The 94,736-nt window shown below is 67.6% G+C and carries 97 protein-coding genes, 1 tRNA gene and 1 pseudogene; 58 read left to right on the forward strand and 41 right to left on the reverse strand.

Features of this window, described 5'->3' with window-relative positions; all coding sequences use genetic code 11:
• Positions 1–204: 204 nt before the first annotated feature.
• Entirely contained in the window at positions 205–1,101 is an 897-nt protein-coding gene (argB, locus tag ACE3N9_RS12385) for an acetylglutamate kinase (RefSeq protein WP_374284047.1), read from the reverse strand.
• Positions 1,102–1,216: 115 nt separating this feature from the next.
• The gene (locus ACE3N9_RS12390; protein WP_374284048.1) at positions 1,217–1,870 is read right to left on the reverse strand and encodes a queuosine precursor transporter; all 654 of its coding nucleotides are present in this window, start codon (positions 1,868–1,870) and stop codon (positions 1,217–1,219) included.
• A gap of 120 nt (positions 1,871–1,990) precedes the next feature.
• Here ACE3N9_RS12390 and ACE3N9_RS12395 point away from each other — a divergent pair, with 120 nt between their 5' ends.
• The 4 genes from ACE3N9_RS12395 to ACE3N9_RS12410 all read left to right on the forward strand — a co-directional run bounded on the left by ACE3N9_RS12395 (position 1,991) and on the right by ACE3N9_RS12410 (position 4,589).
• Positions 1,991–3,223 carry a NupC/NupG family nucleoside CNT transporter gene (locus ACE3N9_RS12395; RefSeq protein WP_374284049.1) on the forward strand — a complete coding sequence of 411 codons (1,233 nt, stop codon included), beginning with the start codon at positions 1,991–1,993 and terminating at the stop codon, positions 3,221–3,223.
• A 64-nt stretch (positions 3,224–3,287) separates the two neighbouring features.
• Positions 3,288–3,689, forward strand: a complete 402-nt coding sequence (locus ACE3N9_RS12400) for a thermonuclease family protein (protein WP_374284050.1) — start codon at positions 3,288–3,290, stop codon at positions 3,687–3,689.
• A gap of 11 nt (positions 3,690–3,700) precedes the next feature.
• Entirely contained in the window at positions 3,701–4,258 is a 558-nt protein-coding gene (locus tag ACE3N9_RS12405; protein ID WP_374284051.1) for a thermonuclease family protein, read from the forward strand.
• Positions 4,259–4,286: 28 nt separating this feature from the next.
• Entirely contained in the window at positions 4,287–4,589 is a 303-nt protein-coding gene (locus tag ACE3N9_RS12410) for a putative quinol monooxygenase (protein WP_374284052.1), read from the forward strand.
• Positions 4,590–4,608: 19 nt separating this feature from the next.
• Here the strand turns inward: ACE3N9_RS12410 and ACE3N9_RS12415 are convergent, their stop codons facing one another.
• Together ACE3N9_RS12415 and ACE3N9_RS12420 are read right to left on the reverse strand one after the other, a co-directional pair.
• On the reverse strand, positions 4,609–5,373 hold the full coding sequence (locus tag ACE3N9_RS12415; protein ID WP_374284053.1) for a molybdopterin-dependent oxidoreductase: 765 nt from the start codon (positions 5,371–5,373) through the stop codon (positions 4,609–4,611).
• Positions 5,370–6,101, reverse strand: coding sequence for a cytochrome b/b6 domain-containing protein (locus ACE3N9_RS12420; protein ID WP_374284054.1), 732 nt, complete (start codon positions 6,099–6,101; stop codon positions 5,370–5,372). The genes ACE3N9_RS12415 and ACE3N9_RS12420 overlap by 4 nt, the downstream gene beginning before the upstream one ends.
• Positions 6,102–6,220: 119 nt before the next feature.
• Between ACE3N9_RS12420 and ACE3N9_RS12425 the strand changes: the two genes are divergently transcribed.
• Together ACE3N9_RS12425 and acnA are read left to right on the forward strand one after the other, a co-directional pair.
• On the forward strand, positions 6,221–7,126 hold the full coding sequence (locus tag ACE3N9_RS12425) for a DMT family transporter (RefSeq protein ID WP_374284055.1): 906 nt from the start codon (positions 6,221–6,223) through the stop codon (positions 7,124–7,126).
• A gap of 144 nt (positions 7,127–7,270) precedes the next feature.
• Positions 7,271–9,943, forward strand: a complete 2,673-nt coding sequence (gene acnA, locus ACE3N9_RS12430) for an aconitate hydratase AcnA (protein ID WP_374284056.1) — start codon at positions 7,271–7,273, stop codon at positions 9,941–9,943.
• A gap of 158 nt (positions 9,944–10,101) precedes the next feature.
• On the opposite strand, the gene ACE3N9_RS12435 is transcribed toward acnA, so the two are convergent.
• From ACE3N9_RS12435 to ACE3N9_RS12475, 9 genes are all read right to left on the reverse strand, one after another.
• Positions 10,102–11,172, reverse strand: coding sequence for a PEP-CTERM sorting domain-containing protein (locus ACE3N9_RS12435; RefSeq protein ID WP_374284057.1), 1,071 nt, complete (start codon positions 11,170–11,172; stop codon positions 10,102–10,104).
• A gap of 240 nt (positions 11,173–11,412) precedes the next feature.
• Entirely contained in the window at positions 11,413–12,453 is a 1,041-nt protein-coding gene (gene ruvB / locus ACE3N9_RS12440; RefSeq protein ID WP_374284058.1) for a Holliday junction branch migration DNA helicase RuvB, read from the reverse strand.
• 3 nt (positions 12,454–12,456) lie between these two features.
• On the reverse strand, positions 12,457–13,056 hold the full coding sequence (gene ruvA / locus ACE3N9_RS12445; RefSeq protein WP_374284060.1) for a Holliday junction branch migration protein RuvA: 600 nt from the start codon (positions 13,054–13,056) through the stop codon (positions 12,457–12,459).
• A gap of 71 nt (positions 13,057–13,127) precedes the next feature.
• A complete protein-coding gene (locus ACE3N9_RS12450; protein WP_374284061.1) occupies positions 13,128–13,469 on the reverse strand; it encodes a hypothetical protein in 342 nt (113 codons plus the stop codon).
• Positions 13,470–13,505: 36 nt separating this feature from the next.
• The gene (gene ruvC / locus ACE3N9_RS12455) at positions 13,506–14,006 is read right to left on the reverse strand and encodes a crossover junction endodeoxyribonuclease RuvC (protein ID WP_374284160.1); all 501 of its coding nucleotides are present in this window, start codon (positions 14,004–14,006) and stop codon (positions 13,506–13,508) included.
• Entirely contained in the window at positions 14,003–14,755 is a 753-nt protein-coding gene (locus tag ACE3N9_RS12460) for a YebC/PmpR family DNA-binding transcriptional regulator (RefSeq protein WP_374284062.1), read from the reverse strand. The genes ruvC and ACE3N9_RS12460 overlap by 4 nt, the downstream gene beginning before the upstream one ends.
• Before the next feature lie 56 nt (positions 14,756–14,811).
• Entirely contained in the window at positions 14,812–15,129 is a 318-nt protein-coding gene (locus ACE3N9_RS12465; RefSeq protein ID WP_374284063.1) for a heavy metal-binding domain-containing protein, read from the reverse strand.
• A 60-nt stretch (positions 15,130–15,189) separates the two neighbouring features.
• A complete protein-coding gene (locus ACE3N9_RS12470) occupies positions 15,190–15,426 on the reverse strand; it encodes a DUF2312 domain-containing protein (RefSeq protein ID WP_374284064.1) in 237 nt (78 codons plus the stop codon).
• Positions 15,427–15,509: 83 nt separating this feature from the next.
• On the reverse strand, positions 15,510–15,845 hold the full coding sequence (locus ACE3N9_RS12475; RefSeq protein WP_374284065.1) for a DUF1244 domain-containing protein: 336 nt from the start codon (positions 15,843–15,845) through the stop codon (positions 15,510–15,512).
• A 66-nt stretch (positions 15,846–15,911) separates the two neighbouring features.
• On the opposite strand from ACE3N9_RS12475, the gene pyk reads away from it, so the two are divergent.
• Entirely contained in the window at positions 15,912–17,369 is a 1,458-nt protein-coding gene (pyk, locus tag ACE3N9_RS12480) for a pyruvate kinase (protein WP_374284066.1), read from the forward strand.
• A 3-nt stretch (positions 17,370–17,372) separates the two neighbouring features.
• On the opposite strand, the gene ACE3N9_RS12485 is transcribed toward pyk, so the two are convergent.
• Complete coding sequence (locus ACE3N9_RS12485; protein ID WP_374284068.1) at positions 17,373–18,026, reverse strand: YggS family pyridoxal phosphate-dependent enzyme; 654 nt, start codon at positions 18,024–18,026, stop codon at positions 17,373–17,375.
• Here ACE3N9_RS12485 and ACE3N9_RS12490 point away from each other — a divergent pair.
• The 3 genes from ACE3N9_RS12490 to ACE3N9_RS12500 all read left to right on the forward strand — a co-directional run bounded on the left by ACE3N9_RS12490 (position 18,025) and on the right by ACE3N9_RS12500 (position 22,317).
• Positions 18,025–18,594: a thiamine phosphate synthase gene (locus ACE3N9_RS12490; RefSeq protein ID WP_374284069.1), complete on the forward strand. Its 570-nt coding sequence runs from the start codon at positions 18,025–18,027 to the stop codon at positions 18,592–18,594. The genes ACE3N9_RS12485 and ACE3N9_RS12490 overlap by 2 nt on opposite strands.
• 66 nt (positions 18,595–18,660) lie before the next feature.
• Complete coding sequence (locus tag ACE3N9_RS12495) at positions 18,661–21,021, forward strand: DNA translocase FtsK 4TM domain-containing protein (RefSeq protein ID WP_374284070.1); 2,361 nt, start codon at positions 18,661–18,663, stop codon at positions 21,019–21,021.
• A 9-nt stretch (positions 21,022–21,030) separates the two neighbouring features.
• Positions 21,031–22,317 carry an acetyl-CoA hydrolase/transferase family protein gene (locus ACE3N9_RS12500; RefSeq protein WP_374284071.1) on the forward strand — a complete coding sequence of 429 codons (1,287 nt, stop codon included), beginning with the start codon at positions 21,031–21,033 and terminating at the stop codon, positions 22,315–22,317.
• Here the strand turns inward: ACE3N9_RS12500 and ACE3N9_RS12505 are convergent.
• Positions 22,289–22,795, reverse strand: coding sequence for a GDYXXLXY domain-containing protein (locus tag ACE3N9_RS12505; RefSeq protein WP_374284072.1), 507 nt, complete (start codon positions 22,793–22,795; stop codon positions 22,289–22,291). The genes ACE3N9_RS12500 and ACE3N9_RS12505 overlap by 29 nt on opposite strands.
• Positions 22,795–23,943 carry a DUF2157 domain-containing protein gene (locus ACE3N9_RS12510; protein ID WP_374284073.1) on the reverse strand — a complete coding sequence of 383 codons (1,149 nt, stop codon included), beginning with the start codon at positions 23,941–23,943 and terminating at the stop codon, positions 22,795–22,797. Before ACE3N9_RS12510 ends, ACE3N9_RS12505 begins: the two co-directional genes overlap by 1 nt.
• Before the next feature lie 89 nt (positions 23,944–24,032).
• Here ACE3N9_RS12510 and ald point away from each other — a divergent pair, with 89 nt between their 5' ends.
• Positions 24,033–25,148: an alanine dehydrogenase gene (gene ald, locus ACE3N9_RS12515; RefSeq protein WP_374284074.1), complete on the forward strand. Its 1,116-nt coding sequence runs from the start codon at positions 24,033–24,035 to the stop codon at positions 25,146–25,148.
• Here the strand turns inward: ald and ACE3N9_RS12520 are convergent.
• Complete coding sequence (locus tag ACE3N9_RS12520) at positions 25,145–25,555, reverse strand: acyl-CoA thioesterase (RefSeq protein ID WP_374284163.1); 411 nt, start codon at positions 25,553–25,555, stop codon at positions 25,145–25,147. The genes ald and ACE3N9_RS12520 overlap by 4 nt on opposite strands.
• Positions 25,552–27,606: a S9 family peptidase gene (locus ACE3N9_RS12525; protein ID WP_374284075.1), complete on the reverse strand. Its 2,055-nt coding sequence runs from the start codon at positions 27,604–27,606 to the stop codon at positions 25,552–25,554. Before ACE3N9_RS12525 ends, ACE3N9_RS12520 begins: the two co-directional genes overlap by 4 nt.
• Positions 27,607–27,659: 53 nt before the next feature.
• Between ACE3N9_RS12525 and ACE3N9_RS12530 the strand changes: the two genes are divergently transcribed.
• The 5 genes from ACE3N9_RS12530 to ACE3N9_RS12550 all read left to right on the forward strand — a co-directional run bounded on the left by ACE3N9_RS12530 (position 27,660) and on the right by ACE3N9_RS12550 (position 32,934).
• Entirely contained in the window at positions 27,660–29,465 is a 1,806-nt protein-coding gene (locus ACE3N9_RS12530) for an aminopeptidase P family protein (protein WP_374284076.1), read from the forward strand.
• Between the two features lie 51 nt (positions 29,466–29,516).
• Complete coding sequence (locus ACE3N9_RS12535; protein ID WP_374284078.1) at positions 29,517–29,885, forward strand: VOC family protein; 369 nt, start codon at positions 29,517–29,519, stop codon at positions 29,883–29,885.
• A 232-nt stretch (positions 29,886–30,117) separates the two neighbouring features.
• Complete coding sequence (locus ACE3N9_RS12540) at positions 30,118–30,762, forward strand: EF-hand domain-containing protein (RefSeq protein ID WP_374284079.1); 645 nt, start codon at positions 30,118–30,120, stop codon at positions 30,760–30,762.
• A gap of 28 nt (positions 30,763–30,790) precedes the next feature.
• Complete coding sequence (locus ACE3N9_RS12545; RefSeq protein ID WP_374284080.1) at positions 30,791–31,522, forward strand: response regulator; 732 nt, start codon at positions 30,791–30,793, stop codon at positions 31,520–31,522.
• Positions 31,522–32,934, forward strand: a complete 1,413-nt coding sequence (locus ACE3N9_RS12550) for an ATP-binding protein (RefSeq protein ID WP_374284082.1) — start codon at positions 31,522–31,524, stop codon at positions 32,932–32,934. The genes ACE3N9_RS12545 and ACE3N9_RS12550 overlap by 1 nt, the downstream gene beginning before the upstream one ends.
• A 125-nt stretch (positions 32,935–33,059) precedes the next feature.
• Here ACE3N9_RS12550 and ACE3N9_RS12555 read toward each other — a convergent pair whose 3' ends face one another.
• Positions 33,060–34,634 carry a helicase HerA-like domain-containing protein gene (locus ACE3N9_RS12555; RefSeq protein ID WP_374284083.1) on the reverse strand — a complete coding sequence of 525 codons (1,575 nt, stop codon included), beginning with the start codon at positions 34,632–34,634 and terminating at the stop codon, positions 33,060–33,062.
• 102 nt (positions 34,635–34,736) lie between these two features.
• Between ACE3N9_RS12555 and pabB the strand changes: the two genes are divergently transcribed.
• From pabB to arfB, 4 genes are read left to right on the forward strand one after another with little or no spacing between them, the layout of a single operon-like run.
• Positions 34,737–36,527 (forward strand): aminodeoxychorismate synthase component I, encoded by a 1,791-nt coding sequence (gene pabB, locus ACE3N9_RS12560; protein ID WP_374284084.1) that lies wholly within the window; start codon positions 34,737–34,739, stop codon positions 36,525–36,527.
• On the forward strand, positions 36,524–37,687 hold the full coding sequence (locus ACE3N9_RS12565) for a pyridoxal phosphate-dependent aminotransferase (RefSeq protein WP_374284085.1): 1,164 nt from the start codon (positions 36,524–36,526) through the stop codon (positions 37,685–37,687). Before pabB ends, ACE3N9_RS12565 begins: the two co-directional genes overlap by 4 nt.
• Positions 37,684–38,355 (forward strand): RluA family pseudouridine synthase, encoded by a 672-nt coding sequence (locus ACE3N9_RS12570; protein ID WP_374284086.1) that lies wholly within the window; start codon positions 37,684–37,686, stop codon positions 38,353–38,355. The genes ACE3N9_RS12565 and ACE3N9_RS12570 overlap by 4 nt, the downstream gene beginning before the upstream one ends.
• The gene (arfB, locus tag ACE3N9_RS12575) at positions 38,336–38,755 is read left to right on the forward strand and encodes an alternative ribosome rescue aminoacyl-tRNA hydrolase ArfB (RefSeq protein ID WP_374284087.1); all 420 of its coding nucleotides are present in this window, start codon (positions 38,336–38,338) and stop codon (positions 38,753–38,755) included. The genes ACE3N9_RS12570 and arfB overlap by 20 nt, the downstream gene beginning before the upstream one ends.
• On the opposite strand, the gene ACE3N9_RS12580 is transcribed toward arfB, so the two are convergent.
• Together ACE3N9_RS12580 and ACE3N9_RS12585 are read right to left on the reverse strand one after the other, a co-directional pair.
• A complete protein-coding gene (locus tag ACE3N9_RS12580) occupies positions 38,756–38,998 on the reverse strand; it encodes a lipoprotein (protein WP_374284088.1) in 243 nt (80 codons plus the stop codon). It lies immediately after the preceding gene.
• Between the two features lie 95 nt (positions 38,999–39,093).
• Positions 39,094–39,324 (reverse strand): hypothetical protein, encoded by a 231-nt coding sequence (locus ACE3N9_RS12585; RefSeq protein WP_374284089.1) that lies wholly within the window; start codon positions 39,322–39,324, stop codon positions 39,094–39,096.
• 153 nt (positions 39,325–39,477) lie between these two features.
• On the opposite strand from ACE3N9_RS12585, the gene ACE3N9_RS12590 reads away from it, so the two are divergent.
• Genes ACE3N9_RS12590 through recQ form a run of 7 tightly spaced genes read left to right on the forward strand, consistent with a single transcriptional unit; the run spans position 39,478 to position 49,484 of the window.
• Positions 39,478–40,464 carry an ArsR/SmtB family transcription factor gene (locus ACE3N9_RS12590; protein WP_374284090.1) on the forward strand — a complete coding sequence of 329 codons (987 nt, stop codon included), beginning with the start codon at positions 39,478–39,480 and terminating at the stop codon, positions 40,462–40,464.
• Positions 40,461–41,378, forward strand: coding sequence for a methylenetetrahydrofolate reductase [NAD(P)H] (gene metF, locus ACE3N9_RS12595; RefSeq protein WP_374284091.1), 918 nt, complete (start codon positions 40,461–40,463; stop codon positions 41,376–41,378). Before ACE3N9_RS12590 ends, metF begins: the two co-directional genes overlap by 4 nt.
• A complete protein-coding gene (locus tag ACE3N9_RS12600) occupies positions 41,375–42,421 on the forward strand; it encodes a homocysteine S-methyltransferase family protein (RefSeq protein WP_374284092.1) in 1,047 nt (348 codons plus the stop codon). The genes metF and ACE3N9_RS12600 overlap by 4 nt, the downstream gene beginning before the upstream one ends.
• Before the next feature lie 4 nt (positions 42,422–42,425).
• Entirely contained in the window at positions 42,426–45,026 is a 2,601-nt protein-coding gene (metH, locus tag ACE3N9_RS12605; protein ID WP_374284093.1) for a methionine synthase, read from the forward strand.
• A gap of 31 nt (positions 45,027–45,057) precedes the next feature.
• Positions 45,058–46,236, forward strand: coding sequence for a serine hydrolase domain-containing protein (locus tag ACE3N9_RS12610; RefSeq protein WP_374284094.1), 1,179 nt, complete (start codon positions 45,058–45,060; stop codon positions 46,234–46,236).
• Between the two features lie 10 nt (positions 46,237–46,246).
• Entirely contained in the window at positions 46,247–47,662 is a 1,416-nt protein-coding gene (locus ACE3N9_RS12615; RefSeq protein ID WP_374284095.1) for an erythromycin esterase family protein, read from the forward strand.
• 43 nt (positions 47,663–47,705) lie between these two features.
• Complete coding sequence (recQ, locus tag ACE3N9_RS12620; protein WP_374284096.1) at positions 47,706–49,484, forward strand: DNA helicase RecQ; 1,779 nt, start codon at positions 47,706–47,708, stop codon at positions 49,482–49,484.
• A 303-nt stretch (positions 49,485–49,787) separates the two neighbouring features.
• Here recQ and ACE3N9_RS12625 read toward each other — a convergent pair whose 3' ends face one another.
• Positions 49,788–49,967, reverse strand: a complete 180-nt coding sequence (locus ACE3N9_RS12625) for a DUF465 domain-containing protein (protein WP_374284097.1) — start codon at positions 49,965–49,967, stop codon at positions 49,788–49,790.
• A 347-nt stretch (positions 49,968–50,314) separates the two neighbouring features.
• Here ACE3N9_RS12625 and ACE3N9_RS12630 point away from each other — a divergent pair, with 347 nt between their 5' ends.
• Positions 50,315–51,268, forward strand: a complete 954-nt coding sequence (locus ACE3N9_RS12630; RefSeq protein ID WP_374284099.1) for a right-handed parallel beta-helix repeat-containing protein — start codon at positions 50,315–50,317, stop codon at positions 51,266–51,268.
• A 3-nt stretch (positions 51,269–51,271) separates the two neighbouring features.
• On the opposite strand, the gene ribA is transcribed toward ACE3N9_RS12630, so the two are convergent.
• The 5 genes from ribA to ppk2 all read right to left on the reverse strand — a co-directional run bounded on the left by ribA (position 51,272) and on the right by ppk2 (position 55,343).
• A complete protein-coding gene (gene ribA / locus ACE3N9_RS12635; RefSeq protein ID WP_374284100.1) occupies positions 51,272–52,369 on the reverse strand; it encodes a GTP cyclohydrolase II in 1,098 nt (365 codons plus the stop codon).
• On the reverse strand, positions 52,327–53,118 hold the full coding sequence (locus ACE3N9_RS12640; RefSeq protein WP_374284101.1) for an exodeoxyribonuclease III: 792 nt from the start codon (positions 53,116–53,118) through the stop codon (positions 52,327–52,329). The genes ribA and ACE3N9_RS12640 overlap by 43 nt, the downstream gene beginning before the upstream one ends.
• Positions 53,119–53,572: 454 nt before the next feature.
• The gene (locus ACE3N9_RS12645) at positions 53,573–54,226 is read right to left on the reverse strand and encodes an outer membrane lipoprotein carrier protein LolA (RefSeq protein ID WP_374284102.1); all 654 of its coding nucleotides are present in this window, start codon (positions 54,224–54,226) and stop codon (positions 53,573–53,575) included.
• A 42-nt stretch (positions 54,227–54,268) separates the two neighbouring features.
• Positions 54,269–54,436 carry a 50S ribosomal protein L33 gene (rpmG, locus tag ACE3N9_RS12650; protein ID WP_058736926.1) on the reverse strand — a complete coding sequence of 56 codons (168 nt, stop codon included), beginning with the start codon at positions 54,434–54,436 and terminating at the stop codon, positions 54,269–54,271.
• 127 nt (positions 54,437–54,563) lie between these two features.
• Positions 54,564–55,343 (reverse strand): polyphosphate kinase 2, encoded by a 780-nt coding sequence (gene ppk2, locus ACE3N9_RS12655; protein WP_374284103.1) that lies wholly within the window; start codon positions 55,341–55,343, stop codon positions 54,564–54,566.
• Positions 55,344–55,441: 98 nt separating this feature from the next.
• Between ppk2 and phhA the strand changes: the two genes are divergently transcribed.
• From phhA to ACE3N9_RS12695, 8 genes are read left to right on the forward strand one after another with little or no spacing between them, the layout of a single operon-like run.
• A complete protein-coding gene (gene phhA, locus ACE3N9_RS12660) occupies positions 55,442–56,365 on the forward strand; it encodes a phenylalanine 4-monooxygenase (RefSeq protein ID WP_374284104.1) in 924 nt (307 codons plus the stop codon).
• Positions 56,366–56,412: 47 nt separating this feature from the next.
• Complete coding sequence (locus ACE3N9_RS12665) at positions 56,413–57,306, forward strand: prephenate dehydratase (protein WP_374284106.1); 894 nt, start codon at positions 56,413–56,415, stop codon at positions 57,304–57,306.
• Positions 57,307–57,355: 49 nt separating this feature from the next.
• Positions 57,356–57,997 carry a hypothetical protein gene (locus ACE3N9_RS12670; RefSeq protein WP_374284108.1) on the forward strand — a complete coding sequence of 214 codons (642 nt, stop codon included), beginning with the start codon at positions 57,356–57,358 and terminating at the stop codon, positions 57,995–57,997.
• On the forward strand, positions 57,994–59,301 hold the full coding sequence (locus ACE3N9_RS12675; RefSeq protein ID WP_374284109.1) for a DUF4350 domain-containing protein: 1,308 nt from the start codon (positions 57,994–57,996) through the stop codon (positions 59,299–59,301). Before ACE3N9_RS12670 ends, ACE3N9_RS12675 begins: the two co-directional genes overlap by 4 nt.
• Before the next feature lie 5 nt (positions 59,302–59,306).
• On the forward strand, positions 59,307–60,263 hold the full coding sequence (locus ACE3N9_RS12680; RefSeq protein WP_374284166.1) for an AAA family ATPase: 957 nt from the start codon (positions 59,307–59,309) through the stop codon (positions 60,261–60,263).
• A gap of 4 nt (positions 60,264–60,267) precedes the next feature.
• Positions 60,268–61,605: a DUF58 domain-containing protein gene (locus ACE3N9_RS12685; RefSeq protein ID WP_374284110.1), complete on the forward strand. Its 1,338-nt coding sequence runs from the start codon at positions 60,268–60,270 to the stop codon at positions 61,603–61,605.
• A 13-nt stretch (positions 61,606–61,618) separates the two neighbouring features.
• Positions 61,619–62,677: a stage II sporulation protein M gene (locus ACE3N9_RS12690; RefSeq protein ID WP_374284111.1), complete on the forward strand. Its 1,059-nt coding sequence runs from the start codon at positions 61,619–61,621 to the stop codon at positions 62,675–62,677.
• On the forward strand, positions 62,674–63,600 hold the full coding sequence (locus ACE3N9_RS12695; protein ID WP_374284112.1) for an RDD family protein: 927 nt from the start codon (positions 62,674–62,676) through the stop codon (positions 63,598–63,600). The genes ACE3N9_RS12690 and ACE3N9_RS12695 overlap by 4 nt, the downstream gene beginning before the upstream one ends.
• Positions 63,601–63,607: 7 nt before the next feature.
• On the opposite strand, the gene ACE3N9_RS12700 is transcribed toward ACE3N9_RS12695, so the two are convergent.
• On the reverse strand, positions 63,608–64,648 hold the full coding sequence (locus ACE3N9_RS12700) for an isoaspartyl peptidase/L-asparaginase family protein (protein ID WP_374284113.1): 1,041 nt from the start codon (positions 64,646–64,648) through the stop codon (positions 63,608–63,610).
• Positions 64,649–64,673: 25 nt separating this feature from the next.
• Here ACE3N9_RS12700 and ACE3N9_RS12705 point away from each other — a divergent pair, with 25 nt between their 5' ends.
• From ACE3N9_RS12705 to ACE3N9_RS12735, 7 genes are all read left to right on the forward strand, one after another.
• A complete protein-coding gene (locus ACE3N9_RS12705; RefSeq protein WP_374284114.1) occupies positions 64,674–65,216 on the forward strand; it encodes an N-acetyltransferase family protein in 543 nt (180 codons plus the stop codon).
• A gap of 18 nt (positions 65,217–65,234) precedes the next feature.
• A complete protein-coding gene (ispG, locus tag ACE3N9_RS12710) occupies positions 65,235–66,344 on the forward strand; it encodes a flavodoxin-dependent (E)-4-hydroxy-3-methylbut-2-enyl-diphosphate synthase (RefSeq protein ID WP_374284115.1) in 1,110 nt (369 codons plus the stop codon).
• 44 nt (positions 66,345–66,388) lie between these two features.
• Complete coding sequence (locus ACE3N9_RS12715; RefSeq protein WP_374284116.1) at positions 66,389–66,910, forward strand: TIGR02281 family clan AA aspartic protease; 522 nt, start codon at positions 66,389–66,391, stop codon at positions 66,908–66,910.
• 31 nt (positions 66,911–66,941) lie between these two features.
• A complete protein-coding gene (locus ACE3N9_RS12720; RefSeq protein ID WP_374284118.1) occupies positions 66,942–67,841 on the forward strand; it encodes an EamA family transporter in 900 nt (299 codons plus the stop codon).
• On the forward strand, positions 67,838–68,323 hold the full coding sequence (locus ACE3N9_RS12725; RefSeq protein ID WP_374284119.1) for an N-acetyltransferase family protein: 486 nt from the start codon (positions 67,838–67,840) through the stop codon (positions 68,321–68,323). Before ACE3N9_RS12720 ends, ACE3N9_RS12725 begins: the two co-directional genes overlap by 4 nt.
• Before the next feature lie 66 nt (positions 68,324–68,389).
• Positions 68,390–69,091 carry a murein L,D-transpeptidase catalytic domain-containing protein gene (locus ACE3N9_RS12730; RefSeq protein ID WP_374284120.1) on the forward strand — a complete coding sequence of 234 codons (702 nt, stop codon included), beginning with the start codon at positions 68,390–68,392 and terminating at the stop codon, positions 69,089–69,091.
• Positions 69,088–69,489 carry a hypothetical protein gene (locus ACE3N9_RS12735; RefSeq protein WP_374284121.1) on the forward strand — a complete coding sequence of 134 codons (402 nt, stop codon included), beginning with the start codon at positions 69,088–69,090 and terminating at the stop codon, positions 69,487–69,489. The genes ACE3N9_RS12730 and ACE3N9_RS12735 overlap by 4 nt, the downstream gene beginning before the upstream one ends.
• Here the strand turns inward: ACE3N9_RS12735 and ACE3N9_RS12740 are convergent.
• The 5 genes from ACE3N9_RS12740 to ACE3N9_RS12760 all read right to left on the reverse strand — a co-directional run bounded on the left by ACE3N9_RS12740 (position 69,486) and on the right by ACE3N9_RS12760 (position 73,905).
• Positions 69,486–70,922: a L,D-transpeptidase family protein gene (locus ACE3N9_RS12740; protein WP_374284122.1), complete on the reverse strand. Its 1,437-nt coding sequence runs from the start codon at positions 70,920–70,922 to the stop codon at positions 69,486–69,488. The two genes, ACE3N9_RS12735 and ACE3N9_RS12740, sit on opposite strands and share 4 nt — an antisense overlap.
• 207 nt (positions 70,923–71,129) lie before the next feature.
• Positions 71,130–72,068: a PAN domain-containing protein gene (locus ACE3N9_RS12745; RefSeq protein ID WP_374284123.1), complete on the reverse strand. Its 939-nt coding sequence runs from the start codon at positions 72,066–72,068 to the stop codon at positions 71,130–71,132.
• 11 nt (positions 72,069–72,079) lie between these two features.
• Positions 72,080–72,484 (reverse strand): hypothetical protein, encoded by a 405-nt coding sequence (locus ACE3N9_RS12750; RefSeq protein WP_374284124.1) that lies wholly within the window; start codon positions 72,482–72,484, stop codon positions 72,080–72,082.
• Complete coding sequence (locus ACE3N9_RS12755) at positions 72,481–72,666, reverse strand: hypothetical protein (RefSeq protein ID WP_374284125.1); 186 nt, start codon at positions 72,664–72,666, stop codon at positions 72,481–72,483. The genes ACE3N9_RS12750 and ACE3N9_RS12755 overlap by 4 nt, the downstream gene beginning before the upstream one ends.
• Positions 72,667–72,744: 78 nt before the next feature.
• Positions 72,745–73,905: a helix-turn-helix transcriptional regulator gene (locus ACE3N9_RS12760; protein WP_374284127.1), complete on the reverse strand. Its 1,161-nt coding sequence runs from the start codon at positions 73,903–73,905 to the stop codon at positions 72,745–72,747.
• 94 nt (positions 73,906–73,999) lie between these two features.
• On the opposite strand from ACE3N9_RS12760, the gene ACE3N9_RS12765 reads away from it, so the two are divergent.
• The 3 genes from ACE3N9_RS12765 (at position 74,000) to ACE3N9_RS12775 (ending at position 77,295) form a co-directional block, all read left to right on the forward strand.
• Positions 74,000–74,758 (forward strand): hypothetical protein, encoded by a 759-nt coding sequence (locus ACE3N9_RS12765; protein WP_374284129.1) that lies wholly within the window; start codon positions 74,000–74,002, stop codon positions 74,756–74,758.
• Positions 74,759–74,793: 35 nt separating this feature from the next.
• A complete protein-coding gene (locus tag ACE3N9_RS12770; RefSeq protein ID WP_374284130.1) occupies positions 74,794–75,330 on the forward strand; it encodes a DUF3558 family protein in 537 nt (178 codons plus the stop codon).
• A gap of 147 nt (positions 75,331–75,477) precedes the next feature.
• Positions 75,478–77,295: a DUF885 family protein gene (locus ACE3N9_RS12775; protein ID WP_374284132.1), complete on the forward strand. Its 1,818-nt coding sequence runs from the start codon at positions 75,478–75,480 to the stop codon at positions 77,293–77,295.
• Between the two features lie 3 nt (positions 77,296–77,298).
• Here ACE3N9_RS12775 and ACE3N9_RS12780 read toward each other — a convergent pair whose 3' ends face one another.
• Positions 77,299–78,282 carry a glutathione S-transferase N-terminal domain-containing protein gene (locus ACE3N9_RS12780; RefSeq protein ID WP_374284133.1) on the reverse strand — a complete coding sequence of 328 codons (984 nt, stop codon included), beginning with the start codon at positions 78,280–78,282 and terminating at the stop codon, positions 77,299–77,301.
• Positions 78,283–78,374: 92 nt separating this feature from the next.
• Here ACE3N9_RS12780 and ACE3N9_RS12785 point away from each other — a divergent pair, with 92 nt between their 5' ends.
• The gene (locus ACE3N9_RS12785; protein WP_374284134.1) at positions 78,375–79,241 is read left to right on the forward strand and encodes a MipA/OmpV family protein; all 867 of its coding nucleotides are present in this window, start codon (positions 78,375–78,377) and stop codon (positions 79,239–79,241) included.
• On the opposite strand, the gene ACE3N9_RS12790 is transcribed toward ACE3N9_RS12785, so the two are convergent.
• Genes ACE3N9_RS12790 through ACE3N9_RS12800 form a run of 3 tightly spaced genes read right to left on the reverse strand, consistent with a single transcriptional unit; the run spans position 79,238 to position 82,672 of the window.
• Positions 79,238–80,095: an enoyl-CoA hydratase-related protein gene (locus ACE3N9_RS12790; protein WP_374284135.1), complete on the reverse strand. Its 858-nt coding sequence runs from the start codon at positions 80,093–80,095 to the stop codon at positions 79,238–79,240. The genes ACE3N9_RS12785 and ACE3N9_RS12790 overlap by 4 nt on opposite strands.
• 1 nt (position 80,096) lies before the next feature.
• On the reverse strand, positions 80,097–81,308 hold the full coding sequence (locus ACE3N9_RS12795; RefSeq protein ID WP_374284136.1) for a cytochrome P450: 1,212 nt from the start codon (positions 81,306–81,308) through the stop codon (positions 80,097–80,099).
• Between the two features lie 2 nt (positions 81,309–81,310).
• Positions 81,311–82,672: a flavin-containing monooxygenase gene (locus ACE3N9_RS12800; protein WP_374284137.1), complete on the reverse strand. Its 1,362-nt coding sequence runs from the start codon at positions 82,670–82,672 to the stop codon at positions 81,311–81,313.
• A 178-nt stretch (positions 82,673–82,850) separates the two neighbouring features.
• Between ACE3N9_RS12800 and ACE3N9_RS12805 the strand changes: the two genes are divergently transcribed.
• The 9 genes from ACE3N9_RS12805 to ACE3N9_RS12845 all read left to right on the forward strand — a co-directional run bounded on the left by ACE3N9_RS12805 (position 82,851) and on the right by ACE3N9_RS12845 (position 89,869).
• Complete coding sequence (locus ACE3N9_RS12805; RefSeq protein ID WP_374284138.1) at positions 82,851–83,252, forward strand: hypothetical protein; 402 nt, start codon at positions 82,851–82,853, stop codon at positions 83,250–83,252.
• Positions 83,253–83,295: 43 nt separating this feature from the next.
• Positions 83,296–83,742 carry a hotdog fold thioesterase gene (locus ACE3N9_RS12810; RefSeq protein ID WP_374284140.1) on the forward strand — a complete coding sequence of 149 codons (447 nt, stop codon included), beginning with the start codon at positions 83,296–83,298 and terminating at the stop codon, positions 83,740–83,742.
• Complete coding sequence (locus tag ACE3N9_RS12815; protein ID WP_374284141.1) at positions 83,739–84,455, forward strand: SDR family NAD(P)-dependent oxidoreductase; 717 nt, start codon at positions 83,739–83,741, stop codon at positions 84,453–84,455. The genes ACE3N9_RS12810 and ACE3N9_RS12815 overlap by 4 nt, the downstream gene beginning before the upstream one ends.
• A complete protein-coding gene (locus ACE3N9_RS12820; protein ID WP_374284142.1) occupies positions 84,455–85,060 on the forward strand; it encodes a 2-hydroxychromene-2-carboxylate isomerase in 606 nt (201 codons plus the stop codon). The genes ACE3N9_RS12815 and ACE3N9_RS12820 overlap by 1 nt, the downstream gene beginning before the upstream one ends.
• Positions 85,061–85,148: 88 nt before the next feature.
• Entirely contained in the window at positions 85,149–86,081 is a 933-nt protein-coding gene (locus ACE3N9_RS12825; protein ID WP_374284143.1) for an NAD(P)H-dependent flavin oxidoreductase, read from the forward strand.
• A complete protein-coding gene (locus tag ACE3N9_RS12830; RefSeq protein WP_374284144.1) occupies positions 86,081–86,875 on the forward strand; it encodes an SDR family NAD(P)-dependent oxidoreductase in 795 nt (264 codons plus the stop codon). Before ACE3N9_RS12825 ends, ACE3N9_RS12830 begins: the two co-directional genes overlap by 1 nt.
• Positions 86,872–87,627, forward strand: a complete 756-nt coding sequence (locus ACE3N9_RS12835) for an N-acyl homoserine lactonase family protein (protein WP_374284146.1) — start codon at positions 86,872–86,874, stop codon at positions 87,625–87,627. The genes ACE3N9_RS12830 and ACE3N9_RS12835 overlap by 4 nt, the downstream gene beginning before the upstream one ends.
• Before the next feature lie 10 nt (positions 87,628–87,637).
• Complete coding sequence (locus tag ACE3N9_RS12840; RefSeq protein ID WP_374284148.1) at positions 87,638–88,411, forward strand: enoyl-CoA hydratase; 774 nt, start codon at positions 87,638–87,640, stop codon at positions 88,409–88,411.
• Positions 88,412–88,519: 108 nt separating this feature from the next.
• Entirely contained in the window at positions 88,520–89,869 is a 1,350-nt protein-coding gene (locus ACE3N9_RS12845; RefSeq protein WP_374284150.1) for an aldehyde dehydrogenase family protein, read from the forward strand.
• Positions 89,870–89,885: 16 nt separating this feature from the next.
• Here ACE3N9_RS12845 and ACE3N9_RS12850 read toward each other — a convergent pair whose 3' ends face one another.
• Both ACE3N9_RS12850 and ACE3N9_RS12855 read right to left on the reverse strand, forming a co-directional pair.
• Positions 89,886–90,617: an enoyl-CoA hydratase/isomerase family protein gene (locus tag ACE3N9_RS12850; RefSeq protein ID WP_374284152.1), complete on the reverse strand. Its 732-nt coding sequence runs from the start codon at positions 90,615–90,617 to the stop codon at positions 89,886–89,888.
• Between the two features lies 1 nt (position 90,618).
• Positions 90,619–91,416 (reverse strand): enoyl-CoA hydratase/isomerase family protein, encoded by a 798-nt coding sequence (locus ACE3N9_RS12855; protein WP_374284154.1) that lies wholly within the window; start codon positions 91,414–91,416, stop codon positions 90,619–90,621.
• A gap of 77 nt (positions 91,417–91,493) precedes the next feature.
• On the opposite strand from ACE3N9_RS12855, the gene ACE3N9_RS12860 reads away from it, so the two are divergent.
• Positions 91,494–91,567, forward strand: a tRNA-Gly gene (locus ACE3N9_RS12860).
• Positions 91,568–91,769: 202 nt separating this feature from the next.
• Positions 91,770–92,978: a tyrosine-type recombinase/integrase gene (locus ACE3N9_RS12865; RefSeq protein WP_374284156.1), complete on the forward strand. Its 1,209-nt coding sequence runs from the start codon at positions 91,770–91,772 to the stop codon at positions 92,976–92,978.
• Positions 92,979–93,069: 91 nt separating this feature from the next.
• Here the strand turns inward: ACE3N9_RS12865 and ACE3N9_RS12870 are convergent.
• Together ACE3N9_RS12870 and ACE3N9_RS12875 are read right to left on the reverse strand one after the other, a co-directional pair.
• A pseudogene (locus ACE3N9_RS12870) lies at positions 93,070–94,272 on the reverse strand (IS256 family transposase).
• A 256-nt stretch (positions 94,273–94,528) separates the two neighbouring features.
• Positions 94,529–94,736 (reverse strand): hypothetical protein (locus ACE3N9_RS12875; RefSeq protein ID WP_374284158.1); only part of this gene is annotated, 208 nt, incomplete at its 5' end.

The following is a 94,736-nucleotide window of genomic DNA, read 5'->3' on the forward strand; positions in this document are numbered from 1 at the left end:
GGCCATCCGGCCTGTCCTTGCAACACCAGCCCGCTCCCCCGGCCCAACCACCCGTTCAAGGTACCCTGTGGGTGGTTGGGCCGGGGGAGCGGGCTGGTGTTGCAAGCCAACTGCGGAGGCAGTTGGCGCATCAAACAAGGACTCGGGCAGGCCAGGACAAGGCCGATGCCTTGTCCGCACCGCCGTCAGCCGGACTAGAACTCATCAAACCCGGATCAGCGTTCCCGCCCCGCGCGAGGTGAAGATTTCCAGCAGCATCGCGTGCGGCACGCGGCCATCCAGCACCACGGCCGCCTCGCACCCGGCTTCGACCGCGTGGACGCAGGTTTCGAGCTTGGGGATCATCCCGCCGCTGATCGTGCCGTCCTGCTGCAGCCGGGCGATGTCGGCCGGGCGCAGGTCGGTCAGCAGGTTCTTGTCCTTGTCGAGCACGCCGGTCACGTCGGTCAGCAGGAACAGCCGCGCCGCGCCCAGCGCCGCCGCGATGGCGCCTGCCATGGTATCGGCGTTGATGTTGTAGGTATCGCCGTCCGCGCCGACCGCGATCGGCGCGATCACCGGGATCATCCCAGCGTCGGAAATGGTCTTGATCACCGAGGTATCGACCCGGTCGGGTTCGCCGACAAAGCCCAGGTCGACCACCTGTTCAATCTGCGAATCCGGGTCGCGGGTGGTCCGTTCCACCTTCTTCGCGGTGACGAGGCCGCCGTCCTTGCCGGAAATGCCCAGCGCCTTGCCCCCGGCCCCGGCGATCCAGCGGACGATTTCCTTGTTGATCGCGCCCGACAGGACCATTTCGGCCACTTCCGCCGTGGCCTTGTCGGTCACCCGCAGGCCATCGACGAAGCGGCTTTCAACGCCCAGCTTCTTCAACATGTTGCCGATCTGCGGGCCGCCGCCGTGGACCACCACCGGGTTGATCCCGACCGCCTTGAGCAGCACCACATCCTCGGCAAAGTCATGCGCGAGGTCGGGATCCCCCATCGCGTGGCCGCCGTACTTCACCACGAAAGTGCGCCCGGCATAGCGCTGGAGATAGGGCAGGGCCTCGACCAGCGTTTCGGCCTTGGCAAGCATGGCGGGATCGTGCGCGTCAGTCATGGCCGCGCGCATAGGCTCCCCCGCCCCCAATTTGAAGCGAATTTAGAGCCACCCTCTGTCTGTCGGCGGGCGCAGCGCCGGTCCGCGCCCCGTCTTTGCCGTGCAGGAACGGGAATCAAACCCGATCCAGCCGCTTCCCCAGCTTGACGAACAGCACGATCAGCGGCGGGACCATGATGGTCGAAAGGACCAGCTTGGAAATGATCTGCCCTTCCATGATCTGCCCCAGCGGCAGGTCCTGGCCATAGAAACTGATGGTGATGAACAGCACCGTATCGACCACCTGGCTGAGCAGGCTGGCCAGCCAGGCGCGCAGCACCAGCGCCTTGCCCTGCCCGCCGGCGATCCGCGAAAACAGGTAGACGTTAAGCGTCTGCGAGGTGCCATAGCTGATCAGCCCGGCAAACTGCATCCGCACCCCCTGGCCCAGCAAACGGGCGAAGGCGTCCTGATCCTGCCAGAACGAGGCGGGCGGAACCACGCGGATCACCACGGTCAGCATGATCATCGAGACAATCAGCGGGACAAAGCCATAACGCACCAGCTGGTTGGCCATCTTCTGCCCGAACAGTTCCGCCACGGCGCTGGAAATGATCACCAGGAACAGGAAGGCGAAGATCCCGCTTTCCACCGCCAGATCGCCCAGCAGCGGCCAGTGGCCAAGCGAGGCAAGCTTGGTGCCCATCACCCCGGCGAGCACGCACAGCCCACCGTAAAGCAGCGAAAAGGCGAACAGCGAGCGCGGGATCACGGGGGTCTGGTTCTGCATTGCAAAGGCTTAGCGAGGGACAGGCGGCGCGGCAACCTTCGCCAGCAGCGTCAAGGAATTGACCCGGCGCGCAAAGGCGTTACCAACACGCGCAACATCTTTTCGGGGGCAACGGCCTAAATGCAGATCGTCAACAGTGTGCTGGGCATGGCGCTGATCCTTGTGCTGGCCTTCCTGCTTTCGTCCGACCGCAAGGCGATCCGCCTGCGGGTGGTCGGCGCGGCCTTTGCGCTGCAGGCGGGCTTTGCCGCGCTGGTGCTGTATGTGCCGTGGGGCAACATGCTGCTGCAGACCATCGCGGCCGGGGTTTCCGCCCTGCTCGGCTTTGCCCACGCCGGGACTGAATTCATCTTCGGCCCGCTGGCTAAGCCCGAAATCGGCGGCAACAGCTTTGCCATTTCGGCGCTGCCGGTGATCATCTTCTTCGCCGCGCTGATCTCGATCCTCTATTACCTGGGCATCATGCAGCTGGTGATCCGCTGGATCGGCGGCGCGCTGGAAAAGATCACCGGGATCACCAAGGTGGAAAGCCTGTCGGCCGCGTCGAACATCTTCGTCGGCCAGTCGGAAAGCCCGCTGGTGATCCGTCCCTACCTTGCCGCGCTGACCCCCAGCCAGCTGTTCTGCCTGATGAGCGTGGGCATGGCCGGGGTCGCCGGCACGATCCTGGCGGCCTATGCCAGCATGGGCATCCGCATCGATTACCTGGTGGCCGCCGCCTTCATGTCGGCTCCGGGCGGGATCCTGATGGCCAAGATCATCATGCCCGATCCCAAGGACCAGCCGCTGGCCCAACCGGACGACGTGCCGGCCGTCTCGCTGGAGGAAGAACGCCCCGCCAACCTGATCATGGCCGCATCGCAGGGCGCGCAGACCGGGGTCAAGCTGGCGGTCGCGGTCGGCGCGATGGTGCTCGCCTTCGTTGCGCTGGTGGCGCTGGCCAACGGCATGCTGGGCACGATCGGCGGCTGGGTGGGCAAGCCCGACCTGTCGTTCCAGATGATCCTGGGCTATGTCTTTGCCCCGGTGTTCCTGCTGCTGGGCGCGCCGGACTGGGCCGAAGCGATGCGCGCGGGCGGCTTTTTTGGCTCCAAACTGGTGCTCAACGAATTCGTCGCCTTCATCGATCTGGGCGCGGCCCAGGACCTGTCGGCCAAGACCGTGGGGATCGTCACCTTTGCGCTGTGCGGGTTCGCCAACTTCAGCTCGATCGCGATCCAGATGGCGGTGACCGGGGGGCTTGCCCCCAACCAGCGCCCGGTGATCGCGCGGCTGGGGCTGAAGGCGCTGGCCGCCGGCGCCCTGTCCAACCTGATGAGCGCGGCGCTGGCCGGACTGTTCCTTTCGCTCTGATCCGGATCAAAACCACGGGTTTGCACGGATAGGCCGGCGGGCGCTTCTGGCCGAGGCGGGGGCCATGCCCCTGCCGCTTCCCCTGCTGTCCGCCGCGCTGTTTGCGCTGTGCCAACCCGGTCCGCGCACCACTTGCGTGGTCGATGGCGATACCTTCTGGCTGCAAGGCGAGAAGGTACGCCTGGCTGACATCAACGCGCCCGAGACCCATTCCGCCGGCTGCCCCGCTGAGCAGACGCGCGGTGAGGCGGCAACGCGGCGGCTGATCGCGCTGCTCAACCAGGGGCCGTTCGAACTGGTCACCGAAGGGCGCGAGCGCGACCGCTATGGCCGCCAGCTGCGCGTGGCCAGTCGCCGGGGCAAGAGCCTGGGGGCGCAGCTGGTCGCCGAAGGACTGGCCGAACCCTGGCGCGGCCGCCGGTCGGACTGGTGCGCGCTGCTTGCACAGGATTCAGCCCCGCGTTAGCCCCCCGGGTTATGTCCTGGCCCCGTCGCAGATCCAGCTATGGCCGCGTCCTGCCGACCCATCGCTGGCAGGGCCTGACGCGCGGCCAGCGGTTCTGGCGGGCGTTCAGGCCGTGGCTTTACACCGCCGCGCTGCTGCTGGCCTGCGCCTTGCTGGCGCGGCTGTGGCCCAGCCCGGCCCCGCCGCAAAGCGTGGAACTGATCAGCGCCCCGTTTACCCGCTGCGGGCCCGGCGCGGCTGAAAACTGCGTGATCGATGGCGACACGATCCACATCGGCACGCGGCGCATCCGCGTCCAGGGGATCGACGCGCCGGAACTGCACCCGCCGCGCTGCCCAAATGAACAGGCGCTGGGCGAGCGGGCCGCCGCACAGCTGCTGGCGCTGATCCGGCAGGGGCCGTTCATCCTGACCGGCGCCGACCCGGTGGCGCGCGACGAATACGGGCGCGAGCTGCGCGTGCTGTCCCGCACCCGGCCCGATGGCTCGGTCCAGTCCTTCGCCGATGACATGGTGGCCAGCGCCGCGGCGCGCCGTTACGAGCGCGGGGCTAGACAACCGTGGTGCTGATTCGCGCGCGGAATAAAAGGAGAGAGAGATGCTGCTGATCAACGGCTGGCTGAAGCTGGCAACCGGCGAATTCGACAAGGTGCAGGCCGATGCTGTCGCCATGCTCAAAGCGACCAACCAGGAAGCGGGCTGCCTGCACTATTCCTTCGCCCGCGATGTCGAGGACCCGGACCTGATCCGCATCGCCGAACGCTGGGAAAGCGAAGAAGCGCTAGCCGCCCATTCCGCCAGCGCGCACATGGGCGCGTTCCAGAAGGCGCTGGGCAGCGTGAAGCTGGAAGGCGCGGACCTGTGGCTCTATTCGGCCGAGGCGGTGAAGAAGCTGATGTAATCCGGCTGGCTGGGGAGGATCAGATACCCGCGTACCACTGGTAATCGCGGTGATCCTCCCAATAGCCGCCCTTGCCGCCGAACAGGCCGGTCAGGCTTGCCACCAGCTGGATCCGCATGACGAACTTGGCGTGCTTGTATCCCAGTTGCCGTTCGACCCGCAGGCGCAGCGGCGCGCCGTACCGTTCAGGCAGCGGCGCATCGTTCATCCGCCAGGCCAGAATCGTCTGCGGGTGGAAGGCATCGATCAGGTCGATCGATTCGTAATAGGGCCGCCCCCCGATCCGGTCGGCACAGTGGAAGACCGCATAGCGCGCGGCGGGGAGCAGCCCGGCCATGGCCAGCACCTGCCCCAGCCGCGGCCCCTGCCATTTGCCGATCGCGCTCCACCCTTCGACGCAATCGTGCCGGGTGATCTGGCTGCGCTGCGGCATGGCGCGCAGGGCCGACAGCGGCAGGTCGAGCGCGCGGTGCACCAGCCCGTCCACCCGCAGCGCCCAGCCTGAAAAGCCAGTGGCGAGGTGCGCCCGGTAAACCGCATCCGCCACGCTGGTGCTGCCATTGGCGCGGAACGTAGGTGACATGTCGCTTTCGGCAAATTCCCGCGCCAGGGCATCGCCCATCAGCAACCGCTGGGCGCGCTGGTTGAGCGCGGTGGCCCCGTGCAGCATCTCGCGCCAGCCCGCGTTGTCGTTCAGCCGGTCGCACCCGCCCAGCAGCAGCCCGCCCGCCCCGGCGGCACCCAGGCCGAGCAGGCGGCGGCGGGTCAATTCACGGTCGCTCATCCCCGCTCCTTTGGCAGGCGATACCACCCGGTCAGCATCGCGCGCAGGCCATTGATCGGCCCGGCCAGCAGCACCATCGCCAGGTGCACCACGAAGAAGGCCACCAGCCCCCCCGCGGCCAGGAAATGCAGCGACCGCGCCGTCGCCCGCCCGCCCAGCGCCACCGTCAGCCGCAATGCGGCGTCGAGCGCGGGCGACATGGCCATGCCGGTCACGATCACCAGCGGGATCAGCCCCGCCAGCACAGCGGCATAGGCCAGTTTCTGCAGCGGTTTGTAACGCAGCGCCGCTGCCCCGCGCGGGAAGCGCAGCGCCAGGTGATCGCGCAGGTCCTGCCACAGGTGCGCCGGGGCCAGGTCCGCCCGGCGCGGCAGCACTTCGCGCGTCAGCCGCCAGCGCCGCAGGTTCCAGCCGAGATAGAGAACCCAGGCCGGGGCCAACAGCCAGGCGAAGAAGAAGTGCCACAGCCGCGCATCGGCCAGGTTGTAGGCAGAAGGAATGGTGATCCAGCCCGGAAAGGGCAGGCCATCCTGTCCCCACAGGTCAAGCCAGGCCTGGGCCGCTTCCGATCCCGCCTCGCCCCAGTAGAGCCGGGGGTGGGCGTTGAAGATCATCAGGCCGCTCATCAACAGGACCGCCATGGCCAGCAGGTTCAGCCAGTGCCACGCCCGGGTCGGCCAGCCATGCCGCCGCACCAGATCGCCGCCTCGTGGTTCAGCCTGCTCCATGCCGGGCAGACTAGGCCGAAGCGCGGGCCGACGCCAAGTCCATTCGACCGGCGACTTGCCCCGCCCTTGCGCCGCACGGGCGGCTCCCCTACCCCCGGCGCGCAAGGGGAAAAGCGCTCGTGTCATCCGGTTCAGGTTCGTTCCATCGCGATCATCCCGCCGCGCCGTTCGCGGCGGTCACGCTGGGCATTGCGCTGTTCAGCGTGATGGATGCGCTGATGAAGAACGCCTCGATCGCTGCAGGGGCCTATAATGCCATGCTGCTGCGCTCGGTGTTCGGCACTGCCCTGATGTTCCCGCTGTGGAAGTGGCGCGGCGGCCAGTGGCCGGACCGCGCGGCGATGAAGCTGCACGCGCTGCGCGGCGCGGTCAGCGGGGCCATGGCCACCTCGTTCTTCTGGGGGCTGGTGCGCCTGCCGATGGCCGAAGGCATCGCCTTGTCGTTCATCGCCCCGCTGATCGCGCTGTACCTGGCATCGGTCCTGCTGGGCGAACAGGTCGGCAAACGGGCCCTCATCGCCTCGCTGCTGGGGCTGGCCGGGGTGCTGGTGATTGCCGCCGGGCGGCTCGGCGAAGGCCAGTTCAGCCGCGATGCCGCCTGGGGGATCGGCTCGATCCTGCTGTCGGCGGTGCTCTATGCCTTCAACCTGATCCTGCAGCGCAAGCAAGCGCAGATGGCCGGCCCGATCGAGGTGGCGCTGTTCCAGACGGTGTTCGTCGCGCTGTTCCTGGGGCTGGCCGCGCCGTGGCTGGCCGCCGTGCCGGGGACCCGCGCGCTGGTCGACATCTTCGGCGGGGCCGTGCTGGCGATGATTTCGCTGATGGTGATCAGTTGGGGCTATGGCCGGGCCGAAGCCCAGGCCCTGCTGCCGATCGAATATACCGCCTTCGTCTGGGCGGCGCTCATGGGCTGGTGGATGTTCGCCGAACCGGTGACCGTGGCGACCCTGCTGGGCGTGGTCCTGATCGTGATCGGCTGCTGGATTGCCGCGCCCCGGGTCCATATCGAGGAAACCGCGCTTTAGAGCCGGTTCAGAGGTTGTTTTGCCAGTCCAGCCCCTTGACGCAGGCTAGATTCGCGCGCATCGGCGGCGCCGACGAACCGGCCCTGCTGCGGTGGTACTGCGCAGGTTCCCCCAGGGCGGTTTCACATCAGGAGATCACGCAGCATGACCCAGGTCGGACAGGACACTCTCGGCACGCGCAGCACGCTGACCGTTGGCGGGCAGGACTATGCCTATTACTCGCTGAGCAAGGCCGCCGCCAAGTTTGGCGACATCAGCCGCCTGCCGTTCAGCATGAAGGTCCTGCTGGAAAACCTGCTGCGCTTTGAAGACCGCGGCTTCACCGTTTCGACCGACGACGTGAAGGCCGTGGTCGACTGGCAGAAGAACCCCAGCGAAAGCAGCAACGAAATCCAGTACCGCCCGGCGCGCGTGCTGCTGCAGGATTTCACGGGCGTGCCCTGCGTGGTCGACCTGGCCGCGATGCGCGATGCCATCGCCACGCTGGGCGGCGACACCAGCAAGATCAACCCGCTGGTCCCGGTCAACCTGGTGATCGACCACTCGGTGATGGTCGACGAGTTCGGCCACCCCAAGGCGTTCGAAGAGAACGTCGAGATCGAATACCAGCGCAACATGGAGCGCTATGACTTCCTCAAGTGGGGCTCCAAGTCGCTCAACAACTTCTACGCCGTGCCCCCGGGCACCGGCATCTGCCACCAGGTGAACCTGGAAAACATCGCGCAGACGGTGTGGACCAGCAAGGACCAGAACGGCGTCACCGTCGCCTATCCCGACACCTGCGTCGGGACTGACAGCCACACCACAATGGTCAACGGCCTGGGCGTGCTGGGCTGGGGCGTTGGCGGGATCGAAGCCGAAGCCGCGATGCTTGGCCAGCCGGTCTCGATGCTGATCCCCGAAGTGGTCGGCTTCAAGCTGACCGGCACCCTCAAGGAAGGCGTGACCGCGACCGACCTGGTGCTGACCTGCACCAACATGCTGCGCAAGCATGGCGTGGTTGGCCGTTTCGTCGAATACTATGGCCCGGGCCTCGCCGGCCTGACCCTGGCCGACCGTGCGACGCTGGCCAACATGGCCCCGGAATACGGCGCGACCTGCGGCTTCTTCGGGATCGACGACAAGACGCTGGACTACATGCGCCTGACCGGCCGCGACGAAGCGCAGATCGCGCTGGTCGAAGCCTATGCTAAGGAACAAGGCTTCTGGATCGACCCGTCGGTCGAACCGATCTTCTCCTCGACGCTCGAACTCGACCTCGGCACCGTGGTGCCCAGCCTCGCCGGTCCGAAGCGCCCGCAGGACCGCGTTTCGCTGCCCGACGTCGACGACGTGTTCGCCAAGGACATGGCCGAAACCTACAAGAAGTCGAACCAGCGCGTCCCGGTCGAAGGCAAGGACTTCACCGTCGGCGATGGCGACGTGATGATTGCCGCGATCACCAGCTGCACCAACACCAGCAACCCGGGCGTGCTGGTTGCCGCCGGCCTCGTCGCCAAGAAGGCCGATGAGCTGGGCCTCAAGCCCAAGCCCTGGGTCAAGACCAGCCTCGCCCCGGGCTCGCAGGTCGTCACCGACTATCTCGAAAAGGCCGGGCTGCAGCAGCACCTCGACAACGTCGGGTTCAACCTGGTCGGCTATGGCTGCACCACCTGCATCGGCAACTCGGGCCCGCTGGCCGAACCGATCAGCAAGGCGATCAACGAAAACGGCCTGGTCGCCGCAGCGGTGATCTCGGGCAACCGCAACTTCGAAGGCCGCGTTTCGCCCGACGTGCGCGCCAACTTCCTCGCCAGCCCGCCGCTGGTCGTGGCCTATGCGCTCAAGGGCACGGTGATCGACGATTTCGTCACCACCCCGATCGGCACGGGCAAGGACGGCCAGGACGTGTTCCTCAAGGACATCTGGCCGAGCAACCAGGAAGTCGCCAGCACCATGGCCACCTGCATGGACCGCGCGATGTTCCAGGCCCGCTATGCCGACGTCTACAAGGGCGACAAGCACTGGCAGGCGATCAACGTCACCGGCAGCGAAACCTACTCGTGGCGCGCGGGCAGCACCTATGTCGCCAACCCGCCGTACTTCGAAGGCATGAGCATGACCCCGGCGCCGGTCACCGACATCGTCGAGGCCAAGCCGCTGCTGATCCTGGGCGATTCGATCACCACCGACCACATCAGCCCGGCCGGCAACATCAAGGCCGACAGCCCGGCTGGCCAGTGGCTGATGGAACACCAGGTCGCCAAGGCCGACTTCAACTCCTACGGCGCGCGCCGCGGCCACCACGAAGTGATGATGCGCGGCACCTTTGCCAACATCCGCATCCGCAACGAAATGGTCCCCGGCGTCGAAGGCGGGATGAGCCGCTTTGGCGAGGAAGTGCTACCGGTCTATGATGTGGCGATGAAGCACAAGGCCGCCGGCACGCCGATGGTCGTTGTCGCGGGCAAGGAATACGGCACCGGCTCGTCGCGCGACTGGGCGGCCAAGGGCACCAACCTGCTGGGCGTGCGCGCGGTGATCGTCGAAAGCTTCGAACGCATCCACCGTTCGAACCTGGTCGGCATGGGCGTGCTGCCGCTGCAGTTCAAGGACGGCGAAACCCGTGAAACGCTGGGCCTGACCGGCGACGACAGCTTCACCATTCTGGGCGTCGCCAGCCTCAAGCCGCGCCAGGACGTGGAAGTCGAAGTCACCCGCAAGGATGGCTCGAAGTTCACCTTCACCGCGCTGTGCCGGATCGATACCGCCAACGAAATCGAGTATTTCAACAACGGCGGCATCCTGCACTACGTGCTGCGCAAGCTGGCGGCCTGACCGCCCGCGCCTTTGCGCCACAAGGGGCGCCGTCCAGACCGGACGGCGCCCTTTTTGTTGGTGCTATCCCGGCCTGATGGATCGGGCATGCCGCGCCGCGCACAAACGAAAAGGGCGGCCACACGGACCGCCCTTCCCCCAAGTATCGGTTTTGACTGTCAGGCCTGCGATGCCCGCTTGCCCAGCCGGCGGCGGCCCACCAGGGCCGCAGCCGCCGCACCGAACAGCAGCAGCATCGGCGGGGCCGGCACATCGGTGCCGCCATTCGTGCCGCCCGACGAAGTCGAAGTGGACGTGGACGTCGACGACGAGGAACTGGTCGAGCTCGAGGTCGAGGACGACGAGGTCACATTGCCCGAGCTGCTGGTGCTCGAGCTGGTCGACACGTTGCCCGACGAAGAGGTCGAGCTGGACGTCGAAACGTTGCCCGAAGTCGAGGACGAGGACGTGACGTTGCCCGACGACGAGCTGGTCGAGGTGACATTGCCCGAGCTGGTCGAGCTGGAGCTGGTGATCCCGCCCGACGAGCTGGAAGTGGTCGAGGTGCTGGTCACGCCGCCGGTCGAGGTCGAGACACCGCCGGTCGAGGTCGAGACGCCCCCGGTTGAGGTCGAAACCCCGCCCGTCGAGGTGGAAACACCGCCGGTGGACGTGGTCGACGAACTGGTGATCCCGCCAGTGGTGGTGGTACTGGTCAGCCCGCCGGTCGAAGTCGAGGTGGAACCGCCGGTCGACGTGAAGCCGCCGGTCGAGGTCGAGGAACCGCCGCTCGAGCTGGAAGTCGAGGTCGAGCCGCCCGAAGTCGTCGTCGAGACCACGACCGAGCCGCCGCCACCGCCGCCGCCACCGCCGAAGAAGCCGCCAAAGAAGCCGCCACCAAAGCCGAAGCCGCCCGAACCGCCAATCACGGTCACTTCGCCGCCGCCGCCAGCCGGGGCCGGCATCTGGGGAAGCTGCGGCAGGGGCATGGCCATGGCCATCTGCGGCGCTTCGGGCGCAGCGCAGCTGTAGCTGCGGGTCACGACGCGGCGGATGCGCTTCATCTTGCGCGGTTCGGCCGCAGCCTGGCGCCGCACGATCTTGCGCTTGGCCTTGGTGCTGTTCGCCGCGCTGCCCTTGGCATGCTTGACGTATTGCACCTGCTGCGCCGGCGCTTCGGCGACATGCACCGCCCCGCCCCCGATCACAGCACCGCCCGCTGCGAAAGCGGACAATTTCACCAGTGCCATCCGAACCGACATAAGCTCTGCTCTCTTTAGCTCTACAAGGAGCGAACCGGCTGCATCGGTTGCAACCTCCACGCCCCTGTAAGGCCAAAAACGCAGAGGAAAGTTAAAGCGGCAATCGCGTTAACCGTGTTTTTGCGGTCCCGGATCGGGATTCTGCCTGCGGCCCGCACGTGCCACGGTCATCTGTCCCATTATGGAACCAAATGGGCGGCAAATGCCAATGATCCCAAGGGTAAAGGGTTAATCCGCAGCGGGATCGTCGCCCTCGAACAGGCCCTGCTGGCTGCCGCCCGGCGGGGTGATTCCCAGGTGCTTCCAGCCCCGCTCGTTCAGGCAGCGCCCGCGCGCGGTGCGCGCCACCAGCCCCAGCTGGATCAGGTAAGGCTCGATCACTTCCTCGATCGTGTCGCGCGGTTCGGACAGGCCCGCCGCCAGCGTTTCGACGCCAACCGGCCCACCCTTGTAGATATCGGCGATCATGTGGAGATAGCGCCGGTCCTGCGCATCGAGCCCCAGCGCGTCCACTTCCAGCCGGGTCAGCGAATCGTCCGCCAGGGCGCGGTCGATCGTGCCCTGGCCGCCGACGTGGGCGAAATCGCGCACCCGCCGCAGCAACCGCCCGGCCACGCGCGGCGTGCCGCGCGCGCGCCGCGCAATCTCGCGCGCACCGTCGCTTTCGATGCCGATGCCCAGCAGCCCGGCGCCGCGCGCGACCACCCGTTCCAGTTCATCGACGGTGTAGAAGTTGAGCCGCACCGGAATCCCGAAACGGTCGCGCAAGGGCGTAGTCAGCAGCCCCTGCCGGGTCGTTGCGCCAACCAGGGTAAACGGCGGCAGGTCGATCCGCACCGAGCGCGCCGAAGGCCCCTCGCCGATGATCAGGTCGAGCGCGCGGTCCTCCATCGCCGGATAGAGCACTTCCTCGACCTGGGGGTTGAGGCGGTGGATCTCGTCGATGAACAGGACGTCGCCTTCTTCCAGGTTGGTCAGCAGCGCGGCCAGATCGCCCGACTTAGCGATCACCGGCCCGCTGGTGGCGCGAAACCCCACCCCCAGCTCGCGCGCGATGATCTGCGCCAGCGTGGTCTTGCCCAGCCCCGGCGGGCCGAAGAACAGCACATGATCCATCGCCTCGCGCCGGCTTTTGGCGCTTTCGATGAACACCCTGAGGTTATCCTTCGCCGCCGCCTGGCCCACGAATTCGGCCAGCGTTTTCGGCCGCAGCGCCGCATCGGCATCTTCCACCTGGCGCTGGGGGGTAAGGAGGGGGTTATCGGTCATGGCCTATCCCGCTGCCCGCTTCAGACCCACCCGGATCAGCGCATCCAGGCTGGCTCCTTCGCCCAGCTCGTCGAGCGCGCGGGCGACGGCCTCGGTGGCGACGTTTGGCTTGAAGCCGAGGTTCTGGAGCGCCGAGACGGCGTCCTGGCTGGCCGAGCCCGGCGGCGCGGCGGCGACGGCGGCGCCGCCCGCACTGGGCAGGGCGCCGGCCTTGTCCTTGAGTTCATTGACGATGCGGCTGGCCAGTTTCGGCCCGACGCCTTGCGCGCGGGCGACCATGGCGGCGTCCCCGCCGGCGCAGGCGCGCTGCAGGTCTTCGACCGAGAGGGCGGAAAGGACGGCGAGCGCCATTTTCGAGCCCACGCCCTGCACCCCGGTCAGCAGGCGGAACCAGGCCCGTTCATCGCCGCTGGAGAAGCCGATCAGGCGCATGTCATTCTCGCTGACCTGCAGTTCGGTGTGGACCGTAACCCGGTCCCCGCGCAGGCCCATGGCGCCGAGCGTCTTGGCGCTGGCGTGGACGAGGTAGCCCACCCCCGCAACGTCGATCACCGCCCAATCGGGGCCAAAATCATCGAGCAGGCCGGTGAGCTTTGCGATCATGGTTTGTTCCTGCCGCAAAACCACCCGGCTGGCAATCCGCCGCGCGAATTATCCGGCAGGGGCCGGGGCGGTCAAAGCCGCGGCAGGCGAATATCGGCCCCCAGCTTGCAGGCAAGGGCCGCGCCGCCGACCTGCAGCATGGTTTCGCCATCGCGCAGGGACCCGGCAACGCGAACCAGATCGCCAAAGGTCATCGGTCCGTCGCGGCGATAGTCGCGCGCGGCGCGTGCCAGCCGGTCGACCTGCCCGGTGGTCAGGTGCCCGCGCAGGAATTCGGAGGCGCAGCTCGCCTGGTTGCGATCCAGCCCATAGCGCATCAGCGCATCGGCGATCTGGTAACGGCTGGCGACGCAGCCCGACAGGGCAAGCCCGGCCATGGCGGCAAGGGTGGCGGTTTTGGCAACATGCGGCATGAACACCTCCGGTTTTGCCCCCGGCAGCGCGGATGCCTAGCGTAGCGATGCTGAACCCTTGATTGCAGGACTGCCGAGCAGGTGCGCGTGGGCAATCGCCACGGCCAGCGCGTCCGCCGCGTCCGCTCCGGCCAGCTTCACGCCGGGCAGCAGCACTTTCAACATGGCCTGAACCTGCGCCTTTTCCGCCCCGCCAGTGCCGACGACGGCCTTCTTGATCAAGCTGGGCGCATATTCGGCCACGCCCAGCCCCGCGCGCGCCAGAGCCAGCAGGCAGACGCCGCGCGCCTGCCCCAGCTTGAGCGTAGATTGCGGGTTCTTGTTGACGAACACTTCCTCCACCGCGCCCGTATCGGGGCGGTGGCGCAGGATCACGTCGGTCAGTTCGCGATCCAGCGTGACAAGCCGTTCGGGCAGGCTCTGCCCCGGATCGGTTTTCACCTGACCGTTGGCGATATGGGTCAGCCGGTTGCCGCTTCTGGCGACCACCCCCCAGCCGGTACAGCTGAGGGAGGGGTCGAGGCCGATGATGATCAGCCCAGCTTCTCCATCACCGCGTCCGAAATCTCGTAGTTGCCCCACACGGTCTGGACGTCGTCATCATCGTCCAGCGTGTCGACCAGCTTGAGCAGGGTGCGGGCGGTGTCTTCATCGACATCGACCTTGAGGCCGGGCCGCCAGGCCAGCTTGACCCCTTCGGCTTCGCCCAGCACGGGTTCGAGCGCCTTGGCCACTTCGTGCAGCGAATCGACGCTGGTCCAGATCGAGTGGCCGCCTTCTTCGCCCATGTCGCTTTCGACATCTTCGGCACCGGCTTCGATCGCGGCTTCCAGCACCTTGTCCTCGTCACCGGCCCCCACCGGATATTCGATCAGCCCCAGCCGGTCGAACCCGTGGCTGACCGCGCCGCTGGCGCCCAGGTTGCCGCCGTTCTTGGCAAAGGCGGTGCGCACGTTGGTGGCGGTGCGGTTGCGGTTGTCGGTCAGCGCCTCGACGATCAGGGCCACGCCGCCCGGGCCGTAGCCTTCGTAGCGCACTTCCTCGTAGTTCTCGCCGTCGCCCTTGCTCGCCTTGTCGATCGCGCGCTGGATGTTGTCCTTGGGCATCGACTGCGCCTTGGCCGCGTTGACCGCGGCGCGCAGACGGGGGTTCATGTCCGGATCGGGCATGCCCATCTTCGCCGCGACGGTGATTTCGCGCGACAGCTTGGAAAACTGGGCAGAACGCTTTTTGTCCTGCGCACCCTTGCGGTGCATGATGTTCTTGAATTTGGAATGGCCTGCCATGGGTCTGCCGTCAGCTAGGAGTGGATTTGCGCCCGCCCCTAGCCGAGACAGGCCGATCAGACAACCACGGCGGTGCCCGAGCAGGTAACCATCAGCATCGACCCGTTCGAGCCGAGCACTTCGTAGTCAAGATCGACCCCGATCACCGCGTTGCCGCCCAGCTTGGCCGCTTCGGCTTCCATTTCGGCAATTGCCTGGCGGCGGGCATCGGCCAGCACGTCCTCATAGGCGCCCGAACGGCCGCCGACGATGTCGCGGATGCTGGCGAACAGGTCGCGGAACAGGTTGGCGCCAACGATCACCTCGCCGGTGACGATGCCAAGGTACTGCTTGACCGGCTGGCCTTCGATCAGCGCGGTGGTGGTGGAAATCATCGGGGACATTCCTTTCGCAAAGCCATCCTGGCCAAGGAGATAGGAATGCCCCGGTGAAGATCAACCGAGGCCGAGCGCGGCCTTGTAGAGATCGAGGATCGCTTCCATTTCCTTGCGGTCGTCGGGCTTCATCTTCCGCAGGCGCACGATCTGGCGCATGATCTTGGCGTCATAGCCGACCGCCTTGGCTTCGGCGTAGACGTCCTTGATATCGTCCTGGATGCCCTTCTTTTCTTCTTCGAGGCGTTCAACGCGCTCGATCAGCAGGCGCAGGCGGTCGTCGGTGGCTTCGGCCATCGGGGAAAACTCCAAGCTAGATGAATCGGTTGGCGGCGCGATAGCGGCCCGCGCGGATTCGGGCAAAACGCGGCCTGTGGAAATCAGTGGCCGGGGGCGTTCCGGGCCATGCTTTCGGCCATGCGCGCCAGTTGTTCGGGCGTGGCTTCGACATGGAACCGCGCCTTCCATTCGGCGCTGGGCATGCCGTGGATCACCTCGCGCGCGCCGTCCTTGTCATAGGGGGCACCAGCCTCGCGGATCCAGTCGGCCAGGCAATTGCGGCAGAACCCCGACAGGCCCATCAGGTCGATGTTCTGGGCATCGTGGCGGTGGCGCAAGTGGCGCACCAGGCGGCGGAACGCGGCGGCGGCGACCGCATCGTCCAGCGCGTCGAGGGGATCGCCGGGGTTCGCATTCGTATTTTCGGAACAGCTCATGGGGTAATCCTTGGGTTTTCAGCCCGCCTTTGCCATAGCGCAAGGTGGAAGTGAAAGGGTGCAAAAGTGGCAAAGTTCGATCCGCGCGGCCGCAAGGTCAAGATTCTGGCGACCTTGGGCCCGGCCAGCCGCAGCCCGGAAATGATCGAGAAGCTGCTGCGCGCCGGGGCCGACGCGTTCCGCGTCAACATGAGCCACGGCGACCATGAAACCCACGCCGCCACGATCGCCGCGATCCGCGCGGTGGAACAGGATGTGGGCCGCCCGGTGGCCGTGCTGTGCGACCTGCAAGGCCCCAAGCTGCGCGTCGGCCAGTTTGCCGGCGGCAAGGCGGTGATCCGCCACGGCAGCCACTTCACTTTTGACCGCGATCCGGCGCCAGGCGATGACTCGCGCGTCTGCCTGCCTCACCCGGAACTGTTCGGCATCCTGCAGAAGGGTCAGCGCCTGCTGATCGACGATGGCAAGCTGCGGCTGAAAGTGATCCGCGCCGATGCCGATGCGATCCTCTGTTCGGCCGAGGTGGGCGGGGTGATTTCCGACCGCAAGGGCGTGAACGTGCCGGATGCCGTGGTGCCGGTGCCCGCGCTAACCGAAAAGGACCGCCGCGACCTCGCCTTCGCGCTGGACCAGGGGGCGGACTGGATCGCCCTGTCGTTCGTCCAGCGGCCCGAGGACGTGGCCGAGGCGCGCAAGCTGATGGGCACGTCGCAGACCGCGCTGATGGCCAAGATCGAGAAGCCCGCGGCCATTGGCCGGCTTGAGGAAATCATCGAACTGGCCGACGCGATCATGGTCGCGCGCGGCGATCTGGGCGTCGAACTCAACCCCGAGGAAGTGCCCCCGCTGCAAAAGCGGATCGTCGAAACCACCCGCCGCAGCGGCAAGCCGGTGGTGGTGGCGACGCAGATGCTCGAATCGATGATCGAAAGCCCAGCCCCGACCCGCGCCGAAGTGTCGGACGTGGCCAATGCGGTCTATGACGGGGCAGATGCGGTGATGCTGTCGGCCGAAACCGCCAGCGGCGCCTGGCCGGTTGAAGCGGTGACGATCATGCACCGGATCGCCGCGCAGGTGGAAAGCGATCCCGGCTACGCCGCGCGGGTCCACTTCACCCAGGTCCGGCCCGATGCCACCACCGCCGATGCGCTGGCCTTGGCTTCGGCGTCGATCGCGCAGACGGTCAGCGTCGCGGCAATCGCAGTGTTCACGGGTTCGGGCAGCACCGCCCGGCGCGTTGCGCGCGAGCGGCCGAGCGTGCCGGTGCTGGTGCTGACCCCAAGCCAGCGGATCGCGCGGCGACTGGCGCTGCTGTGGGGCGCCCATGCCGTCCAGACCAAGGACATCGGCAGCTTCGAGGAGATGATCGCCAAGGGCAAGCGCATGGCGCTGCGCCACGGTTTTGCCGAAGCGGGATCGAAGCTGATCGCGCTGGCGGGCGTGCCGTTTGGCACCCCGGGGTCAACCAACCTGCTGCACGTGGTGACGGTCAGCGGCGACGAGCTGAGCCGTCACGCGGAATAAGGATCAGCCCCGCGCGCCGAACAGGGCCGAGCCGATCCGCACGTGGGTCGCGCCCAGCATGATCGCGGTTTCGAAATCGTCCGACATGCCCATCGACCGGCCCGGCAGGCCATGGTCGCGCGCCAGCTTGTCGAGCAGGGCAAAGAACGGCGCGGCCTCGATCCCGGCGGGCGGCACGCACATCAGCCCGACCACCGGCAGATCGGCGGCGCGGGCCTGTTCCAGCAGCGCGGGCAACTCGGCAATCGCGCAGCCGCCCTTCTGTTCTTCCGCGCCGATGTTGACCTGGACGAAGCACGGCACGCGCCGCCCGGCCTTGTCCATCGCCTTGGCCAGCGCGCTGACCAGCGAAGGGCGGTCGACCGAATGGATGCAATCGAACAGCGCCACAGCATCTTCCGCCTTGTTCGATTGCAGCTGGCCGACCAGGTGCAATTCGATGTCGGGATAGCGTTCGCGCAGCGCGGGCCACTTGGCCTGGGCTTCCTGCACGCGGTTTTCCCCGAACACCCGCTGCCCGGCCGCAAGCAGCGGTTCGATCGCTTCGGCCGGGTGGGTCTTGCTGACCGCGACCAGCGTGACATCTCCGGCCTGGCGCCCGGCAATGCTGGCGGCATGGGCGATACGGGCGCGTGTTTCTTCAAGTGGATGATGCATGGCGCGCTGCTATAGCGGGGCGATGCAGAACCGCCAGTCCCTGCCGCAGCTGTGGCTGCTGTCCGATGCCCGCAACGATGCCGGGCTGGAGCAGGCACTGCGCCGCCTGCCACGCGGCAGCGGCTTCGTGCTGCGCCATTACCACCTGCCCCCGGCCCAGCGCCGCGCCCGGTTCCGCGCGCTGGCGCGGATCGCGCGCGCCTGCGGCCACACGGTCGTGCTGTCCGGCTCGGCGGCCGAGGCACGGCGCTGGGGGGCGGACGGCGCCTATGGCAGCGCTCGGGCGCTGGGCGCGGGCGCGGCGGGGCTGCGGCTGGTCACGGTTCATTCGCTGGCCGAACTGCGCCGCGCGCGGCGGGCCGATGCGGTGTTGTTGTCCCCGGTCTTTCCCACCCGCTCGCACCCGGGCGCGGCGGGACTAGGAACCTTGCGGTTCCGCGCCATCGCGGCATGGGCGCCGATGCCGGTGATCGCGCTGGGCGGCATGGATGCGCGCCGTGCCCGGCAACTTGGCTGGCCGCGCTGGGCAGCCATCGACGGCCTTTCCGCGACGAAGCGACTCGGCTGAATCCCAAGGATTCTTGACGCGGAGTCACCCACGGGCGCATAACGCAGTTCGGACCAGGGGAGCATCATGGCAACACGGGCAGTCACGGCGGGAACGCGGGGCGTAAAGGTCGATTGGCGCACCACGCTGAAGCGCAGCGTGCGGCGCAGCGCGGAAATTGCCGGGGCGCTGGCCTTGCTGGCCGGGGCGGTGTTCCTCGCGATTGCGCTGGTCACCTATCACCAGACCGATCCCAGCGCATCGACCGCATCGGGCGGTCCGGTGCTCAACTGGATGGGCGCGCCGGGTGCCTGGGCGGCAGAACGCGCGCTGTACCTGTTCGGACCGGTTTCAGTGCTGCTGCTGCCGCTGCTCTACGTCTTTGCGCGCAAGCTGTGGCGGCTGGTCGAAGAAGACGACGCCGACCTGCCCCATGCCGACCACGCCTGGTGGCGGCCGATCGGCGTTCTGCTGCTGGCCATGGCGCTGCTGGGCACGGTCATGGCGCTGGCCTTTGCCGATGTCGCTGGCTCGCTGCCCGCGGGCATGGGCGGAATCCTGGGCCTGCTGGGCGCGAAAGGCATTCATGTCCTGGCCGCCCTGCTGCCCGAAGCCGGGCGCGGCTGGGCCACGCTGGCCGCCGCGGTGCTGTGCCTGGCGGGCGGCGCGGTGCTGGCGGGCCGGGTCTTTGCCGTCGACTGGGGCAGCCTGTTCACCCTGCCGACGATCCTGCGCCGCCGCCCCGCGCTGGCCGCAGCCGATGACGGACTGGTCCCGGTCGCCCGCGAAAAGAAGGTGCGCGAGGAGCGCGGCCCCGCGCCGCTGCCCGACACCAACGCCGCGCCGCGCCGCGCGCCCGAAATCACCGATCCGACCCGCCCGGCCAAGCCGGCGCAGTTGTCCAATGCCAGCCGCCAGGGCGACCTGTTCGACGCCTATGAGCTGCCGGGGCTCGACCTGCTCAAGGACGCGCCGCCCAGCAACGCGCAGAAGATCGACAAGCTGGCGCTGGAACGCAACGCCCGCCTGCTCGAAACCGTGCTCGACGATTTCAACGTCAAGGGCGAGATTACCGCTGTGCGCACCGGCCCGGTCGTCACCATGTACGAGCTGGAGCCGGCGCCGGGCATCAAGGCCAGCCGCGTGGTCGGCCTGGCCGATGATATCGCCCGCAACATGAGCGCGATTTCGGCGCGCGTGTCGTCGATTCCGGGGCGCACCGTGATGGGGATCGAGCTGCCCAATGCCGACCGGCAGATGGTCAGCTTCAAGGAAATGGTCGCCTCCGAAGCCTTTGCTGGCCACAAGGGCATGCTGCCGATCATCCTGGGCAAGGACATTGCCGGACAGCCGGTGGTGGCGGACCTGGCGACCATGCCGCACCTGCTGGTGGCGGGGACCACCGGTTCGGGCAAGTCGGTCGGGCTCAACACGATCCTGCTCTCGCTGCTCTACCGCCTGACCCCGGCGCAATGCCGCCTGATCCTGGTCGATCCCAAGGTGCTCGAACTCAAGAGCTACGACGACATTCCGCACCTGCTCTCGCCGGTGGTGACCGAACCCAGCAAGGCGGTGCGCGCGCTGAAGTGGGCGGTCGAGGAAATGGAACGCCGCTACCGGATGATGAGCGAGATTTCGGTCCGCAACCTCGCCGGCTTCAACGAAAAGGTCCGCGCCGCGCAGGCCAAGGGCAAGCCGCTGGGCCGCCGCATCCAGGTGGGCTTCGATCCTGAAACCGGCGAGGAAATGTGCGAGGAGCAGCAGCTCGATTACCAGCCGCTGCCGCAGATCGTGGTGATCGTCGACGAACTGGCCGACCTGATGGTCACGGTCGGCAAGGAAATCGAAGTGCTGATCCAGCGCCTGTCGCAAAAGAGCCGCGCGGCGGGGATCCACCTGATCATGGCGACGCAGCGCCCCTCGGTCGATGTCATCACCGGCGTGATCAAGGCCAACCTGCCGACCCGCATCAGCTTTGCCGTGACCAGCCGGATCGACAGCCGCACGATCCTGGGCGAACAGGGCGCCGAACAGCTGCTGGGCAAGGGCGACATGCTCTACAAGCCCAACACCGATCCCGTCCGCCGCGTCCACGGTCCGTTTGTGTCTGACGAGGAAGTCGAAGGCGTGGCCGATTTCTGGCGCGCACAAGGCAGCCCGGAATACGTCGATTCGGTCACCGAAGAGCCCGAGGACAGCATGTTCGGGTTCGACGACCTGGATGCGACCGCTTCTGACAACCCGGATGAACGCAAGTACCGCCAGGCCTGCCAGATCGTGTTCGAAAGCCAGAAGGCCTCGGCATCGTGGCTGCAACGTCAGCTGGGCGTGGGTTACAACACGGCGGCCAAATGGGTCGAGCGAATGGAAGCGGACGGCTTCGTCGGCCCGGCCAATCATGTCGGCCGCCGCGAAATCTACCGCGACAAGGATGGCCAGCCGCTTTAACCTGCGCGGATGGACGTTCAGGACCTCTACCACCAGCGCCTGACCACTGCCGATGCGGCAGCGGCCATGGTCGAAAGCCAAAGCGACGTCGCGATGGGCATGGCCACCGCCGAACCGCCCGCGCTGCTGGCCGCGCTGGCCCGCCGGGCCGAGGCGGGCACGCTGCACGGGCTGCGGCTGTGGTATTTCCATTCGATGGACCATGCCGCGAAGACGGTGCTGCGCCCCGACCTGCTGGGCCGCATCCGCCCGCACTGCATGTTCATGAGCCGGGTCGAGCGCGAGCTGATCGCCCGGCATCCCGACGCGGTGGAATTCGTCCCCGTGGCCTTCAGCGAAAGCCCGGCGCTGCTGTCGCGCCAGCGCCCGCTCGATGCCTGCGTGACCATGGTTTCGCCGATGGACCGGCACGGCTTCTTCACGTTTGGCACCAGTAACGACTACACGTCAGTCGCGGCGCGCAGCGCGCGCAAGCTGATCGTCGAGGTCAACCCGGCAATGCCGCGGGTGATGGGCGAACGGCCGCTGCACGTCTCCGAAGTCGATGCGATCATCGAGCATTCCTCGCCCCTGACCGAGGTCGAGGAGCCCGCGCTTGCCCCCGAGGACGAGGCGATCGCCGAACTGGTCGCCGCGATGATCGACGATGGCGCCTGCCTGCAGATGGGCATCGGCAACCTGCCCAGCGCGGTCTGCGCGCGTCTGCGCGGCCGCAAGGACCTGGGTATCCATACCGAGCTGATGACCCCGGCACTGGCCGCGCTGATGGACTGCGGGGCGGTGACCAACCGGCGCAAGAAGACCTTCCCCGGGCGCAGCGTGTTCACGTTCGCGCTGGGCGATCGGCCGTTCTATGACTGGCTGGGCGATAACCAGGCGGTTTACAGCCTGCCGGTCGACCTGGTGAACGATCCGCGCCACATCGCCAAGAACGATGGGGTCGTCTCGGTCAATGCCACGCTCCAGGTCCACCTTGGCGGGGCGTGCAATTCGGAATCGATGGGCGGGCGGCAATATTCGGGCGCCGGCGGGCAGCTCGATTTCGTGCGCGGGGCCAATGCCTCGAACGGGGGAATCTCGATCATCGCCTGCCGCTCAACCGCGAAGCAGGGCACCGTGTCGCGGATCGTCGCGCAGCTCGACGGGCCGGTCACCACCCCGCGCAACGACGTGCGCTGGATCGTCACCGAATATGGCGCGGTCAACCTGCACGGCAAGACGATGCAGGAACGCGCCGAAGCGCTGATCGGCATCGCCCACCCCAAGTTCAGGGACGAGCTGGCGAAGTCGCTCTAGGCCGGAAGGTCATGCTCAGCGGGGTCAGGTGGCCATCGGGCCGCAGGCGAACGCGGATCACGCCCTGCAGCTTGGGGTCGGCCAACTTGTCCTGCATGTCGAGCGCCGCGTCCTTGGGTGCATAGAGCCGCCCGCCAACACTTTCACCCCCGCGCCCTTCGCCTCCGACCCGGTAGGGGCAAGGAGCCTGGGGAGCATCGGGATCATCGGCATAGACCGGCACGGCGCGGACCAGATTGGGCGGGGTGCCTTCCAGACACAGCGTGGTCCAGGCCCGCCAATCATCGGGTTTCGGCCCCGGCCAGTCATACTGGAACTGCACATAGTGGCCGCGCAGGATGTCGCGCGGATCATAGCCTTGCACCGGCACGTCCCATTCGGTGCCCTGGCGGCTGAGCATCTCGGTCTGCACCCAGACCGCGCCCAGCCCCAGCAGCGGGAACAGCAGCGCCAGCGCGCCAACCAGCCGGGGGTTCATCAGGCGGTCTCCTTCGGCGGGGCAAAGGTCCGCGCGATCCGCATGGCCCCCCAGGCAATCCCCAGGATCAGCAGCCCGCTGAAGATCAGCCCCGCACCGCTGGTCAGCAGGTTATCGTCCAACTCGAAGCTGAGCACGATCAGGCGCATCGCGATCAGCGCCACGGCGGTCTGGAACACCCCGCGCCAGCCGGCGTGCAGGCTGGCCCCGGCAATCCCCGCCCACAGCGCCATGAACAACAGCGCCGCCAGCACCGAATTGCCCGACAGCGGATGGCTGATCACCAGCAGTGCCGCGCACAGCGCCAGGATCCCACCCGTCGCCTGTCCAGACTTGCCCGGACGCGCCGCTGCGATCGCCGCGCCGGCTGCCACGGCAAACGCTGCCCGCAGCGCCAGCATGCCGAATGACAGCCAGTGGTTGCTGTCATTGTCGAACGAATCGCCGCCGCTGCCGATCACGATCAGGCTGGTCGCCCCCACGCCGTAGGCAAAACCAAGCTGTTCCAGCCGCAGCCAGAACGCGGTGCGCGCCGAACGGGTCCGCCACCATGCGGCGAACGGCGCATAGAGCAGCGGCAGCGCGGTCACCACGGTAACCGCCAGCGGCCCCGGCCCCACGCGGCGGCCCCAGATTGCCCCGCCCAGCGGCTCGGCATAGTCCCACGCCGCATAGACCGAGACCATGAACAGCAGCAGCGCCGCCAGCCAGCTTTGCCCGCGCAGCAGCAGCACGGGGCCAAACAGCACCAGCCACAGCGCCAGCGGCTGCCACAACGGCGAGGCGGTCTGATAGACCTGCCCGACATGGGCCAGGAAGGTCATGCCCAGCATGCCCAGCACGAACAGCACCGCCTCAAGCCCCCAGGGCTGGCGCTGCGCCAGATCATCGCCGCTGCGCCACAGGTATCCCGCCGCCAGCGCGATCAGCGCCAGGTGCACGGCCAGCCGGACCTGACCGGGAATGTCATCCCAGTTGGCCGCGACCACCAGCACCACGCCCAGGCCGATCGCCAGGGCGGCAATCCCGATCACGGCCCACAGCGCCAGGGGGCGGCTGTGCTGCGCTTCCCACGCGCGGATCCGCGCAGCGGTCGGCTCGTCCACCAGTCCGGCTTCAAGCCAGGCCCTGAGCTTGCGTTCGTACATCGCCGGGCAGGCTAACAGGTCCCCGCCGGGGATGGAAGCTTGCAGCAATTTTGTTTCAATTGTAACGATATGCCCGAAGGAGAGCAGCCATGCGTGTCGGCACTGTCAAGGAAGTGAAGAACCACGAATACCGCGTCGGCCTGACCCCGGAAAGCGTGCGCGAGTTGGTCGCCCACGGGCACGAGGTGTGGGTGGAAACCGGCGCGGGCGAAGGGATCGGCGCGACCGACGCGGCCTTTGCCGCCGCCGGCGGGACGATCAAACCGCGCGCCGCCGACATCTTCTCCGGCTGCGAAATGGTCGTGAAGGTCAAGGAACCGCAGGCCGCCGAACGCGCAATGCTTCGCGAAGGGCAGGTGCTGTACACCTATCTGCACCTGGCCCCCGATCCCGAACAGACCGCCGACCTGGTCAAGTCGGGCGTCACCGCGATCGCCTATGAAACCGTCACCGGGCCGGGCGGCACCCTGCCACTGCTGAAACCGATGAGTCAGGTCGCGGGCCGGATGTCGATCCAGGCCGGAGCGACCGCGCTGGAAAAGGCGCATGGCGGACGCGGCGTGCTGCTGGGCGGGGTCCCGGGCGTGCTGCCGGGCCGCGTGCTGGTGATCGGCGGCGGCGTGGTCGGCTTCAACGCCGCGCAAATGGCGGTAGGGCTGGGCGCCGACGTGACCATCCTTGACCGCGATCCCGAAGTGCTCGAACGGCTGGGCACCCATTTCGAAAGCCGCGCCAAGACGCGCTTTTCCAACCGCGCCAACATCGAACAGATGATTTGCGAGGCCGAACTGGTGATCGGCGCGGTGCTGATCCCCGGCGCCGCCGCGCCCAAGCTGGTGACCCGCGACATGCTGAAATGCATGAAGCCCGGCGCGGTGCTGGTCGACGTGGCGATCGACCAGGGCGGGTGCTTTGAAACCAGCCACGCCACCACCCACGCCGATCCGACCTATGTGGTCGATGGCATCGTCCATTACTGCGTGGCCAACATGCCCGGAGCGGTGGCGCGGACCAGCACCTATGCGCTGAACAACGTCACCCTGCCGCACGCACTGCGGATTGCCGAACTGGGCTGGAAAGAGGCCTTGCGGGCCAATCCGCACCTGGCAAACGGGCTCAACGTCTCAGGCGGCAAGGTCACTTACGAAGCCGTCGCGCGCGAGCTGGGCTATGACTACGTGCCGGTGGCCGAGGTGCTGGGCTAGGCTTCGTCGCCAAACGGGCGGAACGGCGCGGTCACCTCGTCACGGACGCGGGCCAGCCGGCCGGTCGAGCGCTCCAGCATCGCCCAGGTGGTGTTCGAACTGACGATCACCTTGCCCGCCGCATTGCGAAAATCGACCCGCCGGTCGAACCGCGCACCGGTGGGGGCGGCGGGGATGAACGTGGTCGCCTCCACGCTCTCGCCAAGGCCGATGTTGCCGCGATAGTCGATCTCGTGCCGGGTCACGACCCAGAAATACTGCGCCTGATGTTCCGGCGCGGCCACGCTGGACCAATGGGCAATCGCAATCTGCTGGATCCAGTCGACCCAGACCGCGTTATTGACGTGGCCCAGCTCGTCGATGTGCTGGGCCTGCGCGGTAAAGGTCATCGTGTGACGGTTGGTCACCGCGCCACGCCCAGCTGCCACAGGATGAAGGCAAACTCCTCTGCCGTTTCCTTGAGGCTTTCGAACCGGCCCGACTTGCCGCCGTGGCCTGCGCCCATGTTGGTCTTGAGCAGCAGCTCGTTGTGGTCGGTTTTCAGCTCGCGCAGCTTTGCGACCCATTTGGCCGGTTCCCAATAGGTCACGCGCGGATCGTTCAGCCCGGCGGTAACCAGCAGCGGCGGATAGGCCTGGGCGCGCACTTGATCGTAGGGGCTGTAACTGTGGATCAGCTCGAACGCGGCCTTGTCCTCGATCGGGTTGCCCCATTCGGGCCATTCACCCGGGGTCAGCGGCAGGCTGGGGTCGAGCATGGTGCTCAGCACGTCGACGAAAGGCACGTGCGCCGCCACCGCGCCCCACAGCTGCGGATCGGAATTGATCACCGCGCCCATCAGCTCGCCCCCGGCGGAACCGCCGGCAATGGCGATCCTGCCCGCTTCGGTCAGCCCGCGCGCGATCAGGCCGTGCGCCACATCGACGAAATCGGTGAAGGTGTTGGTTCGCCATTCCAGCTTGCCGGCCTTGTACCAGGCCCGCCCCAGATCATCCCCGCCGCGGATATGGGCGATGGCATAGGCAAAGCCCCGGTCGAGCAGGCTGAGCCGCGTGGTCGAAAAGCCCGGCTCGATCGCGATGCCATAGGCCCCGTAGCCGTAGAGGTAGAGCGGCCCCGCCCCGGTCCGATCGCGGCGATAGACCACCGAAACCGGCACCTTGGTGCCATCGCGCGCGGTAATCTCCAGCCGCTCGGTCACATAAAGCGCGGCATCGTAGCCCGAGGGGATTTCCTGCACCTTCAGCGTGGTCAGCGTGCGTGCGGCGACGTCATAGTCCATCACGCTGGCCGGGCTGACCATGCTTTCATAGGACAATCGCAGCGTGGTCACCGCCCATTCGGGATTGTCGCCCAGGCCCGCGGTATAGCTCGCCTCGGGAAACTGGATCGGCTCGATGCGGGCCGGATCGTCGTAATAGCGCACCTCGATCTGGTCGAGGCCGGCGCGGCGCCCCTCGATCACATAGAAGTCGCGGAACAACTCGAACCCGGTCAGGTAGAACGCGTCCGAACCTTCGATCAGCGTGGTCCATTCCCCCGGCTCACTTAGCGGCGCAATCGCCAGACGGAAGTTCTCGTGGGCATCGTTGGTGTGGATGAACAGCGTGTCACCGCGCAGGTCGACATCGTATTCCACCCCGGTCTGGCGCGCTTTGACCAGCAGCGGCGGGCTGAGCGGATCGGCAGCCGGCACCAGCCGCACTTCGCTTGTCTCGTGGTCAGAGGTGCCGATGATCAGCCACTGTTCATTGGCGGAGAGCGACGCACCGACGCGGAAGCCATCGTCATCCTCGTGATACAGCTCGACGTCGCTGTCCAGCGGCTGGCCCAGCCAGTGCAGCCGGGCATTGTCGGTACGCCACTGTTCGTTGGCCAGGCTGTAGACCAGCCCCTTGTCCCCCGCGACCCAGACGAGGCCGGACAGCGTGCCGGGAATCTCGTCCGGCAGCACTTTTCCGGTGACCAGGTTCTTGATCCGCACGGTAAAGCGTTCCGAGCCGTTGTCGTCGACCGACCAGGCCAACAGGGTCCCATCCTGCGAGACCGACAGCGCACCCAGGCGGAAGTATTCGTGCCCCTCGGCCAGGGCGACTTCATCGAGAATCAGCTGGTCCGGCCCGCCAGCGACCGGGCGGCGCCACCACTTCTTGTATTCCGCGCCTTCCTCGAACTCGATCCAGTAAAGGTAATCGCCGTCCTTCTGCGGCACCGACTTGTCAGCTTCCTTGATCCGGGCGCGCATTTCCTTGAACAGGGTGTCGATCAGCCCCTGCTGCGGGGCCATGCGCGCCTCGAACCAGGCGTTTTCGGCCTGGAGATGGGCAAGCACTTCGGCGTCCTTGACCTCGGGATAGCCGGGATCGCGCAGCCAGGCGTAATCATCGGCAATCGCGATCCCGTGGTGGGTTTCGACGTGCGGCACTTTCTTGGCGACGGGGGGTGTGGTCAGGGTCATGGCGCGGGTCTATGATGCAGCCATTGTCCCTGCAAGCCGGACCGGACCATTCTATGCTGATGAATACCCATGAGGCGCGGCTCGATGCGCTGCGCAAGGAACTGAACAGCCGCGGGCTCGACGGCTTCGTCGTGCCGATTTCCGACGAGCACATGAGCGAATATGTCGGCGACTATGCCCAGCGGCTGGCCTGGCTGACCGGGTTTGGCGGATCGGCCGGCACCGCCGCCGTGCTGGCCGACCGCGCGGCAATCTTCGTTGACGGGCGCTATACCCTGCAAGTGCGCGAACAGGTCGATGGCAATTTGTTCGAATACCAGTCGGTCCCGGCCACCTCGGTTGCCGCCTGGCTGGCGCAGCATGCGCCCGAAGGCGCGAAGATCGGGTTCGATCCGTGGTTGCACGGCAAGCCCTGGGTCGATGCCTGCAACCATGCCCTGCGCGGCAAGGGCGCGGGGCTGGAGCCGGTCGAGGGTAACCCGATTGACACGATCTGGGCCGACCAGCCGCTGCCCTCCGCCGCCCCGGCAATCGTCCATCCGACCGAACTGGCCGGCCAGTCGAGCGAGGCCAAGCGCAGTCAGGTGGCCGAATGGCTGGGCGCGCGCGGGCTGGACGCGGCGGTGGTTTCGGCGCTGGATGGCGTGGCCTGGCTGCTCAACCTGCGCGGCGCGGACGTCGCCCGCACCCCCGTGGCGCTGAGCTTCGTGCTGGCCCATGCCGATGGCACCGCCGACCTGTTCATTGCCGAGGAAAAGGTCACGCCCGAGCTGCGCGCGCACCTGGGCAACGCGGTGACGATCCGCCCGCGCGAGGCTTTCGTGCCGCAATTGCAGGCGCTGGCCGGCAAGAAGGTTGCGGTCGATCCCGAACGCTCGGTCCAGGCGGTGTTCGCCGCGCTGGAAGGGGCCGGGGCCGAAGTGGTCGAATTGACCGATCCCACCGTGCTGCCCAAGGCCATCAAGAACCCGGTCGAACAGGCCGGGCACCGCGCCGCCCAGGCGCGCGACGGGGCGGCAATCGCCCGGTTCCTCCACTGGCTGAACGTCGAAGCGCCCAAGGGCGGCGAGACCGAGCTGTCCGCCGCTGCCCGCCTGCAAGCGCTGCGCGAGGAAACCGGACTGCTGTGCGACTTGTCGTTCGACACGATTTCCGCCGCCGGCCCCAATGCGGCCAGCCCGCACTACCGGGTGAGCGAGGAATCGAACCTGCCGATCGCGCCGGGGTCGATCTACCTGGTCGATTCGGGCGGCCAGTATGCCGATGGCACCACCGACATCACCCGCACCGTGTGGATCGGCCCGGGCGAGCCCACGGCCGAGCACAAGGACCGCTTTACCCGCGTGCTTAAGGGCCACATCATGCTGGCCACCGCCGTGTTCCCCAAGGGCACGGCCGGCAGCCAGCTCGATACCCTGGCGCGGCATGCGCTGTGGCAGGCCGGGGTCGATTACGCCCATGGCACCGGCCACGGGGTGGGCAGCTTCCTGTCGGTCCACGAAGGGCCGCAGCGCATTGCCAAGGCGGCCGGCGGACAGGCCGGGACCGGGCAGGAACTGCTGCCGGGGATGATCCTGTCGAACGAGCCGGGCTATTACAAGCCGGGCGCATTCGGCATCCGCACCGAAAACCTGATCCTGGTCGAACCGCGCGAGATCGCCGGGATGGAGGGCGAGTATTACGGCTTCGAAACGCTGACCTTCGCCCCGATCGACCGCGCGCTGGTCGATTGCAGCCTGCTGACCCGCGATGAAGTGACCTGGTGGAACCAGTATCACGCCAAGGTCGAACAAGTACTGGCGCCGCAGCTTTCGGGCGAAGCGCTGGCCTGGCTCAAGGCGGCATGCACGCCCTTGTAGAGCTGCTTTGTTCCTGTATTGTTCTCAAATCGAATCGAAGGGAGAACTGCAATGATCGGCTATGTCACCGTGGGCACCAACGACCTGCCCCGCGCCGCGACGTTCTATGACGCGCTCGCCGCGGAAATGGGCACCGTGCGGATGATGGATTTCGACACCTTCATCGCCTGGGGCACGCCCGGCGGCGCGGCGGGGATCGCGGCGACCAAGCCATTCGACGGCCAGCCGGCCACGGTCGGCAACGGGGTGATGGTGGCGCTGGAAGCCCGCGACAAGGAGCAGGTCGACCGGCTTTATGCCATCGCCCTGGCCAATGGCGGCAGTGACGAAGGCGCGCCCGGGCCGCGCGGCGAAGGGTTCTATGCAGCCTATTTCCGTGATCCGGATGGCAACAAGCTCAACGCCTTCGTGATGGGCTGAGCGGCCTTGGCGGCGCTGCGGCCGGGCCGCGCGGGCCGCCGTCGCTAAACGTGGGATGAACGGCGCGGCCAGCCCGCGACAAATGGCGACAAATTCGTCCGCATGCGGCATAATTGCGAGACAAGCCGTCCCTAGAAGGGTGGACAGGAAGCCGCGGGTTCCTCTGGTTCCCCCCTCCCCCTCCCTCCAGGGACCCGCGGCTTCGCCTTTTTTCAAGGATGGGAACGCACCGATGAAGAAGCTTGCTCTTGGCCTGACCGCCGCCACCGCCATCTCCCTTGCCGGCGTGGCCGCGCTGGCCCAGCCCGCCCCCGGCCCGATGGATCCGATGGCAGGCAAGACCGTGACCAAGGCGGAAGCCCAAGCGATGGCCACCAGCATGTTCGCGAAGATGGACGTCAACCAGGACGGCAAGCTGGACCAGGCTGATCGCGAAGCGCGCCGCGCCCAGCGTCAGGCCGAACGGTTCGGCCAGCTCGACACCGACAAGAACGGCGCCATCTCGCGCGAGGAATTCGCCGCCGGCCACGCCCGCCGCGGCGATGGCCCGGACGGCAAGGGCCCCGGCCACCGGGGTCATGGCGACAAGGGCGGCAAGCACGGCATGAATGGCCGCATGGGCCACGGCGGCGGCATGATGATGCTGCACATGGCCGATGCCAACAAGGACAAGGCCATCAGCAAGGACGAGCTCCTGGCAGCCCATGCCAAGCATTTCGATCAGGCCGATGCCAACAAGGACGGCAAGCTGACGCCCGAGGAACGCAAGGCCGCGCACGAAAAGATGCGCGCCATGATGGGCAAGATGCGCGGCGGGCATGACGGCCACGGCAAGCATGGTGGCATGATGCCGCCGCCCCCACCGTCGGCCAACTGATCCCGGCACTTACGGAGCCGACTACCCGATGACAGAAACATTGCCGATCCGCCTGTTGCTGGTCGATGATGAAAAGTCCCTGCGCGAACCCCTGGCCGACTACCTGTCGCGCCAGGGGTTCGACGTGTTGCAGGCCGCCAGCGCCGCCGAAGCGCGCAGCCTGCTGCGCACCGAGCGGCCCGACCTGGCCCTGCTCGACATCATGATGCCCGGCGAAGACGGCTTGTCGCTGTGCCGTCACCTGTCGGAAAGCCAGTCGATCCCGACGATCATGCTGACCGCCCGGGGCGAGGCGATGGACCGCATCGTCGGACTGGAAATCGGTGCTGACGATTACGTCGTGAAGCCGTTCGAACCGCGCGAACTGGTCGCGCGGATCCGCTCGGTCCTGCGCCGCGCGGCCAAGGGCACACCGCCCCCGGCCGAAGACGAGGTGCTGGAATTCGAAGGCTGGCAACTCGATCCGCTCAAGCGGCGGCTGACCGATCCCGAAGGGGTGATGGTCTCGATCTCATCGGTCGAGTTTCGCCTGTTGATGGCCTTTCTTGAACATCCCCGCCAGGTGCTGGACCGCGACCGGCTGCTCGACATGGTCCAGGGCCGCGAAGCACACCTGTTCGACCGCGCCGTCGACAACCAGATCAGCCGCCTGCGCCGCAAGATCGAGGTCGACAGCCGCAACCCCACCCTGATCCAGACCGTCTGGGGCGGCGGCTACATGCTGGCCACCGACGTCCGCCGCATCCGGGCCGGCAGCTGATGTCCGCCGCCTTCCCGCGCCTGTGGCCGCGCAGCCTGCAAGGACAATTGCTGGCCGCCGTGGCGCTCGCCCTGCTGGTCGCGCAGGGGATCAGCGCCACCCTGCTGTGGCGCGCCCAGGCCGAACGGCGCGAAGCCGCGCTGGTCCACGCCGCTGCGATCAAGCTGGTCGGCGCCGTGAACGAGGACCAGAACCCCCGCCGCATCGCCGGGCACATGCCGGAGGCCCTGGCCGCCGCCCGCCACACCCGGGTCGAACGCGCTGCCGCCAGTCCGCTGCGCGGCGACGAGGCCCGCGCCGATGAAGCCGAGGAAGAGCTGCGCGAGATTCTGGCGGGACAAGGGATCGATGTGGGGCAGGTCGCCGTGACCCACCGCGATCTCGCCGAAGACCCGACCATGGCCCGGCGCGTCGCGCGCCGCGCCGCAGTGATCGGCCATCGCGGCCCGCCCTCGCCCGATCACCTGCTGGTTGCCGGGGTCGAACTGAAGCCGGCCGGCGGCTGGGTCGTGGTGCGAGTGCCGGTGCCGAAAGTCGAACGCGGGCTGATCGTCACCCTGCTGGGCCAGACCCTGCTGCTTTATGGCCTGCTGCTGGGCACGATCGCCTTCATCGTCGGGCGCATCACCCGCCCGCTGAAGGCCCTGACCGGGCGGCTCGAACGCTTCGCCGAAACCCGCCAGGCCGATGGCCAGCTCCAGCCCGAAGGGCCGGACGATATCCGCCACCTGATCCAGGCGCACAACGCCATGGAAGACCGCATCGCCAGCCTGCTCGATGAAAAGGACGTGATGCTGGGTGCCATCGGGCACGACCTGAAGACCCCGCTGGCCGCGCTGCGGGTGCGGATCGAAAGTGTCGAGGACGATACCGAGCGCGCGAGGATGGCCGCGACGATCGAGGACATCACCCGCAGCCTGGATGATATCCTGAGCCTCGCCCGGGTCGGCCGGCCAAGCGATCCCAAGGAAAGCGCCGACCTGTCCGCGCTGGTCGCCCAGGTGGCCGAGGAATACGAGGACATGGGCGAGCCGGTAACGCTGGAGCCGGGGCCGCGCGTGGTCATGCCGCTGCGCGCCACCTGGCTGCGCCGCGCGCTGCGCAACCTGATCGGCAACGCGCTGCGCTATGGCAAGACGGCGCGGGTCAGCCTGGACAAGGACCAGAGCCGCGCGGTGATCCGGGTGGAAGACGACGGCCCCGGGATTCCCGAGGCCGACCTGGCTCGAATGCTGGAGCCGTTCACCCGCGGCGATCCGTCGCGCAACAGCCTGACCGGCGGCGCGGGGCTGGGCTTGACCCTCGCCCGCGCGATCGCCGAACAGCACGGTGGCAAGCTGGAACTGGCCAACCGCCAGGCCGCCGACGGCAGCGTGGCCGGGCTGACCGCGACTATTACCCTGCCGCTGTAGCGCTACCGCGACCCGGAAGTGACTGACGGCGACCCGGCCCTTGCCACCGCCACGCTAAACAGTTGGCCCCCGGGTCAAGCCCGGGGTGACGGCGGAGTGAGCCAGGTGCAAGTCCCTCAAACCGCCTAGCGCAGCAACCCGCCCAGCAGACCGCGCGCGAACCGGCCAAGCAGTTGCCCTCCCAGCGCCGTGCCGATTGCGCCCGCTGCCGCGCTCGCCGCCGAGGCGACCGGCGATCCGCCCGATTTGCGCCCGCTCATCTTGCGGGCGATCATCGTCCCGGCCGAAGCTGCCGCCGCGCCGAAGGCGGCCTTGCCGGCCTTTTCCCACATGCTGGGGGTGGCGCGCGGCTGGGCGCGCTGGGCCTGTTCGCCCTGCTCCTCGACCACCTGGGCGGCCTGGGCGGCGTCCTGCGCCTTTTGCTGCAACACTTCGGCGGCGCTTTCGCGGTCGACCGCCTGATCATACTTGCCGTCGAACGGGCTGATCGACTGGATGATCGCGCGCTCCTTGGCCGTGATCGGACCCAGCCGGCTGCGCGGCGGGGCGATCTTGGTGCGCTGGACCACGGTTGGCGCGCCTTCCTCGTCCAGCGTGGAGACCAGCGCTTCGCCAACCTTCAGCTCGGTGATCGCCGTTTCGACATCAAGCTCCTTGTTGATGCGGAAAGTTTCGGCGGCGGCGCGGATCGCCTTCTGGTCGCGCGGGGTGAAGGCGCGCAGCGCGTGCTGCACCCGGTTGCCCAGCTGCCCGGCGATCTTTTCGGGAATGTCGATCGGGTTCTGGGTGACGAAATAGACGCCCACCCCCTTGGACCGGATCAGCCGCACCACCTGCTCGACCTTGTCGAACAGCGCCTGGGGGGCCTCGTCGAACAACAGGTGGGCTTCGTCGAAGAAGAACACCAGCGTCGGTTTTTCCGGATCGCCCACTTCGGGCAGCGCCTCGAACAACTCGGACAGCAGCCACAGCAGGAAGGTGGCGTAAAGCTTCGGGCTTTGCATCAGCTTGTCGGCGGCGAGCACGTTGATCACGCCCTTGCCGTTTTCGTCGGTACGGATGAAGTCGTTGATTTCAAACGCGGGTTCGCCAAAGAACCGGTCCGCGCCCTGGCTGGCGAAGGACAGCAGCTGGCGCTGGATCGTACCGACGCTGGCCTTGGAAATGTTGCCATAGGTCGTGGCCAGCTCGCTCGCCCGTTCGGCGCAGGCGATCAGCACCTGTTGCAGGTCCTCGAAATCGAGCAGCAGCAGGCCGTTGTCATCGGCCCACTTGAAAGCGATGGTCAGCACCCCTTCCTGCGTTTCGTTAAGCCCCATCAACCGGCTGAGCAGCAGCGGCCCCATTTCCGAAATGGTGGTGCGGATCGGGTGGCCCTGTTCGCCATAAAGGTCCCAGAACACTGCCGGGTTGTCCTTGTAGGCGAACGGGTCGATGCCCAGTTCCTTCGCTCGCCCCTCGATCACCGCGGCGTGCTTGAAGTCATGGCTACCGGCCATCGAGATGCCGGAAAGATCGCCCTTCACGTCGGCCAGGAACACCGGCACGCCGCGATCGGAAAACTGCTCGGCCATGCTTTGCAGCGTCACCGTCTTGCCGGTGCCAGTGGCGCCTGCGACCAGGCCGTGGCGATTGGCCCGGCCAAGCTTCAGCGTCTGGCGCTCTCCGTTCGAGGCAAGGCCGAGGTAGATGTCTTCCATGCGATACTCCAAGCGACTCTGAGTGCTTGGAATAGTGCGGGAAAAGTCCTTGTGCGAGCGGCTTTTTGCAAGCCGCGTCCAACCCCGCTAGAAGCACGCGCGATGACCGGACCCTTCATCCTGCTGGACGATGCCCGCCCCGCCGGGGCAAGCGATGCGCGGCTTTACCGCGACCCGCTGGAAGTGGTCGTCGCGCGCCGCCCGGAAGAGGTCGCCCCGGCGCTCGCCCGGCTCGATGCCTTGCGCGCCGCCGGGCACGAGCTGGCCGGCTACATGGCCTATGAAGCGGGTCTGGCGCTGGAGCCGCGCCTCGCGCCGCTGGCGCTTGAACGCACCGGCGCGGCGGGGCCGTTGCTTTGGTTCGGGGCCTTTGCCGGCTATCAGGCCATACCCAGCGCGGATGTCCCCGCGTGGCTGGCGCAGGAGGGCGGCACTGGCCTGGCCCAGGTCGGCCCGGTCGAACCGCAGGTGTCCCCGGGCGGCTATGCCCGCGCCTTTGCCGCCTTGCAGGACGCGATTTCGGCGGGCGACATCTACCAGGCCAACCTGACCTTCCCGCTGGCCGGGTCCTATCGCGGCGATCCGCTGGCGCTCTATGCCGCGATCCGCCCGGCGGCGGGCGCGGGCTATGGCGGGATCGTGTTCGATGGCTCGCACTGGCTGCTCAGCCTCTCGCCCGAGCTGTTCTTTGCCGACAAGGGCGGCGCGGCGATGGTCAAGCCGATGAAGGGCACCCGCCCGCGCGGCCGCGACATGGCAGAGGACCAGGCCCTGGCCGATGAACTCGCCTCCTCGGTCAAGGACCGGGCGGAAAACCTGATGATCGTCGACCTGATGCGCAACGACCTGTCCCGCGTGGCCGAGGCCGGCAGCGTCAAGGTGGACAGGCCCTTCGCGGTCGAAAGCTATCCCACCGTGCACCAGATGGTCACCACAGTGCGCGCCCGGTTGCAGCCGGGCAAGGGCGCGGTCGACATGCTGCGCGCGCTGTTTCCCTGCGGGTCGATCACCGGCGCACCCAAGATCCGGGCGATGGAACTGATCCAGACGGTTGAGCGCGATGCGCGCGGCCCCTATTGCGGCGCGATCGGGCGGATCGACAGCACTGGCGATGCCGCCTTCAATGTGGCAATCCGCACCCTGCGGCTGACCCCGGGCGAGGGCGGGCGCGGCAAGGCGGTGCTGGGCGTGGGCTCGGCCATCGTCGCGGATAGCGAGGCACTGGCCGAATGGCGCGAGTGCCTGGTCAAAGGGGGTTTCGTGCGTCAATACGCGGCTGGCTGCGATCTGATCGAAACCATGCGCTTTTCGCCCGACACGGGGATTCCGCTGCTTGAGCTGCACCTTGAACGGATCAAGGCGAGCGCGGCGGAACTGGGCTTTGCGTTTGATCGCCACGCGGTGCGCAACGCGATCCAGGCGCTGTGCTTCGAAGCCGACCAGCCTTCGCGGGTGCGCCTGCTGGCCGCGCGCAGCGGCGCCTATACGCTGGAAATCAGCGAGTTGCCGTCGCTCCTCCCAGATCCCGCGCCCTGCGTTGTGATGCGCCTGCCGATCGACAGCGGCGATTGGCGGCTGCGCCACAAGACCACCGACCGCGGCTTCTACGATGTCGGGCTGAAGGCGGCGCAGGATGCCGGCGCGGCCGAGGCGCTACTGCTGCGCGACGATGGCCTGCTGACCGAGGGTTGCTTCACCAATCTGTTTGTTGAACGCGATGGCGTGCTGTTGACCCCGCCCGCGCGGCTGGGGCTGCTGCCTGGCGTGCTGCGCCGCTCGCTGCTCGAACAGGGCCGCGCGGTCGAAGCCGAACTGACCCTGGGCGACCTGGCCGATGGCTTCCTGATCGGCAACGCGCTGCGCGGCCTGCAGCCCGCGTTCCTTCCCGCATGATCTCTGACAGCCTTGCCCGCATCGCGCCGTCGCGCACCACGGCGATCACCGACCGCGCAATCGAATTGCGCGCCGCCGGGGCCGACATCATCTCGCTGTCGGTGGGTGAGCCCGACTTTGCCACCCCGCCCCACGTGATCGCCGCCGCCAAGGCCGCGCTCGATGCGGGCGACACGAAATATACCGCGGTGCCCGGCACCCAGCGTCTGCGCGAAGCCGCCGCGCTGCATTTCCGCCGCGACCTGGGCATCGAAGTGCCGCCGTCGCAGGTGATCGTTTCCGCCGGGGGCAAGCAGGCGATCTTCCACGCGCTGCTTGCCACGCTGAACCCGGGCGACGAGGTGCTGGTGCCTTCGCCGTGGTGGGTGTCCTATCCCGAAATCGTCCGCTTTGCCGGGGCCGAAGTGGTCGACCTGCCGACCAATGCGGCCGGCGGGTTTCGCATCACCGCCGCCCAGCTGGAAGCCGCGATCACGCCGCGCAGCCGCTGGCTGCTGCTCAACAGCCCGGGCAACCCCACCGGGGCGACCTATCCGGCGGAAGAACTGCGCTCGCTGGGTGAAGTGCTGCGCCGCCACCCGCAGGTCATGGTGCTGTCCGACGATATCTATGCCCCGCTGCGTTACACGCCGGGCAGCCACGCCACGCTGGCGGTGGAATGTCCGGACCTGGCGGAACGCATCCTGACCGTGTCGGGCGTGTCGAAAAGTCATGCGATGACCGGATTTCGCATCGGCGTGGCCGCCGGGCCGCTGTGGCTGATCCAGGCCATGGCGCGGCTGCAATCGCACAGTTCGGGCAATCCCGCCTCGATCAGCCAGGCCGCCGCCGTCGCCGCCTTCGAAGGCCCGCAGGACTTCTTGGCTGACTGGCGCGAGCGTTTCCGCGCCCGGCGCGACATGGTGGTGGCCGCGATCAATGCCGTGCCCGGCCTTGCCTGCCCGGTGCCCGACGGGGCGTTCTATTGCATGGTCGATGCCGCGCCGCTGATGGCGCGCTTCGGCGATGACGAGGCGCTGTGCCTGCACTTGCTGGAACAGGGCGTCGCGGTGGTCGCCGCATCGGCCTTTGGCGGGCGCGACGGCTTCCGCATCAGTTTTGCCGCAGACGACGCCAAACTGGCCGAAGCGACCCGGCGTATCGCAAAGGCCCTGGCATGACGCGCATTCCCATCCTGTTCGAAGACGGCGAAGCCCTGGTGATCGACAAGCCCGCCGGCCTGCCGATCGAACGCCCCCGCGCGGGCGGGGCCAGCCTGGAAGACCACCTGGAAGAACTCAAGCTGGGGTTCCATCGGGCGCCCGTGCCGGTCCACCGGATTGATACCGACACGTCGGGCTGCCTGCTGCTGGCCCGCAATCCCAAGGCGTTGTCGCGCTTTTCCGCCGCTTTCGAGGCGCGGCAGGTGGAGAAGGTCTACCTTGGCGTGCTGGCGGGCGAAATCGCCGAAGATGCGGGCACGATCGAATTGTCGCTGGCCAAGATCAGCAGCGCCGAAAAGGGCTGGCGGATGATTGCCGCGAAAAAGGGCAAGCCGGCGATCACCCACTGGCGCAAGCTGGCGAGCCGCGGCGGGCTGACCCTGGTCGAATTCCGCCCCGAAACCGGCCGCACCCACCAGATCCGCGTCCATGCCCAGCATGGGCTGGGCCATGCGCTGTACGGCGATCCGGTCTATGGCGCGGGCACGGCCGAAGCCCCGCACACGGTCCTGCACGCCCGCGCGCTGACCGTCCCGCGCGAAGGCAAGCCGCCGATCAGCGCGGTTGCACCCCTGCCCGACTATTTTCGCACGCTGGGATTCCAGGATGACGACCTCGGCGCTTGAGGCGACCGAGCGGGCGCTGGCGCTGGCGAGCGAAAGCTTCATCACCGCATCGGGGCCAGGCGGGCAGAACGTCAACAAGGTGGCCACAGCCGTGCAGCTGCGGGTCAACATCTTTGCCCTGCGCCTGCCCGAAGCGGTCTATCACCGCCTGCGCCAGATCGGCGGCAGCCGCATCACGTCCAAAGGCGAACTGCTGCTGATTGCCCAGCGCTTTCGCACCCAGGAGGCCAACCGCGAGGACGCGCGCCAGCGGCTGGCCGAATTGATCGAGGACGCTTTCAACCTGCCCGAGAAGCGCGCCAAGAGCCGGCTTAACCGCGTGGGCAAGACCCAGCGGCTGGCGGGCAAGAAATTGCGCGGCGCAGTCAAGGCCGGGCGCGGCAAGGTGCGGCTGGATTGATCAGCGCGGCGGCGCGGCAGCGGGCGCCTGCTTGACCGGCGCGGCCTGCTGGCCCTTGGGCAGCGGCGCATCGGGGGCGGGAATGGCATCGGCGGGCAGGCGCTGATCCTCGATCATCGCCGCCGCCTCGTCCAGCGCCTTGGCTTCGCCCACGCTCACCCCGCCGGGGCCGGGAGCATTGTCCTGCTTGGAACAGGCGGCCAGCGCCAGCAGCGCGGCGGCGATCAGGATGGGTCTGCGCATGGCCGCATTCATACCGTGCCGCCCGGTAAAACGAAAGCGGGCGGCGCGAAGGGGTTGCCCCGCTCGCGCCGCCCGCCCTCGGTGAACTGGTTGCCTTACGGCTTGGCTTCCGGCGCAGCGGCGGCCGCATCGCTCGGCGCGGCGGCGGCATCGGCCCCGGCCGAGGCATCCGCCACCGGCGCGGCGTTGACATCGGTCACGGCTTCTTCCGCAGGCATTTCAACGTTTTCGGCCGAAGCTTCATCCTTGGCACTGTCCGACTTGCCGCAGGCGGCCAGGCTCAGCGCAAGAGGGACGGCCAGGGCGGCGAAGGCGATTTTCTTCATGTGCAAACCTCATGCATGGCAGGTGCGGTTTTAGCGACTTGGCGCAAAAGTAGTGCTTTTGCGCGGCCCTGCCAACCGGATAGACGCAGCTTGCCCACAAGCTGCCGCAGGCCCCTTGCGATCATATAAAGATTTCTTTATGTGCCCGCCGCAATGAAGATCGATTCAACCCTGCGCGCCCTGGCGGACCCCACCCGGCTCAGGATCATGCGGCTGCTGGCGCATATGGAATTGGCCGTGGGCGAACTGGCGCAAGTGCTGGGGCAAAGCCAGCCGCGCGTCTCGCGCCACGTGCGGATCCTGTGCGATGCGGGTCTGGCCGAACGCCGCAAGGAAGGCAGCTGGGTATTCCTGCGCAGCGCCGTGGGCGAGCATCGCGCCCCGCCGCTGGGCGCCGCCGCCGCGACCCTGCTGACCGTGGCCGAACGCGACGACGCCGGCTTTGCCGCGCGCTGCGCCGAAGATCGCCGCCACCTCGCCGCGATCCGCGCCGCGCGCGAAGCGAGCGCCCAGGCCTATTTCGCCCGCCACGCCGCCGAATGGGACACGCTGCGCGGCCTGCACACCCCCGACCAGCTGGTCGAGGCCGCGCTGGGCAAGGCGCTGGGCGGAGAGCTTGGCGCGCTGCTTGACGTTGGCACCGGCACGGGCCGCATGGCGCAGCTGTTCGCCCCGCGCAGCGCCCATGTCACCGGGTTCGACAAGAGCCCGGAAATGCTCCGCCTTGCCCGCGCCCGGCTGCAGGACTTGCCGCCCGAACAGGTCGAACTGGTCCAGGGCGATTTCACCGCGCTGCCCTTCGCGCCTGGCGGGTTCGATACGCTGTTGTTCCACCAGGTGCTGCACTATGCGCAGGCACCCGAGCTGGTCCTGGCCGAAGCCGCCCGCGTTACCCGCCCCGGTGGGCGCGTGGCGGTGATCGACTTTGCCGCGCACGACCGCGAGGAACTGCGCACCCAGCATGCCCACGCCCGCCTGGGCTTTTCGGACGAGCAGATGCTTGCGCTGCTGACCAACGCGGGCTTTGCCGCCAGCGCGCCGATCGCGCTGCCGGGCAAGCCGCTGACCGTGAAGATCTGGCTGGGCACCCGCACCGCCGCCCCGCACCGCGCGGGAATTGCCCAGGAGACCGCCGCATGAGCCCCGCCACCACCCTGCGCGGGGTTGAAGACCGCCCACTGTTCGTCACCATTCCGGGCGACTTCCGCGTCAGCTTCGAATTCTTCCCGCCCAAGACCGAGAAGATGGAAGCGGAGCTGTGGGACGCCGTGCAGGAACTGGCCCCGCTTGATCCCAGCTTCGTCTCGGTCACGTACGGCGCGGGCGGATCGACGCGCGAGCGCACCCACGCCACGGTGTCGCGGATCGTCAGCGAAACCAGCCTGACCGCCGCCGCGCACCTGACCTGCGTCGCCGCCAGCAAGGACGAGATCAACGCCGTTGCCGACCGTTACTGGGAAGCGGGCGTGCGCCATGTCGTCGCGCTGCGCGGCGATCCCCCGCCCGAAAGCGGCGGGCAGTTCCAGCCGCACCCGCAGGGCTATACCAGCGCCGCCGATCTGGTCGCCGGGCTCAAGGCACGCCATCCCTTCGAGATTTCGGTTGCCGCCTATCCCGAAGTCCACCCCGAAGCGGCCAGCGCCGCGGCCGATCTCGACAATCTCAAGCGCAAGCTGGATGCCGGGGCGACGCGCGCGATCACCCAGTTCTTCTATTCGACCGACGCCTATTTCCGCTTTCTCGACAAGGTGCTGGCCGCCGGGATCACCGCCCCGATCCTGCCGGGGATCATGCCGGTAACCAATTTCGCCGCGATCCGGCGGATGAGCGGCAACACCGAAATCCCCGGCTGGATGGTGAACCTGTTCGACGGGCTGGACGCGCTGCCCGGCCCGCGCGCGCACATCGCCGCCGCCGTCGCCGCCGACCTGTGCCGCCGTCTTTACCAGGGCGGGGTGCGCGATTTCCACTTCTACACTCTCAACCGCGCCGACCAGACCTATGCGATCTGCCATCTGCTGGGCCTGCGCGCGAACAAGGAACCTGCCGCATGAGCGCGCGTGAACAACTGCTGGCCGAAGCGGCCAAGCGCATCCTGATCAGCGATGGCGCCTGGGGCACCCAGATCCAGACCTTCGGCCTGGCCGAGGCGGACTATGCCGGCAACCTGGGCCTGGCGCGCGACCAGAAGGGCAACAACGACATCCTGGCGCTGACCCGCCCCGACGTGATCGAAGCGATCGCGCGGGCCTATCTCGATGCCGGGTCGGACATCCTTTCGACCAACACGTTCTCTTCAACCACCATCAGCCAGGCCGATTACGGCGCCGAACATCTGGTGCGCGAGCTGAACCTGGCCAATGCCGGGATCGCCCGCCGCCTGGCCGATGAGTATGCCGCGAAGGATGGCCGCCCGCGTTTCGTCGCCGGTGCGATCGGGCCGACCAACAAGACCCTGTCGCTCAGCCCCGATGTCAATGACCCCGGCTACCGCGAGATCGACTGGGACCACCTGGTCGCCGTCTATCACCAGCAGGCCGCCGCGCTGATCGAAGGCGGGGCCGATTTCATCCTGATCGAGACAGTGTTCGACACGCTCAACGCCAAGGCCGCGATCATGGCGGTCAAGCAGCTGGAGCGCGAGCTGGGCAGGGACGTGCCCTTGATGCTGTCGATGACCTTGACCGACCTGTCCGGCCGCAACCTGTCGGGCCACACGGTCGAAGCGTTCTGGTATGCGGTACGCCACGCGCGGCCGGTGACGGTCGGGCTCAATTGCAGCTTCGGCGCGGCGCAGCTTCGCCCGCATGTGCGCGCGCTGAGCCAGATCGCCGATGCGCTGATCATGGTCTATCCCAACGCCGGCCTGCCCAACGAGCTGGGCCAGTATGACGAGATGCCCGAAACCACCGCCGCGCTGGTGCGCGACTGGGCCGAGCATGGCCAGGTCAACGTGCTGGGCGGGTGCTGCGGATCTACGCCCGCGCACATCGCCGAAATGGCCAAGGCGGTGCAGGGCCTGCCCCCCCGCCTGCTGCCAAACCCTACCCCGGTCACGCGCCTGGCGGGCCTTGAACCTTTCGTGATGGCGGTTTGATCCGATGACCCAGCAAGTAGCTTCGTTCGTCAACATTGGCGAGCGCACCAACGTTACCGGCAGCGCCGCGTTCAAGAAGCTGATCCTGGCGGGCGACTACGCCAAGGCGGTCGAAGTCGCGCGCCAGCAGGTCGAAAACGGCGCGCAGATCATCGACGTCAACATGGACGAGGGCCTGCTCGACGCCGTCGAGGCGATGACCACTTTCCTGAAACTGATCGCCGCCGAACCCGACATCGCCCGCGTGCCGGTGATGATCGACAGTTCGAAGTGGGACGTGATCGAGGCGGGCCTGAAGTGCGTTTCGGGCAAGCCGGTGGTCAACTCGATCAGCATGAAGGAAGGCGAGGAGGCTTTCCTCCACCACGCGCGGCTGTGCATGGATTACGGCGCGGCAGTGGTGGTCATGGCCTTTGACGAAAAGGGCCAGGCCGACACGAAGCAGCGCAAGGTCGAGATCTGCGAACGCGCCTACAAGCTGCTGACGGGCATCGGTTTTCCGGCAGAAGACATCATCTTCGATCCGAACATCTTCGCGGTCGCCACGGGGATCGAGGAGCACGACCGCTACGCGCTCGACTTCATCGAGGCGGTGGCTGAAATCAAGCAGCGCTGCCCGCACGTCCATTGCAGCGGCGGCCTGTCCAACCTGTCGTTCAGCTTCCGCGGCAACGAGCCGGTGCGCCGGGCGATGCATTCGGTGTTCCTGTACCACGCGATCCAGGCCGGGCTGGACATGGCCATCGTCAACGCCGGGCAGATCGACATCTACGATACGATCGACCCCGCGCTGCGCGACGCCTGCGAAGACGTGATCCTGATGCGCCGTGCCGACGCGACCGAGCGGCTGATCGCCATGGCCGAAAGCTTCAAGGGCACCGATGCGGTGGCCGAAAAGCAGGCCGCCGAATGGCGCGGCTGGGACGTGGTGCGGCGGATCGAACATGCGCTGGTCAAGGGCATCGACGCCCATGTGGTCGAGGATACCGAGGAAGCGCGCCTGCTCCACGCCCGCCCGATCGAAGTGATCGAAGGCCCGCTGATGGCCGGCATGAATACCGTGGGCGACCTGTTCGGGGCGGGCAAGATGTTCCTGCCGCAGGTGGTGAAAAGCGCCCGGGTGATGAAGAAGGCCGTGGCCCACCTGATCCCCTTCATCGAGGCGGAAAAGGAAGCCGGGGCCAAGGCCAAGGGCAAGATCGTGATGGCGACCGTGAAGGGCGACGTCCACGACATCGGCAAGAACATCGTCGGCGTGGTCCTGCAGTGCAACGGCTACGAAGTGATCGACCTGGGGGTGATGGTCCCCTGGACCACGATCCTGGAAACCGCGCAGAAGGAAGATGCGGACATGATCGGCCTGTCCGGCCTGATCACCCCCAGCCTGGACGAAATGGTCACCGTGGCCGAGGAAATGCAGCGTGCGGGCATGACCATGCCGCTGCTGATCGGCGGGGCGACCACCAGCAAGGTCCACACCGCGCTGAAGATCGACCCGGCCTATGACGGGCCGGTGGTCCACGTGCTCGACGCCAGCCGTGCGGTCGGCGTGGCCAGCCAGCTCTTGTCCGACACCCAGTGCGAACCCTTCGTTGCGGCCACTGCGGCGGAATACCAGCACATCCGCGATGTCCGCTCGGGCAAGGATGCCTCGTTGCTGCTCAGCCTGGAAGACGCGCGGGCCAATGGCTTCAAGGCCGACCTCAGCGAAAAGGCCCCGCCGCCGGAACAGCCCGGACTGCACGTGTTCGACAGCTGGGACCTGGCGGACCTGGCCGAATGCTTCGACTGGACCCCGTTCTTCCGCGCCTGGGAACTGCACGGCAACTTCCCCGCGATCCTGGCCGACGATGTGGTCGGGGAAGCCGCCCGCAACCTTTACAAGGATGCGAAGGCGATGCTCGAGCGGATCATCAGCGAAAAGTGGCTGACCGCGCGCGGTGTGGTCGGGCTGTGGCCCTGCGCGCGCGAGGGCGATGACGTGATGGTCTATCTGCCCGAGGAGGAACGCCACGTCCGCCTGCCGTTCCTGCGCCAGCAGATCCGCAAGAGCCGCGACCGCGCCAACTTCTGCCTGGCCGACTTCATCGACCCGGATGGCGACTGGATTGGCGGCTTTGCGGTGGGCATCCACGGGATCGAACCGCACCTCGAAGCTTTCCGCGCCGCCCACGACGACTATTCCGACATCCTGCTGAAAGCCCTGGCCGATCGCTTTGCCGAAGCCTTTGCCGAACGCCTGCACCAGCACATGCGCACCACGCTGTGGGGCTATGCCCCCGGCGAGCAGCTGACCAACGAGGCGCTGATCCGCGAGGAATACCGCGGCATCCGCCCCGCCCCCGGCTATCCCGCCTGCCCCGACCACAGCCTGAAGCCGGTGCTGTTCGAGCTGCTGGACGCGACCGCCAAGACCGGCATCACCCTGACCGAAAGCCAGGCGATGCTGCCCACGGCAGCGGTGTCCGGCTTCTACTTTGCCCACCCCGACAGCCAGTATTTCGGCGTGGCGCGGATCGGCAGGGACCAGCTGGAAGACTATGCGGCGCGGCGCGAGGTGGACCTGGCCACGGCGGAACGCTGGCTGCGCCCGAACCTGGATTGACCTGCCGGGCGCCAGCGGCAATCCTGCCGCGATGCGCACGCTAGCCGTCCTGGCCGCCCTGCTGGCCGCCGCCCCTGCCCTGGCCCAACCGGCCAGTGTGGCCGTGCGATTCGACCGTCACACGGTGCGCCCCGTCCTGGCCGAAGGGCTGGCCGACAAGGCCGCCCGCCGCGCGGTCAGCGCGGACGATCCGGTGCGGATCGCCAGCATTTCCAAGCTGGTCACCGCGCTGGGGGTGCTGCGGATGGTCGATGCGGGCCAGCTGAACCTTGATCGCGACGTGTCGGACTATCTTGGCTGGCGCCTGCGCAATCCGGCTTTCCCGGACAAGCCGATCACCCTGCGACTGCTGCTGTCGCACCAGTCGGGCCTGCTCGACGGCGGCGAACTCTATATCATTCCGCTGGGCACCAGCTTGCGCGAACGGCTGGCCGATCGCCAAGTCTGGGACAATGCCCATGCGCCCGGCAGCGGCTGGTTCCACTACACCAACCTGAACTTCCCGGTGATCGCCAGCGTAATGGAACGCGCCAGCGGACAGCGGTTCGACCGGCTGATGCAGCGCCTGGTGCTGAAGCCGCTGAAAGTGGACGCTTGCTACAACTGGTCCGGCTGTTCGCCGCGCACCGTTCAGCGCGCGGTGGTGCTCTACCGCGCCAGCGGCGAAGTGGCGAAGGACGATCTTGGCGGCAAGCTGCCCGATTGCCTGGTGGTGCCGGGGCCGGACGGGCAGTGCGATCTGTCCGCCTACCGCCCCGGTGACAACGGCGCACTGTTTTCGCCGCAGGGGGGCCTGCGCATTTCGATGCGGGGGCTGGCGCGGATCGGGCAAGTGCTGGCGCGGCAGGACACCCGGTTCCTCTCGCCGCGCAGCCATGCCGAACTGACCCGCATGCAGTGGCGCTTTAACGGTGCCAACGGCCTGGGCGAGGACGGCGCGGCCAGCGGGTTCTTCTGTGCCTATGGCCTGGCAGTGCAGACCATCGGCACGGGCGGCGCGCCATGCCGCGACGATGTGTTTGGCGATGGCACAGTGCGCCTTGGCCATTCGGGCGATGCCTATGGCCTCAAAAGCGGGCTGTACTGGGACCCGGTCAGCGGCACGGGCCTGGCCTGGTTCACCACCGAAGTCGCGCCCGATGCCCCTACGGGCCGGACCGCCTTCACCGCGCGCGAAGAAGCGGTGACCGCGCGCGCCATGCACCCATGATGGAGCGGTAATGCGCCGGCTGAACGCCCTGGTCCCCGCCCTGCTGGTCCTTGCCGCTCCTGCCGCCCAGGCCCAGAGCGCCGCCAGCGCGGAGGAGGAGGCCGCCGCGACCGGCTGGTTCAAGGCGGCGGGCCACGCCTTCGATCCGTCCGCCTATGGCGAGGCCGACATGGCGCCGCTGGTCGCGCAGCTGGGCGGCGCGCGGATCATCGGGATTGGCGAGGCGACCCACGGCGGCCATCAGGACCAGGCCTTCAAGGCCGAACTGATCAAGGCGTTGGTCCGCGCCGGCCAGGTCCAAGTGCTGATGCTGGAGGCCAACCGCGCCGCCGCCGCAGGGTTTGACCGCTATGTCCGCACTGGCGAAGGCAATCCCGCCGCACTGATCCATTCGCGCTCGTTCTTCGCCACCTGGAAGGACGATGAATTTGCCGGGCTGATCCTGTGGCTGCGCGCCTGGAACATGCAGGCCCGGCAGCCGGTGCGGATCGTCGGGATCGATTGCCAGGACGGCGGGCGCGACGCCCAGGCCGCGCTGGAATTCGTGCGCAGCCATGATCCGCGCGCCGCGCGCCGCCTGCGCGCCGGGCTGGGCAGCCTGGTGCCGGTGCCCGAAGCGCTGCCGGGTCGCTTCCTCGACTGGTTCAAGAGCCGCGACCTGGCCGAACAGGTCAAGGTGACCGCCGGGGTCGGCGCGCTGGCCGCCTGGTTCGATAGTGCCCCCGCCGCCGCGCGCAGCGATCCCGGCTTTGCCGATGCCCGCCAGGCCGCGCGCATGGCGGTGCAGGGCTTTGCGATCTTCAAGGTGTTCCGCCACGACTTTGACGAGAGCAAGGCGAGCGAGGCCGACTTCTCGCTGCGCGACCGCTACATGGCCGACAATGCCGTGGCCCTGCTGGGCGCGGGCGAACATGCCGCGCTGTGGGCGCACGATACCCATGTGACCCATGCCGTGCCCGCCAGCTGGAAAGACCTGGGTTTCCTGGCCGTGGGCATGGTGCTGGAAGAACGGCTGGGCGATGGCTATCGCACGGTTGGTTTCACTTGGTCGCGCGGCGCATTCTGGGCCAGCACCATCGCCGATACCAGCCTGGCCAGCATTGGCGGGGCGCAAAGGCCGGTGGTCCAGCAACTGGTCAACAACCGCCCGGGGGAATACGGCGCACTGTTCGACGCCACCGGGGCGCAGGCGATGTGGGTTGATTTCACCCGCCGTCCGCGCGGCGAAGTGCTCGACCGCTGGGCGAGGCGGCCCTATTGGCGCGGCTGGGCCGGCTGGGGCACCATGCCCGGCACCTGGCAGCAGGCCGATGCCGCGCAGGGCTATCTTCCCGGCGATGCGGCCAGTGGGTTCGACGTGCTGGTCTGGTTCCGCGACCTGTCCCCCGCGCGGCGCTGGCCCGCCTTGCCCACCGCCAAGAAGTAACGCCCCCTTCCGCTCTGCGCCCCTTGCCGCTAGGCGCTGGGGCGTGACCGGCGCGGACCTGATCGACCAACTGCATGCCACTTTCGGCTTCACCCAGTTTCGCGGGGTGCAGGAACAGGTGGTGCGCCGCGTGCTGGCGGGGCAAAGCACCCTGGCGGTGATGCCGACCGGCGCGGGCAAGAGCCTGACCTACCAGCTGCCAGCGGTGATGCTGGAGGGCACCTGCGTGGTGATCAGCCCGCTGATCGCGCTGATGCATGACCAGCTGCGCAGCGCCACCGCCAACGGCATCCGCGCCGCCACCCTGACCAGCGCCGACACCGACCGCGAGACGACCATCGACCGTTTCCGTGCGGGCGAGCTCGACCTGCTCTACGTCGCCCCCGAACGCGCCAGCCAGGGCCATTTTCGCGAACTCTTGTCCAAGGCCCCGGTCTGCCTGTTCGCGATCGACGAGGCGCACTGCGTATCGGAATGGGGTCACGATTTCCGCCCCGATTACCGCGCGCTGCGCCCCTTGATGGATGCCTTTCCGGGTGTCCCCCGCCTGGCCTTGACCGCCACGGCCGATGCCCGCACCCGCGCCGACGTGCTGGGCCAGCTGGGGATCGGCGATGACGGGCTGATCGTTGCCGGGTTCGACCGGCCCAACATCCGCTATGCGATCCGCCACCGCGACAACCCGGTCCGCCAGCTGACCAATCTGATGGCCGAACAGCCCGGCCCCGGCATCGTCTATGCCCCGACCCGCAAGAAGGTGGAAGAGCTGGCCGAAAAGCTGGCCGGGGCAACCGGGCGGGCGGTGCTGCCCTATCACGCCGGCCTGCCGAACGAGGTGCGCGCCGCCAACCAGGCTGCCTTCGTCGCCAGCGAGGACATGGTGATGGTCGCCACGGTGGCCTTCGGCATGGGGATCGACAAGCCCGACGTGCGCTTCGTCGCCCACGCCGGGATCCCCAAGTCGATCGAGGGCTATTACCAGGAAACCGGCCGCGCGGGCCGCGATGGCGATCCTTCCGTGGCACTGATGCTGTGGGCGGCGGACGATTTCGCCCGCGCCCGCGCGCGCCTCGGCGAAGTCGATCCCGAACGCCGCGAGGGTGAGCGCGCGCGGCTTGATGCCATGGCCGCGCTGGTCGAGACGGGCGGATGCCGCCGCGCCCTGCTGCTGCGCCATTTCGGCGAGGAGCCGCCCCCGACCTGCGGCAATTGCGACAATTGCCTGGATGCACCCGCGATCCGCGATGCGACCGAACTGGCGCAGAAGTTCCTTTCCGCCGTCTATCGCACCGGGCAAAGCTTTGGCTACGGCCACATCGAAAAGGTGCTGCTGGGGCAGAGCGACGAGCGCGTGCTGCAGCGCGGGCACGACCAGCTGAGCGTGTTCGGGATCGTCACCGCCGAGGAAGCGCCCTTGCTGCGCTCGCTCGCCCGCGCGCTCCAGGCGCGGGGCAGCGTGCTGCAGACCGAACATGGCGGCCTGATGCTGGGCCACGATGCCCGCGCGGTGCTGAAAGGCGAAGCGGCGGTGATGCTGGCAGTCCAGCCCAGGGCGGAGCGCGGCAAACGCCCCCGCCGCGAACGCGCCGGGGCGGCCAATCCGCTGGGCGATCCGCTGTTCGAAGCGCTGCGCACGCTGCGCCGCGACCTGGCGCTGGAAGCCGGGGTGCCGCCCTATGTCGTGTTCCACGACGCGACCTTGCGCGAAATGGCGGCGCTGCGCCCGGCCAGCATGGCCGCGCTGGGCGAAATCACCGGAGTCGGCGCGCGCAAGCTTGAAGCCTATGGCGAGGCGTTCCTGGCGGTCATCCGCAACAATTGAGGAAATATCGGCCTGCCGTTCGCAGCGGGGGCGGTGGTCCACCGCCGCCCCGCGCTGCGCGGGTTCAATTCCGCCCCGCGGCGGGCAATTTCACCGGATGCGCCGGGCCGGGGCAAGGTCCCGATTGGGATGGGGGGGTGGGTCGGAACCCGGCCCCACTGGCCACGGCAGCATCCGATCCGCCCGTGCAGGCACCGTTCAAGGGAGGGGGCATGAACGGCGACTCCGCAGAAATGCGAGCGGCAGGGGATAATTTAGACTAAATCAATCCAATTTCAACCCCGGAACCCGCAGTTCGCCGGATCAGGCAGAAAGGCGACGGCGCGGCCCGGCCAGCCGGGCCAGCCGGTCCTTGATCACCAGCTTCAGCTTCTTGAGCCGCGCCACTTCGAACGGATCGGCCCAGCGCCGCCGCTGCGCGCGGCGGAGGGCATCATCCAGCTTCTGGTGGCGTTCAAGCAGGCGGAAAACGCGATCGGACATCGTCAGAGTGCTCCCTATCGTAGCGTTGCATACGATCGGATGCTCCGAGCCAGGCCTGGTGGTCGTAGGATGGGGGAAGCAACCCCGGACCATGGCATCGGAAGCATCCGATGCGGTCCGACATCACGTGGCGAACTTCCCACGAAGGAGAGAAGTGCGCCGCGCCAGAGGGGCCCGGTCCCGCTCGTTTTGAATATGACGGATTCGTTCGCATTTCAAGTGGGGATTGAGGCGCGCGAACATCCGGGGCCGGGGAATGGCAACTTTTGCCCCTCCGCCTGTCCCCACGCGGGACGGGGACAAATGGCTTGTCCACTCGTTAACCGCGGCCTGCTAAGTCACGGGGCATGAAACGGATTCCCCGACTTCCGCTGGTGGCTCTGGCGCTGGCCGCGCTGGCCCTCCACGCCACGATGGCCGAAGCCCAGCAAGGCGCGCCCTTCACCATTGCCGAAACCGGGCAACAGTTCGCGCGGCTGCAGGATGCGGTGAACGCGATCGGCGATGGCGCAGGCACGGTGCGGATCGCGCCGGGGCGCTACGCCGAATGCGCAGTGCAGGGCGCGGGCGATGTCGCCTACCTGGCGCAGGTTCCGGGCCAGGCGGTGTTCGATGGCGCCACCTGCGAAGGCAAGGGCACGCTGGTCCTGCGCGGGCGCAGCGCGCGGGTGGAAGGACTGGTGTTCACCGGGATCAAGGTGCCCGATTTCAACGGCGCGGGGATCCGGCTGGAACATGGTAACCTGGCGGTCAGCCAGGCCTGGTTCCGCGACAGCCAGCAGGGCATCCTGGCGGGCGAAGATACCGCTGCAACCATCACGGTCGACAAGAGCACGTTTACGCGACTGGGCACCTGCGAAGGACCGGGCGGCTGCGCCCATTCGATCTACATCGGCAACTACGGCGCGCTGACCGTCACCCGCAGCCGGTTCGAAGCTGGGCGCGGCGGGCACTATGTCAAAAGCCGCGCCGCCCGGATCGGGCTGTTCGGCAACAGCTTCGATGACAGCGCGGGCCGCGCGACCAATTACATGATCGACCTGCCGGGCGGGGCATCGGGCCAGATCAGCGACAACTGGTTCGTGCAGGGCGCGAACAAGGAGAACTATTCCGCCTTCATCGCGGTCGCCGCCGAAGGGGCGCAGCACAGTTCCGCCGGGCTGGTGGTCCAGGCCAACGATGCGCGCTTTGCCCCCGGGGTCAGCCGCGAGAGCACGTTCGTGGCGGTGTGGGGCGGCGATACGGTGCAGATCGGCGCCAACAGGCTGGCCGCCGGGCTGAAGCGCACCGACCGGCGGTAAGGCTCAGGTCAGCAGGTGCCCGGTGCGGTCGCGCTTGGTATCGAGATAGCGGGCGTTGTGCGGATTGGGCGGCAGCTGGTGGGGCACGCGTTCCGCCACGGTCACCCCGGTCGCTTCCAGCGCGGCCACCTTGGCCGGGTTGTTGGTCATCAGCCGGATCGCCCCCACGCCCAGCAGGTCCAGCATCCGGGCCGCGACCGGGAAGTCGCGCGCCTCGGTCGGCAGGCCCAGACGGTTGTTGGCATCGACCGTGTCGAACCCCTGGTCCTGCAGGCGATAGGCGCGCAGCTTGTTGATCAGGCCGATCCCGCGTCCTTCCTGGCGCAGATAGAGCAGGACGCCCCAGCCGCCACCCTGCGCCTCGTCGGCCATGGCGCGCAGCGCGGCGTCCAGCTGCGGCCCGCAATCGCATTTCAGGCTGCCCAGGATATCGCCGGTCAGGCATTCCGAATGGAGCCGGACCAGCGGGGCGCGGTCGCTGCGCTGTTCGCCGATGATCAGCGCGACATGTTCGCGCAGGTCATCGGCGGAGCGGAACGCGACAATCTCGGCATCCTCGGCCGCTGCCACCGGCAGGCGGGCGCGGGTCGCCACAGTCAGATGCGTGCTGTCCTGCCAGGCGGCCAGATCGGCCGCGGCCACATCGGTGCCTTCGCCGGCCGGTTCGGCATCGACCAGGAAGGCGGGCAGGATCCCGGCCAACCGGGCCAGTTCCATCGCCGCCACGGCGCTGGCCGGATGGTCGATCGGCTCGGCCAGGAACGGACCCTTGAGCGGATGCTCAAGGTCCTGCGCCGGATCGGCGAGCGCGCGGGCCAGCGCCAGGTCGAACGGTTCGGCCCCGCGGATCAGCACCGGGGCTTCGGGCACGGCGGCGGCGCGCTGGTTGGCCAGCCGCAGCGTTACCGCCCGCGCGGCGGAAATCAGCATGGTCCGCGCCGCCGCACCGGGGGCAAAGCCGGTTTCGGCCGGCAGCAGGCGGTAAACCCCGTCGAGCGTGATCGGCCAGCCGTGCCGCAGCGCATCGATGGCCAGCGCCACCCGCCGCTGGGGGCTGGTCACAGGGCGAACTCCGTGATCAGCGGCACATGGTCGGAGCATTGCTCCCACTGGCGGGTTTCCTCAACCACGCGGTGCGAAACCGACTGCGCGGCAAGATCGGGCGAGGCCCACATGTGGTCAAGCCGCCGCCCGCGATCCTTGCCCTGCCAGTAGGTGCGATAGGACCACCACGACCAGTTACGCTGCGGCGCGGGGATGTGCTTGCGGCCCAGATCGACCCAGCCATGCGCGTCCTGCAGGCGGCCCAGCGTTTCCACTTCCAGCGGGGTGTGGCTGACCACTTTGAGCAGCGCCTTGTGATCGTAGACGTCGCAATCGAGCGGGGCGATGTTGAAATCGCCAACCAGCAGCGTCGGGCGGTCAAGCTGGTCCGCCCAGTCGGTCATCCGGGCCAGGAAATCGAGCTTCTGGCCGAATTTCGGATTCGCCTCGCGGTCGGCAATGTCGCCGCCGGCGGGGATATAGACGTTTTCCAGCACCAGCCCCTGGCCGGGGCCGAGCAGTTCCACCCCGACATGGCGCGCTTCGCCATTGGCCTGCCAGTCATGCCGGCTGAATTCGCGCAAGGGGATACGGCTGACCGTGGCCACGCCGTGATACCCCTTCTGCCCATGCACCGCGCGGTAGGTATAGCCCAGGTCTTCGAACGCCTGATGCGGGAACAGGCTTTCCACCGTCTTGATTTCCTGCAGGCACAGCACGTCGGGCGCCTGCTCGGTCAGAAAGCGGGCAACCTGGTCCATCCGCAGGCGGACCGAATTGATGTTCCAGGTAGCGATAGAAACCATGGCTGCGCTTTAGGTGCGAAGCACCGGGGCGGCAAGGGCGGGCTGAGATTGTTGGAAGCGCCTGCCCTGGCTTGGGACTGGATTGCTTCAAGCCGGAGCGAGAATGCCGGTGATCGAGAACCGGAGCGGAGCGGCCTTGATGGCCGTGAGCACCGGAAGCGCAGAGCAGTGCCGTTCGCAGCCCGGGATCAGCCAAACCACAGCCCCAAAGAAAAACCCTCGGACCGGGGGCAATGGTCCGAGGGTTCCTTTGTGCGTTCGTCACGCTTTGACGGAGCGTCCAATCAGGAGGCCAGGGCAACAGGGGGGAAACCCGCCTCAGGCCGCGCCGTCGAGACCATTTCTAGGGCTTTTTGCCTTTCTCGCCCATGAACAATCGCACCGGGATTGTCGCAATTTGTCGCACCCACGGCACAGCCGCCGACGAGCCGACGAGTCTCATCGACGAACGGGTTCAGCGCCGTCCCGTCTGGCGCGGGTCGTTGAAGCGGAAGGCGTTGTCAGCCACGGCAACGCCGTATTGCTGATTCGACAGGCTGATCACCGTGCGGGCGTTCTGCGAATCGAGGCTGGCCCAGCTCGACAGTTCCAGTCCGCCCGGTGCGCCCGGCTTGCGCACGAAGACCAGGGTGATCACGCCGTATTCGGGGTGACGCTTGTCGCGCACCTCGATGCTGACCACGTTCGGGCTGGGGGTGGGGACGAGCCGGCCGAATTTCGCCACGTCGCGATTGGGATCGAGCAGCGCGCCCAGCGGGCTGTTCTTGATCGGCCAGCGCTGGACCTGACGGACGCTGTAATCGACGAAGGTCAGCGCGCTGCCATCCGATACGATCAGGATCGGCACGCCCTTTTCATACTGGAAACGGATCTTGCCGGGGCGCTTCAGGGTCAGCACCCCGCGCACCTGCTTGCCGCGCGTGTCGGACTGGACGAAATCGGCGCGCATCGTCGAAATCGCGCGCAGCGCGGTGACGGCGCTGTCCAGATCGGACTGGGCCTGCGCAGCCGCCGGAGCAGCCGTTCCCAGGGCCAGCGGCGCGGAAACGACAAGCGCCGCCGAAACGGCGGCACTTGCAAGCGATCGAAAGGATTTCATCGGGTTCATGCCATGGCGGTTAGCCACAGGGCCTTGAACTCGCAATGAACCTTACTTGATCTTGGCTTCCTTGAACTCGACGTGCTTGCGCACGACCGGGTCGTACTTCTTGAAGCTCATCTTCTCGGTCGTGTTGCGCGGATTCTTCTTCGTGACGTAGAAGAAGCCGGTGTCGGCGGTCGAGACCAGACGGATCTTGACGGTTGCGGGCTTCGCCATGGCGCTTTCCTGTAACTTTCCGATTCGGCCCGAAAGCCGCTAAAACTCATAGGGCGGCACGCGAGCGCCGCCCCTCAAGGCCCGCGCCATTGCGGCAGCCGTGCGTGAAAGTCAAGGGAAAGCAGGGTCAGTCGGGATCATAGGGCTTGAGCGGCTTCAGCACGGAAAACCCTTCAGCCGAGGGTTCGCGGCCCAGCGGCGGCATGTCGAGCGGCTCGGGATCCACCCGGGTATCGGGCAGCCGGTCCAGCAGGTCGCGAATCAGGGTCAGGCGGCCGCGCCGCTGATCGTTGAAATCAACCAGAGTCCAGGGAGCATGGGCGGTGTGGGTGGCGTTCAGCATCGCCTCGCGCGCATCAGTATAGGCATCGTACTTCTCGCGCGCGGCCAGGTCGATCGGTGAGAGCTTCCAGCGCTTGAGCGGATCGTCCAGCCGCTCGCGGAAGCGTTCCTCCTGGCGGGCCTGGTCGGTGGTCAGCCAGTACTTGAACAGCAGGATGCCGTCATCGACCAGCAATTGCTCGAACCGGGGCGCCTGCGACAGGAAGGCATCGACCTGCGCGGGCGTGGCAAAGCCCATCACCTGCTCCACCCCGGCGCGGTTGTACCAGCTGCGGTCGAACAGCACGATCTCGCCTGCGGCGGGCAGGTGTTCGACATAGCGCTGGAAATACCACTGGGTTCGCTCGCGTTCGCTCGGCTTGGGCAGGGCCACGGTGCGGCACTGGCGCGGGTTGAGCGGGCGGGCCACCGCCTGGATCGCCCCGCCCTTGCCAGCGGTGTCGCGGCCCTCGAACAGCACCAGCACCCGCGCGCCGGTCTTGGCCGCCCAGCGCGCCATGGCGACCAGCTCCTGCTCCAGCGGGGCATAGAGCTTTTCGAATTTCTTGCGCTTGAGACTCTTCATGGGGGCAAAAATGCGCCTCTCCCCCCGCACTGGCAAGGCGCAAGACAAAGCCATGACAGGCATTGCCGTCCCGATTCGATAAAGTTACAAATGCAACCATGGCCGAGACCGATTTTACCCGCCTGCCTGACCTGGGCGCGCACATCTATACCGCCCCGCTGCAACGCCCGCTTGGTGTCGCGGAGGACTGGCTAGAACCGGCTCAGCGCGTTTATACCGCGGTTGAGCACGCGGTGTGGGACGCGCTGTTTGCCCGTCAGATGGACGTGCTGCCGGGCCGCGCCGCCAGCGCCTTCCTCGCCGGGCTGGACAAGCTCGACCTCGGACGCGGCGGGGTGCCCGAATTCGCGCGGCTGAGCGAGGAACTGGGCGCGCTGACCGGGTGGAGCGTGGTCCCCGTGCCGATGCTGATCCCCGATCACGTATTCTTCTGGCACCTTGCCAACCGGCGCTTTCCCGCCGGAAACTTCATCCGCACGCGCGACCAGTTCGACTATATCCAGGAACCCGACGTGTTCCACGACGTGTTCGGACACGTGCCGATGCTAGCCGATCCGACCTATGCCGATTACATGCAGGAATACGGCCGCGCCGGGTGGAAGGCGATGCGCCACAACCGGCTGAAAGCGCTGGGCGCACTATACTGGTACACGGTCGAATTCGGGCTGATCCAGGAAGCGGGCGGCCTGCGCGCCTATGGCGCCGGGATCCTTTCCGGCCCGACCGAGGCGGTGTTCTGCCTCGAGGCGGAGAGCCCCAACCGGATCATGCTCAACGTCGACCGGGTGATGCGCACCGACTATGTGATCGACGATCTGCAACCCACCTATTTCGTGATCGAGAGCTTTGCGGCGCTGTATCACGATACCGTGGACCGCGATTTCGACCGGCTCTACCGCTCGCTCCCGCCGGGGTTCACTTACGCCAACACCGCGGTGATCGACGTGGACGACGTGCTGCACCGGGGCACGCAGGAGTATTTCCTGCGCGGCGGGCGCGGATCGGGGGCCCAGCCGGTCTAGCCCGGTCTAGGGTTGCGGGGCGGAATTTCGGGGCCTAGTGGCAAGCCATGCACAGTTACCCCGCGCCAGCGCTCGCCCGAGTCCAGGAAATGGCCGCTGCGGCCGCCGCCGATCCGGCGCGCGCGATCAGCTTTCAGGGCGCGCCGGGGGCCAATTCGCACCGCGCGGCGATGGAATATGCGCCCGATTGCCTGCCACTGCCGTGCTTCAGCTTCGAAGACGCGCTGGAGGCGGTCAAGGACGGACGCGCCGCCCGCGCGATCATCCCGATCGAGAATTCGCAGCACGGCCGCGTGGCCGACATCCATTTCCTGCTGCCCGAAAGCGGGCTGTCGATCGTGGGCGAGCACTTCCTGTCGATCCATCACGCCCTGATGGCCAAGGGCGACGGCCCCTTCACCGCCGCCTATTCGCACCCGCAGGCGCTGGGCCAGTCGCGGTTCTTCCTGCGCGAGCGGGGGATCGTGCCGATGGCCTATGCCGACACGGCGGGCGCGGCGGCCTTCGTCGCGGAAATGGACGATCCCCAGGCCTGCGCGATCGCGCCGCGCATCGCGGCCGAGCTCTATGGCCTGAAGGTCATCGCCGACAATGTCGAGGATGCCGCCGACAACACCACCCGCTTCGTCGTGCTGGCACAGCAGCCGCTTGATCCGGCCACGCTGAATGGCGGTCCCGCGATGACGACCTTCGTGTTCGAAGTGAAGAACATTCCCGCCGCGCTGTTCAAGGCGCTCGGCGGGTTCGCCACCAACGGGGTCAACATGACCAAGCTGGAAAGCTACCAGAAGGGTGCCAGCTTTGCCGCGACCACCTTCTATGCCGACATCGTCGGCGCGCCCGGCGATCCGGCGGTGGACCGCGCACTGGAAGAACTGGCGTTCCATTGCAAGGAGCTGCGCATGCTCGGCACCTATCCGCAGGAACTGCCGCGCGGTTAACCAAAACCGCTGCTTGCTCCGTGGCTTGCGCCATGCCACCACATTAGGCGTGACCACGCAGCCGGTGCCAATCAGGGGGGCTTCAGCCGCAGACCAGGCCGCGCGCGACTGGCAGGCCGTGCGCGGCAACGGCGACATCCAGTTCGAACCGCTGCCGCTGCCGCCCGCGCCCAAGACGCCGGAATGGCTGAAGTGGCTTCAGGACCTGTTCGAGCCGCTGGCGCAGATGCTCGGCACCAGCTGGCCGGTGCTGCAATGGGTGCTGCTGGCGCTGGCGGTCCTGGCCGTGCTGTGGGCCGCGTGGCGACTGGCCGAACCGCTGCTCGAAGGCCGCCGCAAGCAGGCTGCCGCCGAGCCTGAGTGGGTGCCGGACCGCGATGCCGCGCTGGCGCTGCTGGAGGATGCCGACCGGCTCGCGCGCGAAGGCCGGTTCGACGAGGCAACCCACCTGCTGCTGCGCCGCAGCGTGGCCCAGATCGCCGCAGCCCGGCCCGACTGGGTCCACCCCGCCAGCACCGCGCGCGAAATCGCCGGGATCGCCCAGCTGCCCGCCCCGGCGCGCGACGCCTTCGGCCTGATCGCCACCCGGGTCGAACGCAGTCTGTTCGCGCTACGCAGCCTGGATGCAGGCGACTGGCAGGCCGCGCGCGAGGCCTATGCCCGCTTCGCGCTGGAGCGCCTGCCGGCATGAGCGCGCGCGGCGAAAGCCCGTTCAGTCCGCGCACCGTGCTGGGCATGGTGGTGGTCGGCGCGGCCGCCTTCCTGGCGTTCCTGTGGTTCGTCGGCGCGGGCATGACCGGCGGCAACACCAACAATGGCCAGGCCACCGTCGGCGGCAGGGGGCTGGTCGGCTATGCCGCCATGGCCGATTACCTTGAACGGCGCGGCTATGCGGTCAGCCGGGTCCAGTCCAAGGCCAATCTCAAGCAGCCGGGCCTGCTGGTGCTGACCCCGCCGCATTTCATCAATGGCCAGGACATTGCCCAGCTGGTCGCGCGCCGCCGCCGCGTGGGGCCGACCATGGTGATCCTGCCCAAGTGGCAGCCGGTGCCGCTCAACCCCCAGGCCAATCCCAAGGCGCGGCAGGGCTGGATCGCGCTGGGCCCGCCGATGGCGCCGGTGTGGAACCGGTTCCACGATGACATCGCCATTGATATCAAGCCGATGCGCGCCGGCGGCAAGACCGCGCGCTGGACCGGCGCCGGCGCCGCCGGGGAACTGCCCGCAGCCGAAAATGTCATGTCCGGCAAGGGCGACAATGTCATCCCGCTGGTCATCGGCGATCAGGATGCCCGGATCCTGGCGGGCTACATCGGCAATGACGGCGGCAGGACCGATGCGCTCGACGCCATTGCCGAGACTGATTTCGAGATCGAGCCGGGCGAGGATGACGGCCTTTACCCGCTGGTCTTCGTGTTCGAGCCGGACCTCGTCAACAACTACGGCTTTGCCGACCAGGCCAACGCCCAGCTGGCCGAACGGCTGGTCCGGGCAAGCCTGGACGGGGCCGAAAAGAAGGTCATGTTCGACCTGACGCTGAACGGCTTTGCCCGCTCGCAGAACCTGCTGACCCTGGCTTTCACCCCGCCGTTCCTAGCGGCCACGCTGTGCCTGCTGCTGGCCGCCGTGGTCACCGGCTGGCGCAGCTTCAACCGGTTCGGTCCGCCGCGCCTGGCCACCCGGGTGCTGGCCTTTGGCAAACGCGCGCTGGTTGGCAATGCGGCGGGACTGGTGCGGCGCACGCGGCGGCTCTACCTTGTCGCGCCGCCCTATGCCGATGCCGCGCGCGACCGGCTGGCCCGCGCGCTGGCCCTGCCGCAGCGGCTGGACGCGGCCCAGGTGGAAGCCGCGATCGACCGCGCGCTGGCCGCCCGCGCGCCCCAGGCCGAACCCTTTTCGCAGGCGGCAGCGCGGCTGCGCGCCGCCCGCCGCCCGCTTGAACTGCTGCGCGCCGCGCAGGCCCTCCACGCGCTTGAAAGGACACTGAAGCGATGACTGCGATGACCCTGGACCAAGTCGGCGCGCTGGCCGGCGCGATCCGCGCCGAAGTGGGCAAGGCCGTGGTCGGCCAGGCCGAAACCGTCGACGCGCTGCTGATCGCGCTGCTGGCGCAGGGCCACGTCCTGCTCGAAGGGCCGCCGGGCACTGCCAAGACATTCATGGCGCAATGCTTTGCCGCCAGCGTGGGGCTGGACTTTGGCCGGATCCAGTTCACCCCCGACCTGATGCCGGGCGACATCCTGGGATCGAACCTGTTCAACTTCCAGACCAGCCAGTTCACCCTGACCCGCGGGCCGATCTTCTGCGAGTTGCTGCTGGCTGACGAGATCAACCGCACCCCGCCCAAGACCCAGGCCGCACTGCTGGAAGCGATGCAGGAACGCCGCGTCACGCTGGATGGCACCGCCCACCCGCTGCCGGCAAACTTCCTGGTGGTCGCCACCCAGAACCCGATCGAAAGCCAGGGGGTCTATCCCCTGCCCGAAGCTCAGCTGGACCGCTTCCTGTTCAAACTGCTGGTGCCCTATCCCAGCGCGGCGGAAGAAGCGCGGATCGTCGCCCGCTTTGGCGAGCGCGCCGGACCGCAGCGCCCCGCCGATTTCGGCATTGGCGCGGTGGCCGGGCCAGAGGTGATCGCGGCGGCGGCAGCGGCAGTCAAGGCGATCACCCTGGCTGACAGCGTGGTCGATTACGTGGTCCGGCTGGTCCGCGCGACCCGCGAAAGCGCCGACCTGGCCTCGGGCGCCAGCCCGCGCGCGGCGGTGCTGCTGGCCAATGCCGCCCGCGCCCGCGCCGCGCTTGATAGGCGCGACTATGTCCTGCCCGACGATGTCAAGGCGCTGGCCGGGGCGGTGCTGCGCCACCGCCTGCTGCTGAGCCCGGCAGCCGAGATCGAGGGCAAGCAGGTCGAGGCGCTGGTCGCCGACCTGGTCGAAGCGACAGAGGCACCGCGCTGAAACGATGAGCCTGCCCCGCGCCTCGATCGTGCCGACGGGCCGCGCCGCACTGCTGGTGGCGGCGGCGGCGCCCGTGGCCGTGCTGGTCGCGGCGACAGCGCCGGGCGCGTGGGTGGCCGCGCCAATCATCGCGCTGGCGCTGGTGCTGCTGGTGCTGCTCGACGCGCAGCTGGCGGGCCGGGCCGTGCTGGCCGAACTGACCACGCAGCCCGATGCCGAAGTGGGCGAGGAGAGCTGGCTGACGGCCCGCGCCGCCTTTGCCGGCGGGCGTCGGCGCGCCGTGGCCATGGCGCTGGCCACCGATGCGCGGCTGCTGGATGGCGGGCGCGGCGAAGTGGTGCTGGCCCCGGGCGCGGACGATACCGGGGCATGGGCGGGCCGCCTGGCCTATCGTCCCAGCCGGCGCGGCACGGGCGAAGTCGAACGGCTGTGGCTGCGCTGGACCGGGCCGCTGGGGCTGGGCGCGCGGCAACTGGTCCGGCCGCTGGGCCAGCCGGTGCGGGTCTGGCCCAACCTGGCGGCAGTACGCTCGCCCGCGCTCCAGGCGTTCCTGCGCAACGCCGAATTTGGCCTGATCGCGCGGCGGATGCGCGGCGAAGGCTCGGTCTTCGAAGCCCTGGCCGAATTCGAGCCGGGCATGGACAAGCGCCGGATCGACTGGAAATCGAGCGCGCGGCACATGCACCTCTATGCCAAGGAAATGGAGGCCGAGCGCAACAACCAGATCGTCTTCGCCTTCGACTGCGGGCAGGCGATGTGCGAGCCGGTGGGCGGGCTGCCGCGGATCGACCGCGCGGTGTCCGCCGCGCTGACCACCGCCTATGTCGCGCTGAAAGCGGGGGACAAGGCCGCGCTGTTCGGCTTTGCCGCCCGGCCCGAGCTGTTCACCCCCTTCGTCACCGATGCGCGCCAGTTCCGCCGCCTGCAACAGGCCGCCGCCGGGCCGGACTATCACGCGCAGGAACCCAACTTTACCCTGGCCCTGGCGACCCTGGCTGGGCGGCTCCTGCGCCGCAGCCTGGTGGTGGTCTTTTCCGACTTCACCGATCCGACCAGCGCCGAACTGATGATCGAAAGCATCGGCCGGCTGACCAGTCGCCACCTCGTGCTGTTCGTGACCATGGCCGACGAGGAACTGGACAGCATCGCCACCGCCGAACCGGCGGGGATGCAGGAACTGGCCATGGCGGTCAGCGCCGATGCGCTGCTGCGCCAGCGTGCGCTGGTGCTCTCGCGGCTGCGGCAGCTGGGGGTGGACGTGATCGAGGCCCCGCACGAACTGATCGGCACCCGCTTGCTCGACGCTTACCTGGCGATCAAGCGCAAGGGCGCGATTGGATGAGAGGGGCACGCTGATGGCGATCTTCGGCCTGTTTGGCGGCAAGGCAGTGGCGCAGGACGCCGCGATCGAGGCGGCGGCGCTGCGCTCGGACCGCTTCCGGCAAGAGCGCGAGCGCGACTGGCAGCGGCTGGAAGCGATTGTCGCCAGAATGGAGGGCGGCCGCTTCCGCAAGCTGTCGGACGAGGACGTGCTGGCCCTGCCGGTGCTGTACCGCACGGTCGCCTCAAGCCTGTCGGTGGCGCGTGAAACCTCACTCGACGCGGCGACGCTGGCCTATCTTGAAGGGTTGGTGCAGCGCGCCTGGTTCCAGGTTTACGGCCCGCGCACCACGCTATGGGCCTGGCTGCGGCGGTTCTTTGGCGGCGGGTGGAGCGCGGCGGTGCGCGCCATCGCGCCCGAGTTGCTGGCGGCGCTGGCGCTGATGGTGATCGGCACCGTGGTCGGCTGGCTGCTCTGCGCGCAGGACCCGGACTGGTACTATTCGCTGGTCCCGGGCGGCTTCCAGGATAGCCGCGTGCCGGGCGCCAGCCGCGAGGCGCTGTCCGCCACACTGTTCGGCCACGCCGGACAGGACGGCCTGTCGGTCTTCGCCGCATCGCTGTTCAGCCATAACGCGGGCATCGCCATCCTGTGCTTCGCGCTGGGCTTTGCCTTTGGCGTGCCGCCCTTGCTGCTGCTGGTCCAGAACACCGCGACGCTGGGGGCGATGCTGTGGCTGTTCCACGGCCAGGGCCTCACCGTGGACTTTGCCGCCTGGCTGTCGATCCACGGCACGACCGAGCTGCTGGCGATCCTGCTGGCGGGCGGGGCGGGGCTGCACGTCGGGCGGTCGATGGCCTTTCCGGGCGAACGATCGATCATGCAGGCCGCCGCCGAAGCCGGGCAGCGCGCTGCAGTGGTCATGGCCGGGGTGGTGCTGATGCTGGTCATCGCGGGCATGCTGGAAGGGCTGGGCCGCCAGCTGATCGACCATACGCCCGGCCGGTTCATCGTCGGCGGGTCGATGCTGGCCCTGTGGCTGGTCTATTTCTTCGCCTTCCGCCGCGTCCCGCAGGGCAGCGAGGCACAATGAAGCGCGCCCTGCCCCGCATCGCGGACGACCGCCGCCGGGTGATGATCACGCCCGAAGGGATCGCCCTGCCGGTCACCCTGGCCAGCCGGGGCACGCGGTTCGGCGCGCTAGCGCTGGACCTGGGGATCATCGTGCTGGCCATGGTGCTGACCACGCTGGTTCTGGGCATCAGTGCCAGCCAGATCGCCGATCTGGCCGGGGACAAGCTGGGCAAGGACCTGCCCGGCGCGCAGCATGCGGTGGAATTCCTGGTGATCGTGTGGATCGCGGTGATCTTCCTGTTCCGCCACGGCTATTTCCTGCTGTTCGAACTGGGGCCGCGCGGCGCGACGCCGGGCAAGCGCATCACCGGCATCCGCATCGCCGCGCGCGATGGCGGGCGGCTCAGCCCGGAGATGGTCCTGGCGCGCAACCTGCTGCGCGATATCGAGCTGTTCCTGCCGGTCATGCTGCTGGTCGCGGCGCGCAGCGGCGATGATCTGGGCGCGGCGGGCTGGGCGGCAACCGGGTGGTTCCTGTGCTTTGCCCTGTTCCCCTGCTTCAACCGCGACCGGCTGCGCGCGGGTGACCTGATCGCCGGCACCTGGGTGGTCGAAGCCCCCCGCCGCAAGCTTGAGGCGGCGCTCAGCACCGGGCAGGTAGCGGCCAGTGGGCGCAGCCAGGCGACCGGCGCCGAATACCGCTTCGGCGAGGCGGAACTGGCGGTTTACGGTGAATACGAATTGCAGACGCTGGAACGCGTCCTGCGCGAAAACCGCCCCGACGCGCTGGCCAAGGTCCACGAGGCAATCTGCCGCAAGATCGGCTGGCAGCCCGGCGCGGGCGATGAACGCGCCTTCCTGGAAGCTTACTACACCCAGCTGCGCGCACGGCTGGAAAGCGGCATGCGCATGGGCCGGCGCAAGGCCGACAAGTTCGGCTGAGGCGCGGCTACTTCCGCTTTGCCGCCTCGTCCTTGAAGATCGCCACTTCGCTGACGCCCCGGCTGTTCGCGCGGGCGCGGTACATCCCGCTGGTGTTGAAGCTGAACACCCCTTCGCCGCGCGGGGTCAGCACGATCACGCCGCCGTCGCCGCCCAGCTTGCCCACTTCGGCAATAACCTTGTCGGCCGCCGCCTGCCCGCTTTCGCCGCGAAAGCGCAGCCGGGCGCAGATCTCGTGCGCCACTCCGGCGCGGATGAAGTATTCGCCCGCCCCGGTGGCCGAAACCGCGCAGGCCCGGTCATCGGCATAGGTCCCTGCGCCGATCACCGGGGCATCGCCGATCCGGCCCCAGCGCTTGCCGGTGATCCCTCCAGTCGAAGTCGCCGCCGCAAGGTGCCCGCCCTTGTCGCGCGCCACGGCGCCAACCGTGCCGAACTTGCGATCGACATCGTACCACGACAGCTTCTGGCTCCCCTTCAACTCCTCAAGCTGACGCTGCCGCTCGGGCGTGGCGAACCAGGCCGGATCGACCTGTTCGATCCCCTGCTGGCGGCCGAATTCCTCTGCCCCGGCACCGGCCAGCATCACGTGCGCACTGCGCTCCATCACCGCGCGGGCCAGCAGGACCGGGTTCTTGGTGTGCGTCACCCCGGCAACCGAGCCGGCGGCGCGGGTCCGCCCGTCCATGATCGCGGCATCCAGCTCGTTGCGGCCTTCCCAGGTGAACACCGCGCCCCGCCCGGCGTTGAAGTGGGGATCGTCTTCCATCACCCGCACCGCCGCAGTCACCGCGTCGAGGCTCGACCCGCCCTCGCGCAGTACCTTGCTGCCTGCTTCCAGCGCGGCGGTCAACGCGGCGCGATATTCCGCCTCGCGCTCGGGCGTCATCTTGTCGCGGCTCATCGTGCCGGCGCCGCCGTGGATCACCAGCGACCAGCCCGGTGCGGCGCGCGGCGCGCGCTTACCCTTGGCCAGGGCGGGCTGCGTCAACAGGGCCGTGGCCAGCGCGCCAAGGCCCAGCAAGCGAACGGGAGTGCTTGTCTTCATCGCCCCCGCATAGCATAACCGCGCGATGACGAAACCCGCGATCGCTGACGCCGACCTGATCCTGCGCGCCGCCCAGCCAGCCGACATTCCCGCCCTGTCGCAATTGGCGACCGACAGCTTCGTCGCCAAGTTCGGGCACCTTTACAGCCAGGCCAATCTCGATGCCTTCCTGGCCGAAAGCCTGTCCGAAGCGGCAATCGTGGCGGAACTGGCCAATCCCGCCAGGGTCTACCGCCTGGCCGAGCGAAGCGGCAAGCTGGTCGGCTATTGCAAGATCGGACTGACCTGCGGCTTTCCCGAGCACGCGCGCGGGCACAAGGTAATGGAACTGAAACAGCTCTACACCGCCGCCGATGCCACCGGCGGCGGGATCGGCAAGGCGCTGATGGACTGGGCGATGGAGCAATTCACGGCGCACGGCGCGGACGAGGCCCAGCTGTCCGTCTATGCCTACAACGACGGGGCGCACCGCTTCTACCGCCGCTACGGGTTCGACAAGGTCGCGGACATCACCTTCCGGGTGGGCGATCACATCGATCCGGAATTCCTCTTCGCACGGATGCTCTAAGCCCCTATATCGCGCGCCATGTCATCCATCAGGCCCTGGCGCGACATCACGCGCCGCACATCGCGTCAGATCATGGTCGGCAACGTGCCGGTAGGCGGCGATGCGCCGATCACCGTGCAGACCATGACCAACACCCTGACCAGCGATCCGGTGGCAACGATCGACCAGATCCGCCGCTGCGAGGATGCCGGGGCAGACCTGATCCGCGTGTCCTGCCCGGACGAGGACAGCACCCGCGCCTTTCGCACGATTGCCAAGGCGGCGCGCGTCCCGCTGATCGCGGACATCCATTTTCACTACAAGCGCGCGCTGGAAGCCGCCGATGCGGGCGCGGCCTGCCTGCGGATCAACCCCGGCAACATCGGATCGAGTGATCGCGTGGCCGAAGTGGTCCGCGCCGCCAAGGCCAATGGCTGCGCGATCCGCATCGGCGTCAACGCCGGCAGCCTGGAAAAGGACCTGCTGGAAAAGTACGGCGAGCCCTGCCCCGAAGCCCTGGTCGAAAGCGCGCTGGATCATATCAAGCTGCTGCAGGACCACGATTTCCACGAATACAAGGTGGCGGTGAAAGCCAGCGACGTGTTCCTGGCGGTCAGCGCCTACATGGGTCTGGCCGAAGCGGTCGATTGCCCGCTGCACCTGGGCATCACCGAAGCCGGCGGCCTGATCGGCGGCACGGTAAAAAGCAGCATCGGCATCGGCAACCTGCTGTGGGCCGGGATTGGCGACACCCTACGCGTTTCGCTCTCCGCCGAACCGGAAGAGGAAGTGCGGGTCGGCTTCGAAATCCTCAAGGCGCTCGGCCTGCGCACCCGCGGGGTGCGGATCGTCTCGTGCCCCAGCTGCGCGCGCCAGGGCTTCGACGTGATCCGCACGGTCGAGGCGCTGGAACAACGCCTCAGCCACATCAAGACCCCGCTGTCGCTGTCGGTGCTGGGCTGCGTGGTCAATGGCCCGGGCGAAGCGCGCGAAACCGACATCGGCCTGACCGGGGGCGGCAACGGCAAGCACATGGTCTACCTCTCGGGCGTGACCGACCATCACGTGCAGAGCGAGGCCATGCTGGAGCACATCGTATCCCTGGTCGAAGCCAAGGCCGCCGAACTGGAAGCCGCCGCCGGGCAATAACGCCGTTCGCGAAACGGTAAGGCTTTGGGCGTAGCACCGGGGGCATGTACCGCCTGCTTGCCATTGCCCTTGGCGCGATCTTGCTGATGCTGGCTGCGGCCGGCCTGATCGAACAGGCGGATCCGGCCGGCACACCCTCTCCGCAAGTGGCGGAAACCGGCCCCGCCCAGGCCGAGGTCAGCCCGCCCCCCGCGCCCGAGGGCGTGCTGGTGCTGAAGCGCGGCAGCAGCGGCCAGTTCCACCTTTCCGGCGAGGTCAACGGCCAGGCTGTGCGGTTTCTGGTCGATACCGGGGCGGACGTGGTCGCCCTGACCGAAGACAGCGCCGAGGCCATCGGCATCCAGGTGCCGGCGGACGCGTTCCAACCGATCATGCAGACCGCATCCGGAACCGGTTATGGCGCGCCGGTGATGCTGGACAGCTTGCGCCTCGCCGAAAGCGAATTGCGCAATGTCGAGGCCGTGGTGGTCCAGGGCCTGGGCGTGAACCTGCTGGGCCAGAACATGCTGCGCCGGATGGGCCACGTCACCCTGCAGGGCGACCGAATGCTGATCCAGGCCCGCTGACAGGCACGCGCATTACCGCTAGGGACAGGCGATGAACCGTCCCGTGCATCATTCCCTGCCGCCGCTGCACCTGCTGCTGGCGCTGGCCGTCATGGCGGTGTGGGGCACCAATTTCGTCGTAATCAAGCTGGCCCTGGCGCACCTGCCGCCGCTGACACTGGCAACTTTGCGCTTTGCCTTTGCGTTCTTCCCGCTCGCGCTGGTGCTGAAGCGCCCGCAAGTGCCGTGGCGCAACCTGGCCACCTATGGCGTGCTGATCGGGGCCGGGCAGTTCGGCCTGCTGTTCACCGCGATGCGCAGCGACATCACGCCCGGCCTCGCCTCGCTGGTGGTGCAGGTCCAGGTGTTCTTCACGATCGGCCTGGCCATGCGCCTCACCGGTGAGCGGCTGGCTCGCTGGCAGCTGGCAGCACTGGGCCTGGCCGTGGCCGGTCTGGCCGTGATCGCGGTGCACACCGATGCCACCGCCACCCCGCTGGGACTGGGGCTGGTGGTGCTGGCGGCGCTGTGCTGGGCGCTGGGCAACATGACCAGCCGCGCGGCGGGGCCGGTCAACATGCTGGCCTATGTCGTGTGGTCGAGCCTGTTCGCGGTGCCGCCGCTGCTGGGCCTGGCCGTGCTGACCGAAGGCTGGCCGGCGATCCTCGCCGGGGTGGAAGCCGCCGATGCCAAGACCTGGGCCGCCGTGCTGTGGCAATCAGTCGGCAACACCATGTTTGGCTATGGCGCCTGGGGCTGGCTGCTGCACCGCCACCCCGCCGCCAGCGTCGCCACGCTGGCACTGCTGGTGCCAGTGTTCGGCATGGGCGCATCGGCACTGCTGCTGCGCGAAGCCCTGCCGCCATGGAAAGTGCTGGCGTTCATGCTGGTCATGGCCGGACTGGCGCTGGGCGTGATGTGGCCCCAATTGACCAAGAGGATGAAACGATGACCCTGAGCATACGGTCGGCCAGCGCAGCGGACCTGCCCCTGATCGCGGACCTGATCCGCGCGCTGGCGGACTATGAAAAGCTGCTGCACGAAGTGCGCTTCGATGAAGCCACACTGCGCGCCAAGCTGTTCGGCCCGCGCCCCTATGCCGAAGTGGTGATTGGCGAGATCGACGGCGCGGCCCAAGGCTTCGCACTGTTCTTTCACAACTTCTCGACCTTCGAGGGCAAGCCGGGGATCTACCTGGAGGACCTGTTCGTCCGGCCAGAGGCACGCGGCAGCGGGCTCGGCAAGGCATTGCTTTCCCACCTTGCGGCGCTGGCGGTGGAACGCGACTGCGCCCGGCTGGAATGGTCGGTGCTGGACTGGAATGAACCGGCGATCGGGTTTTACAGGTCGCTGGGCGCGCGGGCGATGGACGAATGGACCGTGATGCGGGTCGATGGCCCGGCCTTGCAGCAACTGGGCGCGGCTGCGCGCTGATCTGCCGATTCCCTCTTGGCGATTCGTTCACGCATGCTTTATCCACAGGGTGATATGAAGTCGGGCGTGAACAGGCGTGATCTGATCAAGGGCGGACTGGCCGCGGGCGCGATGCTCGCGCTGCCGGCCCGCGCCCTGGCTCAATCGCTGAACGACGATTTCGACAAGGCCTTCGGGCTGACCGGAGATGCGCCGCTGCCGCCAGCCCCGGTGGAACCGGCCCTGCCCACGGCGGCGGCGGCGAACCCGGCCTATGACCGCAAGCTGGTTGAAATCGCCAAGCGCGAACTGGGCCGCGCCGGCAGCGCCGTGTGGCGGCACGACATCGTCGGCATTGCCGATTTTGCCCGGCCCAGCACTCTGCCGCGCTTCCACTTCGTCAATCTGGAAGCCGGGCAGATCCGCAGCTTCCTGGTCGCCCACGGGCGCGGCTCGGACCCGGCGCACAGCGGCTTCCTGCAGGCCTTTTCCAACGTGCCGGGATCAGAGGCGACCTCGCGCGGGGCCTATCTCACCTGCGAATGGTACAAGGGCAAGTACGGCACCTCGATCCGGCTTGAAGGGCTGGACCCCGACAACTCGCTGGCGCTCGAACGGGCGATCGTGATGCATCCGGCGGCCTATGCCGCGCCCAGCCACATCGCCCGGTTCGGCAAGCTGGGGCGCAGCGAAGGCTGCTTTGCCATGTCGCCCGACCAGTTCAACGAAGCCCTGTGGCACCTTTCCGGCGGGCGCCTGCTTTACGCTGACCGGATCGACGTGGCTTGAGCCAACCGGCGGTGCTGGCCCGGCGGCTGGTCCTTGGCGGCATGATCGTGGTGATGGCCGCGCTGATGGCGCTGCTGGTGGCAGTCGGCGAGGATGCGCAGCGCCGCGACCGGGCCGAGCAACGCCTGCTGTTCCGCGATCACTCCTATCGCCCCGAGGCCGATCTGCGCGCCTGCCTGCTTGATCCGCGCCATGACGGGCTGGTCCTGACCGAACCTGGGCGCCCGCTGTTCGGCCCGGCCCCCAGGGAACTGGTCAACACCGCGCGCCACACCACGGTGGCCATCGAGAACCGCGGCGATTTTCGCATCATCCGCGCCTGGCGCCGGGGCGAAACCACGCTGCGCCCCGGCGAGATCGTACAGCTGCTGGAATGCCTGGGGCGGCCCGCCGGCTAGAGCGGGTTGTCCAGCTTCACCACCGCTTCGCTGCTCTTGCGCTTGCCGTCCCAGGCTGCGCGCGGCGCGGCGAAACTGGCCAGCACCGGCACGTCGCGGCCGTAGACATCGGCGAACTTGCCCAGCTTGCCCGAGATGTCGGTCGCCATGGTGAAATAGGTCAGGTAGACCGGGAAGGTCTTGGTCATCAGCACCCGGGTATACTTGCCCGACAGGCTGATGTTGGCGGCCTGCTGCGGGGTGATCCCCGCGCCCAGGATGGCCATGGTCATGCCCAGTTCCACCGCGCGCTCGGTCCGCACGCAGCCATGGCTGTAGGCGCGCACCGGCGTGTTGAACAGCGACTTCGACGGGGTGTCGTGCAAGTAGATCGCATGTTCGTTGGGCATGTCGATCTTCATCCGCCCCAGCGAATTGTTGTCGCCCGGCTGCTGCACCACGGTGATCGTGCCGTCCTTGGCCTTGGTCACCTTGTATCCCTGCCGTGCGGCCGACGCCGGATTGGCCAGCAGCCGCGCGCCCAGCCCTTCGCCTTTCACGATCGATTGCGGCACGGTCCAGGTGGGGTTGAACACCACCGCTTCGACCTGTTCGGCCAGGTTCGGGGTCTGGGTCTTGCCCGGCTTGCCGATGACCGTGCGGTAGGATCTGATGATCGAATTATCGACCGTCAGCCGCAGCTGGAATTCGGGCAGGTTGGTCAGCAGATAGTACTTGCCCATGTCGCGCGGCAGCCAGCGCCAGCGATCCAGGTTGACGCGGATCAGGTTGCGGGCGGCCTTTTCGGCCTTGGGCGTGGCGGCGAGCGCAGCCTTGAGCGCGCGGTAATCGGGATGGGTCGGCGCCAGCGCCGCAATCGCCCCGGCGATGTCGTGGCTGGCCAGCGCCTGGGTCATCACCTGGGCGGTCGGGTTGAGGTCCACGTCCGGATCGACCACGAACCACTGGTGGCGCGAATCCATGCGGGTGCGGCCATCGCGCATGTCTTCGACCAGCCAGGTGAAGGACCGGCTGGCCTGAGCGTCAAGCGCCGCGCCCGCCCCCGCCGCAATCGCCGCCCGCAGCGCATCGGGCTGATAGTCCGCCGGAATCAGGCCATCTTCGTCCACCGCCGTGATCACGCCCAGCAGGGCCTGGGCATCGGCCAGGGTCCAGTTCATCACCGGATCGAGCACTGGCGCGGCGGGCGGCGCGACCACGGGCGCGCCCGGCGCCGCCGGCACGGGGCTGGCGGCCGGAGCTGGGACCGGAGCAGGCGCAGGTGCCGGCAGTGGCGCCGGGCTGGCCTGCGGCACCGGCAAGATGCTTTCGGGCGCCTTGCCCGGCTGGGCCGGAGCCTGCGCGCCGCTGGCCGGGGTGCCAGCGGCCAGCAGCGTGGCCATGCCGGCCAGCCCTGCGCTCCATGCCCGAATCGTCTTGCCCCGCGTCATCATTCCCAAGCTCCCTTGGCCGGGGCGGTCCGCCCCGGCGAATACGCATCCTTTTGCCCGTTAACCCTTCGCGCTTCAAGCATTGCGCCGGGATGAACCACCGGGCATGCCACATAAAAATCCGGGAGAACGCCAAAAGACGTCCTCCCGGAAAGGGTACGGCGGGGCCGGTGGGTCGCGAACCGGGCGCCGGGTAGGGAACCGCCGCGCTCAGCGCGGGTCGACGATCCCCGACATGGTGAAGTTGTCAGACACGGCGGTCATGGCCACAGTGCTTTTCTGATAGCACATCGCCGTTCCGCCCCGGGCCCGCGGGTCGACCCAGGTATAGCCCTTGCATTGGAAATTCTGCGCGCAGCGGCGCGCACATTCCGCCCCCTGGTCGTTCGCGGTGGGGCCAGCGGCCTCGACGATGTCCCCGCCGGGAAAGTTCATCCGGGGCAGCGAGCGGAAGCGGAACGGCTGGAACTGGCGATTGAGTCGGAACCAGCCGAATGTCTCCGCGGCGCGGGCATTGGGCTCGGTCATGACATCGTCCTTGGGACGGCTCAGCTGGAAGCGCTGGGCCAGGCTGTCGTTGCACTGCTCCATTACCAGTTGCACCCCATCGCGCGGGGTACCGCCCTGCGCGGTCCAGCACCGGCCATCGGCGGCGCGAACCTCGAACTGATCGGCCCCGCCGCGCCGGCGCAGGCGCCAAGTCTGGTCCGCCGCGCCCGCCAGCGCCGGATTTCCGGCCGCTTCCGGGCGGGTCCCGCAGTCCAGTTCATCCACCGCCGGCGCGCCGAACACCACGTTGCGGGCCAGGGTCAGGCATTTCTGGCGGGTCTGGATCCGCCAGGTCACCGGGCTGGCCAGGGTCAGCGGCGCGGTGGTCAAGCCATTGGGCACGAGTTCGATCATCTGGTCGAACAGGTCCGGCCCGCAGGGCCGCAGCACCAGATGCGGCACGATCGCGCGGGTCAGGCCGGATTCCCGGGTCAGGCAAAGCTGGGTGGACGGCAGCTTGATCTGGTAAGTCCCCGGCGCGGGATCGGTCCAGGTATCGGGCCCCAGGAACCCGCCGGTGACGAAATCGGCCAGCACGGCCGTGGGGGCGAGCGCGGCGAGAGCGAGGGCGGTCAGGGCGCGGCGGGTCAATCGTGACATGGATCGTGTCCTTACTTGAGCGGGGGGATCGGCGGCGGGCGCCATTCGGCCTGCCCTTGCCCATCGCCAGACGCGGCCTGGCCGCAGGCGGCATCGCGCAGTGGCGGGATCGGCGGCGGGCGCCATTCCGCCGCGCCGCCACGGTCCTGCGCGGCGGGGCCGGGCCCCACCACCGGACCACCCTTGCGCCCCGGACCGCCGGTCATGACTGGGCCCTGATCGGGCACGGGGTAGCCAGCTTCAGCCTGTCCTGCCGGGCAGCCCTCGTCAGGCCCGCTGGCCGGCTTCAGCGCATCGCGCCGCACGGACTTTGCCTTGGCCTGCGGCGCGGAGAAGCGCACCTTGCCACCAACAGCAATTGCCGGGCCATGGGCGGCCAGCGCCACCGCGGCGAGCGAAAGCAACAGCCCCCTCATGGCCGCGCGATCCCGCTGACCACCAGTCCGGCCACCGTCGCGCTCGCCCCCATGAGCTGCGCAGGCTTTTCAATGGCTGGCTTCAGCACGGCGGGGGCCTGCTTCATCCCCAGCTGCGCCTGCGCGCCGCCAGCCAGCAACAAGGCTGCGAGCACGATGAGTGAGACGGCTTTTCCGGCCACGGCTGTTTCCTTTCCCGTCGATCCTGCCGGAGAGGATGCAGGCGTCGCCGGGAAAGGGCGCTACCCGTTCGGGTAGGTTCAGCCGATCGGCGAGGGCAGGTCGCCCACGGGCAAGCCGCTGGCCCAGTGGATCGGCGAGGCGTTGACCAGCTGCACCAGCTGCGATTGCCGGTTGCACCCGGTCTTGGCGAAAATGCCCTTGAGCAGGAACCGCGCGGCATTGAGCGAGACGCCCCGCAGGGTGCAATAGTCTTCCAGGCGGCCGCCTTCGGCCAGCAGCAGCGCCAGGCGGGCTTCGGCATGGGTCAGGCCGAACCATTCACGCACCCGGTCAACCCCTTCCTCGCTCACCTTGGGGTTGTGCGCGGCCACCACCATCAGGCGCGCTGCGCCGCCGGCCTGGCTCAGCCCGCCCATGCGGTCGGGATCGATCCGCATGGCCATGGCGGCCAGGCCATCCAGGCCGCCGCGCTGCAGCCGGAACGGGTGGCAGTGCTGCAAGCTGGCGGGATCGACCAGCCGCAACAGGTGTTCGCGCAGCGGGCTGGCAAAGCGGACCTGGCCCGACACGTCCGCCAGGTGGAAGGTCTCGATCAACGCTCGGCCGTGCGGATTGGCATAGACCAGCCCCAGCCGTTCATCGAGCAGCAGCACGGCGGACGGCGCCAGTTCAAGCGCGGCAATGCTGTTGGCGGCGGCCAGTTCGGCTTCGCCGATCCGGCGCGAAATCCGCACCGCGCGCTGGATGTGCGGGATCAGCAGGGCCACCGCTTCCTCCAGCCGGCTGACGTCGCAATCGGGCGGCCCCGGCAGGCACAGCCCAAGATGATCGATCGACTGCCGGTCGAGCGACCCGAGCAGCGCCACCTGCATCCCGAACATCGCCAGAAAATCCCGGTAGAACGGACTTTCGATGAATTCCGCGCGATCGACCAGGTGATCGGAATGGGTAACCGATCCGATCGGCATGCCGTGACCGCGCACGCTCCACAGGTTGCGTCCGGCAAACATCTGGACATAGGCCGCGCGGGCCATTTCATGGACCCCGCTGGCGGCGATGAAGCGTCCGCCGCCCGGTTCGGTGCGTTCCCACACCAGCATCGCCACGTCCCAGCGCGCCCGGCCGAACCGGTTGACCAGCCCGGTCAGCGCCAGATCCCAGTGCACGGGGCTGAGCGACGCCTCGTAAATGTCCGAGACGACTGCATTGAAATCAGTGGTTTCGACCAGTCCTGCCATCCCTGCGCAGGGCGTAACACCGCTCTACCCGTTTGGGTAGCGCCCAATCGGCACCGGCAGGCGAATAGAACTGCACCCGATGGGAGACCCCGCGATGTCCGCATTTCGCCACGCCGTGATCGCCGCCCTGCTGACCGCAGCCAGCGCTGCATCGGCGCAGACTGTGCTCAAGCTGCCCATGCCAGGCAGCCGCGCGATCGCCCCTCAAGACGCGCCGCGCGCCAGTGTGGAGCAACTGGTACCCAGTGCCGCCGATGGCCGCCTGGCCCGGTTCGAGCTGGACAGCGACGGTTCGATTACCCCGGCCAATGCCGCGCTGCTGCTGGCCCATGTTCCGGCGGCAAGCGACGTCATGTTCGAAATCCCCTTCAAGGTGGCGGTGCCGGGCCTGCAGCGGATCGAGGTCGATTGCGCGCTGGTCGCCTTCGGCCTCAACCTGGGCCTTATGCCGTCAGGCCCCGGCAAGGTGCTGGGGCGCACCTGGCATGGGGCCGCCCTGTCTGGCCCGGCGTCCGGCACACTGCGGCTGGGGATCGCGCGGGCTGAAAAGGCCGCCCCGGATGATGGCGTTGCCGCTGCCGCTGGCGCGCTCGCACAGCGGGTGATCGGCGGCGGTCAGGACACGCCGAGCGCGAACCGCTTCGCCGCCTTGTGCGAATTGACCGCATCAGGAACCTGGCAGGGCACCGCCTGGCGCAGCGTGACTGATCCGACCCTGGCGCTCGGCACCTTGGAACGCGCCAGGTCGGTGATGTTGCTCGACACCGGCAAGGGCCTGCGCTGGACCAGCCAGCCGCTTGTCACCACCCCTGCAACGATCGTTGCCGCCGTTCCCCCGGGGCTGCTGCCCTGACCGTGTCCAGACCCACCATCAAGCGAGGCCCATCGATGCGCTACACCACCCTGCTGCCGCTCCTGCTGCTCAGCGCCTGCGGACAGCAATCCGACCAGACCGCCGAAGCGCGCCCCGTTCCGCGGGCATCGCGCGGGCCTGCGGCCCCCGCTCCGGTCCCGGCGGCGGCGCTGATGGACAAGGCCGCGCTGGCCCAGCCCTGCCTGCTCAGCGCGGCGCAGGTCGGCGCGGCGCTGGGCATCAAGATCGACAAGACTGAACCGGAAAGCCTGGGCGACATGGCGGGTTGCTCCTACCGCGGGCCCCGAGGCACGTTGCGGCTGAACTTCATCTGGCACGATCCGGCCTATTTCCCGATGGCCACCCAGGCGACCCGCCGGACCCGTCCGGGCGACAAGATCGACCTGCCCGGCGATCCCGACCACGCCTGGATGCAGTTCGACGCGCCGAATGGCGGCAACCTGCACTATTATCGCAAGAACGTGGAAGTCGAACTGGTCACAGTCCTGACCCCAGCGCCCAGTCGCGCCGCGACCCAGGCCGCCTTGCTGAAGCTGCCGCGGGTGCCGTGACCGCGCGCCACCGGTCGAAACCGGCGCGCCGTTGGTCGAGCAGGGCTTGGCCCCGGACGCGGTGAAAACAAGGGCTTGAGCAGGTCTGGTTGGTGTATTATATCATCAACACAGCTTGACTGCTCGCGCCCTGAAGGAACCCGCCCGATGACCACGCTTCGCTCGTTTTTCGCCGCCGCGCTGCTGGCCGGCACCGCTGGCCTGCCCGCCGCCCCCGCTCTGGCCGAGGCCGCCCCTCCCGTCGCTACGGTTCAGAGCGAACACGACCGCCTGTTTGCACTGTTCGCCGCTTCGGACGAAGCCAGCCTGAAGCGCAACCCGCTGTCCGCGCTGTTCCGCGGCGACATGCGCTATGCCGACCGGCTGGGCGATTTCCTGACGCCCGAATACAACGATGCCGAGCGCAAGGCCGCGCAGGACGAGCTGGCCGAACTGGGCCGGATCAACCGCGCCAGCCTCAATCCGACCGACCAGATCGCCTATGACGTGTTCAAGCGCGACCGGCAGGAAACGCTGAAGGGGCTGACCCCGCAGATCCTGGCGCTGACCGAAGTGCGCCCGATCAACCACTTCTTCGGGTTCCACACGTTCTATCCGACGCTGGCCAGCGGCAACACCGGGATCCCGTTCAAGACGGTCGAGGACTATGAGAACAACCTCAAGCGGCACGCCGACTATGTGAAGCTGATCGACCGCTCGATCGCCAAGTTCAAGGAAGGCGAAGCAAGCGGGGTGGTCGAAACGAAGATGACGATCCGCAACGTCATCGAACAGCTCGACACCCAGCTCAAGCAGGCGCCCGAAGACAGCCCCTATTGGGAGCCGATCAAGCAACTGCCGGACACTTTCAGCCAGGCCGACAAGGACCGCCTGACCGCGCGTTACCGCGAGGTGGTGGCGGGCCAGGTCTATCCCGCCAACCAGCGGCTGCGCGATTACCTGCGCGACCAGTACCTGCCCAAGGCGCGCGACACCTTTGGCCTGGCGCAGATGAAGGGCGGCAAGGCGCTGTACCTGCAGCAGGTCGAAAGCACCACGACCCTGCCGCTCAAGCCCGACTACCTGCACAAGCTGGGGCTGAGCGAGGTCAAGCGCATCCTGGGCGAGATGGAGAAGGTCAAGGCGGAGGTCGGCTTCAAGGGCTCCCTCGCGGAATTCTTCCAGTTCATCCGCACCGACCCGCAGTTCAAGCGCAAGAGCCGCGAGGAGCTGACCCAGCGCTATTATGACATCGGCAAACTGGTCGATGCCAAGGTGGGAGACTATTTCAAGGTGCTGCCCAAGGCGCCGCTGAAGATCAGCCCCTACGAGGAATTCCGCGAGAAGTTCGAGGCCGGCGGCTCGTACCAGCAGGGCACGGCGGACGGCAGCCGCCCGGGCACTTTCTATTTCAACGCCTATGACCTGCCCAGCCGCACCACGCCGGGCGAAGTGACGCTGTACCTGCACGAAGGCGCGCCGGGCCATCATTTCCAGATCAGCCTGGCCCAGGAAAACGAGGCCCTGCCCGCCTTCATGCGGTTCGGCGGCAACACCGCCTATGTCGAAGGCTGGGCGCTCTATGCCGAAACGCTGGGCAACGAGATGGGGTTCTACAAGGACCCGTGGTCGCGCATGGGCACGCTGGACGATGAAATGCTGCGCGCGATGCGGCTGGTGGTCGACACCGGAATCCACTGGAAGGGCTGGACCCGCGATCAGGGCATTGCCTACATGCTGGCCAATTCCAGCATGGGCAAGACCGACGCCACCGCCGAGGTCGAGCGCTATATCGCCATCCCCAGCCAGGCGCTGGCCTACAAGGTCGGGGCGCTGACCATCCAGCGGCTGCGGGCCAAGGCCGAAAAGGCGCTGGGCGCGAAGTTCGACATCCGCGAATTCCACAGCCAGGTGCTGGGCACCGGCGCGCTGCCGCTGTCCGTGCTGGAAAGCAAGATCGACGCCTGGATCAAGGCATCGAAGTAAGCGTCACGGGGCCAGCAGCGCCAGCCAGGCTGGCCCCAGCACGCCGTCTGCCGCATCGCGCGCCGCGCCGTCCAGCGCGGCGTAGCGGCTGCGCAGCTCGCGCAGGCATTTCAGCTGGTACTTGAACACCCCCTGTTCATAAGGCAGCCCCATCGCTTCCATGCGGAACGTCTCGGCCCCGGCTTCGGCCGCATCCTCGTTGGCGCGCAGGAAGGGAACGTAGACCTCGCCCGCCACGCGGACCAGTTCTGCCACAACCGGGGCAAAGCCTGCCTCCCACGCGCCGTCCACCCCGCTCATGTCGTCGATGTGGGCCAACCACCGGTAGGTATAAGGATAGTCCGCCCGCATCATCGCCTGCGGGGTGGGATCGGTACCCAGCTGCGACAGCTGGCCGAATATCCCGAATTCGGCCAGGCTGGGCCGCGTCCCGAACAGGCAATGGCGGTTGACCACGTGGGCTTCCAGCGCGGCCAGCACCGCGCGGGTGCTCGCCTCGATCAGCGGGAAATTCTCGCGCGTGCAGCCGACCAGCGCCATGCGTGACACCTGCCGGGCGCGGAACTGCTCGGCAAAGGCCTGGCTGGTCGCCAGCCCCCCACCTTTCAGGTTGTCGAAGGCCAGCCAGCGGCTCATCTGCACCTGGTCGACGTCCTCCAGCCAGCGATAGCCGAACATCGCCTTGGTCAGCCATTCGTCGGCGAAATCCTCGAGCAGGTGGGCGATGAAGGCCTGGGCCGGATCATCCGGCACGATCCGCCGTTCGGTGTGGCGCGCCTCAAGATCATAGATCACCGGGGTCGAATCGTTGTCGTAATGCCCATCGGGATAGCGCAGCACCGGGATGACGGGTGCGCGGACCTGGGTCAGCGCCTCGCGCGTGGCGGCGCCGTCCTGCCAGATGTGGACCAGCCGCCGGTAGCGCAGCACCGCCCGCAGCTTCATCGAATAGGGCGAACCGAGCGCCCCGTAGAGTATGTAGGTCATGCCTGATCCTGCTCCTTGCCCCAAGGTACACTTGTCCGCCTGCGCCGCGCGACTATATTGCGGATCGGGGGATTGATTTGAAAGGCCATTTCATGCCCGGCTCCCGCGTACTGCCCGCTTTCGCCCTGTCCGCTGCCGCGCTGGCGCTTGCCGCAGCCGCCAGCCCGACCCTGGCCCAAGCGCCCGAACGCGCCGGTCCGCCCGCCGGCCTGCGCGATGACGGCGGCGACCGCCTGACCATCGGTTTCGGCCTGGGCGCGGCGCCTGACTATGAAGGGTCGAACGATTACCGCCTGCAGCCCGGCGGGATCCTGCAAGGACGCGTTTCGGGGATCGAATTCCAGATGCGCGGGCTCAACCTCTATACCGACGTGATCGCTGATCGCCCCGGTGCCAGGACCCGGCTGGTGCTGGGCCCGGTCGCGCAGCTGCGGCTGGAGCGCAACGGCGATGTTGACGATCCGCGCGTCGCCGCGCTGGGCACGCGCAAGACGGCGGTGGAACTGGGGCTGACCGCCGGAATCAGCCAGCGCGGGGTGCTGATCCCACCCGCCAGCCTGAACTTTGACGTGACCCTGCTGCGCGACGTGGCCGGAGCGCACCGCAGCCACGTGATCACCCCGACACTGTCGCTCAATTCGCCGGTTTCGCAGCGCGGCTTTGCCCGGCTGGGCGTGTCGGCCGATTTCGTCGGCAAGGGCTTTGCCCAGTATTACTATGGCGTGGCCCCCGGCATGCCGCTGCCCGCCTACACACCCACGGGCGGCGGGCTGAAAAGCGTGGGCGGATCGCTGCTTTACACCCACGATCTTGCCGGCGAACCGCGCAAGGGCTGGGGCCTGTTCATGCTGACCAATTACAAGCGCATGCAGGGCGATTTCGCGCGCAGCCCGCTGGTCGGCACTGCGGGCAGCAAGGGCCAGGTCTTTGCCGTGGCGGGGCTGTCCTACAGCCTTTAACTGCCTTGCGGCCACCACGGCGTGTCCGGCATGTCGGCGCTGACCCGCAAGGGGAAGTCAGGCGCGCGCTTTTCAAGAAAGGCGGCCACCCCTTCGTGGACGTCCGCCTTGGCCCCCAGCGCGATGTTGAGCGCCGCATCGACCGACAGCGCACCTTCTGGCCCGGACTGGGTGGAAAAGCGCCACAGCATCCGCCGGGTCAGCGCCAGCGCCACAGGTGAACAGTTAGCGGCGATTTCCAGCGCCAGTTCGCGCGCGCGGGTTTCCGCTTCGCCCGCCGGGACCACTTCGCTGACCAGCCCGGCGTCCAGCGCTTCGTCCGCGGGGACCAGCGCCCCGGTAAGACACCACTTCAGCGCGGTCGACAGGCCGACCAACTGCGGCAGGAACCAGGCCGAACCGGCTTCGGGCACCAGCCCGCGCCGGGTGAAGACGCAGCCGAATTTTGCGTTTTCCGCCGCAACGCGGATGTCGCAAGGCAGGGTCAGCGTCAGCCCGACGCCCGCCGCCGATCCGTTGAAGGCGACCAGCGAAGGCTTGCGGCAATTCATCATCGCCTGGATGAAATTGCTGTCGCCGCGCGCGCCGTCACCCCCGCCGAAGTTCTTCGCGCCCTCGCCATTTTCGGTGTCGAAGGCCCCGGCCCCGGCCGAGACATCCGCCCCGGCGCAGAACACCCGGCCGGTGTGGCCCAGCACCACCACCCGCACGGCGTCGTCGGCATCGGCCTCGGCAAAGGCGCGGGCCAGTTCGGCGCCGAGCTCGCTGGTATAGGCGTTGAGCACTGCGGGACGGTTCAGGCGGATCCACAGGATCGGCCCTTCGCGCTCCACCAGCAGGGTCTGGTAGTCCATCTCAGTCAACCGCGATGCTGACCGGCATGGCGGTGAAGCCGTGCAGGAACGGGCTGGCTAGCCGGGTCGGCGCACCCTGCGGAACGATCCGCCAGCGCCGATCAATGATCTCTTCGATCAGGGTGTCGAGCTGGATTTCAGCCAGCCGCGCGCCCACGCAGCGGTGAATGCCGTGGCCGAAGCCAAGGTGGCGGCGGGCATTCTCGCGGCCCACATCGTAACGCTCGGCATCCTTGAACACGGCTTCGTCGCGGTTGGCCGAGATGTACCACAGCACGATCTTTTCGCCCGCCTTGAGGCTTTGCCCGCCCAGCTCCGCGTCGCGAGTCAGCGTGCGGCGCATGTGGGTAACGGGCGATTGCCAGCGGACGATTTCCTGCGCGGCATTGGGGATCAGCGCCTTGTCGGCGCGCAGCCGGTCCAGCTGATCGGGATACTTGTGCAGCGCTTCGACCAGCCCGCTCATCGAATTGCGGGTGGTGTCATTGCCGCCGACGATCAGCAGGGCGATATTGGCGATCCGTTCCAGCGGGGTCAGGTTGCCCATCGCTTCGGAATGGATCATCCGGCTGAGCAGATCGTCCGCCGGGGGCTGGGCGCGGCGCTGTTCCAGCAGCTGGTCGAACCGGGCCAACATGACGCCCATTTCCGCGAAGAAGGCCTGCGAATACTCCTCGGTCATCACCTCGGGCGAGACGTTGCTGGCCATGTCCGACCACTTGCGCAGGGAATCGCGTTCCTCCCACGGAAAGTCGAGCACGATCGCCAGCATGCCGATGGTCAGCGGCACGGCGACCTGGTTGACCCAATCGATGGTTTCCCCGACCGGCAGGGCATCGAGCAGTTCCTTCGTCCGCTCGCGCACCTGGCGTTCGCGGTGCAGCATCTGGCTGGGGGTGAAGGCCGCGGCAACCACGCGGCGCTGCTCGGTGTGGCGCGGCGGGTCCATCGCGATGAAGTTCGGAAATTCGCCGCCCGCGACGCCTTCGGCAATCGTGATGTTGCCGAGCTGCGAGGAATAGGTCGCCGGATCAAGCTCGACCTGCTGGATCAGCTCGTGCGAGGCGACCGACCAATAAGGGCCATAGGCGCTGTCTTCGCGCCAACTGACCGGAGCATCGGCGCGCAGGCGGGCGAAGGGTTCGCGCCATGTGTCCTCGGTATAGAGCGCGCTATCGCTGACATCGACGGGGTTGAGTGCACGGGCTGCCATGGTCAAGCATCCTCCAGTTCGCGCGGCCTGACCGGCAGCGCATTGCCCTTAGCCCGGGCGCGCGCGGCGCCCTTGGCCAGTTCCTTGCCCAGCGCCCGGACGTAGTGATCGAAGTCGAGCTGGATCGTGTGCCGCCTCGCCTGGTAATACTGCCCGGTGTAATACTGCTCGTCCGCCTGGATGATCCGTTCCATTTCAGCCGGTTCCGGCGGCAGGTACTGCCCCGCCAGGTAGGCGGCGACCAGCTTGCTCTGCTGTTCGGCAAAATTGACCAGCGTGGGCAGCGGCTGGGCCAGGCCCATGTAGAACAGGTCCGGCACCCCGGGCTTCATGATCCGCTTGTACAGCGGCGGCGGGCGATTGTCGGCATCGGCGGTGAAGGCCGGGTCCTTGAAGAACGGGAAGCGGATGTCATAGCCGGTGGCCCAGACGATCACGTCGATCTGTTCCCGGCTGCCATCGGCAAAGACCACGCCGTCGCCGTCAAGCCGTTCCACCCCGCCCTTCATCGTCAGATCGCCCGATCCGGCGCGAAGCAGGAATTCGCCCGAAACGGTGCCATGGCTTTCGAACGGGCCGATTTCGGGTTCCGGCAGACCATAGTCGCTCATCTTGCCGACCAGCTTCTTGACCATGCGTCCGCCCAGCCACTGCTTCAGCCCCTTGGGCAGCCAGGCCGGGGCCGGGTTCTTGTCGAGCGGCTGGCCCTGGTAGTACTTGGGGAAGATCCACACCCCGCGCCGGGTGGACACGAACAGGCGCTGCGCCATCGGGCGCTGCGACAGCTCGCTCGCGATGTCCATCGCGCTGTTGCCCATGCCCACCACCAGCACGCGCTTGCCGATGCAGTTCACCGGCTCGAACGGGGTGCGGTACTGGTGCGAATGGATCTGCGTGCCGTCGAAATGGCCCGGATATTCGGGAATGCGCGCCGCCCAGTGGTGGCCGTTGGCCACGGCGAGCGCGTCATAGTCCTTCACCTCGCCAGTAGAGAGCGTGATGCGCCAGCCTCCGCCGGGCTTGCGGCTTGCGTCCTCGACCCGGGTGTTGAAGCGGATGAACGGGCGCAGGCCGAAATGGTCGACATAGTCGTGGAAGTATTTGAGCAGCTGCGAATGGTGCGGATAGTCGGGCCATTCGGCCGGGACCGGATAGTCCTCGAAGGCCAGCCGCCACTTCGACGTGTCGATGTGCAGGCTCTGGTAGCAGGCCGACATGCCGTTGGGGTTGTTGTAGTACCAGGTCCCGCCGATGTCGTCCGACGCTTCGTAGATGTCGAACGGGATGCCGTAATCCTTCAGCCGCTTGGCCGTGGTGAACCCGGAGCATCCCGCACCGATGATGCAGACTTTTGGCAATGCCATTTCGCACTCTCTCCACACGGCCGTTTTGCCCGGCCTTGTCGCGGAGTATGTTTAAGCGCGCGATTAATGTCCAGTGCCCAAGAGGATACTGGACAAGTCGCCCGTGCCCGCGCATCGTGCGGACAAGCAAAGCATAATACCTCCGGGGAGAACCCTTGGGCTGGAGGAACGAAAGAGCATGACGAACACTGTTGACCCGACCGCCTGGTCGGCGCTGCTGCTTGGCCTGACCGCGATGTTCGCGGGGATCGGCGCGCTGCGCAAGCCGGGCGCCTGGCGGGTGATGATCGAAGAGGTCGAGAAAAGCCCCGCGCTGCAGTTCGTCTGCGGCATGCTGGAACTGCTGATCGGCGGGCTGGTCTATATGGCCAACCCCTGGGTGCCGAGCGACCTGCTGGCCTGCGTGCTGCGCGCGATGGGCGGGCTGATGATGATCGAGGCCTTGGCGATCCTGGGCTTTGTCGACATCTACACCCAGTTCTGGCTGCGCTCGCTCAGCCACATGCACCGCGGCTGGGCGATGACCACCGTGGCGCTGGGTCTGGCCCTGGTGGTGCCGGCGGCAACGCGGTTCCACTGAGCCAGGCTTTACAGCCTGGCCGGATTGCGGTTATTAAGTTGCAATGAGCAACCAAATGATCTGGTGGGGCGGCAAGCACCCTGACCTTGCCGCCATGACCCGTGGCGGCGAAGGGTCGATGAACAGCTGGCTGGGGATCGAGTTCGTCGATTGCGGCGACAACTGGATCAAGGCCCGCATGCCGGTGAACGAGCGGACGCAGCAGCCGTTCAAGCGGCTGCACGGCGGCGCATCGGTGGCCCTGGCGGAAACGGTCGGTTCGGTCGCCGCCAGCTGGTGCGTCGACAACACGAAGTTCGTTGGCGTCGGCATGGAAATCAACGCCAACCATATCCGCCCGGCCTATTCGGGCTGGGTCTATGCCACGGCCCGGCCCGAGGCGCTGGGGCGGACCACGCAGGTCTGGACCATCCGGATCGAGGACGAGGCCGGCAAGCTGGTGTGCATTTCGCGCTTCACCGTTGCCGTCATTCCGCTGGAGCGCAAGTGAGCGCGCCCAGCCGCTCGGTCGCCGTGATCGGCGCGGGCGACTACATCGGCGCGGCGATCGTGCGGCGTTTCGCGGCAGAGGGCTTTGCGGTCCACGCCGGACGCCGCAATGGCGACAAGCTGGCCCCGCTGCTGGGCGGCGCGGTCACGGGCCGTTCGCTCGACGCGCGCGAGCCAGAGGATGTGGCCGCCTTCCTGGCCGAGGCGGAGGCAATTGCCCCGCTGGCGCTGGTGGTGTTCAACGTCGGCGCCAACGTCCAGTTCCCGCTGCGTGAAACGACTGACCGGGTGTTCCGCAAGGTCTGGGAAATGGCCTGCTTTGCCGGCTTCGTCACCGTGCGCGAGGCGGCCAGCATCATGGCGCCGCGCGGCGCGGGCAAGATCTTCGTCACCGGCGCCACGGCCGGCCTGCGCGGCAACCCGGGCTATGCCGCTTTCGCCGCCGCCAAGGCGGGCCTGCGCGCCATGGCACAAAGCGCCGCGCGCGAACTGTGGCCGCAGGGGCTGCACGTGGCCCACCTGGTGATCGACGCCGGGGTGGATACCGCCTGGGTGCGCGAACGCCTGGCCGAGCGCGGCGGCGGCGCCGACATTCCAGAGGACGCGCTGATGCCGTCCGAAGCAGTGGCGGACGCCTATTGGTCGCTTTACAACCAGCCGAAATCAGCCTGGACGTTCGAGCAGGAAATCCGGCCATACGGGGAGAAATGGTAATGCCGCGCGAGATTGCGTTCCTGTTCGATTTCGGCAGCCCCAATGCCTATCTGGTCCACCGCGCCCTGCCGGCAATCGCGGCAAAGGGCACCGTTTCCTTCCGCTATGAACCGGTGCTGCTGGGCGGAGTGTTCAAGGCAATCGGCAACCAGAGCCCGATGCAGGCCTATGGCCATATCGGCGCCAAGGTGGCCTATGACCGGCTTGAAATGCGGCGCTTCATGACGGCGCACCACATCGACAAGTTCGTGATGAACCCGCATTTCCCGGTCAACACCCTGCTGATGATGCGCGGCGCGCTGGCCGCCCGCCGGCTGGGCTGCGAGGCCGCCTATGACGAGGCGATGTTTGCGGGCATGTGGGAACAGGGCCTCAAGCTTGACCTGCCGGACGTGTGGGAACGCGCGCTGACCGATGCCGGGCTGCCCACCGCGCAGCTGGCCGAACTGGCCGCCGATAGCGCGGTCAAGGGCGAGCTGGTCGCCAACACCGAACGCGCGGTGGCGCGGGGTGTGTTCGGCATTCCCAGCTTCTTCCTGGGCGACGAGCTGTGGTTCGGCAAGGACCGCCTGCGCGATGTGGTGGAGGCCGCCGAAGCCGCCTGAGGGGGTTGCCACGCTGCCCCGGCCCATGCACTGTGCAATTTAATCGCGCGATTGAATTTCACGCACAGGGCAGGGAGAGCCTGGGTCAATGTTCGAAAAGCTGGCACTGCCGCTGATGTGCGCCCCGATGAGCTTTGCCTCGTCCGTGCCGCTCGCCACCGCCTGCGTGCGCGCCGGGGTGGTTGCCGGCTGGCAGGGCGGCACCCTGACCCCGATGGACGAGTTCGAGCGCTATCTGGCCGCGCTGGCCGAGGCGGACGGCGCCCCGCCGATCGTCAACCTGCCCAGCCGCATCGCGACCGAACCGGAAGGCGAAGCCAAGCTCGCCCTGCTCGAAGCGCACCGGGTGCCGCTGGTCCTGTCCAGCCTGGGCGATCCATCCCGCCTGGTTGAGCGCGTCCACGGCTGGGGCGGCCGGGTAGTGCAGGACGTGACCACCATGCGCCACGCCGAAAAGGCGCTGGAAGCCGGGGTCGACGGGCTGATGGTGACCTGTTCGGGCGCGGGCGGGCACACCGGGTTCCTCACCCCGTTCGCTTTCGTTCCGGCGGTGCGGCGGATTTACGACGGGCTGCTGATCGTCGCGGGCGGGATCGCCGATGCGGCGGGCATGGCCGGCGCGCTGGCGCTGGGCGGCGATATTGCCTGCATGGGCACGCGCTTTATCGCCACGCCCGAAAGCGGGGTGGTCGACGGCCACCGCGCGATGATCGCCCAGGCCGGGATTGACCGGATCGTGACCTCCTCTGCCATGAACGGTGTGCCCGCCAACTGGATCCGCGATTCGCTCGAAGCGGTCGGCCTCGATCCGGCGCAGATCGCCGGCGGCAAGATGCCGATGCCCGAAGGCGTGCGCGCGTGGCGCGACACCTTCAGCGCGGGGCAAAGCGTTGGCCTGATCGAACAGGTCGAACCGGTCGCCGAACTCGTCGCCCAGCTCACCCGGGAATTCGCGGCACTCGCGCCGCACAGCACATGGCGCGACCGCCTGGCCGCCATCGAAACACAATGGAGCAAGTGATGAGCCAGTTCCCCCTGCCCTACAATTCGAACGATCTCAGCGGCCGCGTCGCCCTGGTTACCGGCGCCTCGTCCGGGCTGGGCGAACGCTTTGCCCGCGTGCTCGCCGCGCAGGGCGCCAAGGTGGTGGTGGCCGCGCGCAGGCTTGACCGGCTCGAAGCGCTGGCGGCCGACATCGTGGCGGCCGGCGGGCAGGCCATGGCGGTGCGGATGGACGCGACCGACGCGGATTCGCTGATCGCCGCCGTCGCCGCCGCCGAGGAACGCTTCGGCACGGTCGACATCCTGGTCAACAACGCCGGGATGCCCGACGCTCAGCGCGCCCACAAGATGAGCATCGAGCTGATCGACCAGGTCCTGGGGGTCAACTTGCGCGGCCCGTGGATCCTGGCCTGCGAAGTTGCACGGCGGCTGATCGCGGCGGGCAAACCGGGGCGGATCGTCAACATCAGCTCGGTCGCGCACCTCGAATACTTCGGCGGCGGCGCGGCGCTCTATGCCACCACCAAGACCGCCGTGGCCCGGATGACCGAGGCGCTGGCGATGGAATGGTCGCCCTACCAGATCAACGTCAACGCCATCGCGCCGGGCATGTTCACCAGCGAGATGACCGACGGCATGTTCGAGCGGATGGGCGGCAACCCCGCCCCGCACCTGCCGCGCGCCCGCGTGTGCGAGCCCGCGCAGCTCGATACCACGCTGCTTTATCTTGTTTCCCCGGCCAGCGAATGCGTGACCGGCGCGGTGATCCGCGTCGACGATGGGCAAAGCTCGACCGTGCGGCTGCGCAAGTGAGCGAAGGGGCCACCCTCTATGCCTTCAACTGCGGGTGGTTCCAGTGCCGCCCCGGTTATTTCGTCGAAGGCGACGAGGGTGACTACCTGCGCGGGCCCGTCCCCAGTTACCTGATCAGCCACCCCAAAGGCCGCGTGCTGTTCGATACCGGCATGGGGGTGCGATACCGGCGCGAGCTGGCCAATGCCCTGCCCGCCAACAAGTTCGGGCTGCAATGGTTCGAAGGGATGGACATTGCCAGCCGACTGAAAGCGATCGAGGTCGATCCCGCCAGCATCGACTGGATCGTCAATTCGCACCTCCACATCGACCATTGCGGCGGCAATGCACTGCTTCCCAATGCCAGCGTCATCATCCAGCGCCGCGAATGGGACGCCGCGCAAGCCGCGCCGGAACCGGGACTGTACGAGGCACTGGACTATGACACCGGCCAGCCGGTCAAACTGATCGACGGCGAACACGATCTGTTCGGCGATGGCACGGTGCGGATCGTGCCGACCTGGGGCCACACCCACGGCCACCAGAGCGTGATCGTGCGGCTGGCCAAGGGCGAAGTGCTGCTGGCGGGCGACTGCTGCTATACCGAACGCAACCTGGATGTGATGGTCCTGCCCCGCGCCACGGCCGATACCGAGCAGGGCCTGCTGACCCTGGAACGACTGGCCAAAGCCCGCGCCGGGGGCACGCACATCCTGTTCGGCCACGATGGCAAGCAATGGGCCAGAATCACCGAGAATATCCCTTTCGAATGAGGACAGACATATGCTGGTAACCGTGGAGCGCGACGGCGCCGTCGCCGTGGTAACGATGAACCGCCCCGAGGCGATGAACGCCCTGTCGCGCGGCCTGCGGGCCGAACTGGCGGCGGCGATGGAAGCGGTCAACGCCGATCCCGCAGTGCGCGCCGTGGTGTTGACCGGCGCGGGCACGCGGGCCTTCACCGCCGGGCTCGACCTCAAGGAGCTGGGGGTCGAAGGACTGGGCGCGGCCAATGCCGAAGAAGCGCTGGCCAACCCGGTCAAGGCGATCGAGCTTTGCGCCAAGCCGGTGATCGGCGCAATCAACGGCGTTGCCATCACCGGCGGGTTCGAAGTGGCGCTGGCCTGCGACGTCCTGATCGCATCCGAGAACGCCCGCTTTGCCGATACCCATGCGCGGGTCGGGATCATGCCGGGCTGGGGCCTGTCGCAAAAGCTGTCGCGCCTGATCGGGATCAGCCGCGCCAAGGAACTGTCGCTGTCGGGCAATTTCCTCGATGCGCAGACCGCCTGCGCCTGGGGCCTCGTCAACCGGGTGGTCCCGGCGGACGACCTGCTGGCCGTGTGCAAGCAGCTGGCCGCCGACATGGCCACTGCCGATCCCGGCATGGTCCAGGCCTACAAGGCGCTGATCGATGATGGCTTTGCCCTGCCCTTCGGCGAGGCGATGGCGCTGGAACACGCGCGCAGCTCCTCCGCCAACGCCCAGGTCGACAAGGGCGAGGTCGAGGCCCGGCGCCTGGCGGTGATGGAACGCGGGCGAACCCAGCAGGGCTGAAAAATATTGTCAGTGATACTTACCAATTGACCATGCTGCGCTCTTGGGTCAATCCCTGCCGCTGACCGGCCGCACGATCGGCCCGAACCACCGGCAGGGAGACCCGAGATGACCACCGCGCCCAACCAGGCCGCCGACGTGACGGCGGAGATTGCCCGCGTCTTTGCCGTGCAGCAGGCCCACCAATGGCAGGTCAAGGCATCCGGCGCGGCAGAGCGCAAGGCAAAGCTCGCCCGACTCAAGGCCGCGGTGGAAGCGCACGCCGATGCGATCGTCGCCGCCGTGCTCGAAGACACCCGCAAGCCCGAAGGCGAAATCCGGGTGACCGAGGTGCTGAACATCACTGCCAACATCCAGCGCAATATCGACAATCTCGATGCCTGGATGGCCCCGACCGAGGTCACCCCCTCGCTCAACCCGAACGACCGGGCGCAGATCATCCATGAAGCGCGCGGCGTCTGCCTGATCCTGGGGCCGTGGAACTTCCCGCTCGGCCTGACGCTCGGCCCGGTCGCGGCGGCGGTTGCGGCGGGCAACTGCTGCATGGTCAAGCTGACCGACCTGTGCCCGGCCACGGCCAGCGTCGCCGCCAGCATCATCCGCGAGGCGTTTGACGAAAGCGACGTGGCCCTGTTCGAAGGCGATGTCAGCGTCGCCACGGCGCTGCTCGACCTGCCGTTCAACCACATCTTCTTCACCGGCAGCACCCGGGTCGGCAAGATCGTGATGGCCGCCGCAGCCAGGCACCTCGCCAGCGTGACGCTGGAACTGGGCGGGAAAAGCCCGGTGATCATCGATCGCGGCGCCGATATCGACAAGATTGCCGCCGACCTCGCCAATGCCAAGCAGTTCAACGGCGGCCAGGCCTGCATCTGCCCCGACTATGTCTTCGTGCCCGAAGACCAGCAGGCCCGCCTGGTCGCAGGGTTCAAGGCCAACGTCGCCCGCAACCTTTATGACGAGCACGGCGCAATCCGGAAGGAAGGCATCGCCCAGATCGTCAACCAGGCCAATTTCAACCGGGTCAAGGCGCTGTTCGACGATGCCGTTGCCCAGGGCGCCACGGTCGCCGCCGGCGGCATTCTCGAAGCCGACGACCTGACCGTGCACCCGACCATGCTGACCGGCGTGACCCCGCAGATGAAGATCCTGCAGGAAGAAATCTTCGCCCCGCTGCTGCCGGTGATGACCTATGACACGCTCGACCAGGTGATCGACTATGTCGCCGCGCGCGACAAGCCGCTGGCGCTGTACATCTACAGCAACGACGATGCCGCGGTCGAGCAGGTGCTGCAGCGCACCTCATCCGGCGGGGTGACGATCAACGGGGTGTTCTCGCACTACCTGGAAAACAACCTGCCGTTCGGCGGCGTGAACCAGAGCGGGCTGGGCAGCTATCACGGCTATTTCGGGTTCAAGGCGTTCAGCCACGAACGGGCCGTCTACCGCCACCAATAGCCGCCCCGGCGAAGGCTCAGCCGAACTGGCCGCCCACCCGTTCGGCAAAGTCCGGCCCGACGCCCGCGGTGTTGACGATCTCGAACGCCAGCCCGGCATCCAGCGGCAGGTCGGCCTGCGCGCGGTAAAGCCGCTTGTAGGCCAGCACCGAATGGCGGCTCTGCCCGGCGATCGCCTCGGCCAGCTGCAAGGTCCGCGCTTCCAGCTCGGCATCGGGCACGCAGTGGTTCGCCAGACCAATCCGCGCGGCTTCCGCGCCGCTCACCGGCAGGCCGGTAAAGCTCATCTCGCGGGCTTTCCATTCACCCACCCGGCGCGGCAGGCGCTGGCTCATCCCCCAGATCGGGACCAGCGCGAACTTGCCGTGCGTATCGGCAAACGAGGCACCTTCGCCCGCCAGGATGATGTCGCCTGCCAGCGCCAGTTCCAGCCCGCCGGTAAAGCACCCGCCCTGCACCGCGACCACCACCGGTTGCTGCAACTCGGCCAGCCGCTTGACAATGCTGGACTGGTAATTGGCGCGCGGCGCCTTGGCCCCGCGCTCCTTCAGGTCGTTACCGGCGCAGAACACCGGCCCGTTGGCGCGCAGCACCACCACGCCAAGCTCCTCGCCCAGCGCCTCGATCGCATCGAGATGCTCCTCAAGCTCGCCCCACAGCGCCAGGTTCAGCGCGTTGCGCTTGTCCGGCCGGTTGAGCGTAAGCAGCGCGATGGCGCCCTGCCGTTCGAACAGCACCAGCTCGGTCATATCAGCGGTTCTCCCAGTTCGGCGCGCGCTTTTCGAAGAAAGCGGTGCGCGCCTCAACCGAATCCGCTGTCTGGCTGAGCATGATCTGCTGCCGGTCTTCCAGGCCAAAGGCATGTTCCATCGACGCCGCGTCGATGTTCAGGTTCAGCGCGTCCTTGGTCAGCCGCAGCCCCATCGGCGCGGTCAGCAGCATCTCGTCGGCCAAGGCCAGCGCCTTGCCCAGCAGGTCCTCCTGCGGGACGACTTCGCTGATGAGGCCGCACGCCAGCGCCTTGTCCGCGGTCATGAACTTGCCGGTCAGCAGGTATTCGCTCGCCACCGAGCTGCCAACCAGCCGCGGCAGGAAGTAGCTCGCCCCCATGTCGCAGCCGCCGAGGCCGATCTTGATGTAGGCCGCGTTCATGCGGATGTCGGGCGCGGCATAGCGCACGTCGCTCGCCAGCAGCAGCGAGAAGCCGCCGCCGCAGGCCGGGCCCTGCGCGCAGGCGATCACCGGCTGCGGGCACTTGCGCATGGCCTGCATCACCGCCGCGATCATCCGCTGGGTGCGCCAGCCCTGCTGCACCGGCCCGCTGTCCCCGTCGCGCTGCCAGCCGGTCAGGTCCAACCCGGCGCAAAACGCCCGCCCCTCGGCCCGCAGCACCACGACGCGCACGTCGAGCCGGTCCTGCAAGCCCGTGAAATAGTCGAGCAACGCACGGATCAGCGGCTCGTTCATCGCATTGAGCCGGTCCGCCCGGTTCAGGCTCACCACCTCCACCGCGCCCCTGCTTTCGATCGTGATCACCTGTTCGGTCATGCATCCCTCGCCTGTCTTGTTCGTTCACAGGCCAGTTGACCGCCAAGTCCCGCCATGGCAAGGGCCTTCGCACCCGAGCGGGTGTAGCTCAATGGTAGAGCAGAAGCTTCCCAAGCTTACGACGAGGGTTCGATTCCCTTCACCCGCTCCAGCCCTCCCTTCCCACAACATCCCGAAAATGCTACGAAACCCTCGGAAATCCTAGGGTTTTCACACTGCATTTGTCCCGCCAGTGCCCACCATTTCTCGCCACATCTCGCGAATCTGGGGGCCATTTGGGGGGCCAAGTGGGTTTCGCTCAATTCGAGTGCCCCCCAAGCTGGGGGCCACTCTGGGTGGAAGGGATTGAAATCGTGGCACTTACCGATGTGGCCGTCCGCAATGCTAAGCCGGCTCCAAAGCCCTACAAGATGGGCGACTCCCATGGCCTGTTCCTGCTGGTCCAGCCAACCGGCGGAAAACTCTGGCGGTTCAAGTACCGGGTTGATGGACGCGAGAAGAAGCTGGCGATTGGCCCTTACCCGGAGATTGGCTTGGGAGAGGCGCGCAGACGACGCGACGAAGCCCGGGAGGCTATGGCTGCGGGCAAGGATCCGGCTCGCGAGAAGCAACGCGATAAGGTTCGCGCGAAGGTGGAGGCCGAAAACACCTTCGCCGCTATCACTGCCGAGTTCTGTGAAAGACGAAAGCGGGATGGGCAGCGCGCATGGGCGCCAGCCACTGCAAAGCGTTGCGAGTACCTTCTGTCGATCCTGTGCGGGTCCATCGGCAATATGCCGATCGCCGAAATCGAGCCTGCCGATGTGCTGGTCGCGGTTCGCCGGATCGAAGGCAAAGGCAAACTCGAAAGCGCCCGCCGAACGCTCCAACTGGCAGGCTCGGTGTTCCGCTATGCGGTCGCCACGGCGCGCCTCAAGTCCGACCCTACGCGCGACCTCAAGGGGGCGCTGACAAGCCCCACCGTCACGCATTATGGGGCGGTCATCGACCCCACCGGTGTGGGCGAACTGCTCCGATCAATCGATGGCTACGAGGGGCAGCCTATCACCAAATTCGCGATGCAATTGGCCCCTCACGTGTTCGTCCGCCCTGGCGAACTACGGCACGCGGAGTGGTCGGAAATCGACCTGGAAGAGGCGCTGTGGACGATCCCGGCAGGGAAGACCAAGATGCGCAAGGAACATGTCGTTCCGCTCTCGCGCCAGGCCATTGCGATCCTCAAAGATGTGCAGCCACTGACCGGACCAAGCGGTTATGTCTTTCCTTCTGTCCGCACCCGTCGCCGCCCGATGAGCGACAATACGATCAACGCGGGCCTGCGCCGCCTCGGCTATGCCACCGACGAAATGACCGCCCACGGCTTCCGCGCAATGGCGTCCACGCTGCTAAACGAAAGCGGGAAATGGAACCCCGATGCCATCGAACGCGCCCTGGCTCACGGCGACACTGACAAGGTACGCGCTGCGTACCATCGCGGCGCCCACTGGAAGGAGCGTGTAGCCATGGCGCAGTGGTGGAGTGACTACCTGGACGACCTGCGGAAAGGTGCAAAATCGGTCTGACCGGCGATCTAACGGGCTGACCGCGATCGTGTCCCACGGGATGGTGTAGCTGGGGGAGGCCCCCGCTCATTTCGGCGTCAGTTTGAGCCGATCATGCGCCAGGTACGGCCGACAGCATGACGATGGGATTGTCGCTGAGGGGCGCCATTGTTTCAAGTGTCATGTTGCGGGCGCGCTGGACAGCCCATTCGTCGGACTGTTCCATGAGGATAGCACCGACGAGGCGGGTGATGGCGGCCTCGTTCGGGAAGATACCGACGACCTCAGTCCTGCGTTTGATCTCGCCGTTGAGCCGCTCGATGGGATTCGTGCTGTGCAGCTTGGCACGGTGTTCCTTGGGGAACGTCATGTATGCCAGCACATCGGGCTCGGCGTCGTCCATCAGGGTCGCCAGCTTGGGCAGTTTGGGTCGCACCTGATCCGCCACGGAACGCCATTGCTGGCTCGCGGCTTCGGGTGTTTCCTGGGCGAACGCGGTGGCGATGAACGCGGAGACGACGCGCCTGCCGCTCTTGCCGGCATGAGCCAGGGCATTGCGCATGAAGTGGACGCGGCAGCGTTGCCAGCTCGCGCACAGCAGTTTGGAGACTGCGGCCTTGATGCCTTAGTGAGCGTCCGAGATGACCAGCTTCACGCCGCGCAGACCCCTGCGCGTCAGCTTGCGCAGGAAGGCTGTCCAGAAGGGCTCTGCCTCCGAGGGGCCGATGTCCATGCCCAGCACTTCGCGGCGGCCGTCGCTGTTGACGCCGACGGCGACGATCACCGCGACCGAGACGATCCGCCCGTTCTGGCGCACCTTCACGTAGGTGGCGTCGATCCACAGGTATGGCCAGTCGCCTTCGATCGGGCGATCGAGGAAGGTGTGGACGCGCTCGTCCAACTCCTCGCACAGCCGGCTGACCTGGCTCTTCGAGATGCCATCCATGCCCAGCGCCTTCACCAGATCGTCGACCGAGCGGGTCGAGATCCCCTGGATGTAGGCTTCCTGGATCACCGCCGTCAGCGCCCGCTCGGCCATCCGGCGTGGTTCGAGAAAGCCGGGGAAGTAGCTGCCCTTGCGCAGCTTGGGGATGCGCAGTTCGACCGTGCCGGCCCGCGTCTGCCAATCACGCTCACGGTGGCCATTGCGCTGGACAAGCCGAGCTGGCGACTTCTCCCCATAGCCCGCACCAGTCAGGTTGCCGACTTCCATCTCCATCAGCCGCTCGGCAGCAAACGAGATCATGTCGCGCAAAATATCTGCGTCCGGGGTCTTCTCCACCAGCGAACGCAAGTGCATCATCGGATCGGTCATCGTGGTTCCTTCCGTCAGGTTCGAGTGTCGCAACCCAAACCTATCCGAAAATCACGGTGACCACCTCAGCACTCAGCTACACCACCCCGTGGGACACGATCCTGACCGCAGGCAACAGGCGCGCAAATCGCGACTTGCCCGCAATACGTCAGGATAGACCATTGTTATCGCTGTATTTATCCCCCAGCAGGCGCGATTGCAAATCGCGATTTGCAGGCAAATCAGTTTGACACCAGACCGATATTTCCCATTTTCCTCAATCCTGCCAATAACTTGCACCTGGCAGTCCACTGCGTAGGGTGTGCTTGTCAAACAACTGCAGATCCAGGTTCGATCCCTTGGTCACGTCCGTCAACGTGGTGTAATTTCGGCGGTGGCCCTGGGTCATCGTCAGGCGGCCTTTGCGGTGATGTGTAGTGGCTGATTTTCCTCCTCGATCATGGATTGGTTGAGTTCGGCCATAC

This window comes from Novosphingobium sp. (assembly GCF_041905565.1).
Lineage (GTDB): Bacteria > Pseudomonadota > Alphaproteobacteria > Sphingomonadales > Sphingomonadaceae > Novosphingobium.

Bases quoted from the DNA above. Each gene is read 5' to 3' on its own strand.
- argB (WP_374284047.1), bottom strand. From the start codon at position 1,101: ATGACTGACGCGCACGATCCCGCCATGCTTGCCAAGGCCGAAACGCTG.
- ACE3N9_RS12390 (WP_374284048.1), bottom strand. From the start codon at position 1,870: ATGCAGAACCAGACCCCCGTGATCCCGCGCTCGCTGTTCGCCTTTTCG.
- ACE3N9_RS12395 (WP_374284049.1), top strand. From the start codon at position 1,991: ATGCAGATCGTCAACAGTGTGCTGGGCATGGCGCTGATCCTTGTGCTG.
- ACE3N9_RS12400 (WP_374284050.1), top strand. From the start codon at position 3,288: ATGCCCCTGCCGCTTCCCCTGCTGTCCGCCGCGCTGTTTGCGCTGTGC.
- ACE3N9_RS12405 (WP_374284051.1), top strand. From the start codon at position 3,701: ATGTCCTGGCCCCGTCGCAGATCCAGCTATGGCCGCGTCCTGCCGACC.
- ACE3N9_RS12410 (WP_374284052.1), top strand. From the start codon at position 4,287: ATGCTGCTGATCAACGGCTGGCTGAAGCTGGCAACCGGCGAATTCGAC.
- ACE3N9_RS12415 (WP_374284053.1), bottom strand. From the start codon at position 5,373: ATGAGCGACCGTGAATTGACCCGCCGCCGCCTGCTCGGCCTGGGTGCC.
- ACE3N9_RS12420 (WP_374284054.1), bottom strand. From the start codon at position 6,101: ATGGAGCAGGCTGAACCACGAGGCGGCGATCTGGTGCGGCGGCATGGC.
- acnA (WP_374284056.1), top strand. From the start codon at position 7,271: ATGACCCAGGTCGGACAGGACACTCTCGGCACGCGCAGCACGCTGACC.
- ACE3N9_RS12435 (WP_374284057.1), bottom strand. From the start codon at position 11,172: ATGGCACTGGTGAAATTGTCCGCTTTCGCAGCGGGCGGTGCTGTGATC.
- ruvB (WP_374284058.1), bottom strand. From the start codon at position 12,453: ATGACCGATAACCCCCTCCTTACCCCCCAGCGCCAGGTGGAAGATGCC.
- ruvA (WP_374284060.1), bottom strand. From the start codon at position 13,056: ATGATCGCAAAGCTCACCGGCCTGCTCGATGATTTTGGCCCCGATTGG.
- ACE3N9_RS12450 (WP_374284061.1), bottom strand. From the start codon at position 13,469: ATGCCGCATGTTGCCAAAACCGCCACCCTTGCCGCCATGGCCGGGCTT.
- ACE3N9_RS12460 (WP_374284062.1), bottom strand. From the start codon at position 14,755: ATGGCAGGCCATTCCAAATTCAAGAACATCATGCACCGCAAGGGTGCG.
- ACE3N9_RS12465 (WP_374284063.1), bottom strand. From the start codon at position 15,129: ATGATTTCCACCACCACCGCGCTGATCGAAGGCCAGCCGGTCAAGCAG.
- ACE3N9_RS12470 (WP_374284064.1), bottom strand. From the start codon at position 15,426: ATGGCCGAAGCCACCGACGACCGCCTGCGCCTGCTGATCGAGCGCGTT.
- ACE3N9_RS12475 (WP_374284065.1), bottom strand. From the start codon at position 15,845: ATGAGCTGTTCCGAAAATACGAATGCGAACCCCGGCGATCCCCTCGAC.
- ACE3N9_RS12490 (WP_374284069.1), top strand. From the start codon at position 18,025: ATGGCGCGCTGCTATAGCGGGGCGATGCAGAACCGCCAGTCCCTGCCG.
- ACE3N9_RS12485 (WP_374284068.1), bottom strand. From the start codon at position 18,026: ATGCATCATCCACTTGAAGAAACACGCGCCCGTATCGCCCATGCCGCC.
- ACE3N9_RS12495 (WP_374284070.1), top strand. From the start codon at position 18,661: ATGGCAACACGGGCAGTCACGGCGGGAACGCGGGGCGTAAAGGTCGAT.
- ACE3N9_RS12500 (WP_374284071.1), top strand. From the start codon at position 21,031: ATGGACGTTCAGGACCTCTACCACCAGCGCCTGACCACTGCCGATGCG.
- ACE3N9_RS12505 (WP_374284072.1), bottom strand. From the start codon at position 22,795: ATGAACCCCCGGCTGGTTGGCGCGCTGGCGCTGCTGTTCCCGCTGCTG.
- ACE3N9_RS12510 (WP_374284073.1), bottom strand. From the start codon at position 23,943: ATGTACGAACGCAAGCTCAGGGCCTGGCTTGAAGCCGGACTGGTGGAC.
- ald (WP_374284074.1), top strand. From the start codon at position 24,033: ATGCGTGTCGGCACTGTCAAGGAAGTGAAGAACCACGAATACCGCGTC.
- ACE3N9_RS12525 (WP_374284075.1), bottom strand. From the start codon at position 27,606: ATGACCCTGACCACACCCCCCGTCGCCAAGAAAGTGCCGCACGTCGAA.
- ACE3N9_RS12530 (WP_374284076.1), top strand. From the start codon at position 27,660: ATGCTGATGAATACCCATGAGGCGCGGCTCGATGCGCTGCGCAAGGAA.
- ACE3N9_RS12535 (WP_374284078.1), top strand. From the start codon at position 29,517: ATGATCGGCTATGTCACCGTGGGCACCAACGACCTGCCCCGCGCCGCG.
- ACE3N9_RS12540 (WP_374284079.1), top strand. From the start codon at position 30,118: ATGAAGAAGCTTGCTCTTGGCCTGACCGCCGCCACCGCCATCTCCCTT.
- ACE3N9_RS12545 (WP_374284080.1), top strand. From the start codon at position 30,791: ATGACAGAAACATTGCCGATCCGCCTGTTGCTGGTCGATGATGAAAAG.
- ACE3N9_RS12550 (WP_374284082.1), top strand. From the start codon at position 31,522: ATGTCCGCCGCCTTCCCGCGCCTGTGGCCGCGCAGCCTGCAAGGACAA.
- ACE3N9_RS12555 (WP_374284083.1), bottom strand. From the start codon at position 34,634: ATGGAAGACATCTACCTCGGCCTTGCCTCGAACGGAGAGCGCCAGACG.
- pabB (WP_374284084.1), top strand. From the start codon at position 34,737: ATGACCGGACCCTTCATCCTGCTGGACGATGCCCGCCCCGCCGGGGCA.
- ACE3N9_RS12565 (WP_374284085.1), top strand. From the start codon at position 36,524: ATGATCTCTGACAGCCTTGCCCGCATCGCGCCGTCGCGCACCACGGCG.
- ACE3N9_RS12570 (WP_374284086.1), top strand. From the start codon at position 37,684: ATGACGCGCATTCCCATCCTGTTCGAAGACGGCGAAGCCCTGGTGATC.
- arfB (WP_374284087.1), top strand. From the start codon at position 38,336: ATGACGACCTCGGCGCTTGAGGCGACCGAGCGGGCGCTGGCGCTGGCG.
- ACE3N9_RS12580 (WP_374284088.1), bottom strand. From the start codon at position 38,998: ATGCGCAGACCCATCCTGATCGCCGCCGCGCTGCTGGCGCTGGCCGCC.
- ACE3N9_RS12585 (WP_374284089.1), bottom strand. From the start codon at position 39,324: ATGAAGAAAATCGCCTTCGCCGCCCTGGCCGTCCCTCTTGCGCTGAGC.
- ACE3N9_RS12590 (WP_374284090.1), top strand. From the start codon at position 39,478: ATGAAGATCGATTCAACCCTGCGCGCCCTGGCGGACCCCACCCGGCTC.
- metF (WP_374284091.1), top strand. From the start codon at position 40,461: ATGAGCCCCGCCACCACCCTGCGCGGGGTTGAAGACCGCCCACTGTTC.
- ACE3N9_RS12600 (WP_374284092.1), top strand. From the start codon at position 41,375: ATGAGCGCGCGTGAACAACTGCTGGCCGAAGCGGCCAAGCGCATCCTG.
- metH (WP_374284093.1), top strand. From the start codon at position 42,426: ATGACCCAGCAAGTAGCTTCGTTCGTCAACATTGGCGAGCGCACCAAC.
- ACE3N9_RS12610 (WP_374284094.1), top strand. From the start codon at position 45,058: ATGCGCACGCTAGCCGTCCTGGCCGCCCTGCTGGCCGCCGCCCCTGCC.
- ACE3N9_RS12615 (WP_374284095.1), top strand. From the start codon at position 46,247: ATGCGCCGGCTGAACGCCCTGGTCCCCGCCCTGCTGGTCCTTGCCGCT.
- ACE3N9_RS12625 (WP_374284097.1), bottom strand. From the start codon at position 49,967: ATGTCCGATCGCGTTTTCCGCCTGCTTGAACGCCACCAGAAGCTGGAT.
- ACE3N9_RS12630 (WP_374284099.1), top strand. From the start codon at position 50,315: ATGAAACGGATTCCCCGACTTCCGCTGGTGGCTCTGGCGCTGGCCGCG.
- ribA (WP_374284100.1), bottom strand. From the start codon at position 52,369: ATGCTCCGACCATGTGCCGCTGATCACGGAGTTCGCCCTGTGACCAGC.
- ACE3N9_RS12640 (WP_374284101.1), bottom strand. From the start codon at position 53,118: ATGGTTTCTATCGCTACCTGGAACATCAATTCGGTCCGCCTGCGGATG.
- ACE3N9_RS12645 (WP_374284102.1), bottom strand. From the start codon at position 54,226: ATGAACCCGATGAAATCCTTTCGATCGCTTGCAAGTGCCGCCGTTTCG.
- rpmG (WP_058736926.1), bottom strand. From the start codon at position 54,436: ATGGCGAAGCCCGCAACCGTCAAGATCCGTCTGGTCTCGACCGCCGAC.
- ppk2 (WP_374284103.1), bottom strand. From the start codon at position 55,343: ATGAAGAGTCTCAAGCGCAAGAAATTCGAAAAGCTCTATGCCCCGCTG.
- phhA (WP_374284104.1), top strand. From the start codon at position 55,442: ATGGCCGAGACCGATTTTACCCGCCTGCCTGACCTGGGCGCGCACATC.
- ACE3N9_RS12665 (WP_374284106.1), top strand. From the start codon at position 56,413: ATGCACAGTTACCCCGCGCCAGCGCTCGCCCGAGTCCAGGAAATGGCC.
- ACE3N9_RS12675 (WP_374284109.1), top strand. From the start codon at position 57,994: ATGAGCGCGCGCGGCGAAAGCCCGTTCAGTCCGCGCACCGTGCTGGGC.
- ACE3N9_RS12680 (WP_374284166.1), top strand. From the start codon at position 59,307: ATGACCCTGGACCAAGTCGGCGCGCTGGCCGGCGCGATCCGCGCCGAA.
- ACE3N9_RS12685 (WP_374284110.1), top strand. From the start codon at position 60,268: ATGAGCCTGCCCCGCGCCTCGATCGTGCCGACGGGCCGCGCCGCACTG.
- ACE3N9_RS12690 (WP_374284111.1), top strand. From the start codon at position 61,619: ATGGCGATCTTCGGCCTGTTTGGCGGCAAGGCAGTGGCGCAGGACGCC.
- ACE3N9_RS12695 (WP_374284112.1), top strand. From the start codon at position 62,674: ATGAAGCGCGCCCTGCCCCGCATCGCGGACGACCGCCGCCGGGTGATG.
- ACE3N9_RS12700 (WP_374284113.1), bottom strand. From the start codon at position 64,648: ATGAAGACAAGCACTCCCGTTCGCTTGCTGGGCCTTGGCGCGCTGGCC.
- ACE3N9_RS12705 (WP_374284114.1), top strand. From the start codon at position 64,674: ATGACGAAACCCGCGATCGCTGACGCCGACCTGATCCTGCGCGCCGCC.
- ispG (WP_374284115.1), top strand. From the start codon at position 65,235: ATGTCATCCATCAGGCCCTGGCGCGACATCACGCGCCGCACATCGCGT.
- ACE3N9_RS12715 (WP_374284116.1), top strand. From the start codon at position 66,389: ATGTACCGCCTGCTTGCCATTGCCCTTGGCGCGATCTTGCTGATGCTG.
- ACE3N9_RS12720 (WP_374284118.1), top strand. From the start codon at position 66,942: ATGAACCGTCCCGTGCATCATTCCCTGCCGCCGCTGCACCTGCTGCTG.
- ACE3N9_RS12725 (WP_374284119.1), top strand. From the start codon at position 67,838: ATGACCCTGAGCATACGGTCGGCCAGCGCAGCGGACCTGCCCCTGATC.
- ACE3N9_RS12740 (WP_374284122.1), bottom strand. From the start codon at position 70,922: ATGATGACGCGGGGCAAGACGATTCGGGCATGGAGCGCAGGGCTGGCC.
- ACE3N9_RS12745 (WP_374284123.1), bottom strand. From the start codon at position 72,068: ATGTCACGATTGACCCGCCGCGCCCTGACCGCCCTCGCTCTCGCCGCG.
- ACE3N9_RS12750 (WP_374284124.1), bottom strand. From the start codon at position 72,484: ATGAGGGGGCTGTTGCTTTCGCTCGCCGCGGTGGCGCTGGCCGCCCAT.
- ACE3N9_RS12760 (WP_374284127.1), bottom strand. From the start codon at position 73,905: ATGGCAGGACTGGTCGAAACCACTGATTTCAATGCAGTCGTCTCGGAC.
- ACE3N9_RS12765 (WP_374284129.1), top strand. From the start codon at position 74,000: ATGTCCGCATTTCGCCACGCCGTGATCGCCGCCCTGCTGACCGCAGCC.
- ACE3N9_RS12770 (WP_374284130.1), top strand. From the start codon at position 74,794: ATGCGCTACACCACCCTGCTGCCGCTCCTGCTGCTCAGCGCCTGCGGA.
- ACE3N9_RS12775 (WP_374284132.1), top strand. From the start codon at position 75,478: ATGACCACGCTTCGCTCGTTTTTCGCCGCCGCGCTGCTGGCCGGCACC.
- ACE3N9_RS12780 (WP_374284133.1), bottom strand. From the start codon at position 78,282: ATGACCTACATACTCTACGGGGCGCTCGGTTCGCCCTATTCGATGAAG.
- ACE3N9_RS12785 (WP_374284134.1), top strand. From the start codon at position 78,375: ATGCCCGGCTCCCGCGTACTGCCCGCTTTCGCCCTGTCCGCTGCCGCG.
- ACE3N9_RS12790 (WP_374284135.1), bottom strand. From the start codon at position 80,095: ATGGACTACCAGACCCTGCTGGTGGAGCGCGAAGGGCCGATCCTGTGG.
- ACE3N9_RS12795 (WP_374284136.1), bottom strand. From the start codon at position 81,308: ATGGCAGCCCGTGCACTCAACCCCGTCGATGTCAGCGATAGCGCGCTC.
- ACE3N9_RS12800 (WP_374284137.1), bottom strand. From the start codon at position 82,672: ATGGCATTGCCAAAAGTCTGCATCATCGGTGCGGGATGCTCCGGGTTC.
- ACE3N9_RS12805 (WP_374284138.1), top strand. From the start codon at position 82,851: ATGACGAACACTGTTGACCCGACCGCCTGGTCGGCGCTGCTGCTTGGC.
- ACE3N9_RS12810 (WP_374284140.1), top strand. From the start codon at position 83,296: ATGAGCAACCAAATGATCTGGTGGGGCGGCAAGCACCCTGACCTTGCC.
- ACE3N9_RS12820 (WP_374284142.1), top strand. From the start codon at position 84,455: ATGCCGCGCGAGATTGCGTTCCTGTTCGATTTCGGCAGCCCCAATGCC.
- ACE3N9_RS12825 (WP_374284143.1), top strand. From the start codon at position 85,149: ATGTTCGAAAAGCTGGCACTGCCGCTGATGTGCGCCCCGATGAGCTTT.
- ACE3N9_RS12830 (WP_374284144.1), top strand. From the start codon at position 86,081: ATGAGCCAGTTCCCCCTGCCCTACAATTCGAACGATCTCAGCGGCCGC.
- ACE3N9_RS12840 (WP_374284148.1), top strand. From the start codon at position 87,638: ATGCTGGTAACCGTGGAGCGCGACGGCGCCGTCGCCGTGGTAACGATG.
- ACE3N9_RS12845 (WP_374284150.1), top strand. From the start codon at position 88,520: ATGACCACCGCGCCCAACCAGGCCGCCGACGTGACGGCGGAGATTGCC.
- ACE3N9_RS12850 (WP_374284152.1), bottom strand. From the start codon at position 90,617: ATGACCGAGCTGGTGCTGTTCGAACGGCAGGGCGCCATCGCGCTGCTT.
- ACE3N9_RS12855 (WP_374284154.1), bottom strand. From the start codon at position 91,416: ATGACCGAACAGGTGATCACGATCGAAAGCAGGGGCGCGGTGGAGGTG.